104 protein-coding genes, 1 other RNA gene and 1 pseudogene (2 of these 106 running past the window's edge) are annotated in these 114288 nt (G+C 62.6%); 54 read left to right on the top strand and 52 right to left on the bottom strand.

What is annotated here, in order from left to right:
* Window positions 1–131, top strand: the final stretch of a protein-coding gene (locus F8N82_RS26315; RefSeq protein ID WP_038998228.1) for a LysR family transcriptional regulator. Its footprint begins 772 nt before the window's first position; the window shows 131 of its 903 coding nt (coding positions 773–903); the start codon falls outside the window, past its left edge; its stop codon occupies window positions 129–131.
* Window positions 132–245: 114 nt separating this feature from the next.
* Window positions 246–1910 carry an FMN-binding glutamate synthase family protein gene (locus F8N82_RS26310; protein ID WP_038998227.1) on the top strand — a complete coding sequence of 555 codons (1665 nt, stop codon included), beginning with the start codon at window positions 246–248 and terminating at the stop codon, window positions 1908–1910.
* Window positions 1911–1940: 30 nt separating this feature from the next.
* Here F8N82_RS26310 and F8N82_RS26305 read toward each other — a convergent pair whose 3' ends face one another.
* Window positions 1941–3242: an OprD family porin gene (locus tag F8N82_RS26305; RefSeq protein ID WP_038998226.1), complete on the bottom strand. Its 1302-nt coding sequence runs from the start codon at window positions 3240–3242 to the stop codon at window positions 1941–1943.
* Window positions 3243–3470: 228 nt separating this feature from the next.
* Complete coding sequence (locus F8N82_RS26300; protein ID WP_038998225.1) at window positions 3471–4160, bottom strand: DsbA family protein; 690 nt, start codon at window positions 4158–4160, stop codon at window positions 3471–3473.
* A gap of 246 nt (window positions 4161–4406) precedes the next feature.
* On the opposite strand from F8N82_RS26300, the gene F8N82_RS26295 reads away from it, so the two are divergent.
* Window positions 4407–6509, top strand: a complete 2103-nt coding sequence (locus F8N82_RS26295) for a TonB-dependent receptor (protein WP_038998224.1) — start codon at window positions 4407–4409, stop codon at window positions 6507–6509.
* 70 nt (window positions 6510–6579) lie between these two features.
* Here F8N82_RS26295 and F8N82_RS26290 read toward each other — a convergent pair whose 3' ends face one another.
* The 4 genes from F8N82_RS26290 to F8N82_RS26275 form a co-directional block, all read right to left on the bottom strand.
* On the bottom strand, window positions 6580–6780 hold the full coding sequence (locus F8N82_RS26290; RefSeq protein WP_038998222.1) for a hypothetical protein: 201 nt from the start codon (window positions 6778–6780) through the stop codon (window positions 6580–6582).
* 185 nt (window positions 6781–6965) lie between these two features.
* The gene (gene aguA / locus F8N82_RS26285; RefSeq protein ID WP_038998220.1) at window positions 6966–8072 is read right to left on the bottom strand and encodes an agmatine deiminase; all 1107 of its coding nucleotides are present in this window, start codon (window positions 8070–8072) and stop codon (window positions 6966–6968) included.
* Window positions 8073–8092: 20 nt separating this feature from the next.
* Complete coding sequence (gene aguB / locus F8N82_RS26280; RefSeq protein WP_038998219.1) at window positions 8093–8971, bottom strand: N-carbamoylputrescine amidase; 879 nt, start codon at window positions 8969–8971, stop codon at window positions 8093–8095.
* A gap of 170 nt (window positions 8972–9141) precedes the next feature.
* Entirely contained in the window at window positions 9142–12051 is a 2910-nt protein-coding gene (locus F8N82_RS26275) for an aminotransferase (protein ID WP_038998218.1), read from the bottom strand.
* Between the two features lie 210 nt (window positions 12052–12261).
* On the opposite strand from F8N82_RS26275, the gene rfbB reads away from it, so the two are divergent.
* The 7 genes from rfbB to F8N82_RS26240 are packed head-to-tail and all read left to right on the top strand — an operon-like array spanning window position 12262 to window position 19338.
* Entirely contained in the window at window positions 12262–13344 is a 1083-nt protein-coding gene (gene rfbB, locus F8N82_RS26270) for a dTDP-glucose 4,6-dehydratase (RefSeq protein WP_038998217.1), read from the top strand.
* Window positions 13341–14216 carry a glucose-1-phosphate thymidylyltransferase RfbA gene (gene rfbA / locus F8N82_RS26265; RefSeq protein WP_038998216.1) on the top strand — a complete coding sequence of 292 codons (876 nt, stop codon included), beginning with the start codon at window positions 13341–13343 and terminating at the stop codon, window positions 14214–14216. The genes rfbB and rfbA overlap by 4 nt, the downstream gene beginning before the upstream one ends.
* Window positions 14213–14758, top strand: coding sequence for a dTDP-4-dehydrorhamnose 3,5-epimerase (gene rfbC, locus F8N82_RS26260; RefSeq protein WP_038998215.1), 546 nt, complete (start codon window positions 14213–14215; stop codon window positions 14756–14758). Before rfbA ends, rfbC begins: the two co-directional genes overlap by 4 nt.
* The gene (gene rfbD, locus F8N82_RS26255) at window positions 14755–15627 is read left to right on the top strand and encodes a dTDP-4-dehydrorhamnose reductase (protein ID WP_038998214.1); all 873 of its coding nucleotides are present in this window, start codon (window positions 14755–14757) and stop codon (window positions 15625–15627) included. Before rfbC ends, rfbD begins: the two co-directional genes overlap by 4 nt.
* Before the next feature lie 35 nt (window positions 15628–15662).
* A complete protein-coding gene (locus F8N82_RS26250; protein WP_038998211.1) occupies window positions 15663–17477 on the top strand; it encodes a sensor histidine kinase in 1815 nt (604 codons plus the stop codon).
* Entirely contained in the window at window positions 17474–18886 is a 1413-nt protein-coding gene (locus F8N82_RS26245; protein ID WP_038998210.1) for a sigma-54-dependent transcriptional regulator, read from the top strand. Before F8N82_RS26250 ends, F8N82_RS26245 begins: the two co-directional genes overlap by 4 nt.
* The gene (locus F8N82_RS26240; RefSeq protein ID WP_038998209.1) at window positions 18883–19338 is read left to right on the top strand and encodes a YiiD C-terminal domain-containing protein; all 456 of its coding nucleotides are present in this window, start codon (window positions 18883–18885) and stop codon (window positions 19336–19338) included. Before F8N82_RS26245 ends, F8N82_RS26240 begins: the two co-directional genes overlap by 4 nt.
* Here F8N82_RS26240 and cysQ read toward each other — a convergent pair.
* Window positions 19327–20154, bottom strand: coding sequence for a 3'(2'),5'-bisphosphate nucleotidase CysQ (gene cysQ, locus F8N82_RS26235; RefSeq protein ID WP_038998208.1), 828 nt, complete (start codon window positions 20152–20154; stop codon window positions 19327–19329). The two genes, F8N82_RS26240 and cysQ, sit on opposite strands and share 12 nt — an antisense overlap.
* Window positions 20151–20717: an ADP compounds hydrolase NudE gene (nudE, locus tag F8N82_RS26230; RefSeq protein ID WP_038998207.1), complete on the bottom strand. Its 567-nt coding sequence runs from the start codon at window positions 20715–20717 to the stop codon at window positions 20151–20153. The genes cysQ and nudE overlap by 4 nt, the downstream gene beginning before the upstream one ends.
* A gap of 79 nt (window positions 20718–20796) precedes the next feature.
* Between nudE and yrfG the strand changes: the two genes are divergently transcribed.
* The gene (gene yrfG, locus F8N82_RS26225) at window positions 20797–21459 is read left to right on the top strand and encodes a GMP/IMP nucleotidase (protein ID WP_038998206.1); all 663 of its coding nucleotides are present in this window, start codon (window positions 20797–20799) and stop codon (window positions 21457–21459) included.
* On the opposite strand, the gene lysM is transcribed toward yrfG, so the two are convergent.
* Window positions 21460–21900 (bottom strand): peptidoglycan-binding protein LysM, encoded by a 441-nt coding sequence (gene lysM / locus F8N82_RS26220; RefSeq protein WP_038998205.1) that lies wholly within the window; start codon window positions 21898–21900, stop codon window positions 21460–21462.
* Between the two features lie 84 nt (window positions 21901–21984).
* On the opposite strand from lysM, the gene F8N82_RS26215 reads away from it, so the two are divergent.
* The 6 genes from F8N82_RS26215 to F8N82_RS26190 all read left to right on the top strand — a co-directional run bounded on the left by F8N82_RS26215 (window position 21985) and on the right by F8N82_RS26190 (window position 28708).
* Window positions 21985–22872: a LysR family transcriptional regulator gene (locus F8N82_RS26215; protein WP_038998204.1), complete on the top strand. Its 888-nt coding sequence runs from the start codon at window positions 21985–21987 to the stop codon at window positions 22870–22872.
* 95 nt (window positions 22873–22967) lie between these two features.
* Window positions 22968–23807, top strand: a complete 840-nt coding sequence (gene fdhD, locus F8N82_RS26210) for a formate dehydrogenase accessory sulfurtransferase FdhD (protein ID WP_038998203.1) — start codon at window positions 22968–22970, stop codon at window positions 23805–23807.
* Window positions 23804–26140, top strand: coding sequence for an FdhF/YdeP family oxidoreductase (locus F8N82_RS26205; protein WP_038998202.1), 2337 nt, complete (start codon window positions 23804–23806; stop codon window positions 26138–26140). The genes fdhD and F8N82_RS26205 overlap by 4 nt, the downstream gene beginning before the upstream one ends.
* Before the next feature lie 210 nt (window positions 26141–26350).
* Complete coding sequence (locus F8N82_RS26200; protein WP_176470452.1) at window positions 26351–26830, top strand: glycine zipper domain-containing protein; 480 nt, start codon at window positions 26351–26353, stop codon at window positions 26828–26830.
* 287 nt (window positions 26831–27117) lie between these two features.
* A complete protein-coding gene (locus tag F8N82_RS26195) occupies window positions 27118–27930 on the top strand; it encodes a CheR family methyltransferase (protein WP_038998200.1) in 813 nt (270 codons plus the stop codon).
* 121 nt (window positions 27931–28051) lie between these two features.
* On the top strand, window positions 28052–28708 hold the full coding sequence (locus F8N82_RS26190) for a response regulator (protein ID WP_026001197.1): 657 nt from the start codon (window positions 28052–28054) through the stop codon (window positions 28706–28708).
* 6 nt (window positions 28709–28714) lie between these two features.
* On the opposite strand, the gene F8N82_RS26185 is transcribed toward F8N82_RS26190, so the two are convergent.
* The 3 genes from F8N82_RS26185 to hslO all read right to left on the bottom strand — a co-directional run bounded on the left by F8N82_RS26185 (window position 28715) and on the right by hslO (window position 31933).
* Window positions 28715–29143: an acyl-CoA thioesterase gene (locus tag F8N82_RS26185; protein ID WP_038998199.1), complete on the bottom strand. Its 429-nt coding sequence runs from the start codon at window positions 29141–29143 to the stop codon at window positions 28715–28717.
* Window positions 29144–29309: 166 nt separating this feature from the next.
* Window positions 29310–30851 carry a phosphoenolpyruvate carboxykinase gene (locus tag F8N82_RS26180; protein ID WP_038998198.1) on the bottom strand — a complete coding sequence of 514 codons (1542 nt, stop codon included), beginning with the start codon at window positions 30849–30851 and terminating at the stop codon, window positions 29310–29312.
* Between the two features lie 179 nt (window positions 30852–31030).
* Entirely contained in the window at window positions 31031–31933 is a 903-nt protein-coding gene (hslO, locus tag F8N82_RS26175) for an Hsp33 family molecular chaperone HslO (protein WP_038998197.1), read from the bottom strand.
* 105 nt (window positions 31934–32038) lie between these two features.
* Between hslO and F8N82_RS26170 the strand changes: the two genes are divergently transcribed.
* Window positions 32039–32842 carry a phosphatase PAP2 family protein gene (locus F8N82_RS26170; RefSeq protein WP_038998196.1) on the top strand — a complete coding sequence of 268 codons (804 nt, stop codon included), beginning with the start codon at window positions 32039–32041 and terminating at the stop codon, window positions 32840–32842.
* On the opposite strand, the gene F8N82_RS26165 is transcribed toward F8N82_RS26170, so the two are convergent.
* Window positions 32839–33240: an RNA-binding S4 domain-containing protein gene (locus tag F8N82_RS26165; protein WP_038998195.1), complete on the bottom strand. Its 402-nt coding sequence runs from the start codon at window positions 33238–33240 to the stop codon at window positions 32839–32841. The genes F8N82_RS26170 and F8N82_RS26165 overlap by 4 nt on opposite strands.
* 209 nt (window positions 33241–33449) lie before the next feature.
* On the opposite strand from F8N82_RS26165, the gene F8N82_RS26160 reads away from it, so the two are divergent.
* Together F8N82_RS26160 and rimK are read left to right on the top strand one after the other, a co-directional pair.
* Window positions 33450–33866 (top strand): ATP-dependent zinc protease family protein, encoded by a 417-nt coding sequence (locus tag F8N82_RS26160; protein ID WP_371128664.1) that lies wholly within the window; start codon window positions 33450–33452, stop codon window positions 33864–33866.
* Window positions 33863–34768 carry a 30S ribosomal protein S6--L-glutamate ligase gene (gene rimK, locus F8N82_RS26155; protein ID WP_010221234.1) on the top strand — a complete coding sequence of 302 codons (906 nt, stop codon included), beginning with the start codon at window positions 33863–33865 and terminating at the stop codon, window positions 34766–34768. Before F8N82_RS26160 ends, rimK begins: the two co-directional genes overlap by 4 nt.
* Here rimK and F8N82_RS26150 read toward each other — a convergent pair.
* Together F8N82_RS26150 and ompR are read right to left on the bottom strand one after the other, a co-directional pair.
* Window positions 34765–36078 carry an ATP-binding protein gene (locus F8N82_RS26150; RefSeq protein WP_038998193.1) on the bottom strand — a complete coding sequence of 438 codons (1314 nt, stop codon included), beginning with the start codon at window positions 36076–36078 and terminating at the stop codon, window positions 34765–34767. The two genes, rimK and F8N82_RS26150, sit on opposite strands and share 4 nt — an antisense overlap.
* Before the next feature lie 126 nt (window positions 36079–36204).
* Complete coding sequence (ompR, locus tag F8N82_RS26145) at window positions 36205–36945, bottom strand: two-component system response regulator OmpR (RefSeq protein ID WP_038998192.1); 741 nt, start codon at window positions 36943–36945, stop codon at window positions 36205–36207.
* Window positions 36946–37186: 241 nt separating this feature from the next.
* On the opposite strand from ompR, the gene F8N82_RS26140 reads away from it, so the two are divergent.
* The 4 genes from F8N82_RS26140 to F8N82_RS26125 all read left to right on the top strand — a co-directional run bounded on the left by F8N82_RS26140 (window position 37187) and on the right by F8N82_RS26125 (window position 42256).
* On the top strand, window positions 37187–39505 hold the full coding sequence (locus F8N82_RS26140) for a Tex family protein (protein ID WP_038998191.1): 2319 nt from the start codon (window positions 37187–37189) through the stop codon (window positions 39503–39505).
* The gene (locus F8N82_RS26135) at window positions 39505–39888 is read left to right on the top strand and encodes a PaaI family thioesterase (RefSeq protein ID WP_038998190.1); all 384 of its coding nucleotides are present in this window, start codon (window positions 39505–39507) and stop codon (window positions 39886–39888) included. The genes F8N82_RS26140 and F8N82_RS26135 overlap by 1 nt, the downstream gene beginning before the upstream one ends.
* 138 nt (window positions 39889–40026) lie before the next feature.
* The gene (gene gshA, locus F8N82_RS26130) at window positions 40027–41628 is read left to right on the top strand and encodes a glutamate--cysteine ligase (RefSeq protein WP_080764823.1); all 1602 of its coding nucleotides are present in this window, start codon (window positions 40027–40029) and stop codon (window positions 41626–41628) included.
* Between the two features lies 1 nt (window position 41629).
* Window positions 41630–42256 carry a TetR/AcrR family transcriptional regulator gene (locus F8N82_RS26125; RefSeq protein WP_038998187.1) on the top strand — a complete coding sequence of 209 codons (627 nt, stop codon included), beginning with the start codon at window positions 41630–41632 and terminating at the stop codon, window positions 42254–42256.
* Between the two features lie 102 nt (window positions 42257–42358).
* On the opposite strand, the gene F8N82_RS26120 is transcribed toward F8N82_RS26125, so the two are convergent.
* The 8 genes from F8N82_RS26120 to F8N82_RS26085 form a co-directional block, all read right to left on the bottom strand.
* Window positions 42359–42574: a TOBE domain-containing protein gene (locus F8N82_RS26120; protein ID WP_010221227.1), complete on the bottom strand. Its 216-nt coding sequence runs from the start codon at window positions 42572–42574 to the stop codon at window positions 42359–42361.
* Window positions 42575–42593: 19 nt separating this feature from the next.
* The gene (gene ssuB / locus F8N82_RS26115; protein WP_038998186.1) at window positions 42594–43406 is read right to left on the bottom strand and encodes an aliphatic sulfonates ABC transporter ATP-binding protein; all 813 of its coding nucleotides are present in this window, start codon (window positions 43404–43406) and stop codon (window positions 42594–42596) included.
* The gene (gene ssuC / locus F8N82_RS26110) at window positions 43403–44197 is read right to left on the bottom strand and encodes an aliphatic sulfonate ABC transporter permease SsuC (RefSeq protein ID WP_038998185.1); all 795 of its coding nucleotides are present in this window, start codon (window positions 44195–44197) and stop codon (window positions 43403–43405) included. Before ssuC ends, ssuB begins: the two co-directional genes overlap by 4 nt.
* A 10-nt stretch (window positions 44198–44207) precedes the next feature.
* Window positions 44208–45356 carry an FMNH2-dependent alkanesulfonate monooxygenase gene (gene ssuD, locus F8N82_RS26105; RefSeq protein WP_038998184.1) on the bottom strand — a complete coding sequence of 383 codons (1149 nt, stop codon included), beginning with the start codon at window positions 45354–45356 and terminating at the stop codon, window positions 44208–44210.
* 58 nt (window positions 45357–45414) lie between these two features.
* Window positions 45415–46380 carry a sulfonate ABC transporter substrate-binding protein gene (locus F8N82_RS26100; RefSeq protein ID WP_038998183.1) on the bottom strand — a complete coding sequence of 322 codons (966 nt, stop codon included), beginning with the start codon at window positions 46378–46380 and terminating at the stop codon, window positions 45415–45417.
* Window positions 46381–46472: 92 nt separating this feature from the next.
* On the bottom strand, window positions 46473–47066 hold the full coding sequence (ssuE, locus tag F8N82_RS26095; protein ID WP_038998182.1) for an NADPH-dependent FMN reductase: 594 nt from the start codon (window positions 47064–47066) through the stop codon (window positions 46473–46475).
* 223 nt (window positions 47067–47289) lie between these two features.
* On the bottom strand, window positions 47290–47928 hold the full coding sequence (locus F8N82_RS26090) for a peroxiredoxin (protein ID WP_038998180.1): 639 nt from the start codon (window positions 47926–47928) through the stop codon (window positions 47290–47292).
* A 158-nt stretch (window positions 47929–48086) separates the two neighbouring features.
* Window positions 48087–49415: an OprD family porin gene (locus tag F8N82_RS26085; protein ID WP_038998178.1), complete on the bottom strand. Its 1329-nt coding sequence runs from the start codon at window positions 49413–49415 to the stop codon at window positions 48087–48089.
* A gap of 440 nt (window positions 49416–49855) precedes the next feature.
* Between F8N82_RS26085 and tauA (F8N82_RS26080) the strand changes: the two are divergent.
* The 5 genes and pseudogenes from tauA (F8N82_RS26080) to tauD all read left to right on the top strand — a co-directional run.
* Window positions 49856–50146 (top strand): annotated as a pseudogene (tauA, locus tag F8N82_RS26080) (taurine ABC transporter substrate-binding protein); the annotation flags it as partial.
* Between the two features lie 213 nt (window positions 50147–50359).
* Complete coding sequence (gene tauA / locus F8N82_RS26075) at window positions 50360–51337, top strand: taurine ABC transporter substrate-binding protein (RefSeq protein ID WP_038998176.1); 978 nt, start codon at window positions 50360–50362, stop codon at window positions 51335–51337.
* Between the two features lie 16 nt (window positions 51338–51353).
* Entirely contained in the window at window positions 51354–52148 is a 795-nt protein-coding gene (gene tauB, locus F8N82_RS26070) for a taurine ABC transporter ATP-binding subunit (RefSeq protein WP_038998175.1), read from the top strand.
* Complete coding sequence (tauC, locus tag F8N82_RS26065; RefSeq protein ID WP_038998174.1) at window positions 52145–52984, top strand: taurine ABC transporter permease TauC; 840 nt, start codon at window positions 52145–52147, stop codon at window positions 52982–52984. The genes tauB and tauC overlap by 4 nt, the downstream gene beginning before the upstream one ends.
* Before the next feature lie 19 nt (window positions 52985–53003).
* Window positions 53004–53837 carry a taurine dioxygenase gene (gene tauD, locus F8N82_RS26060; protein WP_038998173.1) on the top strand — a complete coding sequence of 278 codons (834 nt, stop codon included), beginning with the start codon at window positions 53004–53006 and terminating at the stop codon, window positions 53835–53837.
* 82 nt (window positions 53838–53919) lie between these two features.
* Here the strand turns inward: tauD and betT are convergent, their stop codons facing one another.
* Window positions 53920–55881 carry a choline transporter BetT gene (betT, locus tag F8N82_RS26055; protein WP_176470455.1) on the bottom strand — a complete coding sequence of 654 codons (1962 nt, stop codon included), beginning with the start codon at window positions 55879–55881 and terminating at the stop codon, window positions 53920–53922.
* A 245-nt stretch (window positions 55882–56126) separates the two neighbouring features.
* Window positions 56127–57059 carry a serine O-acetyltransferase EpsC gene (gene epsC, locus F8N82_RS26050; RefSeq protein ID WP_038998171.1) on the bottom strand — a complete coding sequence of 311 codons (933 nt, stop codon included), beginning with the start codon at window positions 57057–57059 and terminating at the stop codon, window positions 56127–56129.
* Between the two features lie 193 nt (window positions 57060–57252).
* On the opposite strand from epsC, the gene F8N82_RS26045 reads away from it, so the two are divergent.
* The 10 genes from F8N82_RS26045 (at window position 57253) to F8N82_RS26000 (ending at window position 67288) form a co-directional block, all read left to right on the top strand.
* Window positions 57253–58251, top strand: a complete 999-nt coding sequence (locus F8N82_RS26045) for a D-cysteine desulfhydrase (protein WP_038998170.1) — start codon at window positions 57253–57255, stop codon at window positions 58249–58251.
* 106 nt (window positions 58252–58357) lie between these two features.
* Window positions 58358–59158, top strand: coding sequence for a cystine ABC transporter substrate-binding protein (tcyJ, locus tag F8N82_RS26040; protein ID WP_038998168.1), 801 nt, complete (start codon window positions 58358–58360; stop codon window positions 59156–59158).
* On the top strand, window positions 59158–59823 hold the full coding sequence (tcyL, locus tag F8N82_RS26035) for a cystine ABC transporter permease (protein WP_038998166.1): 666 nt from the start codon (window positions 59158–59160) through the stop codon (window positions 59821–59823). Before tcyJ ends, tcyL begins: the two co-directional genes overlap by 1 nt.
* Before the next feature lie 3 nt (window positions 59824–59826).
* A complete protein-coding gene (gene tcyN / locus F8N82_RS26030) occupies window positions 59827–60588 on the top strand; it encodes an L-cystine ABC transporter ATP-binding protein TcyN (protein ID WP_038998165.1) in 762 nt (253 codons plus the stop codon).
* Between the two features lie 277 nt (window positions 60589–60865).
* Window positions 60866–62107 carry an SfnB family sulfur acquisition oxidoreductase gene (locus tag F8N82_RS26025; protein ID WP_038998164.1) on the top strand — a complete coding sequence of 414 codons (1242 nt, stop codon included), beginning with the start codon at window positions 60866–60868 and terminating at the stop codon, window positions 62105–62107.
* A 22-nt stretch (window positions 62108–62129) separates the two neighbouring features.
* A complete protein-coding gene (locus F8N82_RS26020; protein WP_038998163.1) occupies window positions 62130–63335 on the top strand; it encodes an SfnB family sulfur acquisition oxidoreductase in 1206 nt (401 codons plus the stop codon).
* The gene (locus F8N82_RS26015; RefSeq protein WP_038998162.1) at window positions 63335–64726 is read left to right on the top strand and encodes an LLM class flavin-dependent oxidoreductase; all 1392 of its coding nucleotides are present in this window, start codon (window positions 63335–63337) and stop codon (window positions 64724–64726) included. Before F8N82_RS26020 ends, F8N82_RS26015 begins: the two co-directional genes overlap by 1 nt.
* Window positions 64719–65522 (top strand): MetQ/NlpA family ABC transporter substrate-binding protein, encoded by an 804-nt coding sequence (locus tag F8N82_RS26010; RefSeq protein WP_038998161.1) that lies wholly within the window; start codon window positions 64719–64721, stop codon window positions 65520–65522. The genes F8N82_RS26015 and F8N82_RS26010 overlap by 8 nt, the downstream gene beginning before the upstream one ends.
* A gap of 1 nt (window position 65523) precedes the next feature.
* On the top strand, window positions 65524–66654 hold the full coding sequence (locus tag F8N82_RS26005; RefSeq protein WP_038998160.1) for a methionine ABC transporter ATP-binding protein: 1131 nt from the start codon (window positions 65524–65526) through the stop codon (window positions 66652–66654).
* Complete coding sequence (locus F8N82_RS26000; protein WP_036994912.1) at window positions 66644–67288, top strand: methionine ABC transporter permease; 645 nt, start codon at window positions 66644–66646, stop codon at window positions 67286–67288. Before F8N82_RS26005 ends, F8N82_RS26000 begins: the two co-directional genes overlap by 11 nt.
* A gap of 2 nt (window positions 67289–67290) precedes the next feature.
* Here F8N82_RS26000 and F8N82_RS25995 read toward each other — a convergent pair whose 3' ends face one another.
* The 3 genes from F8N82_RS25995 to F8N82_RS25985 are packed head-to-tail and all read right to left on the bottom strand — an operon-like array spanning window position 67291 to window position 72496.
* Window positions 67291–70341: an efflux RND transporter permease subunit gene (locus tag F8N82_RS25995; RefSeq protein ID WP_038998159.1), complete on the bottom strand. Its 3051-nt coding sequence runs from the start codon at window positions 70339–70341 to the stop codon at window positions 67291–67293.
* Window positions 70338–71408: an efflux RND transporter periplasmic adaptor subunit gene (locus tag F8N82_RS25990; protein WP_038998158.1), complete on the bottom strand. Its 1071-nt coding sequence runs from the start codon at window positions 71406–71408 to the stop codon at window positions 70338–70340. The genes F8N82_RS25995 and F8N82_RS25990 overlap by 4 nt, the downstream gene beginning before the upstream one ends.
* On the bottom strand, window positions 71405–72496 hold the full coding sequence (locus tag F8N82_RS25985; RefSeq protein ID WP_038998157.1) for an efflux RND transporter periplasmic adaptor subunit: 1092 nt from the start codon (window positions 72494–72496) through the stop codon (window positions 71405–71407). Before F8N82_RS25985 ends, F8N82_RS25990 begins: the two co-directional genes overlap by 4 nt.
* Before the next feature lie 144 nt (window positions 72497–72640).
* Between F8N82_RS25985 and F8N82_RS25980 the strand changes: the two genes are divergently transcribed.
* Window positions 72641–73837: an AAA family ATPase gene (locus F8N82_RS25980; protein WP_038998156.1), complete on the top strand. Its 1197-nt coding sequence runs from the start codon at window positions 72641–72643 to the stop codon at window positions 73835–73837.
* 69 nt (window positions 73838–73906) lie between these two features.
* On the opposite strand, the gene F8N82_RS25975 is transcribed toward F8N82_RS25980, so the two are convergent.
* The 7 genes from F8N82_RS25975 to F8N82_RS25945 all read right to left on the bottom strand — a co-directional run bounded on the left by F8N82_RS25975 (window position 73907) and on the right by F8N82_RS25945 (window position 82201).
* A complete protein-coding gene (locus F8N82_RS25975; protein ID WP_010221198.1) occupies window positions 73907–74797 on the bottom strand; it encodes an ABC transporter permease subunit in 891 nt (296 codons plus the stop codon).
* On the bottom strand, window positions 74794–75714 hold the full coding sequence (locus tag F8N82_RS25970; protein WP_038998155.1) for an ABC transporter permease subunit: 921 nt from the start codon (window positions 75712–75714) through the stop codon (window positions 74794–74796). The genes F8N82_RS25975 and F8N82_RS25970 overlap by 4 nt, the downstream gene beginning before the upstream one ends.
* Window positions 75711–76853 carry an ABC transporter ATP-binding protein gene (locus tag F8N82_RS25965; protein ID WP_038998154.1) on the bottom strand — a complete coding sequence of 381 codons (1143 nt, stop codon included), beginning with the start codon at window positions 76851–76853 and terminating at the stop codon, window positions 75711–75713. Before F8N82_RS25965 ends, F8N82_RS25970 begins: the two co-directional genes overlap by 4 nt.
* A gap of 59 nt (window positions 76854–76912) precedes the next feature.
* Complete coding sequence (locus tag F8N82_RS25960; protein WP_038998153.1) at window positions 76913–78007, bottom strand: polyamine ABC transporter substrate-binding protein; 1095 nt, start codon at window positions 78005–78007, stop codon at window positions 76913–76915.
* Window positions 78008–78170: 163 nt separating this feature from the next.
* Window positions 78171–79268: a polyamine ABC transporter substrate-binding protein gene (locus F8N82_RS25955; RefSeq protein WP_038998152.1), complete on the bottom strand. Its 1098-nt coding sequence runs from the start codon at window positions 79266–79268 to the stop codon at window positions 78171–78173.
* 168 nt (window positions 79269–79436) lie between these two features.
* On the bottom strand, window positions 79437–80795 hold the full coding sequence (locus tag F8N82_RS25950; RefSeq protein WP_038998151.1) for an aspartate aminotransferase family protein: 1359 nt from the start codon (window positions 80793–80795) through the stop codon (window positions 79437–79439).
* A gap of 47 nt (window positions 80796–80842) precedes the next feature.
* Window positions 80843–82201: a glutamine synthetase family protein gene (locus F8N82_RS25945; RefSeq protein ID WP_038998150.1), complete on the bottom strand. Its 1359-nt coding sequence runs from the start codon at window positions 82199–82201 to the stop codon at window positions 80843–80845.
* A 605-nt stretch (window positions 82202–82806) separates the two neighbouring features.
* On the opposite strand from F8N82_RS25945, the gene F8N82_RS25940 reads away from it, so the two are divergent.
* Complete coding sequence (locus tag F8N82_RS25940) at window positions 82807–84183, top strand: glutamine synthetase family protein (protein WP_038998148.1); 1377 nt, start codon at window positions 82807–82809, stop codon at window positions 84181–84183.
* Between the two features lie 68 nt (window positions 84184–84251).
* On the opposite strand, the gene argA is transcribed toward F8N82_RS25940, so the two are convergent.
* On the bottom strand, window positions 84252–85550 hold the full coding sequence (argA, locus tag F8N82_RS25935; RefSeq protein WP_038998147.1) for an amino-acid N-acetyltransferase: 1299 nt from the start codon (window positions 85548–85550) through the stop codon (window positions 84252–84254).
* Window positions 85551–85665: 115 nt separating this feature from the next.
* The gene (gene argE, locus F8N82_RS25930; RefSeq protein ID WP_038998146.1) at window positions 85666–86823 is read right to left on the bottom strand and encodes an acetylornithine deacetylase; all 1158 of its coding nucleotides are present in this window, start codon (window positions 86821–86823) and stop codon (window positions 85666–85668) included.
* Window positions 86824–86949: 126 nt separating this feature from the next.
* On the opposite strand from argE, the gene F8N82_RS25925 reads away from it, so the two are divergent.
* Window positions 86950–88317, top strand: coding sequence for an inorganic triphosphatase (locus F8N82_RS25925; RefSeq protein WP_038998145.1), 1368 nt, complete (start codon window positions 86950–86952; stop codon window positions 88315–88317).
* Window positions 88318–88320: 3 nt separating this feature from the next.
* Here F8N82_RS25925 and F8N82_RS25920 read toward each other — a convergent pair whose 3' ends face one another.
* Window positions 88321–88791: an Lrp/AsnC family transcriptional regulator gene (locus F8N82_RS25920; RefSeq protein WP_038998144.1), complete on the bottom strand. Its 471-nt coding sequence runs from the start codon at window positions 88789–88791 to the stop codon at window positions 88321–88323.
* Between the two features lie 125 nt (window positions 88792–88916).
* On the opposite strand from F8N82_RS25920, the gene F8N82_RS25915 reads away from it, so the two are divergent.
* The 3 genes from F8N82_RS25915 (at window position 88917) to F8N82_RS25905 (ending at window position 91417) form a co-directional block, all read left to right on the top strand.
* Complete coding sequence (locus F8N82_RS25915; RefSeq protein ID WP_052251610.1) at window positions 88917–89237, top strand: hypothetical protein; 321 nt, start codon at window positions 88917–88919, stop codon at window positions 89235–89237.
* 85 nt (window positions 89238–89322) lie between these two features.
* On the top strand, window positions 89323–91008 hold the full coding sequence (locus F8N82_RS25910) for a GspE/PulE family protein (protein WP_038998143.1): 1686 nt from the start codon (window positions 89323–89325) through the stop codon (window positions 91006–91008).
* A 91-nt stretch (window positions 91009–91099) separates the two neighbouring features.
* Entirely contained in the window at window positions 91100–91417 is a 318-nt protein-coding gene (locus F8N82_RS25905; RefSeq protein ID WP_038998141.1) for a DUF2388 domain-containing protein, read from the top strand.
* Between the two features lie 116 nt (window positions 91418–91533).
* Here the strand turns inward: F8N82_RS25905 and gcvP are convergent, their stop codons facing one another.
* The 10 genes from gcvP to F8N82_RS25855 all read right to left on the bottom strand — a co-directional run bounded on the left by gcvP (window position 91534) and on the right by F8N82_RS25855 (window position 103811).
* Entirely contained in the window at window positions 91534–94407 is a 2874-nt protein-coding gene (gene gcvP / locus F8N82_RS25900) for an aminomethyl-transferring glycine dehydrogenase (protein ID WP_038998139.1), read from the bottom strand.
* Between the two features lie 79 nt (window positions 94408–94486).
* A complete protein-coding gene (gene gcvH / locus F8N82_RS25895) occupies window positions 94487–94870 on the bottom strand; it encodes a glycine cleavage system protein GcvH (RefSeq protein WP_038998137.1) in 384 nt (127 codons plus the stop codon).
* A gap of 47 nt (window positions 94871–94917) precedes the next feature.
* Complete coding sequence (gene gcvT, locus F8N82_RS25890; protein ID WP_038998136.1) at window positions 94918–96000, bottom strand: glycine cleavage system aminomethyltransferase GcvT; 1083 nt, start codon at window positions 95998–96000, stop codon at window positions 94918–94920.
* A gap of 121 nt (window positions 96001–96121) precedes the next feature.
* On the bottom strand, window positions 96122–97744 hold the full coding sequence (locus F8N82_RS25885; protein ID WP_038998135.1) for an ABC transporter permease: 1623 nt from the start codon (window positions 97742–97744) through the stop codon (window positions 96122–96124).
* A 145-nt stretch (window positions 97745–97889) separates the two neighbouring features.
* The gene (locus F8N82_RS25880; protein WP_038998133.1) at window positions 97890–98891 is read right to left on the bottom strand and encodes an extracellular solute-binding protein; all 1002 of its coding nucleotides are present in this window, start codon (window positions 98889–98891) and stop codon (window positions 97890–97892) included.
* A 102-nt stretch (window positions 98892–98993) separates the two neighbouring features.
* The gene (locus F8N82_RS25875) at window positions 98994–100211 is read right to left on the bottom strand and encodes a 2-octaprenyl-3-methyl-6-methoxy-1,4-benzoquinol hydroxylase (protein ID WP_162195928.1); all 1218 of its coding nucleotides are present in this window, start codon (window positions 100209–100211) and stop codon (window positions 98994–98996) included.
* Between the two features lie 9 nt (window positions 100212–100220).
* Complete coding sequence (locus F8N82_RS25870) at window positions 100221–100703, bottom strand: DUF4442 domain-containing protein (protein WP_038998131.1); 483 nt, start codon at window positions 100701–100703, stop codon at window positions 100221–100223.
* A gap of 2 nt (window positions 100704–100705) precedes the next feature.
* Window positions 100706–101899 (bottom strand): 2-octaprenyl-6-methoxyphenyl hydroxylase, encoded by a 1194-nt coding sequence (ubiH, locus tag F8N82_RS25865; RefSeq protein WP_038998130.1) that lies wholly within the window; start codon window positions 101897–101899, stop codon window positions 100706–100708.
* The gene (pepP, locus tag F8N82_RS25860; RefSeq protein ID WP_038998129.1) at window positions 101896–103230 is read right to left on the bottom strand and encodes a Xaa-Pro aminopeptidase; all 1335 of its coding nucleotides are present in this window, start codon (window positions 103228–103230) and stop codon (window positions 101896–101898) included. Before pepP ends, ubiH begins: the two co-directional genes overlap by 4 nt.
* A 23-nt stretch (window positions 103231–103253) precedes the next feature.
* Window positions 103254–103811, bottom strand: a complete 558-nt coding sequence (locus F8N82_RS25855; RefSeq protein WP_038998128.1) for a YecA family protein — start codon at window positions 103809–103811, stop codon at window positions 103254–103256.
* 152 nt (window positions 103812–103963) lie between these two features.
* On the opposite strand from F8N82_RS25855, the gene F8N82_RS25850 reads away from it, so the two are divergent.
* The 4 genes from F8N82_RS25850 to F8N82_RS25835 all read left to right on the top strand — a co-directional run bounded on the left by F8N82_RS25850 (window position 103964) and on the right by F8N82_RS25835 (window position 105372).
* The gene (locus tag F8N82_RS25850; protein ID WP_010221172.1) at window positions 103964–104173 is read left to right on the top strand and encodes a TIGR02449 family protein; all 210 of its coding nucleotides are present in this window, start codon (window positions 103964–103966) and stop codon (window positions 104171–104173) included.
* Window positions 104170–104487 (top strand): cell division protein ZapA, encoded by a 318-nt coding sequence (locus F8N82_RS25845; protein WP_038998127.1) that lies wholly within the window; start codon window positions 104170–104172, stop codon window positions 104485–104487. Before F8N82_RS25850 ends, F8N82_RS25845 begins: the two co-directional genes overlap by 4 nt.
* Before the next feature lie 18 nt (window positions 104488–104505).
* Window positions 104506–104683, top strand: a non-coding RNA gene (gene ssrS, locus F8N82_RS25840) — 6S RNA.
* A gap of 80 nt (window positions 104684–104763) precedes the next feature.
* Window positions 104764–105372, top strand: a complete 609-nt coding sequence (locus F8N82_RS25835) for a 5-formyltetrahydrofolate cyclo-ligase (protein ID WP_150777025.1) — start codon at window positions 104764–104766, stop codon at window positions 105370–105372.
* 18 nt (window positions 105373–105390) lie between these two features.
* Here the strand turns inward: F8N82_RS25835 and F8N82_RS25830 are convergent, their stop codons facing one another.
* Complete coding sequence (locus F8N82_RS25830; RefSeq protein ID WP_165392175.1) at window positions 105391–105531, bottom strand: hypothetical protein; 141 nt, start codon at window positions 105529–105531, stop codon at window positions 105391–105393.
* Between the two features lie 178 nt (window positions 105532–105709).
* Here F8N82_RS25830 and F8N82_RS25825 point away from each other — a divergent pair, with 178 nt between their 5' ends.
* From F8N82_RS25825 to F8N82_RS25810, 4 genes are all read left to right on the top strand, one after another.
* A complete protein-coding gene (locus tag F8N82_RS25825) occupies window positions 105710–106159 on the top strand; it encodes an EVE domain-containing protein (protein WP_038998123.1) in 450 nt (149 codons plus the stop codon).
* Between the two features lie 95 nt (window positions 106160–106254).
* A complete protein-coding gene (locus tag F8N82_RS25820; RefSeq protein ID WP_038998122.1) occupies window positions 106255–107220 on the top strand; it encodes an HlyD family secretion protein in 966 nt (321 codons plus the stop codon).
* Complete coding sequence (rbbA, locus tag F8N82_RS25815) at window positions 107217–109940, top strand: ribosome-associated ATPase/putative transporter RbbA (RefSeq protein WP_038998121.1); 2724 nt, start codon at window positions 107217–107219, stop codon at window positions 109938–109940. Before F8N82_RS25820 ends, rbbA begins: the two co-directional genes overlap by 4 nt.
* Complete coding sequence (locus F8N82_RS25810; RefSeq protein WP_038998120.1) at window positions 109940–111058, top strand: ABC transporter permease; 1119 nt, start codon at window positions 109940–109942, stop codon at window positions 111056–111058. The genes rbbA and F8N82_RS25810 overlap by 1 nt, the downstream gene beginning before the upstream one ends.
* Here the strand turns inward: F8N82_RS25810 and F8N82_RS25805 are convergent, their stop codons facing one another.
* Window positions 111059–111463 (bottom strand): flagellar basal body-associated protein FliL, encoded by a 405-nt coding sequence (locus tag F8N82_RS25805; protein WP_038998119.1) that lies wholly within the window; start codon window positions 111461–111463, stop codon window positions 111059–111061.
* Between the two features lie 156 nt (window positions 111464–111619).
* Here F8N82_RS25805 and F8N82_RS25800 point away from each other — a divergent pair, with 156 nt between their 5' ends.
* A complete protein-coding gene (locus tag F8N82_RS25800) occupies window positions 111620–112597 on the top strand; it encodes an NADPH:quinone oxidoreductase family protein (protein ID WP_038998118.1) in 978 nt (325 codons plus the stop codon).
* Window positions 112598–112608: 11 nt separating this feature from the next.
* Here the strand turns inward: F8N82_RS25800 and F8N82_RS25795 are convergent, their stop codons facing one another.
* Together F8N82_RS25795 and F8N82_RS25790 are read right to left on the bottom strand one after the other, a co-directional pair.
* Window positions 112609–113250 (bottom strand): gamma-glutamylcyclotransferase, encoded by a 642-nt coding sequence (locus tag F8N82_RS25795; RefSeq protein ID WP_038998117.1) that lies wholly within the window; start codon window positions 113248–113250, stop codon window positions 112609–112611.
* 276 nt (window positions 113251–113526) lie between these two features.
* A protein-coding gene (locus F8N82_RS25790) for a CDP-6-deoxy-delta-3,4-glucoseen reductase (protein ID WP_038998116.1) crosses the window boundary here: on the bottom strand, window positions 113527–114288 show its 3' portion. 207 nt of this gene lie beyond the right edge of the window; 762 of the gene's 969 nt are visible here — the last part of the coding sequence; the start codon falls outside the window, past its right edge; its stop codon occupies window positions 113527–113529.

Raw genomic sequence — 114288 nt, 5'->3', positions numbered from 1 at the left:
TGTGCTACCGCCCCCTGAGCGAAGCGGCCGCCAACATCGACCTGCTCGCGATCAGCCACCGCCAGCGGCGCTCGCGGGCAGCCGAGGCGTTTCTGCAAATCCTCGCCCGGACAACCGAAGCCGGCGCATGAGTGCGCCCGCCTGACAAGCACGGCGGGGATAAAAGTGTTTTACCGAAACCACTGGTTTTCCAGCGGGACGCTTTGCCTATCCTTGGAAGGATCTCTCATATCAGCGGAAGATCCATGAAAGCTTCGCTTCCCAGCCGCTACGCCTGCCTTGTCGGCTGCCTCGTTTTCACCTTTGCCAGCCTGCCGTTTCTGTCTGCCCACTCCTGGCTATGGCCTTTCACCCTGATCAGCGCCCTGCTCAGCCTGGTCGGCCTCAATGACTTGCGCCAGAGCCAGCACGCGGTGCGGCGCAACTACCCGATCCTGGGCAATATTCGCTACCTGATCGAAACCATCCGCCCGGAAATTCGCCAGTACCTGCTTGAAGGCGATGACGACAAGCTGCCGTTCTCCCGGGCCCAACGCTCGCTGGTGTATGCGCGGGCCAAGAACGAAAGCGCCGAGAAAGCCTTTGGCACTCTCAACGATGTCTACCGGCCGGGCTTTGAGTTCATCAGCCATTCCATGTTGCCGGTGGAAACACCCGACCCCGCGTCTTTTCGCATCAACATCGGCGGCCCGCAGTGCCGCCAGCCTTACTCGGCATCGATTTTCAATATCTCGGCAATGAGCTTCGGCGCACTGAGCGCCAACGCCATTGCCGCGCTGAACAAGGGTGCCAAACTCGGCCGTTTCGCCCATGACACCGGTGAAGGCGGCATCAGCCCCTATCACCGTGAGCACGGTGGCGACCTGATCTGGGAAATCGGCAGCGGTTATTTTGGTTGCCGCACAGCTGAGGGTCGTTTCGATCCCGAGCGTTTCGCCGAACAGGCCCGCGACCCGCAGGTGAAGATGATCGAGGTCAAGCTCAGCCAGGGCGCCAAACCCGGCCACGGCGGGATTCTGCCCGGGCACAAGGTCAGCGCCGAAATCGCCGCGACCCGTGGCGTGCTGATGGGTGAAGACTGCATTTCGCCGGCAGCGCACAGTGCCTTTCGCAGCCCCGTGCAATTGTTGCAGTTCATTGGCCAACTGCGCGAGCTGTCTGGCGGCAAACCGGTGGGCTTCAAGTTTTGCCTGGGCCACCCGTGGGAGTTCATGGGTATCGCCAAAGCCATGCTGGCCACCGGCATCGTCCCGGACTTCATCGTGGTGGATGGCAAGGAAGGCGGCACCGGCGCCGCGCCACGGGAGTTCAGCGACAACATCGGCGTACCGATGCGCGAAGGGCTGATGTTCGTGCACAACACCCTGGTGGGCCTGAACCTGCGCGACAAGATACGCATCGGCGCCGGCGGCAAGATTGTCAGCGCGTTCGACATTGCCAGCGTGCTGGCCATTGGCGCCGACTGGGTCAACTCGGCCCGTGGCTTCATGTTCGCCATCGGTTGCATCCAGTCGCAAAGCTGCCACACCAACAAATGCCCGACCGGTGTGGCGACCCAGGATCCGCTACGCCAACGCGCCCTGGTGGTGCCGGAAAAGGCCGACAGGGTGTACAGCTTCCATCGCAACACCCTGCATGCCCTGGCCGAAATGCTCGCGGCAGCGGGCCTTGAGCATCCCGCCGAGCTCAAGCCCAAGCATCTGGTACGGCGCATCAGCGCCAGTGAGATTCGCCTGTTTTCCCAGTTGCACGTATTCCTCAAGCCCGGTGAATTGCTCAGCGGCTCGATCGACAGCGAGTTCTATGCACGGATGTGGCGCATGGCGCGCAGCGACAGCTTCGAGCCGGAGACCGGCGAGGTGCAGGCGATCAAACCTGTTGTACGCCGAAAACAAACAACCCCGGCCTAGGCCGGGGTTGTTGGAGACGCCAAACAGCTATCAGAGGATGCTGATTGGGTACTCGACGAATACGCGGACTTCGTTACCGTCGTCGTTGTAGCCGTTCTGACGAACGCTATCAGAAGTACGCAGGAACGAGCTACGCAGTTTGACGGACAGGTCCTTGGCAGGGCCTTCCTGAACCACGTACTTGAACTGGTTGAAAATCTCGCGCTCTTTACCTTCGCCGTAGCCGTGGGTGTTGATGTTGTCACCACGCACGTAGGCCACTTTGTAGGTCAGGCCCGGTACGCCGAAGGCGCCGAAGTCCAGGCCGTAACCCAGCTGCCAGGAACGCTCGTCTTCAGCGTTGAAGTCGGACCAGTAGGAGTTGGCCAGGTAGATGGTCGAACCACCGTCACCCACGCCACCGGCGTTCTGGTAGAAGCCGTACTGATACCCGGTGTCGCCAGTGCTGCGCTGGTGAGCAATGGTGATCGAGTGCGGGCCGAAGGCGTAGGTAGCGGCCAGGCTCCAGATGGTGTTGGAGTCACCGGTCAGGTCGGCGGCAGCGACGTACTTCTTGTCGATGTCCGACTTGTAGCCGTTGAAGTCCAGGGTCAGCGATTGGTCGTCGGCGATCGGGTGAACGTAGTTGACGCCCAGGTAGTGCTTCTTCAGCACGTCTTCGACGTCGGAGGTGTACAGGGAAGCCGACAGGTTCTCGGTGAACTTGTAGCTACCGCCGAATACGTTGATCGACTTCAGGCCACCGCTGTCACGGCCTTCAGCACTTTTACGCGCTTCCTGGGTGAAACGACCGGCGTTCAGTTCCAGGCCCTTGATCTCCTTGGAGGTGATCAGGGTACCGGTGTAGCTTTCTGGCAGCAGGCGACCGTCGTCGTACTGCAGCACTGGCAGTTCAGGCATCTGGTCACCGTACTTCAGTACAGTGTTGGAGATGCGGAATTTGACTGCGGCGCCACCACGGGCCAGGTTGTGCGGGGAATTCTGCTGGTTGGTCGGCGAGTCGCCGTCCGCCGGCTTGAAGAAGTCGATACCGCCACCGCCGTTGCGGCCTTTGCCACCGTCCAGACGCACAGCGTACAGACCGAATGCGTCGACACCGACACCAACGGTGCCTTGGGTGTAGCCGGAGGAGAACTTGCCGATGAAGGCCTGGCCCCACTCGCTCTGGTCGTTGGTACCGTGCTTCTTGTCACGGTTGATGAAGGCGTTGCGCAGCAGAACGCTGGCTTTGCTGTCTTCTACGAAGCCCTTGGCTTCGGCCTGGTCATTGGCCATAGCCTGAGTCGCTGCCATAAGCCCCAGCGCGATCAGACTGATCCTGGTTTTCAACATTTTATTTTCCTTATTTCTTAGTCAAAGACGCTCTGCGACCAAACGCCAAAAACCACGCCCCCTGCGTGGGTTGACGCTCACGGGTCTAAAAATGAAAAGCCCGCCTGCGAGCGTTCGCAGCGGGCCTTTTATTCTGGACTCTTGGCCGATGGGCCTACAGGCGTTGACCGAATCCTATCCGTGTGCGGATCAGCGTGTCAAAATTTCGTGAAAAGTAAGTGTTTCTGCTTACAGGGCGCAGCCATCCGGGGCGCAAAATGCAGGGTTATCGCCCATTTTTTCGGTGCTCAGGTAGAACTCCCGGTCCAGCCATTGCACAAAGGCGTCAGGCTTGCCAAGGAACGGACCGATGTCGATAACCTGCAGCCGCCCTTCCCGTTCCAGCACCAGGGTTGGATAACCCTGCCCACCGACGCTGGCCATGAACGCGCGGCTGGTGCGCATATGGCTTGGCGTATCCACTTCCAGCAATGCGCTGGCAAAGACTGGTGCAGGCAGCCCCATCTCTGCGGCGATTGCCTTGAGCACCGCTTCATCGGCAATACGTCGACCTTCCACGTAGTGCGCACGCTGCAACCGGGCCAACAACTCAAGGCCACGGCCAGCCAGTTGCTCTGCGGCAAGGATGGCCGCAATGGGCGGCTGCGAATCGAATACGGCGTCGTTGTCACGCAACAAGCCCTCAAAGTAATCGCGGCCGAAAAGCTGCCCGGTGTATTCAGCGATGCGCCGGTCATGGGGCATGACGAAGTCGCGCAACTGCGCCGACACCTTCTGGCGATTGGCACCAGCCATCATCCCGCCACCGTGCAGCACAACCGGCATCAGGCCACTGGCGGCATCGATCAGCGGCTCGGCGCCATAGCACCAGCCACACAACGGGTCGAACACATAGTGAAGGGTGGTTTGTACGGGCATGGGAGCCTCCTGAAAAAATGATGGCGTCAGGTTAGGCCGGATGAAGGTTGCGAAAAACGCCGCACTGGTTACAGCTTTATTGCTAAAAACAGTACAAATATCCTGTCGAGACTAAAGCCGCATAGACAGAAACATCTTGAAACAAACACTCCGTCGGCAAATCTAGAAACAATTAACGTTAGTAAATGGCAAGCATTATCATTCGCGCAAAATTTCTCCCCTTCTAAAAATGCTCGGATGTCCGCCATGCTTGCCCCTTGCCGCCTTTCTCCCCTGACCCTGGGCCTGTCGCTGTTTTTCAGCTCAGGGCTGGTCGCTGCCGCCACCACTACGCTACCCGAAGTCTCGGTTACCGCCGAATCTGATCGCGAGCGCAACGACCCACGGGTACGTGAGGTCAGCACCGCGACCCGCACCGCTACGCCTTCCCGCTATGTGCCCCAGGCCATCGATTCGGTGAAAACCAGCAATGTGCTGGATTACGGCAGCAACGACCTGGGCAAGGCGCTCAGTGGCATCCCCAACGTCAGCAGCGGCGCCGACACACGCTTTGACAGCGTGCGCATCCGCGGCTTCGACGCCAGCAACGACTTCTACCTCGACGGTATTCGCGACGACAGCCAGTACGTGCGCGACCTGCACAATATCGAGCGGGTTGAAGTGCTCAAGGGCCCGGCCGCCGTGCTCTATGGCCGCGGCAGCCAGGGCGGGATCGTCAACCGGGTGAGCAAGATGCCGGAAGCCGGCCGGCGCTCCAGCATTGAGGCCCAAGGCGGCAGCGAAGACCTGCGCAGCCTGTATGCCGACCTTAGCGCCGATCCGAGCGACAACATCAGCCTGCGCCTGAATATGGGCAACCAGGACAACAACAGTTTCCGCGATGGCATCGACGGCAGCCGCCAGTTGTTCGCGCCATCGATGAGCTGGCAGTTGACCCCGGACCTGAACTGGCTGGTGCAATACGAGTACAGCCGCTACAACCGTACCCCCGATCGTGGCATTCCCAGCGTCAATGGCCGCCCGGCCGACGTCGGCCGCGACACCACCTACGGCGATACCCAGCGCGACTTCATCGACGACAAGGCGCAGTCGCTGCGCTCGCGCCTGAACTACCAGCTCAGCGACAACTGGCAGGTGCGCCACACCCTGGGCCTGTTCAAGCTCAACAGCGATTTCGACAACACCTACCTGACCGGCTACAACACCACCACCCACCAGGTCACCCGCCAGCGCTGGCAGCAGGACCTGAACACCCGCAACCTGTTCAACAACCTTGAGCTGGAAGGCAACTTCGACACCTTCGGCCTGCAGCACACCCTGCTTACCGGCCTTGAGTTCGGCAACCAGCGCCGCGACCCGATCCTCTATACCGCAGCGACCTCGGGCGCAGGCGCTCGCCCGGTGCCGAGCCTGGACCTGAACAACCCCAACCGTGACCTGCAACATAACGGCCGCATGGTGGTGTCCAGCAACAACCACACCGTGGTCGACAGCCGCGGCCTGTACCTGCAGGACCAGCTGCGCCTGAACGATCAGTGGCAAGTGCTGGCCGGGGTGCGCTTTGACCAGTTCGAGGTGGAAACCACCAACAAGGTCCGCGGCATCGCCGAGAAGCAGGACAGCAACAGCACCAGCCCGCGCCTGGGCGTGGTCTATTCGCCCTGGAAGGAACACTCCTTCTATGCCTCCTGGAGCAAGACCTTCTCCCCAGTCGGTGGCGGCCTGATCGGCATTACTCCGGGCGCGGCCGGCAATACTAACGAAACCAGCCCGGAACAAACCCGACAGAAGGAAATCGGGGTCAAGAGCGACTGGCTCGACGAGCGCCTGAGCACCACCCTGGCGGTCTACGAGCTTGAGCTCTACAACCGCCGGACCAGCGACCCGAACAACCCGGGCATCACCCTGCTTTCCGGCCTGCAGCGCTCACGCGGCGTGGAACTGACCGCCACCGGCAACATCGTTGGCAACTGGTACGTACGCGGCGGCATCGGTATCCAGGATGCAACCATCGTCAAGGACAACAACGGCCAGGAAGGTAACCGGGTGAGCAATGTCGCCAAGCGCAACGGCAGCCTGTTTCTTACCTGGAAGCCAGAGATGGGCTGGTATGGCGAAACCGGCCTGACCCTGGTCGGCGAGCGTTACGCTGACAACCAGAACACTGCGCTGCTGCCCGGCTATGGCCGCTGGGATGCCCTGGCCGGTTTTCGCACCAAGGACTGGGACCTGCGTGCGGCGCTCAACAACATCACCGACAAGACTTACTACAGTTCGGCTACCAGCGCCGGGCAGATCCAGTTCGGCGACCCGCGTAGCCTGATCGTTACTGGCACCTATAGCTTCTAAACGCCAAGCAACGAAAAAGGGCGGCATTGTTCAGACAATGCCGCCCTTTTCAATGTTGCGACCGAACCACCTAGCGGCTGCCATCACCCAGCAGCACTTCCAGCTCTGCCTCGGTAAGCAGGCCTGCCGGATAACGCGCCAGCAACGAGCGACGCTGATCGGCCTTCCTGACCCGGTTTGCTCCATTGTGTTTCAACCACTGCGCCACGCGCTGGAGGGACTCGTGATTCATTGCTGATGGGGACGAAGCCGGCTCACTTGCTGCATTCATTTCGACACGTACTCCCTGGGGCCGTGAGCGGCTAACCTACTCAAACTTTGTGACAGAACCATGCTGGTCTATCTGTTTGAAATACAATGCAAAACAAATACAAGAGGTGTGCCAGAAAGTCATGCCGGTCGTCGTCCGCGCATAAAAAAAGCCCGTCTATCGACGGGCTTCTGTCTTACTGCTGTTCAGCGTTTGGCTGGCGCCGGTTGCTGTTGGGTCAGGCAATGGATGTTGCCACCGCCCAGAAGCATCTCGCGCCCGGGGATCATCACCACTTCGTGATCAGGGAACACCCGCGCCAGAATCGCTCTAGCCTCGGCATCTGCCGGATCGTCGAAGCTTGGGGCAATGATGCCGCCATTGACGATCAGGAAGTTGACGTAGGAGCCGGCCAGGCGCACCGATGGGTTTCGCTCCTGGCTACCGGCCACCGGATCGACCCCGGCGCACTCCTCTTCGGTGGCGAACAACGGCCCCGGAATCGGCATCTTGTGCACGGTAAAGGCGCGGCCTTTGGCGTCACGGCTGTTCTCCAGCACCTCAAGTGCGCCATGGCAGCGTGCGTAGTTGGGGTCTTGCGGATCATCGGTCCAGGCCAGTAACACTTCACCTGGGCGAACGTAACAACAGAAGTTGTCGACGTGGCCGTCGGTCTCGTCGTTGTACAGGCCATCGGGCAGCCAGATGATGCTATCCACCGCCAGGTGATCGCGCAGGATGGCTTCGATCTGCTCGCGGTTCAGGTGCGGGTTGCGGTTGTGGTTGAGCAGGCATTCCTCGGTGGTGATCAGGGTGCCTTCACCGTCCACATGGATCGAGCCGCCTTCGAGCACGAAGCCTTCGGTGTGGTAGCGCTGGCAGCGTTCCATCTCCAGCACCTTGCTGGCCAGTTGCTCGTCGCGGTTCCACGGCGAGTACAGGCCACCTTCGAAGCCGCCCCAGGCATTGAAGCCCCAGTCGACGCCACGCACTTCACCGCTGTCGTTGATAACGAAGGTCGGCCCGGTATCCCGCACCCAGGCGTCATCGTTGCTGATTTCCACTACGCGAATGTTCGGCAGGTCCAGGCGTGCCCGGGCGTTGTCGTACTGCGCGGCGGACACGGCAACGGTCACCGGCTCGAAACGAGCGATGGCCTTGGCCAGGGTCACATGGGCAGCCTGCACCGGCTTGCCACCCAGGCGCCAGTTGTCCGGGCGCTCGGGCCAGACCATCCAGACCTGGGTTTGTGGCGCCCACTCCGCGGGCATGTGGAAGCCGTCGGCGCGCGGGGTACTGGTAAGCGTTTTCATAGATGTTCCTTGCTGAACTCTCAGGATTGCAGCGCGCCGTCGAGGGTCTTCACCGGGCCGTACTGATCTGGACGACGGTCACGGAAAGTGCCCCAGGCACTGCGGGTGTGCTCAAGCTTGTCGAGGTCGAAAGTATGCACCAGCACACCCTCCTCGGTCTCGTTCAGCGCCTGGACCTTCTCGCCGAACTGATCGGCGATGAAAGAGGAGCCGTAAAAGGTGATGTCGTAGCCGTCCTGCTCTTCGCGGCCGATGCGGTTGCTGGCGACCAGCGGCATCAGGTTGGCGCCGGCATGACCTTGCTGCACACGCTGCCAGTGGTCGCGCGAGCAGATGCTCTGGTCGTGCGGTTCGCTGCCAATGGCGGTCGGGTAGAACAACACTTCGGCGCCGAGCAGGGCCATGCTGCGTGCGCACTCGGGGAACCACTGGTCCCAGCAGATACCGACGCCGATTTTCGCGTAACGGGTCTGCCAGACCTTGAAGCCGGTATCGCCCGGGTTGAAGTAGTACTTTTCGTGGTAGCCCGGGCCGTCCGGGATGTGGGTTTTACGGTACACGCCCAGGTTGCTGCCGTCGGCATCGATGATCGCGATGCTGTTGAAGCGCGCACGCCCGGCCAGCTCGTAGAAACTGATCGGCAGCACCACTTGCAGCTCTTTGGCGAGCGTCTGGAAATGGCCGATGGCGGCGTTGGTTTCAACCGGGGTGGCCAGTTGCAGGTAATCCGGGTTGGGCTTCTGGCAGAAGTACGGGGTTTCGAAAAGCTCCTGGATCAGGATGATCTGCGCGCCCTTGGCCGCCGCTTCGCGGACCAGCCGTTCGGCGGTTTCCAGGTTGCCCTGGCGGTCCCAGGAGCAGGCCATCTGGGTGGCGGCAACAGTGACAGTGCGGCTCATGTATTCCTCCTCGGCAGGTGGTTGGGCCGACAAGGCCAGGCCACCACGGTGATGATGATGGCACTTATATCCGATAAATATCGACTTTAAAAGAGCAATTTAGAAAAATTCAGCCAATAAAAAGCCGGTTAATCCGATATCAATCGAACTAACCGGCTTTAGCCCAAGCCTTACAGGTCTTCTGACAGTACCCGGTCGATGCTGTCGACAAAGAAGTCCACGCTCTCGCGGGTGGTACACATCGGCGGCTTGATCTTGAGGATGTTGAGGTAATCGCCGGTGGGCTGCATGAAGATACCCAGATCGCGCAGGCGGTTGCACAGGTAGGTCGTCTCGGCACTGGCAGGCTCCAGAGTCTGGCGATCACGCACCAGCTCCAGCCCCAGGTAAAAGCCAGAACCGTGCACGGCACCGGCCAGCGGATGTTTATCGACTAACTGCTGCAGCCGTGCCTTGAAGTAGCCACCGACTTCCCGGGCGTTATCCCACAACCCCTCTTCTTCCATGACATCAAGCACAGCCATGCCGATGCGGCAGCTGACCGGGCTGCCACCAGCGGAAGAGAAGAAATAGCCTTCGGCCTCCAGCGCCTCGGCAATCTCCCGGCGGGTGATGACCGCGCCCAGTGGCTGGCCATTGCCCATGCCCTTGGCCATGGTGATGATGTCCGGCACGACGCCCTGCTCTTCGAAGCCCCAGAACCAGGTACCCAGCCGGCCATAGCCGACCTGCACTTCGTCGGCGATGCACACGCCGCCCGCTGCCCGGACCTTGGCATAGGCTTGCTGCAGGTAGCCCGGCGGCAGCGAGATACCGCCGGCGTTGCCGTACACCGGCTCGCAGATGAAACCGGCCAGTTGCCGTTGCTCGGCAGCCAGTGCGTCAAGCTTGGCATCAACGTCGCGCAGATAGTCAGCGCTGCTCTCGGCGCCACGGTAGGCGCCGCGATAGGTGTTGGGCGCAATCACCGGGTGAACCCAGTCCGGCCGGGTGCTCAAGGCCTGGGGGTTGTCGGCGATGGAGGTGGAAATCGCATCGGTAGCCACCGACCAGCCGTGGTAGGCCTCAAGCACACTGAGCAAGTCGCGCCCACCGCTATAGGCCCAGGCCAGGCGGATCGCCAGGTCATTGGCCTCGGTGCCGCTGTTGACCAGGAACACCCGATCCATGCCGCTCGGTGCCAAGGTCAGCAAGCGTTCGGAAAACTCGGCGATGGCGGCGTAGTGAAAGCGCGAGTTGGTATTGAGCAGCGACCATTGCCGCGCAGACTCGGCAACCATGCGCGGGTGGCCATGGCCAAGTACTGCGACATTGTTGAGCATGTCCAGGTAAGACCGACCCTGCATGTCGATCAGGTAATTGCGCCAGCCGCGCTCGATATGCGGCGGCTGCTGATAGTAGTGCTTTTGCGAACGGGCGAAGCTGGCATCACGGCGGGCCAGCAAGGCCTGGGCATCGACCAATGGTTCAGCATCGCAGGCAAAACCAAGGATGGCTTGCGGCGAGGGGCACAATGCCTGCCAGGCCTGGGCCCGCGAAGGCACGACGAAGGCCGGCGGGTACAGCCCGGCCACTCGGCATAGCTGAACTTTCAACAACGCAGCACTGGCCCCCAGTGACTGCCCCTTGGCTAGCGCCTGGCCGTCGGCTGGTGCCTGACTCAGCCCATGCAACCACAGGCTGCATTCATTACCCGCCAGGCAACCGCTGTCTTCACCGTACTGCTGCCAGGTCCCGGCCCAAGGGGCGGTAAGCGCCGTGGCTGTCGGCAGGTGCAGCTCGACCTGCAGGGCGAAGGTCGCAGGTTCCGCAGGGTTGTCGATGTGGGTCTGCGACAGGCGGTACTGCCCATACAGGCTGCTGGCCGCGCCTGAGGCGCCAGCCTGCCGGGCCAGCACGCGCTGATCGATGCCAGGTTGCTCCCAGTTCCCGGCCTGGTAATGCTCACTGAGCACGCCAAGGTCCACCCCGGTCACCTGTGCGGCCACCGCGGACGGCAACAGCGGCGTCGAGTCTTCCAGCACCAGCGCAGGCGGCTCATGGCCAGTTACCTGCAGAATCGCCGCCTGCATCAACTCGAACGGCACGCTGGTGGCGACGTCGAAGATTTCCCACTCGTGGGCCAGATTATCCCGGCTGTAGCGGTTGCCGGGGTCGACACTCAACTGCTGCTCGCTGCTCAGCACCAGCACCCCAGCGCGGGCCACCACCAATGGCCACAAGGCGTTGAGCTCGGCTGCGCAAAGCGGATTGAGCGCATGATAGGCCTCGATCGCCGGCAGTATGCGCAAGGGGTCACCTTCGGCGTGGTGCAGCAAGGCCGCGCAGGTTACCGAGAGGTCCGCGATACGCCAGGTGTGCATCAGGTCGCCAAAATCGATGACCCCTTGCAACTGCCACTGGCGCTGCTCGTCACGCAGCCAGACAGCGTTGTCATCGGTGATATCCAGGTGCACGGCTTGCGATGGCAGATCATTGATCAAGGGTTGCAGCTGTTCCCAGGCCCTATCTGCGGCGGTTTTCACCCGCTCCTGCTGCGGGCTTTGATCCAGTACCGGCAGCAGGTGATCGATCAATGCCTGGGCATGGCGCGGATCCCACTGCAGCGTGCGCTCAAGGCCTGGGTGAGTGAAGTCGGCCAGGGCCTGGTCGACTCGCGCACAAAGGCGGCCGAGCTCAGCCACCAGGCGCGGCTCCATGTGCTTGATGCGGGTCAGCGACTGGCCTTCTATATAGTCGAGCACGCGCACGCGCAGGGGTTGGCCGTCGACGGTCACCGTCAGCAACTGCTCACCCGTTCGCGAAGCCTGCACACCGGGCACTGGCAGCCCCTGCTCCCGCAGGTAGCCAAGGGCAGCGTGCTGAGCCTGGAGTTCGCGCTCGGCATAGGCGCCATGGCAGATCTTCAACACGTAGCGGCCCTGAGGGGAATCCACTCTAAAATTAAGATCCTGCTGACTGCCCAAGGTTTGCAGTGCGCCACCGAGCTCATAGCGCTCCTGCAACAGGGTCGCTGCTTGCTGCGGGCTGACGTCAGGACATGGCTGACTGGAACGCTGGATCAGGGTACTAAGCGACATGGGCTGGGAACCTCGTTTTTTTGCTTATATCGCCACTGCGCCTGCCGATAAGCAAGAACAACGGGTAAAATTGGCGGGCAACTTGCTCAGTGCCCGGCTTAATCAAGCATAAATAGACGCTTCGGCGCTTTTTACTTGCACCTGCTTCCACCCGGCCACAAGCTATACACTTTGTGCTTAATGTCAGTTATGGAAGAAAGGCAGTCCGACATGCGAATTCTTATCACCGGCGGGGCCGGCTTCATCGGTTCGGCGCTGGTGCGTCACCTGATCAACAATACCGAGCACGAAGTGCTCAACCTCGACAAGCTGACCTATGCTGGCAACCTGGAATCGCTGACCAGTATCGCGACCGATACCCGCTATGAGTTCGTCCAGGCCGATATTGCCGATCAGGCCACCGTCAGCGCTGTCCTTGAGCGCTTCAAACCGCATGCAATCATGCACCTGGCGGCAGAGTCGCATGTCGACCGTTCGATCGACGGCCCTTCTGATTTCATCCACACCAACATTGTCGGCACCTATAGCCTGCTGGAGGCCACCCGTGCCTACTGGCTGACCCTGCCTGCCGACGAGCGTGCAGCGTTCCGTTTCCATCACATTTCCACTGACGAAGTGTATGGCGATCTGCATGGCGTCGATGACCTGTTCACCGAAACCACCCCGTATGCCCCAAGCTCGCCGTACTCGGCGAGCAAAGCCGCGTCCGACCACCTGGTCCGCGCCTGGCAGCGCACCTATGGCCTGCCGGTACTGATCACCAACTGCTCGAACAACTACGGCCCGTTCCACTTCCCGGAAAAACTCATTCCGCTGGTAATCCTCAATGCTCTGGCAGGCAAACCGCTACCGGTGTACGGCAACGGTCTGCAAGTGCGCGACTGGCTGTTCGTCGAAGACCATGCCCGCGCCCTGTTCAAGGTTGTGACCGAAGGCAAGGTCGGCGAGACCTACAACATCGGCGGCCATAACGAGCAGAAGAACATCGATGTCGTCCGTGGCATCTGTGCACTTCTCGAAGAGTTGGCGCCACAACGTCCGGCCGGTATCGCCAACTATGCCGACCTGATCACCTACGTTCAGGACCGCCCAGGCCACGACCAGCGTTATGCGATCGATGCCAGCAAGATCGAGCGTGAACTGGGCTGGGTTCCCGAAGAAACCTTCGAGACCGGGCTGCGCAAGACCGTACAGTGGTACCTGGACAACCTGCAATGGTGCCAGCGGGTACAAGACGGCAGTTATCAAGGCCAGCGCCTGGGCGCCAGCGAATTCAAGGATCTGATTGCATGACCAAAGGTATTGTCCTGGCGGGTGGCTCCGGCACCCGCCTGCACCCGATTACCCTGGGTGTTTCCAAACAATTGCTGCCGATCTACGACAAACCGATGATCTACTACCCGATCTCGGTACTGATGCTGGCGGGTATTCGCGAGATTCTGCTGATCTCCACCCCGCAGGATCTGCCGCAATACAAGCAACTGCTGGGTGACGGCAGCCAGTTTGGTATCCAGCTGAGCTATGCCGAACAACCGTCCCCGGATGGTCTGGCACAAGCGTTCCTGATTGGTGAAGAGTTCATCGGCGATGACTCGGTCTGCCTGATCCTGGGCGACAACATTTTCCACGGCCAGGGTTTCAGCGAACAGTTGCTGCGCGCCATCCAGCGTCCCTCTGGTGCTACGGTATTCGGTTACTGGGTCAAAGATCCTGAGCGCTTCGGCGTTGTCGACTTCGACAAGGACGGCCGTGCCCTTTCGATCGAAGAGAAGCCCGCCAAGCCCAAGTCTTCCTATGCGGTGACCGGCCTTTACTTCTACGATAACGCTGTTGTGAAGATCGCCAAGAACGTCAAGCCTTCGCCACGTGGCGAACTGGAAATCACTGACGTTAACAATGCTTACCTGCAACGCGGCGACTTGCGAGTCGAGCGATTCGGTCGCGGGTTCGCCTGGCTTGATACTGGCACCCATGACAGCTTGCTGGAAGCCTCACAGTATGTGCAGACCATCGAGCATCGTCAGGGCTTGAAGGTTGCCTGCCTGGAAGAGATTGCCTTCCAGCATGGCTGGATCGATCGCGAACAGTTGCTGGAACGTGCCAAGGCCTTTGGCAAGACCGGCTACGGACAGTACCTCTATGGCCTGGCTGAAGAACACCAATGAACGTAATCGCCACTGATCTACCCGACGTATTGATTATCGAACCCAAGGTGTTCGGCGACAGCCGCGGATTTTTCTACGAAAGCTTCAATGCCGACGCGTTCCAGGAAAAAACCGGTGTCACCACCACGTTTGTCCAGGACAACCATTCGCGGTCGCAAAAAGGTGTACTACGCGGGCTGCACTACCAACTCGAAAACACCCAGGGCAAGCTGGTTCGTGTGACCCAGGGTGAAGTGCTGGATGTGGCCGTGGATATCCGCCGAAGCTCCCCTCACTTCGGCAAATGGGTCGCGGTCAGACTGTCCGCCGACAATCACCGCCAGCTCTGGGTGCCGGAAGGCTTCGCCCATGGTTTCGTGGTGCTCAGCGAAAGCGCCGAGTTCCTCTACAAGACCACCGACTATTACAACCCGGCGGCTGAACGCTGCATTCGTTGGGATGATCCAGACCTGGCTATCGACTGGCAACTGGATGAGCCACCCCAGTTGTCAGCCAAGGATCAAGCCGGAAAATGGCTCAAAGATGCGGATCTGTTCCCATGAGTGCAGGCTTGAACATCCTCATCAGCGGCCAGCACGGCCAGGTGTCCCGGGAGCTGCAACAGCACCTGGGCGACCTTGGCCAGTTGCATGTACTGGGACGCGACACCCTGGACCTGGCGCACCCCGAAAGCATTCGTGCACAGGTGCAGCAGCTCAAACCCGACCTGATCATCAACGCCGCAGCCCACACCGCGGTCGATCAGGCCGAAAGCGAACCAGAGCTGGCCTTTGCGATCAATGCCCAGGCCCCCGGCGTCTTCGCCGAAGAAGCCGCAGAACTGGGCATCCCGCTGATCCACTATTCCACCGACTACGTGTTCGACGGCAGTAAAGACAGCCCCTACACCGAGGAGGACCAGCCCAATCCGCTGGGCGTCTACGGAAGCAGCAAGCTGGCCGGCGAACAGGCAATTGCGCAAGTGGGTGGTGAGCATCTGATCCTGCGTACCAGTTGGGTGTATTCACGGCACGGGCGCAACTTTCTACTGACCATGCAGCGCCTGCTGCAGGAAAAACCAGAGTTGCGCATCGTCGCCGACCAGATCGGCGCACCGACCTGGGCTGGCACCATCGCCCAGAGCACCCGCGCCCTGATCGAACGCTGGCAGGCTGGCCAGGCCGGCGCCTGGGGCACCTACCACCTGACCGCCCAAGGGGAAACCTCCTGGTTCGGTTTTGCCCAGGCCATTGCTGAACACCTCAAGGCCCAGGGTTTGCCCTGCGCCGAGCTGGTGCCAATCCCCTCCAGCGACTACCCGACCCCGGCCCACCGCCCGCTGAACTCGCGCCTCGATTGCAGCCGCCTGCAACGCGAGTGGCAGGTCAGCCAGCCACACTGGCAGCAGGCGCTGATCGACTGCCTGAAGTAGCGCATAATGCGCCAGATCATTCTGGCGCAGTTGCGATGAACATAACTCCACCCGTACCCCGCCGCCCTCGCTGGCGCAGCCTTGCCCTACTTGCAGTGTGCCTGGCGCCCTTGCTGTGGCCGTTGCAACACCTCGCCGAGCGCTACTACCAGGACGAACTGGCCGGGCAAAACCGCCAGACCCTCGACTTGTACGTGGCCAACCTGCTCGGCACCCTGCACCGCTACGAGACGCTGCCGCAGATCCTCGGTGACCTGCCGGCGCTGCGCGCGGTGCTGGCCGACCCCCTGCGCCTGGAAACCCTGACCAACGCCAACCGCCTGCTCAAGGACATCGCCACCCAGACCGGCGCCGAGGTCATGTACCTGATGGACGCCAATGGCAACACCCTGGCCGCCTCCAACTGGGACAAACACGACAGCTTCATCGGCCGCAACTTCGCCTTCCGCCCGTATTTCAGCGAAGCCATTGCCGGGCGCCTGGGGCGCTTCTTCGGCCAGGGCACCACCTCGGCCAAGCGCGGCTACTTCTTTGCCGCCGCGGTGCGCGACCGCGACCGAGTAATCGGTGCACTGGTGGTCAAGGTCGACCTCGACCATACCGAAACCCTCTGGGGCAAGACCCCGGAACAGTTGCTGCTGACCGACCACAACGGCGTGGTGATCCTGACCTCCAGGCCTGATTGGCGTTTTCGCGCCACTCGGCCACTGAGCGACGCCGAACGCGAAGCCATCGTCGCCATCCAGCCATACCCGACTCAAACGCCCAAGCCGCTGACCCTCGACCCCAAGGCCTGGCTAACCCAGACCCAGGCCATCGACGAGACCGGCTGGCAGGTCAGCATCCTCGCCCCACGCACCCTGATCGACCGCTCGGTGCGCACCGTGGTGGCCATTGGCGGCGCCACCTTGCTGGTAGTGATGCTGCTGCTCGGCTTGATCATGCAACGGCGCCGCCACTACATGGACCGTATCGACTTTGAAGCCCATGGCCGCCAGGAGCTGGAAAAGCGCGTGATCGAGCGCACCGCCGACCTCGAAGGCCTCAACAGCCGCCTCAAGGAAGAAGTGCTGGAGCGCGAACAGGCCCAGCAGGAACTGGTGCGCGCCCAGGACGAACTGGTGCAGGCCGGCAAGCTCTCGGTATTGGGTACCATGTCGGCGAGCATCAGCCACGAACTCAACCAGCCACTGGCGGCGATCCGCAGCTATGCCGAGAACGCCGAGATACTCCTCGATCACCAGCGCACCGATGATGCCCGCAGCAACCTCAAGCTGATCAGCGAACTGACCGGGCGCATGGCGTCAATCATCGCCCACCTGCGCGCCTTTGCCCGCCGCGACCGCCATGCTCCGGAGAGCGTAGCCCTGCAGCCGGCCCTGGACGATGCCCTGGCGCTGCTGGCCAAGCGCCGACGGGCAATGGCCGTGGAGCTGGTGCGCGACCTGCCGGAGGCCACCCTGTGGGTCCAGGCCGGTGAAACCCGTCTGCGCCAGGTGCTCGGCAACTTGCTGGCCAACGCCCTCGACGCCCTGACCGAAAAAGCCAACCCGCGCAAACTCTGGCTCAGTGCCGAACAGCGCGATGGCAACGTCTACCTGTACATTCGCGACAACGGTCCGGGCTTTACCAGCCAGGCCATGGCCCGCGCCCGTGAGCCGTTTTTCACCACCAAGACGCGCACCCAGGGCCTTGGCCTGGGCCTGGCGATCTGCGATACCTTGATGCGGGCGCTGGGCGGTGAGCTATTGCTCGGCAACCACCCTGAAGGCGGCGCCCTGCTGACCCTGCAACTGCGCATCGCCAAGCCCGGCGCAACCCTACCCACTTCGGAGGACCCATCGGCATGACGACCGAGCCGCTCATCGACAGCCGCACGCAGGTGATCCTGGTCGACGACGACCCGCACCTGCGCCAGGCCCTGAGCCAGACCCTCGACCTCGCCGGGCTGAAGATCCTGCCCCTGAGCGACGCCCAGGGCCTGGCCGGGCGCATCGAGCGCGACTGGCCGGGCGTGGTGGTCAGCGATATTCGCATGCCCGGCATCGACGGCCTTGAGCTGCTGCAGCAGCTGCACGCCCAGGACCCGGAACTGCCGGTACTGCTGATCACCGGCCACGGCGACGTACCGCTGGCGGTGCAGGCCATGCGCGCCGGTGCCTATGACTTTCTGGAAAAACCCTTCGCCAGCGATGCCTTGCTCGACAGTGTGCGCCGCGCCCTGGCCCTGCGCCGCCTGGTGCTGGACAACCGCAGCCTGCGCCTGGCCCTGAGCGATCGCCAGGAGCTGAGCACACGCCTGGTCGGTCACTCGGCGCCGATGCTGCGCCTGCGCGAGCAGATCGGTGCCTTGGCCGGCACCCGCGCCGATGTGCTGATCCTCGGCGAAACCGGCGCCGGCAAAGAGGTGGTGGCCCGCGCTCTGCACGACCTGTCGAGCCGCCGCGACGGCCCGTTCGTGGCAATCAACGCCGGTGCCCTGGCCGAGTCGGTGGTCGAAAGCGAACTGTTCGGCCACGAGCCAGGGGCGTTCACTGGCGCGCAGAAGCGCCGCATCGGCAAGTTCGAATTCGCCAACGGCGGCACGCTGTTCCTCGATGAAATCGAAAGCATGAGCCTGGATGTCCAGGTCAAGCTGCTGCGCCTGCTGCAGGAACGGGTGGTCGAGCGCCTGGGCGGCAACCAGCTGATCCCGCTGGATATCCGCATCATCGCCGCGACCAAGGAAGACCTGCGCCAGGCCGCCGACCAGGGGCGCTTCCGTGCCGACCTGTATTACCGCCTGAACGTCGCACCACTGCGCATTCCACCGTTGCGCGAGCGCGGCGAAGACATCCTGGTGCTGTTCCAGCACTTTGCCGAAGCCGCCAGCGAGCGCCACGGCCTGCCAGTGCCGCCACTGCAGCCGACGCACCGGGCGCTGCTGTTGCGCCATGAATGGCCGGGCAACGTGCGTGAACTGCAGAACGCCGCCGAACGCTTCGCCCTGGGCCTGGAACTGGCCCTGGACGGTGATCTGCCGCCTGCGGCCGACGATACACTGGCAAGCATGGGCAGCGGCAACCTCAGCGAACAGGTCGAGCAATTCGAACGCTCGCTGATCGCCGCAGAACTGGCGCGCTCGCACAACTCGTTGCGCAGCCTGGCCGAAGCGCTCGGCATCCCGCGTAAAACCCTGCACGACAAGCTGCGCAAACACGGCCTGAGCTTTGCCGACAGTAACCACCACAGTGATGACCTGGAGGACAACCGTCCATGAGCACGGACAGCCACTACCTCGAATCGGTGTTGCACAGCGACATCCCGCTGACCCGGCAGATGGGCCTGCAGGTGCTCGACTGGCAGCAGCATTGCCTGCGCTTGCAATTGCCACTGGAAGCCAACGTCAACCACAAGAGCACCATGTTCGGCGGCAGCCTGTACTGCGCGGCGGTGCTGGTCGGCTGGGGCTGGTTGCACCTGAGGTTGCGCGAAGCGGGGATCGATGACGGCCATATCGTCATCCAGGAAGGCCAGATCAGCTATCCGCTACCGGTCACCGGCGCGGCGATTGCGACCTGCGCGGCGCCGGAGGAGAAAGTCTGGGAGCGATTCATCGCCACCTATCAACGCCGTGGCCGGGCGCGCCTGAACCTGCACACCCAGGTCAGCAATGCCGGCAGCAGCGAGGCTGCCGTGCAGTTCAGTGGCCAGTACGTGCTACACCGCTAGGGCTTGCTGCAACAGCGTGTCGCGCCACGGTGCGGCAGCCGGCAAGGCCAGGAAGAACGGGTTGAGCAAGGATTCGCGCGGCGGATAGACGAAAGCCTGGCCATCGAGGCCAAGCACTTCGCCGCCGGCGCCTTCCAGTACGCCCTGGGCTGCCGCGGTATCCCACTGCGACGTCGGTGCCAGGCGCGGGTAGCAATCGGCCGCGCCCTCGGCCAGCAGGCAGAACTTCAGCGAACTGCCGATATTGGCCAGTTCCAGCTCTCCTACCGCCTGGCTCAGGCCGGCCAACAAGGCCTCCTGTTGCGGGCTGGAATGCCGGCGGCTGGCGACCACGGTAAAACGCTCGCCGGCAGATGGTGCAGTGCGCACGCTGATGGCTTTGGCCGCCCCGCTCTCTTCTGCAAGCCAGGCACCGAAGCCTTTGCCGCCGTAATAGCAGCGCCCATTGGTGGGAATCGCCACCACGCCAAACACCACCTGACCCTGCTCGATCAGGGCGATGTTGACGGTAAATTCTTCTGTACCGGCGATGAACTCCTTGGTGCCATCCAGCGGATCGACCAGCCACCAACGCTGCCAGCCTTGGCGTTCGCTCAGGGGAATGTCGCAATCTTCTTCCGACAGCACCGGGATCTCCGGCGCCAGCGCGCGCAAACCCTCGGCAATGACCTGATGGGCCGCGAGGTCCGCGGCCGTCACCGGCGACTCATCGGCCTTGGCCGTCACTGCCACATCGGCGCGCCAGAACGGCAGGATGGCCTCGCCCGCCTGGCGGGCCAGCTCCACCACTTGCTGCATCAGGGCACTGTCGCTCATAGCGGGAACACCCCGCGCTGGCTCAGCAGGTCGCGTACCAGATACAGCGCCGCCAGGGCCCGACCTTCAGAGAACTGCGGATGCTGGGCCAGGGCCGACAGCTCGCGCAGGTTGATCTTGTCGACACGCATCGGCTCCGGCTCGTCGCCTTCCAGGCGTTCCTCATAGAGGTCGGTGGCCAGGACTACCTGGATCTTCTGGCTCATATAGCCGGGCGACAGCGACAGCTCGGTCAGATGCTCCAGCTGACGGGCGCCGAAACCTGCTTCTTCCTTGAGTTCGCGGTCGGCCGCCGCCAGCACGTCTTCACCCGGTTCGATCAGGCCCTTGGGCAACGACAGTTCGTACTCGTCGGTACCACCGCAGTATTCTTCCACCAGCACCGCATGCTCGGCATCGAGCATCGCCACGATCATCACCGCGCCATAACCGTTGCCGCGCCCGACCAGGCGTTCGTAGGTGCGCTCGGCGCCGTTGGCAAAGCGCAATTGCACGGCTTCGACGCGGAACAGGCGGCTGCTGGCGACGATCTCGCGAGAGAGAACGGTGGGTTTCTGGCGCATGGGGCGGCTCCTTGGCGTGAACGGGTTACTATACCGTGGCTTGCCCGGCCGCTGCCTCCTGACTGCTCGAGAATTTCATATGCCCGTTTTAGCCTGGTCCACCATCGATACCGTCCTGCTGGACATGGACGGTACCCTGCTCGACCTGCATTTCGACAACCATTTCTGGCTCGAACAACTGCCCCAGCGCTACGCCGAACTGCACAGCATCAGCCGGGCCATGGCCGAACTCGAACTGCAACCGCTGTTTGAACAGCACGCCGGCTCGCTGAACTGGTACTGCCTGGACTTCTGGAGCCGCGAGCTGAACATTCCGGTGCGCGAACTGAAGCTGGAAACCGCCCACCTGATCGCCCTGCGCCCGGATGCCGACACCTTCCTCAAGGCGATCAAGGACGCCGGCAAGCGCGTGATCCTGATCACCAACGCCCACCGCGACTCGTTGTCGCTGAAGCTGGAACGGGTGGAGCTGGCGCCCTACTTCGAGCGCCTGATCAGCTCCCATGACTACGGCTACCCCAAGGAGAACCCGCAGTTCTGGAGCGCCCTGCAGGCGGATATCGGCTTCAGCCCGCAACGCAGTCTGTTTATCGACGACACCTTGTCGATCTTGCGCAGCGCCCGCGACTTCGGTGTGGCGCACCTGCTTGCGGTGCGCCAGCCGGACAGCCGCAAAGGGCCGCGAGATACCGAAGAGTTCGCCGCAGTGGAAGACTACCGGGCGTTGCTCGAAGGGTTGTGATTATTCAGGGATGCGCAGGGTCTGGCCCGGGTAGATCTTGTCCGGGTGGCTGAGCAGCGGCTTGTTGGCTTCGAAAATCTTGTTGTACTGGTTGGCGTTGCCGTACACAGCCAGGGAAATGGCACTGAGGGTGTCGCCCTTCTTCACCACGACAAAACGGGCAGCGGCAACCAGAGGCCCGGTAACAGTGATCTGATCATCCACCGACTCCACACCGGCAATGTTGCCCAGCGCCAGCAGGATTTTCTCCTTCTCTTCCTGGCTGGCCACCTCGCCGGTGACCGTCACCTTGCTGCCCTCGACAGTTGTCTGAATGTTCGGATTGCCCAAGCCTACCTTGGAGACATGCTCCTTCAACTGCTCGCTGGCATTGGCATTACCCGGGGTCAACAGGTCGATAAGTTTCTCGCCTGCTTCTTTGACGAAACTGAAAATGCTCATACCGCTCTCCTTGGTGATGAATCTCGGAGCCTGGAGTCTAGGACAGGTTAGAATGCTTCGCCTGCTTTGCGCCGTGGAGCGACGATGGACATCAAACAACTCAAATTCCTCATCGCCCTGGATGAAACCCGCCACTTCGGCCAAGCCGCCGCCCGCTGCCACGTGACCCAGCCGACCCTGTCGATGCGCTTGCGCAACCTGGAACAGGAGCTGGACCTGGCCCTGGTCAACCGTGGCCAGCGCTTCGAGGGCTTTACTGCCCAGGGCGAGCGGGTCCTGGCCTGGGCCCGCTCGGTGATTGCCGCCTACGACGGCCTGAATGCCGAAGCGGCCGCCTGCCGCGGTCATCTGGTCGGCACCCTGCGACTGGGCGTGGTGCCACTGTCGAGCTTCGACCCGTTGCCGTTGCTGCGGCGCATGCACCAGCAGCACCCGGAACTGCGCTTCGAACTCAGCGCCCTGAGCTCCGAGCAGATCCTCGAACAGCTCACCAGCAACCAGCTGGACCTGGGCGTGTCGTACCTCGATCGGCTCGACCATGAACGCTTCCAGTCGCTGCCGCTGGGCGAGACGCGCATGGGGCTTTTATATGATCCAGATCATTTCCGCTTTGACGACCAGCCCCTAAGCTGGCAACAGCTGACCGAACTGCCGCTGGGCTTGCTCACCGCCGGCATGCATTTTCGCCAGTCGATCGACCACAACTTCCACAGCCGCGGCCTGACCCCGCAGCTGTTGCTGCAGACCGATGCCGTCCATCAGTTGGCCCAGGCCGTCAGCGGCGGCCTGTGTTGCGCCATTATGCCGTTGGCGGCGGGCCTGGAAGTGCTCACCGAACGGCTGCGCCTGCAACCGATCGAACAGGCCTGTACCCTGGCGCCACTGGGCCTGATCATGCGCCGCACGGCGCCGCGCTCGGCCCTGGCCGAGGTGTGTCTGGCTGAATATCAAGCGCTGCAAGGCGAGGCTTGATCGACGCCGTCTATCAAAGCATCAGCATTAGCGATTAGACGATACCCGAGCGCAAGCCTAGGCTTAAAGCTGAACAGCCGCCGGTACCTCTGCTGATGAGCACTAAACCCCCGGCCTGTGCGGCGTCCACCCCGCTTGTGACTGCGCCCGCGGCCAGCAATATCTACGACTACTGCCACCTTGACGACGACAGCCAGGCCCATACCGCACTGGCTGAGGAAGTCGCGCTGGCGATCGCTTACAACGGCATCAGCCAGGCAGTCATGCTGGTCAGCCCCACTGACCTGGAAGACTTTATCGTCGGCTTCAGCATCGGCAGCGGCATCATTGCCTCGGCCAACGAGATCTACGACGTCAAGTTCACCAGCAGTGGTTCGGCCGTGCACGCCGAAGTCGAGATCGCCAACCGCGCCTTCTGGAACCTCAAGACCCAGCGCCGGCAACTGGCCGGGACCAGCGGCTGTGGCTTGTGCGGTGTGGAAGCGGTGGAGCAGGCGCTACCTGACCTTGCCGTGCTGCCGGGCGCGCCGCTGCCGCCAGCGCAATGGCTCGCAGGCTTGCGTCAGCGGATGGATGCCTTCCAACCCCTGGGCCAGCACTGCGGTGCGGTGCATGCGGCACTGTTCATGAACAATCAGGGTGAGATCCTGCTGGGCCGCGAAGACATCGGTCGGCACAACGCCCTCGACAAGTTGATCGGTGCCCTGGTACGCCAGCACATCAGCCTCGACGGCGGCCTGGCAATCGTCACCAGCCGCTGCAGCCTGGAACTGATCCAAAAGGTGTTGCGCGCCGGCATCCAGACCCTGGTCAGCCTGTCCTCGCCCACCGGCCTGGCTCTGCAGTGGGCGCGCCGGCACAACCTCAACCTTATTCACCTGCCCAAACACAGCGCGCCACGGGTGTTCAGCCCCGTGCGGGAGAACAGAACGTGAGCCTGCATCACCAAGCCGATCAGAAGCCTGTGCCTCGCTATAAACCCTACAATGGCGCCGCGGGTGGTTGGGGCGCACTACGTAGCGTGGCCCAGGCCTGGATCGGCAGCGACAACGCGCTGAAGAACATCCGCGCGCTGCTCAAGACCAACCAGAACGGCGGTTTTGACTGCCCGGGCTGTGCCTGGGGCGACTCACCGGAAAGCGGCATGGTCAAGTTCTGCGAGAACGGCGCCAAGGCAGTGAACTGGGAGGCGACCAAGCGCCGGGTGGATGCCAAGTTCTTCGCTCGCCACAGCGTCACCTCGCTGCTGGCCCAGAGCGACTACTGGCTCGAATACCAGGGCCGGCTGACCGAGCCGATGGTTTACGACGCCAGCACCGACCGCTACAAACCCATCGACTGGGACGGCGCCTTCGCCCTGATCGCCGAGCACCTGCAGCAACTCGAAAGTCCCGACCAGGCCGAGTTCTATACCTCTGGCCGGGCCAGCAACGAAGCGGCCTATCTGTATCAGCTGTTCGTGCGCGCCTACGGCACCAATAATTTCCCCGACTGCTCGAACATGTGCCACGAGGCCAGTGGCGTGGCCCTTGGGCAAAGTGTCGGGGTCGGCAAGGGCACGGTGACCTTCGACGACTTCGAACACGCCGACGCGATCTTCGTCTGGGGCCAGAACCCCGGTACCAACCACCCGCGCATGCTCGAACCGCTGCGTGAAGCGGTCAAGCGCGGCGCCCAGGTGGTGTGCGTCAACCCGCTCAAGGAACGCGGCCTGGAACGTTTCCAGCACCCGCAGCACCCGCTGGAAATGCTCACCAACGGCGACCGCCCGACCAACACGGCCTATTTCCGCCCGGCCCTGGGCGGCGACATGGCGCTGCTGCGCGGCATGGCCAAGTTTCTCTTGCAGTGGGAGCGTGAAGCCCAGGCCAGCAACGCCCCGGCGATTTTCGACCACGACTTTCTCAACCAGCACACCCAGGACGTACTTGCCTACCTGGCCGCAGTCGATACCACCTCCTGGGAGCAGATCACCGCGCAATCGGGCCTGACCCTGGCCGAGATCGAACAAGCCGCGCGCATGTACTGCAAGGCCAAAAAGGTCATCATGTGCTGGGCCATGGGCATCACCCAGCATCGCCATTCGGTGTCGACCATCCAGGAAATATCCAACCTGATGCTGCTGCGCGGCAACCTCGGCGTACCAGGCGCCGGCCTGTGCCCGGTGCGTGGCCACAGCAACGTGCAGGGCGACCGCACCATGGGCATCAACGAGCGGCCACCGGTGGCCCTGCTCGATTCCCTGGAGCGCCGCTTCGGCTTCAAGGTGCCACGGCACAATGGCCACAACACGGTCGAGGCGATCCGGGCCATGGCCGACGGCCAGGCCAAGGTGTTTATCGCCCTGGGCGGCAACTTCGCCCAGGCTACCCCGGATACCGAACGCACTGCCCAGGCCCTGCGCAACTGCGAACTGACCGTACAGATCAGTACCAAGCTCAACCGCAGCCATCTGCTGCATGGCAAGCAAGCGTTGATTCTGCCTTGCCTGGGGCGCACCGATATCGACCTGCAAGGCGAAGGCCCGCAGGCAGTGACGGTGGAAGATTCGTTCAGCATGGTCCACGCCTCCAACGGCCAGTTGCAGCCGCTGTCGCGACAGATGCGCTCGGAGCCTGCGGTCATCGCCGGGATCGCCAATGCCACCCTCGGCGCCAAACCGGTGGACTGGAACTGGCTGATCGCCGACTACGCGCGGATCCGTGACCTGATCGACCAGACCATCCCCGGCTTTGAGAACTTCAACCAGCGCCTGCAGCACCCAGGCGGCTTCTACCTGGGCAACAGCGCCGGCCAACGGCAATGGAAAACCGCCAGCGGCCGGGCCAACTTCAAGGCCAATGCCCTGCCGGACGACCTGCTGCATGAGCGCGTGCGCGCCAGCGGCCAGGTGCCGGACCTGATCATGCAGTCGATGCGCTCCCACGATCAGTACAACACCACTATCTACGGCCTGGATGATCGCTACCGTGGGGTCAAGGGCCAGCGCAACGTGCTGTTTGCCAATGAAGCCGACATCATCCGCCTGGGTTTCCACCCCGGTGACAAGGCCGATATCGTCTCGTTGTGGAGCGATGGCCGCGAGCGGCGAGTCAAGGGCTTCACCCTGCTGGCCTTTGATATCCCAGCCGGCCAGGCGGCGGCCTACTATCCGGAGGTCAATCCGCTGGTGCCATTGGAAAGCGTTGGCGATGGCAGCCACACGCCGACCTCGAAGTTCGTTGCGATCCAGTTGCAGCCTACCAGCGACAACGCCCGGATCCTCTGACAGAATCGCTGGCAAACAGGCACAAAAAAGGCCCTGACATCACTGTCGGGGCCTCGTTCCAAGTAAGCTCAGACACGCGAAAATCGATAAAGTTTCACAGCTAAAACAGTAACTTAGAAAATTGTGTACAACTCGTGTTACTCGTCGGATTTCGTTTGCCAGCCCCCCTCTCCAGCCTCAGGATCGCCTCGTCATCCCTATGAGGCTTTCTTGATGAAGTACTCCTCGATTCTGTTGTTGTCTCTTGGCCTGCTCAGCGGCGTTGCCTCCGCAGGTGGCACCACCGAAGCCGGTATTGGCGGCGCATTGGGTGGGGTACTCGGCTCAGTGGTCGGTCAATCGATCGGCGGCAGCACCGGCGGTGCAATCGGTGCGGGCCTTGGCGGCGCGGCCGGCAGTGCGGTCGGTGCCGACAAGCGCCAGCGTGGTGAAGCGGCAATCGGTGGTGCCCTGGGCGCAGCCGGCGGTAACGTGGTCGGCCGCAGCATGGGCGGCACCACCGGCAGCTACATCGGTGCAGCCGCAGGCGGTGGTGCTGGTGGCGCGCTGGGTAACTACATGGGCAACAAGGCCGATGAAGACGACCGCGATGACCGTCGCTATCGCCGCGGCTACGACGACCGTCGTTATTACGACCGTGGCCACCACTACGGCCACCGCAAGCACAAAAAGCACTGGCGTCATCGCTAAGCCATTTCGGGCTTAAGCCAAACTCCTAGTCCCTGCCCTCACGGGCAGGGATCGCTGCACCACCCCGCGCGTTACCGATCAAGCCCTGCAGGCCGATACCCCGACCACTCCTGGCAGGCTCTGAATTCCCTTCCCCTTGCTACCCGCCCGCGACCTAGGGGCAACCCCGATTCTGGCGAATATAGCCAGTAGCTATCATCGGCCATTCCCAATCAGCCAATGGACGCAGGGAATGCGCATCTATCACGCAAAGACGGCCCGATTGCCCATTGCACGAGGGGTGTGAGATGCCTGCCGGCAGCCGCCCTCCGTTGCTGAGCGAAGCCCAGTTCCTGCGCTTTCGCACCCTGGTCAGCCAGCGCACTGGCGTGTTTCTCGAAGCCGACCGTCGTGCCGCCGTGGCGGCGCGCCTGGGAAAGCGTCTTCGGCATCTGCAACTGAGCGCCTTCGAGCAGTATCTGCAATTGATCGAGCAGCCTGATCAGCAACCGGAACAACAACGGGTGCTCGACTTGCTGATTGCCGGCGACAGCTACTTCTTCCGCGAACATCGTCACTTCGAATTCCTTGCTCAGTGGCTACGCGACATGCCCCGGCCGCTGAGGCTCTGGAGCGCTGCCTGCGCCTCTGGCGAAGAAGCCTACAGCCTGGCCATGGTTGCTAGCGAACACGCCGTAAACGACGACTGGCGCGTGCTGGCCAGCGACGTCAGCCCCAACCTGCTGCTGCAGGCAAGCGAAGGCATCTACGATGTCGCCCAGGCCCGCTACTTCCCCGCAGGCTGGTTGCAACGCTACTGCCTGTGCGGCGTTGGCGAGATGGCCGGGCGCATGCGCATGGCGGCCTCCTTGCGCGAGCGCCTGACGTTTCGCCTGATTAACCTGATCCAGCCACTGCCTGGCGACCTGGGGCTGTTCGATGTGATCTTTCTGCGCAATCTGCTGACCTATTTCAGTCAGGATGAGAAGCAGCGCGTGGTTCATCGCCTGCTGGCCCGCCTGCGCCCAGGCGGCCTGCTGCTGATCGGGCATAGCGAGAGCATCCACGGGCTCGACCTGCCCTTGCGGCCGATCCTGCCCTCGGTGTTCGAACGCCTATGATGGCCGGCGCTGCCGGGACCTGCGGCAGGCCCCCGATACTGATCGCGCCACCGCGCGGCAGCGCTCATACGGACCGAGCAAACCTGCCGCCCCTCTTCTTTTGCGAAACAGGCTCGAACCCATGCTTTGCCGAATACTACTTGCCGATGACTCGCCGCTCTTTCGAGCGGGCCTGCGAGCGCTGCTCGAACAAAAAAAACAATACGCCGTAGTCGGTGACGCAGGCGACGGCATGACCGCTGTCGCCCTGGCCGAAAAGCTCAAGCCCGACATCATCCTGCTGGACATGACCGCCGACACCCTCGACAGCGAGCAGATCTTGCGCGAGCTGTTTTTGCGCGTGCCCTCCAGCCACGTATTGATGCTCTCGTCGCGCTCGGAGCTGGACTTCGTCATGCGCTGCCTGCAACTGGGTGCCCATGGCTTTCTGCTCAAGAGCGCCACCGTGCTGGAGCTGGAGCAGGCCTTGCAGGCCCTTAAGAACGGCGGCCAGTACCTGTCGTCAGCAGTTCTGCCAATGGTCATTGGCCAAGCGGTGAAGCACAGCCGCAAACGCCCCAGCGGCAGCACCACGATGCAGCTCACCGCACGCCAGCTGGAAATCCTCCGGTTGATCGCCCGGGGTGAATCGACCCGTTCGATTGCCGACGGCCTGGGCCTGAGCGTGAAAACCATCGAAGCGCACCGCTCGCAGATCATGCACCGCCTGCAGATTCACGATGTGCCGGGGCTGGTGCTGTTCGCCGTGCGCGAAGGAATCATCCGCCTCAACGATTGAGCAGCCTCAGCCTTGCAAACGCTCCAGCGCCGCCTGTAGCGTGGCCGGCAACTGTGCCGGCCGCCCCGAGCTGCGCTCGACGAACACCTGCACCACCTTGCCAGCCGCGCAGGGTTGGCCGTCCTCGACCCGGAACAGCGCCAACTGATACTCGACCGAACTGCCCGCCAGCCGCGCCACCCGCAGGCCGACTTCAAGCGTGTCGGGGAAGGCTGGCAAGGCGAAGAAATCCGCCGCCGAACTGACCACGAAACCGGCCACCTCGCCCTCCTGCAGGTCCAGCCCGGCCTGTTGCAGCAGGTACGCCTGGATCGCCGTGTCGAAATAGGCGTAAACCGTGGAGCCGCCGATATGGCCGTTGAGGTCGCTGTCCTGCCAGCGGCTGAGAATCGGGTGCAGGTGGGGATAGGCTTGGCGCTGAGGGAGTTCGGACATGGTGGGCCTGAGTATTGGATGGATCATAACTGTAGGAGCGGGCTTGCCCCGCGATCAAGCACCAATTGATCATCATTCGGGCAAGCCCCCTCCCACAAGAAATTCGTTGGACCGGAAAGCAAAAAACCGCCCATGAGGGCGGTTTTTTGTTTACGCGGGCTTCAGCTTACAGCTGTGGGCCAGCGGCTTTGATGGCGTCGGAAACTTCGAACTTCTTGAAGTTTTCGATGAACAGGCCGGCCAGGGCTTTTGCAGCTTCATCGTAAGCAGCCTTGTCAGCCCAGGTGTTGCGTGGGTTGAGCAGGTTGGTTTCAACGCCCGGTACGGCCAGTGGCACGTCGAGGTTGATGATGTCCAGGTGTTCGGTTTCGGTGCCGATCAGGGCGCCGCTCTGGATCGCTGCGATCACCGCGCGGGTGGTCGGAATGTTGAAGCGCTTGCCAACGCCGTAGCCACCGCCGGTCCAGCCGGTGTTGACCAGGTAGACCTTGGAGTTGAAGCCCTTGATGCGCTTGATCAGCAGCTCAGCGTACTCGCCAGCCGGACGCGGGAAGAACGGTGCGCCGAAGCAGGTGGAGAAGGTCGACTTGATGCCGCTGCCCGAACCCATTTCGGTCGAACCGACCAGCGCGGTGTAACCGGACAGGAAGTGGTAGGCCGCCTGCTCGTTGTTCAGGATCGACACTGGCGGCAGTACGCCAGTCAGGTCGCAAGTCAGGAAGATGACTGCATTCGGCTCGCCGCCCAGGTTGTGCTCGGAACGCTTGGCAACGTGCTCCAGCGGGTAGGCGGCGCGGCTGTTCTGGGTCAGGCTGACATCGGCGTAGTCGGCGTGCTTGGCATCGTCGATGACGACGTTTTCCAGTACTGCGCCGTGCTTGATGGCTTTCCAGATGACCGGCTCGTTCTTCTCGGACAGGTCGATGCACTTGGCGTAGCAGCCGCCTTCGATGTTGAAGACAACACCTTCGCCCCAACCGTGCTCGTCGTCGCCGATCAGGTAGCGGCTTTCGTCAGCCGACAGGGTGGTCTTGCCGGTGCCCGACAGACCGAAGAACAGGGTCACGTCGCCTGCTTCGCCGATGTTGGCAGCGCAGTGCATTGGCAGCACGTCAGCAGCTGGCAGCAGGAAGTTCTGCACCGAGAACATGGCTTTTTTCATTTCACCGGCGTAACGCATGCCGGCGATCAGCACTTTCTTCTGGGCGAAGTTGAGGATCACACAACCGTCGGAGTTGGTGCCGTCACGCTCAGGCACGCACTCGAAGTTGGCGACGTTGAGCACTTGCCACTCACCACGACCGGCAGGGTTGTACTGCTCCGGGTTGATGAACAGGCAACGGCCGAACAGGTTCTGCCAGGCAGTCTGGGTAGTCATCTTGACCGGCAGGTAGTGCTCTTCGGCAGCACCTACGTGAACGTAGGAAACGAAGTGCTCCTGGGCGTTGTTGAACGCCTCGACGCGATCCCACAGGGCATCGAACTTGTCGGCCGGGAACTTGCGGTTGATCGGGCCCCAGGCGATGGCGTCCTGAGTGGACGGCTCTTCGACGATGAAACGATCCACCGGCGAACGACCGGTACGGTGACCGGTTTTCACGACCAGCGCGCCAGTATCGGCCAGCTCGCCTTCACCGCGGTTCAGCGCTTCTTTTACCAGCTCATCGACGCTCAGGTCGGTGTAGACGGTGTTGTTGGCTTGCGTCATGAGATTCCCCATCCGGCCTGCGGCCGAGTGCTCCAAACGTTTTGTAGTAGATCTTTTCAAACTACTACAGCGAAAAAAGTGGCCGGATTATGCCAGAAACGCCCAAAAAAAGTAGGGCCCTCCTGTCAGAACACCCGGTTTACGGCGTTAGGCAGGAGATTTACCTGTGGTGAAACGTTTTAGTGCCGAGTATCTGACGGCGTGTCTACACCGCCACCGGCGAACAATTGCTCGATATCGGCGGCATCGAATTGATAACGCTGATTACAGAACTGGCAATCGACCTCGATCTGGCCACCATGCTCGTTGATCAGTTCCAGGGCGTCATGTTTGCCAAGGCTGACCAGCGCGTTACCGGAGCGCTCACGCGAGCAGCTGCAGCGAAAATGCAGCGGCTGGATATCGAACAGGCGCACGGCATCTTCGTGATACAGGCGATGCAGCACGGTCTCGTTGTCCAGACCCAGCAGCTCTTCGGCTTTCACTGTGTTGGCCAGAGCTTTGACATGGTTCCAGCTTTCCTCACGCTCCTCGATGTCCTTCTGGCGGTCGGCAGGCAGCTCCTGCACCAGCAGGCCACGGGCGCGAATGCCGTCGGCGACCAGCGAGATGCAGGTGTTGATCTGCTGGGACATGACGAAATAGTTGGTGAAACACTCCGACAGGTCCTTGCCGTCCAGCTCCACCGTACCCTGGTAGCGCTGACCATTGACCGGAATGATGGTCAGGACCAGGTGCCCGCCAGGCATCAGGTCGGCGAGGGTTGCATCATCCTTGATCTGCTCGGCCGCATAGCGTGCCAGGCCACGAATTTCGTGCTCGCTGGTGCACTCGATGGCCAGCAGGGGCACCGGCCCGCTCGACTGGGCCTGAAGGATCAGCAAACCATCGAATTTCAGCGTACCAACCAGCAGCGCGGCTGCCGCCATCAGCTCGCCGAGCAGCTGTGCCACAGGCTGCGGGTAAGGATGCTTGGCCAGCACTTCGGCGTAGCTGCGCTCCAGCCCGACCATTTCACCGCGCACATCGCGGTCGTCGAAGATGAAGCGTTGTGTGTAGTCGGTATCGGGCAATTCGGACATGGGCTCTGGCTTTCTGAATGATGACAAAATAATTACAAGGGCCTATAAAGCCCGGTCTAGAGCACCAGATTGGTGCACTCGTGGTTCGCAGCAAAGAGGTAGTTTATGGACAATTCTTCACTGTTCCAAGCAAGGTGGGCTTGGGGTCCCTTGATTCTCTGCACGGTTTTGCCCGTTGCCCTACTGTGTTTCTGGTTGTGGCCGTTTGGCCAGATCATCTGCCTGACTTTCGACGAATGGCTGTTTCACCTGCTCAACCGGCCGCTGGCCGACAATAGCGTCTGGCGTTACATCTGGACCGTCGGCAGCCTTCGACCGTTCGATATTGTCGTCGGCTTGATCCTGCTCAGCCTGCTGATCCGCGGCGACTGGGTGTTCAAGGCCGGCCAGGTGCGCCAGGCCTTCTTCGGCTTTTTCGCCACCCTGATCCTGCTGCTGGTGATCCGCGCCCTGTTTTCGAAATGGATGAACGCCATGGGCTGGCAGCACAACAGCCCGTCGATGGTATTCAGCGACGCCATCCACCTGAGCGACTTCTACCCGCACCTGGAAGCCAGGTGGGAGCTCAAGGACCGATCCAGCCAGAGCTTTCCGGGTGATCACGCCTCGGTTCTGCTGATCTGGGCAATGTTCATGAGCCTGTTCAGCCGCAAATTGCTGCAGCAACTGCTGGTCTGGGCCCTGGCGCTGTTGTTCATGTTGCCACGCCTGGTGGCCGGTGCGCACTGGGGTCAGGACGACTATATCGGCGGCGTACTGATGGCGGTGCTGGCCCTGGGCTGGAGCTGCTATACCCCGTTTGCCGCCAAGGCCAGCGCCGCCCTGATGCGCCTGACCGCGCCATTGTTCGAGTTGCTGGCGCGGCTGCCGCTGCTCGGGCGCCTGAACGTGGTCAGCCCGCGCGCTTAACCGGCGCTGTCATGCAACTGATGCAGCTGGCGCCGCTGTTTCTTGGTGGGCCGGCCATCGGTGCTGACACCCAGGGCGCCGGCCTTGCGCATCGCGGCGGCCTGTTCGCGGCGGGCGATGCTCTGCGCGGTTTCTTCATACAGCGCCTGGGCTTCAGGCGCGCCGCGACGCACCACTGACAACGCCTTGACCACCACCGTGCGCTCGTCAAAGCCGGTGCGCAGCACGAACTCATCGCCCAGCCGCGGTTCCTTGCCCGGCTTGCAACGCTCGCCCCGGCAATGCACCTTGCCGCTTTCGATGGCCGCCTTGGCCAGTGCCCGGGTCTTGTAGAAGCGCGCCGCCCACAGCCATTTGTCCAAGCGGACCTTGTCGTCCTCTTCCGGCTTTTGTGCCATGACATTTCCCCACTTATTTTCGTAAAGGGAACTGTACTACCGTATCTGACGGATGCAAAAAACACGCGGCGTGCTTACAGTTCACCGACCTGTCGCTCACGCCCGCCTTGGTGCCTGACGACTTACTACGCTGGTTGAGCATTTTGAAGACATTTGACCATTTGACCGTGATCGGCCTGCGCGAGTGGGTGGCCCTGCCGGACCTCGGCCTGGCGGGCCTGCGGGCCAAGATCGACACCGGCGCGAGCACCTCGAGCCTGCACGCCACCGAAGTCGAACCTTTCGAGCGCGATGGCGAACAATGGGTGCGTTTCAACGCCCACCTGGGTTCGGTGGTACAACTGCGTCACCGGCGCTGCGAAGCGCCTCTGGTGACGATGAAAACCATCAAGAGCTCCAACGGCCAGGCCCAAACCCGCTACGTGATCCGCACGCCGTTGGCGCTGGGTGACCGGGTGTGGGAGGTGGAATTCACCCTGGCCTGCCGCAAGGCCATGCGCTATCGCCTGTTGCTCGGTTCCAAAGCCCTGATCCATGGCCAGTTGGTGGTCAACCCGGGGCTCAAGTACGTTCAGGACAAGCCGGCATTCCCGGCCACTATCACTCCCTCCACAGGTGTTGCATGAAGATCGCCGTGCTGTCGCGAAACCCGCGTCTGTATTCCACTCGTCGCCTGGTCGAAGCCGGTACCGAACGAGGCCATGAGGTGGTTGTGATCGACACCCTGCGCGCCTATATGAACATTGCCAGCCACAAGCCGCAGATCCACTACCGCGGCAAGCCGCTGGAAAACTTCGACGCGGTGATCCCGCGGATCGGCGCCTCGGTGACCTTCTATGGCTGCGCAGTGCTGCGCCAGTTCGAAATGATGGGGGTTTTCCCGCTCAACGAATCGGTGGCCATTGCCCGCTCGCGGGACAAACTGCGCTCGCTGCAGCTACTGTCGCGTCGGGGGATCGGCCTGCCGGTCACCGGCTTCGCCCACTCGCCGGACGACATCCCCGACCTGATCCAGATGGTCAACGGTGCGCCACTGGTGATCAAGGTGCTCGAAGGCACCCAGGGTATCGGTGTGGTGTTGTGCGAAACCACCAAGGCGGCCGAATCGGTGATCGAGGCTTTCATGGGCCTGAAGCAGAACATCATGGTCCAGGAATACATCAAGGAAGCCGGCGGCGCCGACATTCGCTGCTTCGTGGTTGGCGACAAGGTCATCGCCTCGATGAAGCGCCAGGCCAAGCCCGGTGAGTTTCGCTCCAACCTGCACCGCGGCGGCAGCGCCAGCCTGATCAAGATCACCCCAGAAGAGCGCATGACCGCCATCCGTGCGGCCAAGGTCATGGGCCTGAGCGTGGCCGGGGTGGATATCCTGCGCTCCAATCACGGCCCGCTGGTGATGGAGGTGAACTCCTCGCCAGGCCTGGAAGGCATCGAAGTCACCACCGGCAAGAACGTTGCCGGGATGATCATCGAACACCTGGAGAAGAACGGCGGGCCGAATCTGACCCGCACCAAGGGTAAAGGCTAGACCGCGTCGCGCGGCAGCATCAGTCCTAGCGGCAGCCGCACCCGTGCCTCCAAGCCGCCGCCTGAGCGGTTGCGCAGCTGCACATTGCCGCCGTGCTGGGCGGCGATCCGCTTGACGATCGCCAGGCCCAGCCCGGTGCCCTTGCCGCTACGGGCACGGTCGCCGCGAATGAACGGGTTGAAGATACCCTCCAGCTCGCCCGGATCGATGCCCGCGCCACGGTCCAGCACACTCAGCACCACGTAGGGCGCACCATTTTCGCCGGATACATAGGCTGCCACTTCGACACCTTTGCCAGCGTGATACAAGGCGTTGCCGATCAGGTTGTTGAGCAGGCGCTTGAGCGACACCCGGCGCAGCGGAAACGGCGGGATAGGCTCCAGGCACAGGCGCACCTGTTCCTCCGGTTGGTTGAACGGCGCCACCACCTCACGCACCAGTTCGCTGAAATCGACCTCTTCGACCGGCTCATCGCGGCCATCGCGGATGAACGCCAGGAACTGGTCGAGAATCGCGTCCATGTCTTCAATATCGCGGACCATGTCGTCGGTCAGGTCGCTTTCGTTGGCCAGCAGCGACAACGACAGGCGCAAGCGCGTCAACGGCGTGCGCAGGTCATGGGAAACCCCGGCCAGCATCAATTCGCGCTCACGTCCGGCCTGTTCGACATCCTCGGCCATCTGGTTAAAGGCGCGATACACCTCGGTCATCTCACTGGGCGTGTCACTGATCGGCAAGCGCACGCTGCGCCCCTGGCCCAGTTGGCGGGCGGCGAACACCAGGCGCTTGAGCGGCTGGTTGAGCTGGCGCACGAAGATCCACGCCGAGGCGGTGGATAACAGGCCGATGGCCAGGAACCAGCCGAGCACGCTCCAGATCTTCTGCCCGCGCAGCGGATGCGGATACAACGGTACCTTCAGCCATCCATCGCCCAGGCTCGGTGCCCGTACCCACAAGGCCGGTGGTGCATGCACGCGCAGGCGTACTTCGGTGTCGGCGCCCAGCTCCGCCTGCATCTGACGCTGGTAGATTTCGCTGTACGGCCAGTGCTGCTCACCCTCGGGAACCCCGGAGCCAACCACCCGAATCAGCCCCGCCGCCTCGGCGATCTTGTCGCGGTCGGACTCATCGGCAGCCCAGTAGGCGCGCAGGGTCAGGGCCACGCCGTGGCTGTATTGGCGGTCGACCAGCACGTCCTCGTTCATCAGCAGGTACACCAGGGTCAGGGCCTTGGAGAACAGCACGACGATCAGCACCAGCCAGAGGGTGCGGGCGAAGAAGCTTTGCGGGAACCACAGGGGCGTTTTCATCGACAACGGCTACACACTATGCGGGAACGAGCGGGGCTCGCAGGCTTTGCAAGCGCTGCACAGGCAAAAACAGGGCAACCCGAAGGTCTGCCCTGCTGGCGGTGAGCTACTCCTGCAAACGAAACATCACTTGCCGGCATTACCATCCGGCACAAACACATAACCAACGCCCCAGACGGTCTGGATATAGCGCGGCTTGGACGGGTCGGGTTCGATCATCCGGCGCAGGCGCGAGATCTGTACGTCGATGGAGCGCTCGAGGGCGTCCCACTCGCGGCCACGGGCCAGGTTCATCAGCTTGTCGCGGGTCAGCGGTTCGCGGGCGTGCATGACCAGCGCCTTGAGTACGGCGAACTCACCGGTGGTGAGCATGTGCACTTCTTCACCACGCTTGAGTTCGCGGGTGGCCAACGACAGCTCGTAGTCGCCGAAGGTGACGGTTTCGTCTTCGCTGCCCGGTGCGCCCGGTACTGCCGGCGCCTGGCGACGCAACACGGCCTTGACCCGGGCCATCAGTTCGTCGGGGTTGAAAGGCTTGGCCAGGTAGTCGTCGGCACCCAGCTCCAGGCCCTTGATGCGGCTCAGCTCGTCGCCCTTGGCGGTAAGCATGATGATCGGGATCTGGTTGTTGGCGGCGCGCAGGCGGCGGCAGGCGGTCAGGCCGTCTTCGCCGGGCAGCATCAGGTCGAGCACCACCAGGTTGAAGACTTCGCGAGCCAGCAGGCGATCCATCTGTTCGGTATTGGGTACTGCACGAGCACGATAACCCTTGCTGGTGAAGAATCGTTCCAGCAGGCTGCTCAGGCCCGGGTCGTCGTCGACGATGAGAATTTTTTCGCCTTCGGCGTTTTGTGCAGTGCTGCTCATGGATAGCTCCTCTAATCTCGGCACGCATTATGGCTTAGCCATCAGTGGCCGTGCCGTGTGCATTGTTAGCAGATTTTTCCCCCGGTGCCAGTATTGCCAAGCCGACAACTGGCCCGCTGCCATCACCGCAAGCCGGACGCGCTGGGTATAATGCGCCGCTTTCAGCCAGCGCCGCATTGACCACAAGCGCTCTACAGCGCCCGCCTGCGGCCTTTGTATTCACAATTTGTCAGGTGGTTTTATGGACAGCATCAACAGCCGCATCGCCGAGGAACTCGGTGTCCGCCCACAACAGGTCGAAGCGGCCGTGGCTCTACTTGATGAAGGTTCGACCGTACCTTTTATCGCCCGTTACCGGAAAGAAGTCACCGGTAGCCTGGATGACACCCAACTGCGCCACCTGGACGAGCGCCTGCGCTACCTGCGCGAGCTGGACGAACGGCGTGTCAGCATCCTTGCCAGCATCGAAGAGCAAGGCAAGCTGACCCCGGAACTGGCCCGCGACATCAAGCTGGCCGACACCAAGACTCGCCTCGAAGACCTCTACCTGCCGTACAAGCAAAAGCGTCGCACCAAGGGCCAGATCGCCCTGGAAGCCGGCCTCGGCGAGCTGGCCGATGGCCTGTTGAACGACCCGCAACTGAGCCCTGAAAGCGAAGCCGTGCGCTTCGTCGACGGCGAAAAAGGCGTGGCCGACGTCAAGGCTGCTCTCGAAGGCGCCAAGTACATCCTCATGGAGCGCTTTGCCGAAGACGCCAGCCTGCTCGACAAGCTGCGCAGCTTCCTCAAGCAGGAAGCGGTGCTCAGCGCGCGCCTGGTGGCCGGCAAGGAAGAAGAAGGGGCAAAGTTCCGCGACTACTTCGAACACGACGAAGTACTCAAGAGCGTGCCGTCGCACCGCGCCCTGGCGATTTTCCGTGGCCGCAACGAAGGCGTGCTGGCCGCTTCGCTGAAAGTCGGCGAAGAGCTGCCGGGTACCCTGCACCCGTGCGAAATGATGATCGCTGAGCGTTTCGGCCTGCAAAATCAGAACCGTCCTGCCGACAAATGGCTGGCCGAAGTGGTGCGCTGGACCTGGAAGGTCAAGCTCTACAGCCACCTGGAAACCGATCTGTTCGGCGAGCTGCGCGACAACGCCGAAGGCGAGGCCATCAACGTCTTCGCCCACAACCTGCACGACCTGCTGCTGGCTGCTCCGGCCGGCCCGCGCGCCACCCTGGGCCTGGACCCGGGCCTGCGTACCGGTTGCAAGGTCGCCGTGGTCGATGCCACCGGCAAGCTGCTGGACACCGCCACCGTCTACCCGCACGTACCGAAAAACCAGTGGGACCAGACCATCGCCGTGCTCGCCGCACTCTGCGCCAAGCACTCGGTCGAGCTGATCGCCATCGGTAACGGCACCGCCAGCCGCGAAACCGACAAACTCGCCGCCGAGCTGATCAAAAAATATCCAGTCCTGAAGATGACCAAGGTCATGGTCTCCGAAGCCGGCGCTTCGGTGTACTCGGCTTCGGAGCTGGCGGCCAAGGAGTTCCCGGACCTCGACGTGTCGATTCGTGGCGCCGTGTCGATCGCCCGCCGTCTGCAGGACCCTCTGGCGGAATTGGTTAAGATCGAGCCAAAATCCATCGGTGTCGGCCAGTACCAGCATGACGTTTCGCAGCTGAAACTGGCCCGTGGCCTGGATGCGGTGGTCGAGGACTGCGTGAACGCCGTCGGTGTCGATGTCAACACCGCTTCGGTGGCGTTGCTCGCGCGTATTTCCGGTCTCAACGGCACCCTGGCGCAGAACATCGTTGCCCACCGCGACGCCAACGGCGCCTTCAAGACCCGCGCCGCGCTGAAGAAAGTCAGCCGCCTGGGCGAGAAAACCTTCGAACAGGCCGCAGGTTTCCTGCGCGTCATGAACGGCGACAACCCACTGGACGCCTCGGCAGTGCACCCGGAAGCCTATCCGCTGGTGCAGCGCATTGCCGCTGAAACCGACCGTGACATCCGCTCGCTGATCGGCGACAGCGGCTTCCTCAAGCGTCTGGACCCAAAGAAATTCACCGACGAAACCTTTGGCCTGCCGACCGTCACCGACATTCTCCAGGAACTGGACAAACCCGGCCGCGACCCACGCCCGGAGTTCAAGACCGCCGAATTCCAGGAGGGCGTCGAAGACCTCAAGGACCTGCAACTGGGGATGATCCTCGAAGGCGTGGTGACCAACGTCACCAACTTCGGTGCCTTCGTCGACATCGGCGTGCACCAGGATGGCCTGGTGCACATCTCGGCGCTGTCGGAGAAGTTCATCAAGGACCCACGTGAAGCGGTCAAGGCCGGCGACGTGGTCAAGGTCAAGGTCATGGAAGTCGACATCCCGCGCAAACGCGTCGGCCTGTCGATGCGCATGAGCGACACCCCGGGCGAGAAAATCGACGGCGCCCGTGGCAGCCGCCCAGGCTCGGCCCCACGCCAGCAGAGTGCCCCGGCCCGCGCCAAGGAAACCCCGGCACCGGCCAACAACGCCATGGCCGCGCTGTTCGCCAATGCCAAGCAGTTGAAGAAGAAGTGATGGAGCTCCCGCAAGAGGTCACCCTCAGCGCCTTCAGCCAACTGCTTGGCTGCCGCCTGCAACGCCTGGAAGCAGGCGTTGCCCAGATGACCCTGGCCCTGGAGCCACACCTGCGCAACCGTGGCGGCAAGCTGCATGGCGGGGCGATCTTCAGCCTGGTCGACACCACCATGGGCCTGGCCTGCTCCAGTTCCCATGGTTTCGACCAAGCGAGCGTGACCCTGGAATGCAAGATCAACTACCTGCGCTTTGTCGACGACGGCGAGGTGCTGTGCATCGCCCGGGTGCTGCACGCCGGGCGGCGCACGCTGGTGGTCGACGCCGATGTACTCCAGGGCGACAAACTGGTGGCCAAAGCGCAGGGGACTTTCGTCGTCCTCTAGCCGCAAATAGCCAAACTGCGGTACTTTCGGCAGAGCGCAGGCGCTGCCGAAAGCCGGCCAAAACCAGGCGACAACGCCAGTTCCTCTGTCCACCCTTGTAGACCGTCATCTCTACCCCCATATTGGGGCGACTGACGCGTGAAGGAATCCATCTTGAGCGAACTTCTCAACCGCCGCCTGAGCCTGCTCGGCCAAGGCGACAACCTCTCCCTGCTCAAGCAGTGCCTGCACGGCATCGAGCGTGAATGCCTGCGTGTGACCGAGGAAGGTCGTCTGGCCCAGACTCCGCACCCCGAAGCCCTGGGCGCGGCGTTGACCCACGAGCAGATCACCACGGACTACTCGGAGTCGCTGCTGGAGTTCATCACCCCAGCCCTGGCCGACCCGGCGCAGACCCTCGAAAGCCTGGAGAACATCCACCGTTTTGCCTACACCAAGCTTGGCAACGAGTTCCTCTGGAGCCCGTCGATGCCCTGCCCGCTGCCGGCCGAGGAAGACATTCCGATCGCCTGGTATGGCACCTCCAACATCGGTCAGCTCAAGTACGTCTACCGCAAGGGCCTGGCCCTGCGCTACGGCCGCACCATGCAGTGCATCGCCGGGATTCACTACAATTTCTCGCTGCCAGAAAAACTCTGGCCGCTGCTGCGCGCCGCAGAAAACAGCTCCGCGGATGATCGCGACTATCAGTCGTCGGCCTACATTGCCCTGATCCGCAACTTCCGCCGCTACAGCTGGCTGCTGATGTACCTGTTCGGCGCCTCGCCGGCCCTGGATGCCGGCTTCTTGCGCGGCCGCCCGCACCAGCTCGAGCAGTTCGACGCCGACACCCTGTACCTGCCCTACGCCACCAGCCTGCGCATGAGCGACCTGGGTTACCAGAGCAACGCCCAGGCCGGCCTGACGCCGTGCTACAACAACCTGTCCAGCTACACCGACAGCCTGCGCAAGGCGGTTGCCACGCCGTACGCGCCCTATGTCGAGATCGGTACGCACAAGGATGGCGAGTGGGTTCAGCTGAACACCAACATCCTGCAGATCGAAAACGAGTACTACTCCAACATCCGCCCCAAGCGCGTCACCTACAGCGGCGAGCGGCCGATCCAGGCGCTGGTGGCCCGTGGTATCCAGTACGTCGAAGTGCGTTGCCTGGACATCAACCCGTTCCTGCCAACCGGTATCGACCTGCCCGAAGCACGCTTTCTCGACGCCTTCCTGCTGTTCTGCGCCCTGGAAGACAGCCCGCTGCTGGGCAACCAGGAATGCGCCAACTGCACCAGCAACTTCCTCAGCGTGGTCAAGGAAGGTCGCCGTCCTGGCCTGGAACTGCAGCGTGACGGCCACCCGGTCGAACTCCAGCAATGGGCCGATGAACTGCTCGAGCGCATCGCGCCACTGGCCGAACTGCTCGACCGCAGCCAGGGCAGCGACGAACACGCCAAGGCCCTGCACGCGCAGCAAGCCAAGGTCAGCGACCCTTCCCTGACGCCCTCGGCGCAGGTGCTGGCGAGCATGACCGAGCACAAGGAAAGCTTCAGCCGCTTCGCCTTGCGCCAAAGTCAGGCCCATGCCGAGTTCTTCCGCGCCCAGGCCCTGCCGGTCGAGCAGCAACAAGGCTTCGAAACCGCAGCGCGTGAGTCCCTGGAAGCCCAGGCCACGCTTGAGCGTGAAGAGGACAAGGCTGATTTTGATCTGTTCGTCAGCGCTTACCAGGCGAGCATCCTGGCGATCAGCAACTGACATGACCCGCACCGTTACCCCGCGCAAACCCCGTGCCCGCAGCCAGGCGAGGATCGATTCGATCCTCGAGGCGGCGCGCACGCTGCTGGCCAGCGAAGGGGTCGCCAGCCTGTCGATCTACAGCGTGGCCGAACGCGCGCAGATTCCACCGTCGTCGGTGTATCACTTCTTCGCCAGCGTTCCGGCACTGCTTGAAGCGCTCACCGCCGACGTGCACAGCGCCTTTCGCGCCTGCCTTGAAGCACCGATTGATGGGGCGACGTTGAACACCTGGCACGACCTGTCGCGCCTGGTCGAGCAGCGCATGCTGGTGATCTACAACGAAGACGCGGCGGCGCGGCAGTTGATCCTGGCCCAGCATGGCTTGAGCGAAGTGACCCAGGCTGACCGCCAGCACGACATCGAGCTGGGCGACCTGATGCACACGCTGTTTGCCGAGCATTTCCAGTTGCCGGTGTTGCCGGATGATGTGGATGTGTTTGCCTTGGCCATGGAACTGGGTGACCGGGTGTACGCCCGCTCGGTGCAGTTGCATGGGCAGATCACGCAGCGCTTAGCCGAGGAAGGCATGCGGGTGTTTGATGCGTATCTGGGGCTGTATTTGCCGCCGTTTCTGCCTAAACGCTGATGGCCCTATCGCCGGCAACGCCGGCTCCCACAGTGGGCATGTGCCGGGCTGTTGTGGGAGCCGGCGTTGCCGGCGATGCAAGGCGCAGCCTTGCCAATTCACTCAGAGTTTGGCGATCGATACTTCCGTCGACTTCACAAAGGCAATCACCTCACTGCCAATGGTCAGCTCCAGCTCGCGCACCGAGCGGGTGGTGATCACCGAAGTGACGATACCCGAGGCGGTCTGCACGTCGATTTCCGACAGTACCGGGCCTTCGAGGATTTCCTTGACGGTGCCTTTGAACTGGTTGCGTACGTTGATCGCTTTGATAGTCATCTGCTTGGTTCCTTACAGGTCAGAGAGCCCAACGCAATTGCGTCGGCAAAGGTGCGACAGGTTCAGGTTCCGGCGGTGTGCCCGGAATCGACAGAACCCGGTTGAGAACTTCGGTTTCCAGTGCGGCCAGGCGGTGTGAACCGCGAACCCGCGGGCGTGGCAGGTCGACGTTGAGGTCCAGGCCTACTTCGCCGTCTTCGATGAGGATCACCCGGTCGGCAACCGCCACCGCTTCGCTGACGTCGTGGGTGACCAGCAACACGGTGAAGCCGTGCTGGCGCCACAGCCGTTCGATCAACTGCTGCATTTCGATACGGGTCAGGGCATCCAGCGCGCCCAGCGGCTCATCGAGCAGCAACAGGCGTGGCTGGTGGATCAGTGCACGGGCCAGGGCCACGCGCTGCTTCTGGCCGCCCGACAAGGCCGCCGGCCATTCATTGGCACGCTCGGCCAGACCGACCGCCTCCAGCGCTTGCAGCGCCCGTGCCCGCCAGTTACCAGACAGTCCCAGGCCAACGTTGTCGATGACCTTCTTCCACGGCAGCAAACGCGCTTCCTGGAACATCAGGCGGGTGTCTTCCTGGGCTTCGCGTAGCGGCGCAGAACCCGCCAGCAGCTCGCCGCCACTGGGTTGGTCGAGCCCGGCGAGCAAGCGCAGCAAGGTGCTCTTGCCGCAGCCGCTGCGCCCGACAATGGCGACGAACTGCCCGGCCGGAATGTGCAGGTCGATATCACGCAGCACCTGACGCTGGCCGAAAGTCTTCTGCAGGTTCTGCGCCGCCAGCGGAATCCCGCGCAGCAGCCGTGGTGGCGTTTCCTTGAGGATGGTCATGCGCCCTCTCCCCTGCTCGGTTGGTAGGCCGGGTGCCAGCGCAGCCAGACTCGCTCAAGGCCGCGTGCGGCCAGGTCGGCAAGCTTACCGAGCACCGCGTAGAGGACGATGGCCAGCACCACCACATCGGTCTGCAGAAACTCACGGGCATTCATTGCCAGGTAGCCGATACCGGCGTTGGCCGAAATGGTTTCGGCGACGATCAAGGTCAGCCACATGAAGCCAAGGGCAAAGCGCACGCCGACCAGAATCGACGGCAAGGCGCCCGGCAGAATCACTTGGCGGAACAGCTCGAAGCCGGACAGACCATAGCTGCGGGCCATTTCCACCAGGGCCGGATCGACGTTGCGGATGCCGTGATAGGTGTTCAGGTAGATCGGGAACAGGGTGCCCAGGGCCACCAGGAAAATCTTCGCCGACTCGTCGATGCCGAACCACAGGATCACCAGAGGGATCAGCGCCAGGTGCGGCACGTTGCGGATCATCTGCACGGAACTGTCGAGCAGGCGTTCGCCCCATTTCGACAGGCCGGTGATAAAGCCCAACGCCAGGCCGATGGCCCCGCCGATCACAAAGCCGACGGCTGCCCGCCAGCCACTGATTGCCAGGTGGGTCCAGATCTCGCCGCTGCGTACCAGCTCGACGCCGGCGCTCAATACCGCGCTCGGCGCCGGCAGGATCCGCGTCGACAGCCAGCCGACGCTGACTGCCAGTTGCCAGACCGCCAACAACAGCAACGGCAGCGCCCAGGGCGCCAGGCGTTGCTGCCAGGGAGTGGATTTACGACTCATGGCCCGGCCCTCAGCGCTGCGCCGAGGGTTTAGGCAGGATGTCGTTGGCGACCATCTCGCCGAACGGGCTCACGTAGCCACCGCTTTGTGGCAGCTGCGGGCGCTCCACGTCCAAGTGCGGGAACAGCAGCTCGGCGACCCGGTACGACTCTTCCAGGTGTGGATAACCGGAGAAGATGAAGGTGTCGATGCCCAGCGCCGCGTATTCCTTGACCCGTTCGGCCACGGTCGGGCCGTCGCCGACCAGCGCCGTGCCGGCACCGCCACGCACCAGGCCGACACCGGCCCAGAGATTGGGGCTGACTTCCAGGTTGTCGCGGTTGCCGCCATGCAGCGCGGCCATGCGTTGCTGGCCGACCGAATCGAAGCGCGCCAGCGAGGCCTGGGCGCGGGCAATGGTGTCGTCGTCCAGGTGCGAGATCAGGCGCTCGGCGGCCTGCCAGGCTTCGGCGTTGGTCTCACGCACGATTACATGCAGGCGGATGCCGAAGCGCACAGTGCGACCCTGCTTGGCGGCCTTGGCGCGCACCTGCTCGATCTTCTCGGCCACCGCCGCTGGCGGCTCGCCCCAGGTCAGGTACAGCTCGACCTGTTCGGCTGCCAGATCCTGGGCCGCTTCCGAAGAGCCGCCAAAGTAAAGCGGCGGACGCGGCTGCTGGATCGGCGGATAGAGCAACTTGGCGCCTTTGACCTGAATATGCTGGCCGTCGTAGTCGACGGTTTCGCCTTCCAGCACCCGACGCCAGATACGGGTGAACTCCACCGAGGCCTGGTAGCGTTCTTCGTGGCTGAGGAACAGACCGTCACCGGATAGCTCCTCTGGATCACCGCCGGTGACCAGGTTGAACAAGGCACGGCCACCGGAAAGACGATCCAGAGTCGCGGCCTGACGCGCCGCCACGGTCGGCGAGATGATCCCCGGGCGCAGGGCGACCAGGAACTTCAGGCGTTGGGTCACCGGTATCAGCGACGCGGCGACCAGCCAGGAGTCCTCGCAGGAGCGCCCGGTGGGAATCAGCACCCCGCCAAAACCCAAGCGGTCGGCGGCCTGGGCTATCTGCTGCAGGTAGCCGTGATCAACGGCACGCGCGCCTTCGGCGGTGCCAAGGTAATGGCCGTCGCCATGGGTCGGAAGAAACCAGAATACGTTGAGGCTCATTGGAGTTGTCTCCTAGGGGTGGCGCAGACCGGGGCGGCGCCCCGGCGCGGGCAAATCGTCAAGGGGCGCTGGCGACCTTGGCCGGCGGGGTCCAGATCACATCCTTGATGCTCAACGGCTTGGGAATCAGCTTGAGCGTCTTGAAGGTGTCGGCGATCTTCTGCTGGGCAGCGATCACCTCCGGGGTGAGGAAGGCGGCGCCATAGCCCTGGCGCTTGACCGAGGTCAGGGTGATGTCAGCCGGCAGGCCGAGCAGCGGCGCGACCTGGTCGGTGACTTCCTGCGGATTGGCCTTGGACCACTCGCCCACCGCGCGCACTTCATCGACCAGCGTGCTGATCACTTGCGGGTGCTGCTGTGCGTAGGGCTTGGTCGCCAGGTAGAACTGATGGTTGTCGACGATGCCCTGGCCATCGCGCAGGGTGCGGGCCTGCAGCTGCTGTTCGGCAGCAGCCTGGTACGGGTCCCAGATTACCCAGGCATCGACGCTGCCACGCTCGAAGGCGGCGCGGGCATCGGCGGGCGGCAGGAATACCGGCTGGATATCGCTGTACTTGAGGCCGGCGTCTTCCAGGGCGCGGACCAGCAGGTAGTGAACGTTCGAGCCTTTGTTCAGCGCGACCTTCTTGCCCTTGAGTTCCTTCACCGACTGGATCGGCGAACCCTTGGGCACCAGGATGGCTTCGCTGTGCGGTGCTGGCGGCTCGTAGGCGACATACAGCAAATCGGCGCCCGCAGCCTGGGCGAACACTGGCGGTGTCTCGCCGGTCACGCCGAAGTCGATTGAGCCGACGTTCAGGCCTTCGAGCAGTTGCGGGCCACCGGGGAATTCAGTCCATTGCACCTGCACGCCTTGGGCGGCAAGACGCTTCTCCAGCGTGCCCTTGGCCTTGAGCAGCACCAGGGTGCCGTACTTCTGATAACCGATACGCAGGCTCTGGGCCTGGGCTTGAGTAATGGCGCCGAAGGACACAGCCGCAGCAAACAGAGCGACCAGACCACGACGCAAAATGACAGTGCGCATAGCGCTCTCCTTTGCTGTTGGGGTTCAGGCTGCACCTGCTTGCCCGTTGGCGGGCGAGTAAGGTGGGAACTACAGGTAGCGGGTGGTACGCCTCAGATGCTCCAGCGAGCACTGAGCAGACGTTCATTCAACACGCCCGGCGCGACCGGCTTGGGCCGACGGGCCAGGGCACGGTGGAACAGTTCCAGCGATTCGTGCAGACGCTGCTCCAGGGCCGGCGCCAGTTGCGCGGCGGCACTGCCTTCGCCGTAGGCGATCTGGCTGTCGTCGGCGAAGATCCCTTGCAGGGTTTCCTCGGCCTTGAGTGCCGACAGCACCGGCTTGAGCGCGTAATCCACGGCGAGCATATGGGCGATGCTGCCGCCCGTTGCAATTGGCAGCACCACCTTGTGGCTCAGGGCGCGTTCGGGCAGCAGGTCGAGCAGGGTTTTCAGCGCGCCAGCAAACGAGGCCTTGTACACCGGGGTGGCCACCACCAGGCCGTCGGCCTGCTCCACCAGTTGCAGGAAGTGCTGCACCTTGGGGCTGTCGAAGCGGGCATGGAGCAGGTCTTCGGCCGGAAAATCCCGCACCTGGAAAGTCACCACTTCCACGCCCTGGCCTTGCAGCCACTGGCGACTGCGCTCAAGCAGGACGCCGGAGCGCGAACGCAGACTGGGACTACCACCGAGAGAAACAACCAGCATTGGAACGCATCCTTGATCGTGTTCTAGAGGGCCGCGAGTTGGAGTTCTCGCTGGAATGGAGTGACCTTAACAGCTTGATACATATATCGATAAATCATATTTTTTCATTTGTTTATTCCTTTAAGAGCTATGAGAGCATCGCGGGGCAAGCCCGCTCCTACAGGTATTGGGGGGAATAAAAAAAGGGCCGTAAACGGCCCAAATTCCCTGCTATGGCTAAAGATCAACGATTGGGTTGCGGGGTCAGGCGCAGGTACGGCTTGACCGCCCGGTAACCCTTGGGAAAGCGTCGTTTGATTTCGTCTTCATCCTTGAGCGACGGCACGATCACCACCTCGTCACCGTCCTGCCAGTTGGCCGGGGTGGCAACCTTGTGGTTGTCGGTCAGTTGCAGCGAATCGATCACCCGCAAGATCTCGTGGAAATTGCGCCCGGTGCTGGCCGGATAGGTGATGGTCAGGCGGATCTTCTTGTTCGGGTCGATAACGAACAAGGAACGCACCGTCAGGGTGTCGCTGGCATTGGGATGAATCAGGTCGTAGAGGTCGGAAACTTTGCGATCGGCATCGGCCAGGATCGGGAAGTTGACGATAGTGTTCTGGGTTTCGTTGATGTCTTCGATCCAGCGGTGGTGCGAATCCACCGGGTCCACCGACAGGGCGATGGCCTTGACCCCTCGTTCGGCGAACTGCTCTTTGAGCTTGGCCGTGAAACCAAGCTCAGTGGTGCACACCGGCGTGAAGTCGGCCGGGTGAGAGAACAGCACGCCCCAGCTGTCGCCCAGCCATTCATGGAAGCGGATCTTGCCGGCGCTGGAATCCTGTTCGAAGTCGGGGGCGATATCGCCGAGTCTGAGGCTCATGGTGCGGCTCCTTGGCTGGGTTCGTTATGGCTTCACTGTGCCTGCTTCCTTGTAAAATTAAAAAGAATAAATATCGATTTATTTATAATCTTTACTCATATAGAAAAGCAGGTAAAAAAAAGCCTCGCACAAGGCGAGGCTTCTCGTTTCAACCAGACTTACATGAAGCTGTAAGTGTAGTTGAAGATCAGGCGGGTCTGATCCTGGTCGTTGATGCTCTGACCTTCACCACGGTAGCTACCATGGCGCAGGCTAGCGCCCAGACCTTTGAGGGTACCTTCCTGGATCACGTAGTCGACACGCGCATCGCGCTCCCACTCGTGGTAAGTACCGCCGCCCACAGGGTTCTTGACGTCGTCGCCACGCAGGTAGGCAACCGATGCTTTCAGGCCTGGAACGCCCAGGCGCGCGAAGTCATACGAGTACTGACCGAAGGTGGTGTTTTCACCTGCACGAGCAAACTGGTTGATCATGCTGTCGGTGAACAGGTAGAAGCTGGCGCCAGCGGCGCCTTCATTGCGGCCATTGCCGTCAGTGACACTACCTTGGTTCAGCCAGACAAAGCCACCGTCATCACCGACCTGTTGATGACCCAGCATCAGCGCGTGGCCACCCAGGGTGTAGGTGAACATGGCGCTCCAGGTTTTGTTGTCGACCTCACCGCTATTTTTGGCATAGCCACCGTTGTTGTTGAAACGGTAGCCAGCGTCACCGTTCTTGCCATCGCTGCTGCTATCGAAATAGCGCAGGTCGGTTTTGAACGACTGATCGTTGCCGATCGGGTAAACGTGAACCAGGCCCAGGAAGTGCTGCTTGTAGAAGTCTTCCAGGTTCGAGTAGTAGTACTGCAGGGTCAGGTCTTTGGTGACCTTCCAGTCGCCGCCAGCGAACTGGAACTTGTTACTGTCCTCGGAGGCACCTGCAACAGACAGACCAGTACGGTTGCTCGATGCACGACCCATAGCATGAGTCAGCTGACCGGCGTTCAGCGTCAGGTTGTCGATTTCTTTGGACTGAATGGTGCCGCCTTCAAAGGTCTGTGGCAGCAGTCGGCCGTCGTTGGACACCAGGATTGGCAGGTTAGGCGCCAGGGCGCTACCAAAGTGAGCTTCAGTCTTGGAGAAACGCGCTTTGGCGTTAGCACCAAAACGAGCCCACTGGCCTACGGCCGATCCATCACTGTCGCTTGGGAAGAAGCTGCTGTTGTCTGGGTGGTGGCCTTTACCGCCATCCAGATGAATACCCCACAGCGCTTGTGCATCGACACCAAAGCCTACGGTACCTTCGGTGAAGCCCGAGATGTAGTCGAGCTTGAAACCCTGACCCGACTCGCGGCTGCTGGTGCTACCGGTTTCACGATCATCGTTATCGAAATACATGGTGCGGGAACTAAGCGACAGCTTGCTGTCTTCAACGAAACCGGCAGCACTCGCCTGCTGGGCCAGAACCCCAACGGCCACGGCAAGCGCCAAGGTGGACTTGTACATGTTTTGCTCCTCTACGTTCTAATTCTTGTGTGTCGCTCACGGCAGGATCTTTGTGTCCCGCTCGACGTCGATTGGCGATTAGCACCAAAGGGTGACCGTCAAGTCAATCGTAACTATTCATTTCACTACTTTGGTCTAATGCGCCAGCGGTGGGGGTGAAGGATAATGACAATCCTATAAATCCAAAAAGACTTATTTCGTAATTTTTCAGATTAATACGGAATATATCCCTAGATTTTTCTTCGCTGCCGTTATCGGCACATAAGCTAATTCCTAAAGGGTATTTGAAAGCGATTTTTTAGATCTCTTAGCTTTGTCGAACCGTCCCCCTTCGACAAGGCAGCCCTCATGGCCAGACCATCATTGCGTTTCCTATCCGCCCTGGCCTTGACCAACATCACTTTTGTCGCCCAGACCGTTGACTTGACCGTGGGCTACCACGCAAGGATTTTGCCGAGAAGCATCCCGAGGTGGTGAGCACGTTCGCCAAGATGCATTTGCCGGCTACGCTGCCAACAAGGCGCAGTGGACGGCCGACTCGGTGCCGGTGCAGAAGATTGCCAAACTGACCGGCGCCAATGCCGCGGATGTACCGCAGCTGCTCGCCGGTGCGGCGTTCCCGGATGCCCAAGGCGATTGGCGAGACCGCACAGTTCCTCAAGGAGCAGGGCAAGATTGAAGCGGTGTTGCCGGACTACGCGCCGTACGTGAGCGCCAAGTTTATTCAGTGAGTGGGTATCGCGGGGCAAGTCGAGGCGTCGCACCGCCGCTCCCACACGGACCTGTAGGAGCGGGCTTGCCCCGCGATGAATCCACCTCCTTCTGCAGGGTCTTAAATCAATTGGCTCCTAAGCTAATGCAAAAAAGTTATTTATTTTAACTTTCTTAGATCATCTAGTCTTATCCCACACCAACATAAACGCCCGCCTGACAAGGAGTTAACCATGACCCTGCATGCTCCCCTGCGCCTGTTCGCCGCCCTGACCCTGGCCGGCACCAGCTGGTTTGCCCAGGCGGCTGACCTGACGGTGGCCTACCAGACCACCGTCGACCCGGCGAAAGTCGCCCAGGTCGATGGCACCTACGAGAAAACCAGCAAGGCCGACATCGACTGGCGCAAGTTCGACAGCGGTGCCGATGTGATTACCGCCGTAGCCTCGGGCGACGTGCAAATCGGCTACCTCGGCTCCAGCCCGCTGGCCGCTGCCGCAACCCGCAAGCTGCCGGTGGAAACCTTCCTGATCGCCACCCAGATTGGCGCTGCCGAAGCCCTGGTCGCTCGCGATGGCGCCGGCATCAATTCACCACAGGACCTGATCGGCAAGAAGATTGCCGTGCCGTTCGTCTCCACCGGCCACTACAGCCTGCTGGCCGCGCTCAAGCAATGGAACATCGACCCGGCCAAGGTACAGATCCTCAACCTCGCGCCACCGGCAATCATTGCCGCCTGGAAGCGCGGTGACATCGACGCGACCTACGTCTGGGACCCGGCCCTGGGCGTGGCCAAGGAAAACGGCAAGGTGCTGATCACCTCCGGTGAGCTGGCCGAAAAAGGTGCACCGACCTTCGACGCCTGGATCGTGCGCAAAGACTTCGCTGCCAAGCACCCGGAGATCGTCAAGGCCTTCGCCAAAGTCACCCTGGACGCCTACGCCGACTACCGCAAAGACCCGCAAGCGTGGCTGGCCAACAAGAGCAACGTCGACAAGCTGGTGAAGCTCTCCGGCGCCAAGGCGGCTGATATTCCTGGGCTGCTGCAAGGCAACGTGTTTCCGCTGGCCGCCGACCAGGTCGCAGCGCTGGGCGCACCGACCACCCAGGCGATTACCGACACGGCTACCTTCCTCAAGGAGCAAGGCAAGGTCGAAGCGGTACTGCCGGACTACGCGCCCTACGTCAGCGCCAAATTCATCGCCAACTGAAAACCCGGAGCAGACCATGGCCCTGTTACAACTGGAGCGCATCAGCGCACAGTATCCCGGCGCGGCCGAGCCGGTGCTGGCCGATATCAACCTGAGCCTGGGCCCGCAGCAATTGCTGGTGGCCCTCGGCCCTTCGGGCAGCGGCAAGACCTCGTTGCTCAACCTGATTGCCGGTTTCGTTGCGCCCAGCAGCGGCCGGATCACCCTCGACGGCGTACCGGTGCAAGGCCCGGGTGCCGAGCGCGGCGTAGTGTTCCAGGACGATGCGCTGCTGCCCTGGCAGGATGTGCTGGCCAACGTCGCCTTCGGCCTGGAGCTGGCCGGCGTGCCGCGTGCCACACGGGAAAGCAAGGCCCGCGAGATGCTCGCCCTGGTCGACCTGGCGGACTTCGGCAGCCGGCGCATCTGGCAACTGTCCGGTGGCCAGAAGCAGCGCGTGGGCCTGGCCCGGGCACTGGCTGCCGACCCGCGTGTGCTGCTGATGGACGAGCCGTTCGGCGCACTGGATGCCTTTACCCGCGAACAGATGCAGGAGTTGCTGCTGCAAGTCTGGCAACGCACCGCCAAGCCGGTGTTCCTGATTACCCACGACATTGAAGAAGCGGTGTTCCTCGCCACCGAACTGGTGCTGCTGGCACCCAACCCCGGGCAGATCGTCGAACGCCTGCAACTGGATTTCGGCCAGCGCTACAGCGCCGGCGAGTCGGCCCGCTCGATCAAGTCCGACCCGCGCTTTATCGAAACCCGCGAGCATGTGCTGGCCCGGGTGTTCTCCCAACGCAGTGCCGCGACGCGGCAGGAGTCCGCATGAGCAGCCTGGATGTCCCGGTAGCGACCAAACACGCCGCCAGCCACACCGCGCCGAGCAAACCTGGGCGCCGCCTGAGCACCCGCTGGATCAGCGGCCTGACCCTGGCCACACTGTTGCTGGTGTGGTGGGCGGTTACCGCCGCCGAATGGATCGAACCGTTGTTCTTGCCCTCGCCCGAAGCGGTGCTGAGCAAGGCCTGGTTGCTGCTGACCCAGGGCTATATGGAATCAACCCTGTGGCAGCACTTGGGTGCCAGCCTGCAACGTATCGGCCTGGCCCTCGGTGCGGCGATCATCACGGCGATTCCGATCGGCATTGCCATCGGCCATAACCGTATCGCCCGTGGCATTCTCGACCCGCTGATCGAGTTCTACCGGCCGATTCCGCCCTTGGCTTATCTGCCGCTGATCGTGATCTGGTGCGGCATCGGCGAGCTGTCGAAAGTGCTGCTGATTTACCTGGCGATCTTCGCCCCGATTGCCATCGCTACCGCCACCGGCGTGCGCACCGTCGACCCGACCAAGCTGCGCGCGGCGCAGTCGCTGGGCGCCACCCGCTGGCAGCTGATTCGCCATGTGATCCTGCCCAGCGCCCTGCCCGACATTCTTACCGGTGTGCGCATTGGCCTGGGCGTCGGCTGGTCGACCCTGGTGGCAGCCGAGCTGATCGCCGCTACCAGCGGCCTGGGCTTCATGGTCCAGTCGGCGGCGCAGTTCCTGGTAACCGACGTGGTAGTGCTGGGCATCCTGGTAATCGCGCTGATTGCCTTCGCCCTGGAGATGGGCCTGCGCGCCCTGCAGCGCAAGCTGGTGCCCTGGCACGGCCAGAGCCATTGACAACGGATAGAGAACAACCATGAGCCTGACCATTACCCCGCTGAGCCCTGCCCTCGGCGCCCAGATCAGCGGCATCGACCTCAGCCGCGAGATCAGCCAAGAACTACGCGATGCCATCGAACAGGCGCTGTTCAAGCATCAGGTGCTGTTCTTCCGCGACCAGCCGATCAACCCACAGCAGCAGGCCGAGTTTGCCGCGCGCTTTGGCGACCTGCATATCCACCCGATCTACCCCAATGTGCCGGAAACACCACAAGTGCTGGTGCTCGACACCGCCGTCACCGACGTGCGCGACAACGCCATCTGGCACACCGACGTGACCTTCCTGCCGACCCCGGCACTGGGGGCGGTGCTCAGTGCCAAGCAACTGCCGGCCTACGGCGGCGACACCTTGTGGGCCAGTGGCATTGCGGCCTATGAGGCGCTGTCGGCACCGTTGCAGCAACTGCTTGCCGGCCTTACCGCGACCCATGACTTCACCAAGTCGTTCCCGCTGGAGCGCTTCGGTAACACCCCCGAAGACCTGGCACGCTGGGAAGCGGCACGGCGCAACAACCCGCCGCTGTCGCACCCGGTGATCCGCACCCACCCGGTGAGCGGGCACAAGGCGCTGTTCGTCAACGACGGTTTCACTACCCGCATCAACGAACTGAGCGAGGCTGAAAGCGAGGCGATTCTCAAGCTGCTGTTCGCGCACGCGACCCGGCCGGAGTTCACCATTCGCTGGCGCTGGCAGGAAAACGACGTGGCGTTCTGGGATAACCGCGTAACCCAGCATTACGCGGTGGATGATTACCGGCCGGCGCGGCGGGTGATGCACCGGGCGACAATTCTGGGGGATGCGCCGTTCTGAGATCGCGGCGCTAACAGCGCTGGCAAGCCAGCCCCCACAAGACTCTATGGGAGCTGGCTTGCCAGCGATGAGGCCTGCACAATCAGCGTACCAGATGCAAGAACTGCATATGCCGTTCGTATTGATCAAGAATGTCGTTGATGATCTGCTCCTTGCTGTAGCCCACCAGATCGTAGTCCTGGCTGCCTTCGCTCAGGTGCACTTCAGCACGGTAATAGCGACGGTTCTTCAGTTCCTGGGTACCCAGGCCGCCCAAGGCAAATGATGGCGTGAAATAACCACGCATCTGCACCTGGTAAATGAACGGCTGCTCTTCGCCATGGCCGATCTTCAAACTGACGTTGTCGTGGCTCGGGTCTTCCTGGGTGATGACGTGCAGGCCCTTCTCGCCAAACACCTCGGTCACCTCGGCAATCGCCGGGCGCACCACGTCATCCATGAAGCGGTACACCTCATCGCGCGATGGGAAGTGCACGGCCTGGCTCAAGCGCTGACGCCAACCACCACGGCCACGCCGTGAGTTGGCGAACGGTGCCAGTGAGTGCAACTGGGCGATCTGGCGTTGCGATTCCAGGTAGAACGCCTTGTGCAGGCCCCACATCATCAACAGCAAGATCACCGAGAACGGCAGCGAGGTGAGTACCACCGCCGATTTCAGCGAATCGATACTGCCGGCAAACAACAACCCGCTGGTCACCAGCGCGGTCATCGCGCCCCAGAACACCCGCAGCCAGTTCGGCCCATCTTCGTCGGCGTTGCCACCACGCGCAGAGAGGGTCGAGAGCACCACGGTGCCGGAGTCGGCCGAGGTCACGAAGAACACGAAACTGATGAACACCGTGACGGCGATAACCGCCTTGCTCCACGGGTAGGTTTCCAGCAACAGGTAGAGGGTCATCGACGGGTTGTCGATAGCCGATTGCCCCAGCGCGGTCATGCCATGCTCGAGCACCTGGAACAGCGCGCTGTTACCAAAGATCGACATCCACGCCAGGGTGAAGCCCAGCGGAATCAGCAGCACGCCGAAGACGAACTCGCGGATGGTCCGGCCGCGGGAAATTCGCGCAATGAACAGGCCGACGAACGGCGCCCAGGCAATCCACCAGGCCCAGTAGAACACGGTCCAGCCGCCCAGCCATTCATTGGCCTGGGTGTAGGCATACACATCGAAACTCTTGCGCGGCAAGGCGCCGAGGTAGTCACCGAGGTTCTGGATCAGGGTATTGAACAGGTGCTGGGTGGGCCCCGCGAACAGCACGAACAGCAGCAGCGCGCAGGCCAGGAACATGTTGATGTCGGACATCACCCGCACGCCCTTCTCGACCCCGGCTACCGCCACCGCCACCGCCGCGCCCATCATCAGGGTGATGAGGATCACCTGCACCCACTGGGTATGGGGCACGCCGAACAGGTAGTCCAGGCCCGAGTTCAGGTGCAACACGCCAAAGCCCATGTCGGCGCCCAGGCCGAACACCGTGGCGATGATGCCGAAGCCGTCCACGGCATAGCCGATCGGGCCGTTGATGCGCTTGCCGATCAGCGGATACAGCGCCGAGCGCAGGGCCAGCGGCAGGTTATGCCGGTAGGCGAAATAGGCCAGGGCCATGCCGACAAAGGCGAAAACGCCCCAGCCATGCAGGCCCCAGTGCAGGAACAGCAGCTGCATCGCCTGACGCCCGGCCTCGACCGTGCCGGCCTCGCCTTGCGGTGGCTGGAGCATGTGGGTCAGGGGTTCGGAGACGCAGAAGAAGAACAGGGTGATGCTGATGCCTGCGGCGAACAGCATGCCGGCCCAGGACAGGTAGCTGAACTCGGGTTCGTCGTGGTCGGCACCGAGCTTGATCTTGCCGTAGCCAGACAAGGCGGTGACCACCACGAAGACCAGGTACAGCGTCATCGCCAGCATGTAGTACCAGCCAACGGTGTTGGCCGCCCAGTTCTGCGCCGCCAGCAGCCACTCGCCAGCGGCTTGCGGATTGCTGATGACCACCAGGCCGAATATCAGGATAAAGCTCGCCGCGAAGTAAAAAACCGGCGGATTCATGCGGATCTTGCCGCTGGGTACGGGGCTTGGTGCACTCATCGGTCGTGCACCTCATAGAGGGGGGAGAAGCTTGGATTGAACGGGTTCAGCAAAGGGTTTCCTCCTGTTGAACACCGGCAGCGGACCAGCGTTTTAACTTGAACAAGCATTCAAGTTAAACATGGATGGGACCATTGCGCGACCCATCGCGGGGCAAGCCCGCTCCCACAATGGGAGCGGGCTTGCCCCGCGATGGCCATTAGAATCTACTTCTGGGTACCATCATCATGTTGCAGATTGGCCTGGGTCAGGTTGCTGCCCGGGGCCACGCTGCGGGTCAGCCAGACGTTGCCGCCGATGGTCGAACCTTTGCCGATGGTGATTCGTCCCAGAATAGTCGCGCCGGCATAAATCACCACGTCGTCTTCAACGATCGGGTGGCGTGGATGACCTTTCTGCAACTGCCCGTCCTCATCCGCCGGGAAGCGTTTAGCGCCCAGGGTAACGGCCTGATAGATGCGTACCCGCTCGCCGATGATCGCCGTTTCGCCGATCACCACTCCAGTGCCGTGGTCGATGAAGAAGCTCGGGCCGATCTGCGCGCCCGGGTGGATATCGATGCCGGTGGCCGAATGCGCCAGCTCCGAGCTGATCCGCGCCAGCAACGGCAGGCCGGAACGGTACAGGTGGTGAGCCAGGCGGTGGTGAATCACCGCGAGGATGCCCGGGTAGCACAGCAGCACTTCATCAACGCTACGCGCCGCCGGGTCGCCATGGAACGCCGCCAGCACATCGGTATCGAGGATGCTGCGCAAGCCCGGCAAGGCGGCGGCAAAGTCCTGGATCAGGCGCAACGCCGTGGCGTCGATTTCGGCCGTGGCCTGCTTGCCGTGGCGCGCCACGTAGCGCAACTCCAGACGCGCCTGGGCGAGCAAGGCGGTCAGCGCGGCATCGAGGGTGTGGCCAACATAGAAGTCTTCGCTTTCTTCACGCAGGTCGACCGGCCCCAGGCGCATGGGGAACAAGGCGCCACACAGCTGCTCGAGAATATGGCGCATGGCCTCGCGTGACGGCAGCTCGCGGCCACCCTGCTCGCCGCTGCTGCGGCCATTACTGCTGCGCCACTGGTCGCGGGCGGCACGCAGCTGGCCGACGATGGTTTGCAGCTGCCAATGCCCTGTTTGCGCGTTGTCGCTCACGGTTACCTCTCCTGCTGCAGCGGCGGTCGGTGGATGAAAATGCCGCCGGAATAAACGCTCACTCTACGGCAATTTCCCACAACGGAAAAAATAACCCTTTATTCCAGAATGCGATAAAGGCGGCATAAGCCAGGGAGTTGCCCACCTGCCCCGGGCTGCCTATAGTCGAATTTTACTTGGACGACGTGATCCCATGATCGACCGACAGCTTGCCCGCTTCAATCGTCTGGACCTGCTTGGCGCACCCACCGCGCTGGAAAAACTGCACCGGCTGTCAGCCTGGGCCGGCCGCGATATCTACGTCAAACGCGACGACTGCACGCCATTGGCGTTGGGTGGCAACAAAGTACGCAAGCTTGAATACCTGGCCGCCGATGCCCTGGCCAAGGGCGCCGATACCCTGGTGACCGCAGGCGCCATCCAGTCCAACCATGTCCGCCAGACCGCCGCCCTGGCCGCGCAACTGGGCCTGGCCTGTGTAGCCTTGCTGGAAAACCCGATCGGCACCGATTCGCTCAACTATCGGCAAAACGGCAACCGGCTGCTGCTGGAGCTGTTCGACGCCAAGGTCGAGCTGGTCGACAACCTCGACAATGCCGACGAACAACTGCAAGCCCTGGCCGTGCGCCTGCACGCCAGTGGCCGCAAACCCTACATCGTGCCGATTGGCGGCTCCAACGCCCTCGGTGCCCTGGGTTATGTCCGTGCGGGCCTGGAGCTGGCAAAGCAGATCGAACATTGCGGCGAACAGTTCGCCGGGGTGGTGCTGGCCTCCGGCAGCGCCGGCACCCACAGCGGCCTGGCCATCGCCCTGGCGGAAAAGCTGCCAAACCTGCCGGTGATCGGCGTGACCGTGTCGCGCAGCGATGAAGACCAGCGACCGAAAGTCCAGGGCCTGGCCGAACGCACCGCCGAGCTGCTGCACGTGCGCTTGCCAAAAACCTTCAAGATCGAACTGTGGGATGAATACTTCGCCCCGCGCTACGGCGAGCCCAATGCCGGCACCCTCGCCGCCATTCGCCTGCTGGCCAGCCAGGAAGGTTTGCTGCTCGATCCGGTGTACACCGGCAAGGCCATGGCCGGGCTGCTCGATGGCATTGCCCGCCAGCGATTCGATGATGGTCCGCTGATTTTTCTGCATACCGGTGGGGCACCGGCATTATTCGCCTACCCTGAGGTCTGGAACGGGTAATTACATTATTTGAAAATAATATAAGAACATGAATTTATATTATTTTTAAGACTAAAAGCGTCACCCTATAGTCAGCGCCACACTCACAACAACACTGGGGCTAACCATGAAGATTTCCGCTTTCGGTAAACAGGCAGTCGCCGCCGGTCTGGGCCTGCTGCTCGGGGCCAGCCTGCTCGGTCAGGTTGTAGCGGGTGAGCAACTGCAGCAGATCAAGGACAAGGGCGTAATCAACGTCGGCCTTGAAGGCACCTATCCACCGTTCAGCTTCGTCGATGCCGACGGCAAACTGGCCGGCTTCGAAGTGGAACTCTCCGAGGCCCTGGCCAAGGAGCTCGGGGTCAAGGTCAAGCTGCAACCGACCAAGTGGGACGGCATCCTCGCAGCCCTTGAGTCCAAGCGCCTGGACGCGGTGGTCAACCAGGTGACCATCTCCGAAGAGCGCAAGAAGAAGTACGACTTCTCAGAGCCCTATACCGTTTCCGGAATTCAGGCACTGGTGCTGACGAAAAAGGCCGCCGAGCTGAACATCAAGTCCGCTGCCGATCTGGGTGGCAAGAAAGTCGGCGTGGGCCTTGGCACCAACTATGAACAGTGGGTCAAAGCCAATGTGCCGACCGCTGACGTGCGCACTTACGAAGACGATCCGACCAAGTTCCAGGACCTGCGCGTCGGTCGTATCGACGCGATCCTGATCGACCGTCTGGCCGCCCTGGAATACGCCAAGAAAGCCAAGGACACCACCGCCGCCGGTGACGCATTCTCCCGTCAGGAAGCCGGTATCGCCCTGCGCAAAGGCGAGCCTGAGCTGCTGGCCGCAGTGAACAAGGCCCTCGACAAGCTGCGCGCCGACGGCACGCTGAAAAAGCTTTCGGAAAAGTACTTCAACGCTGACGTCACTCAATAATGGAAGCAGCTTTCCAGCTCGCAATAGAGTCCGCGCCCTTCCTGCTCAAGGGCGCGTACTACACGGTAATCCTCAGCCTCGGCGGGATGTTCTTTGGCCTGTTGCTGGGCTTTGCCCTGGCGCTGATGCGCCTGTCGCCACTCAAGCTGCTGAGCTGGACGGCGCGGGTCTACGTCTCGTTCTTTCGCGGAACGCCGCTGCTGGTACAGCTGTTCATGATCTACTACGGCCTGCCGCAGCTGGGCATCGAACTCGACCCGCTGCCAGCAGCGCTGATCGGCTTCTCGCTGAATATGGCCGCCTATGCCTGTGAAATCCTGCGTGCCGCGATCAGTTCCATCGACCGCGGCCAATGGGAGGCTGCCGCCAGCATCGGCATGACCCGTGGCCAGGCCATGCGCCGGGCGATCCTTCCGCAAGCGGCGCGTACCGCCTTGCCGCCCCTGGGCAACAGCTTCATCTCGCTGGTCAAGGACACTGCCCTGGCCGCCACCATCCAGGTGCCGGAGCTGTTCCGCCAGGCGCAGCTGATTACCGCACGCACCTTCGAAATCTTCACCATGTACCTTGCCGCCGCACTGATCTACTGGGTGCTGGCCAGCGTTCTCGCACACCTGCAGAACCGCCTGGAAGCGCGGGTCAACCGACACGACCAGGAGTCCTGAGGCATGATCGAGGTACTACGACTGAGCAAGCAGTTCAACGGCCAGACCGTGCTCGATGACATCAGCCTCAAGGTCGAGGCCGGCGAGGTGATCGCCATCATCGGCCCCAGCGGCTCCGGCAAGACCACCTTCCTGCGCTGCCTGAACCTGCTGGAAACTCCCAGCAGCGGACGCATCAAGGTCGGCAAGGTAGAGATCGACGCCAACCGCCCGCTGAGCCAGCAAAGCGGACTGATCCGCCAGTTGCGCCAGGAGGTCGGCTTCGTCTTCCAGAACTTCAACCTGTTCCCCCATCGCACGGCGCTGGAGAACGTCATCGAAGGCCCGCTGGTGGTCAAGAAGACCCCACGCGAACAGGCCGTGGCCCTGGGCATGAAGCTGCTGGCCAAGGTCGGCCTGGCTGGCAAGGAATCCTCCTACCCACGCAAGCTCTCCGGTGGTCAACAGCAGCGGGTAGCGATAGCCCGGGCCCTGGCCATGGAGCCGGAGGTGATCCTCTTCGACGAACCCACCTCGGCGCTCGACCCCGAGCTGGTCGGCGAAGTGCTGGCGACCATTCGCGGCCTGGCTGAAGAAAAGCGCACCATGATCATCGTCACCCACGAGATGAGTTTTGCCCGTGATGTGGCCAATCGAGTGATCTTCTTCGACAAGGGCGTGATCGTCGAACAGGGCGAAGCCAAGGCACTATTTGCCCAGCCCAAAGAAGAGCGCACCCGCCAGTTCCTGAGCAAATTCCTCGGCACGCAGAACACCGGCTACTGAGTTTTCCCCTGCCTTTTCCCTCCCCTCTGACAGCGCCTGCCCTGCCCCGGCAGGCGTTCATCCGGCGACCGCCAAGTACTTCTATATTTATTCCTAAAAGTTAGTTTATTTAATTTTTATACACTATTAGGGTATATGCACCGGACCACCGGACCAGCGCAATTTTGTCGCCGCACCCCGCGCCGACGTTTTCAATTCGTGAGGTAGGTATGGTCAGGAACACAATCACCCCAGTGCGTAACGCCAGGGCATTGAGTGCAGCCAAGGAGCGGTACTGATGTCCAATCTGGCAGAAACCTCAGTCCACAGCGACCTGGACAGCGCCCCGCTGTTGTTGCCGGCCAAGGTCCTGAGCAACGACGCACAAGCCCTTCAGGCGGCCCATGAGCTGGCTGCGGTAGCACGCACCCAGGCGGCCAAACGCGACCAGCAACGCAAACTGCCCTGGGCAGAAATCGAACAGTTCACCCGCAGCGGCCTGGGCAGCATCAGCATCCCCCGGGCGTTTGGCGGCGCGCAGGTGTCGTTTGTCACCATCGCCGAGATATTTCGCATCATCAGCACCGCCGACCCGGCACTGGGGCAGATCCCGCAAAACCAGTTCGGCATCCTGCAACTGCTCAAAGGCACCGCCAGCGAGCGGCAGAAAGAGTTGCTGTTCAAGTCGGTGCTCGACGGCTGGCGCATCGGCAACGCCGGGCCGGAACGCGGTACCAAGCACACCCTGGACCTCAAGGCGCGGATCACCCGCGAGGGCGATCACTATGTGCTCAGCGGCCAGAAGTTCTATTCCACCGGTGCCCTGTTTGCCCATTGGGTGGCCGTCAAGGCACTGAACGATGACGGCCGTCAGGTCATGGCTTTCGTCCGCCGTGGCACACCGGGTTTGCGCATCGTCGACGACTGGTCCGGTTTCGGCCAGCGCACCACCGCCAGCGGCACCGTGCTGCTGGACAAGGTACAGGTCGATGCGGAGCTGGTGATCGACACCTGGAAACAAGGCGAAGTGCCCAACATCCAGGGCGCCGCTTCGCAGCTGATTCAGGCCGCCATCGATGCCGGTATCGCCGAAGCGGCGATTGCCGACACCATCGCCTTTGTCCGCGACAAAGCCCGGCCATGGATCGACGCCAAGGTCGATCGCGCCAGCGACGATCTCTACGTGATCGCCGACGTCGGTCGCCTGCAGCTTGAATTGCATGCTGCCCAGGCACTGCTGGGCAAGGCTGCGCGGGTGCTCGACGAAGTCAACGCCGCGCCGGTCGACGCCGCCGCGGCCGCCCGTGCCTCGATTGCAGTGGCCGAAGCCAAGGTGCTGACCACCGAGATTTCGCTGCTGGCCGGCGAGAAACTCTTCGAGCTCTCCGGCAGCCGCGCCACCCTGGCCGAGTTCAACCTCGACCGGCACTGGCGCAATGCCCGCGTGCACACCCTGCACGACCCGGTGCGCTGGAAATACCACGCCGTCGGCGCCTATCACCTCAACGGTACCTTGCCTGCCCGGCACTCCTGGATTTGACCAGACCACTGGAGCCCTGTTTATGAGCCTTTTGCCGCAACCGCACGCCAACGTCGCGGTCATCCACACTGACGCCCAGGCCTTGCAAGTCGCCGAGGAAATCGCCGGCCAACTGCGCCGCGACAGCGCCCTGCGCGATCGTGAGCGACGTCTGCCACACCCTGAACTCGAACTGTTCTCGCACTCCGGCCTGTGGGGCATCAGCGTGCCCAAGGCCTATGGCGGTGCTGGCGTGTCGAACGTCACATTGGCCAAGGTCATCGCCCGCATCGCCCAGGCCGACGCCTCGCTGGGGCAGATTCCGCAGAACCATTTCTATGCCCTGGAAGTGCTGCGGGTCAACGGCAGCCCGCAGCAACAGCAGCGCCTGTACGCCGAAGTACTGGCCGGCAAGCGCTTCGGCAATGCCCTGGCCGAGCTCGGCACCAAGACCGCTCACGACCGCACCACTGCCCTCAGCCGAGATGGCGACGCTTACCGCATCAATGGCCGCAAGTTCTACGCCACGGGCGCGATCTATGCCCAGCGCATTCCGACCTCGGTCGTCGATGAAGACGGCATTCAGCGCCTGGCTTTCGTGCCGGCAGACAGCGCCGGCCTGAAAGTCATCGACGACTGGAGCGGCTTCGGCCAGCGCACCACCGGCAGTGGTTCGGTGGTGTTCGATAACGTCCAGGTTGCCGCCGAAGACGTGCTGCCGTTCCAGAGCGCCTTCGAGCGCCCGACCACGGTCGGCCCGCTGGCGCAAATCCTCCACGCCGCCATCGACACCGGCATCGCCCGCGCCGCTTATGAAGATGCCCTGCACTTCGTGCGCACCCGCAGCCGGCCATGGGTCGACTCCGGCGTCGAGCAGGCCAGCGCAGACCCGCTGACCTTGAAGTCCTTCGGCCACCTGGCGATCCGCTTGCACGCAACCGAAGCCCTGCTCGAACGCGCCGGTGAGTACCTCGACCGCGCCCAGGCCGAGCCGAACGCCGAAACCGTCGCCGCTGCCTCCATTGCCGTGGCCGAAGCGCGGGCGATCAGCACCGAGATCTCCCTCGCCGCCGGCACCACCCTGTTCGAGCTCGCCGGCAGCCAGGCGACCCTGGCCGAGCATGGCCTGGATCGGCACTGGCGCAACGCCCGGGTGCACACCTTGCACGACCCGGTGCGCTGGAAGTACCACGCCATCGGTAATTACTACCTCAACGATGAAAATCCACCGTTGCGGGGCACCCTCTGATGGCCAAGAAAAAGATCCTCCTCAACGCCTTCAACATGAACTGCGTCGGCCATATCAACCACGGCCTGTGGACCCATCCACGGGACAACTCGAGCCAGTACAAGACCCTCGAATACTGGACCGAGCTTGCCCAGTTGCTGGAGCGCGGGCTGTTCGACGGGCTGTTCATCGCCGATATCGTCGGCGTCTACGACGTCTACCAGCAGTCGGTCGATGTACCGTTGAAGGAGTCGATCCAGCTGCCGGTCAACGACCCGCTGCTGCTGGTTTCGGCCATGGCCGCGGTCACCCGCAACCTCGGCTTCGGCCTGACCGCCAACCTCACCTACGAGCCGCCATACCTGTTCGCCCGGCGCCTTTCTACCCTCGACCACCTGAGCCGTGGCCGGGTCGGCTGGAACATTGTCACCGGCTACCTCGACAGCGCAGCCAAGGCCATGGGCCTGGACCAGCAGCCCGAGCACGACCGGCGCTACGACCAGGCCGACGAGTACTTGCAAGTGCTGTACAAGCTCTGGGAAGGCAGCTGGGAAGACGACGCGGTGCTCAACGATCGCAAGCAACGGGTCTACGCCCAGCCGGACAAGGTGCACAAGGTCAACCACCAGGGCGAGTTCTACCGGGTCGAGGGTTACCACCTGTGCGAACCATCGCCACAGCGCACCCCGGTATTGTTCCAGGCCGGCAGTTCCGAGCGCGGCCTGAGCTTTGCCGGCAATCATGCCGAGTGCGTGTTCATCAGCGGCCAGAACAAGGCTGCCACCCGCGCCCAGGTCGACAAGGTGCGCGCTGCTGCCGTAGCGGCCGGGCGTGACCCGCAGGCGATCAAGGTGTTCATGGGCCTGACGGTGATCGTCGCCCGCACTGAAGAGCAGGCCAAGGCCAAGCACGCCGAGTACCTGCGCTATGCCAGCCCTGAAGCCGGTGTCGCGCATTTCGCCAGCTCCACCGCTATCGACTTCTCCGAGTACGAACTGGACGAACCGATCCAGTACGTGAAAAGCAACGCCATCCAGTCCGCCACCAAGAATCTGCAGAACAACGACTGGACCCGGCGCAAGCTGCTCGAACAGCACGCCCTGGGCGGGCGCTACATCACCCTGATCGGCTCGCCGACCCAGGTCGCCGACGCACTGGAAAGCTGGATCGCCGAAACCGGCCTGGACGGCTTCAACCTGGCGCGCACGGTTACCCCGGAAAGCTATGTCGATTTCATCGATCTGGTGATCCCGCAGCTGCAACGCCGCGGCTCGTACAAGACCGCCTACGAACAGGGCAGCCTGCGCGAAAAACTCTTCGCCAGCGATCAACCCCACCTGCCGGCAGACCATCCTGGCGCCAGCTACCGCCACACCACTCCGACCCCGACGGGAGCGCTACAGCATGCTTAAGACCTTTATTGCCCGCCCGGTCGCAGCCCTGGCTTTGACCTTGGGCCTGTTCGGTGCCGCCCAGGCTGCCGATGCCCTGAAAGTCGGCACCACCGCCGCCTTTTCCATCCCCCTCGAAGCTGCCGTCAGCGAAGCGAAGAAACAGGGCCTGGACGTCGAGCTGATTGAATTCAGCGACTGGATCGCCCCCAACGTCAGTCTGGCGGCCGGCGACATCGACGTGAACTACTTCCAGCACATCCCGTTCCTGGAAAACGCCAAGGCCGCCGCCGGTTTCGACCTGGTGCCCTTTGCCCCGGGGATCATCAACAACGTCGGCCTGTACTCGAAAAAGTACAAAAACTTCGCTGAGCTGCCCGAGGGCGCCAGCGTTGCCATCGCCAACGACCCGATCAACAGCGGCCGCGGTTTGCAGTTGCTGGCCAAGGCCGGCTTGATCACCCTCAAGCCCGGCGTCGGCTACAAGGCCACCGAAGAAGACATCATCGCCAACCCGAAAAAGTTGAAGATCCTCCAGGTTGAAGCGGTGCAACTGGTGCGCGCCTACGATGACGCCGACCTGGTTCAGGGCTACCCGGCCTACATCCGTCTGGCCAAGACCTTCGACGCCACTTCGGCGCTGCTGTTCGACGGCCTGGACCACAAGGAATACGTGATCCAGTTCGTCATCCGTCCACAGAGCAAGGACGACCCACGCCTGGCCAGGTTCATCGACATCTACCAGCACTCGCCGGTGGTGCGTGCCGCCCTTGACCAGGCCCACGGCAAGCTCTACCAAGCTGGCTGGGAGAGCTGAAATGAGCGCCGTCAGCGCCCGCGTGGCGCAGGAGCAACAGCCGCCTTTCGCGCCCCTGCAACAGGCCCAGCAACGGGCCTTGCACCCGGAGCTGGGCAACGCCCATGTACGATTCATCGGCCTGGGCAAAACTTATCCGGGCCAGCAGGCGCCGGCGCTGGACGGCATCGACCTGAACATCCAGCACGGTGAAATCTTCGGCATCATCGGCCGCAGCGGGGCCGGCAAGTCGTCACTGATCCGCACTATCAACCGCCTGGAGCAACCGAGCCACGGCCGGGTGCTGATAGACCAGGTGGATATCGGCGAGTACGACGAAGACCGCCTGGTACGCCTGCGCCGGCGCATCGGCATGATCTTCCAGCACTTCAACCTGATGTCGGCCAAGACCGTCTGGCAGAACGTCGAGCTGCCACTCAAGGTAGCCGGCGTGCCCAAGGCCCAGCGCCAGCGCAAGGTCGCCGAGTTGCTGGAGCTGGTCGGCCTGCAGGAGAAGCACCACGTTTATCCGGCGCAGTTGTCCGGCGGCCAGAAGCAGCGTGTCGGCATTGCCCGGGCGCTGGTGCATGACCCGGAGATTCTGCTGTGCGACGAAGCCACTTCGGCGCTCGACCCGGAGACCACCGAGTCGATCCTCGGCCTGCTGCGCGATATCAACCAGCGCCTGGGCCTGACCATCGTGCTGATCACCCATGAGATGGCGGTGATCCGCGATATCTGCCATCGGGTGGTGGTGCTCGAACGTGGCCGCATCGTCGAGCAAGGCGCCGTCTGGCAAGTGTTCGGCGACCCGCAACATGAGGTCAGCAAGACCCTGCTCGCGCCCTTGCAACCCGCCCTGCCGGCGGCGTTGCAGGCGCGCTTGCAAGCCCGGCCAGCAAGCCCGGAGGCGGCGCTGGTGCTGAGCCTGCGAGTCAGTGGCAGAGACAGACAGGCGCCCGAGCTGTCCGCCTTGTTCTCACTGCTGGGCGGCCGGATCAGCCTGCTGCAAGGCGGCATCGAACCGATCCAGGGCCGTGCTTTGGGGCAACTCGTGGTGTCGGTGGCCAACTCGCCACACAGCCATGAGCAGGTGATTGAGCGCACCCGGCAATGGGCTGCACAGGTGGAGGTACTGGGTTATGTGGTTTGATCGCTTGCTCCAGGGTGTGCTCGACACCCTGCTGATGGTTGGCGTCTCGTCGCTGATCGCCTTGCTCGCCGGCGTACCGCTGGCGGTAATCCTGGTCACCAGTGGCAAGGGCGGCATCTTCGAAGCCCCCACGCTGAACCGGGTGCTCGGCGCCTTCGTCAATCTGTTCCGTTCGATCCCGTTCCTGATTCTGATGGTGGCCTTGATTCCCTTTACCCGGCTGATCGTCGGCACCACCTATGGCGTCTGGGCAGCAGTGGTACCGCTGACCATCGCCGCCACCCCGTTCTTTGCGCGCATCGCCGAAGTCAGCCTGCGCGAGGTCGACCACGGCCTGATCGAAGCGGCCCAGGCCATGGGTTGCCGGCGCTGGCACATCGTCTGGCATGTGCTGCTGCCCGAAGCCCTGCCGGGCATCGTCGGCGGCTTTACCATCACCCTGGTGACCATGATCAACTCCTCGGCCATGGCCGGCGCCATTGGCGCCGGAGGCCTGGGCGACATTGCCTACCGCTACGGCTACCAGCGCTTCGACAGCCAGATCATGCTGACCGTGATCGTCATGCTGGTGGTGCTGGTGGCGTTGATTCAGCTGGGTGGAGATCGGTTGGCGAAGGGTTTGAACAAGCGCTGAATTCATCGCTGACGCTGCGGTTCGCGGATCTTGTACCAGGCCACATACAGCGCCGGCAAAAACAGCAGGGTCAGCAAGGTGGCGACGATAATCCCGCCAATCATGGCGTAGGCCATCGGCCCCCAGAACACCTCCCGGGCGATCGGGATCATGCCCAGGCTCGCCGCTGCCGCCGTCAATAGAATCGGCCGGCGCCTGTGGTTGGTCGCCTCCAGCACCGCGTCCCAGGGTGAGTAACCCTGGGCCTCGTACTCGTCGATCTGGGTCACCAGGATCACCGAGTTGCGGATGATGATGCCGATCAGCGCCAAGATCCCCAGGATCGCCACAAAGCCCATCGGCGTGCCCGTCGGCACCAGCGCCAGGACCACGCCGATCAAGCCCAGGGGCGCCACGCTGGCGACCAGGAACAGCTTCTGCACGCTGTGCAACTGGATCATCAGGAAGGTGCCCATCATGAACAGCATCAGCGGCACCACCTTGGCGATCGGGCCCTGGGCCTTGCCGCTTTCTTCCACGGTACCGCCGGTGGCCACGCCGTAACCCACCGGCAGCTTGCTGGCGAACGCGTCGATCTGCGGCTTGAGCTCGGCCACCAGGTCGGTCGGCTGGATCTCGCCGCGCACCGAGGCCTTGATGGTGATGGTCGGCTTGCGGTCGCGGCGCCACACCAGCGGCTGCTCCAGCTCGTAGCGCACGGTGGCAAAGGCCAGCAATGGGATCGAGGTGCCGTTGGGGGTGACGATCTGCAGGTTCTGCAAGGTCTGCGGCGAGCCGCGTTCGCTGTCTTCGGCGCGGGCAATGACGTCGATCAGGTAGATGTTGTCATTGACCTCGGTGATCGGAGCGCCGGTGACAATACTGTTCATCACATTGGCCACGTCCTCGGACGACAGGCCGAGCTGGCGTGCCTTGTCCTGGGCGATCTCGACCCGTAGTACCTTGCCCGGTTCGTTCCAGTCGTAAATCATCTCGCCGATATGCTCGTTGGCATCCAGCAGGGTTGCCAGGGCGATGGCATGCTTGCGCACCTCGTCGATGTCCTTGCCGCTGACCCGGTACTGGATCGGCCGCCCTACCGGCGGGCCCATTTCCAGCGACTGAACGTTGGTGCCGATGCCGACGAAGTCCTCACGCAGGCGCTTCTGCAGGCGCTGCATCAACACCTCGCGTGCTTCGAAGCCCTTGCTGACGATCACCAACTGGGCGTAGTACGGGTTCTGCAACTGCTGGTCGAGAGGCAGGTAGAAGCGGATCGCGCCCTGACCGATGTAGGTGCTCCAGCGCACGATATCCGGGTCGCCCTTGAGCGTCGCCTCGAGGCGATCCACTGCCTTGCGGGTCTCCTCGATCGAGGCGTTTTGCGGCAGGTTGAGATCGACGAGGATTTCTGGCCGGTCGGAGGACGGGAAGAACTGGTTCTGTACGAAACGCATGCAGAACACTGCCAGGACGAACAGCAGCACCGTACCGATGATGGTCAGCCAGCGATGGCGCATGCACCACAGCAGGCTGCCGCCAAAGGCCCTGCCGATGCGCCCGGGCTCTTCGTTGTGCGGTTTGACCTTGGTGCTGAGGATGTGCACGCCGAGTACCGGGGCAAATACTACGGCCACCACCCAGGACACCAGCAAGGCGGCCGCAATCACCGCGAACAGGGTGTAGGTGTACTCCCCTGCCGAGCTGGCGTTGAGGCCGATCGGCACGAAGCCTGCGACCGTCACCAGGGTACCGGTGAGCATCGGAAAGGCAGTCGAGGTGTAGGCGAAGGTGGCCGCCTGCTCCTTGGTCTCACCCATTTCCAGGCGCGTGACCATGACCTCGACGGTAATCATCGCATCGTCCACCAACAGGCCCAGGGCAATGATCAGGGCGCCCAGGGAGATCCGCTGCATGGTGATGCCGCTGTACTCCATGAAGATAAAGACCATGGCCAGCACCAGCGGAATCGAGCAGGCCACCACCAATCCGGCGCGCACCCCGAGGCTGATGAAGCTGACCACCAGGACGATGATCACCGCCTCGAACAGTGCACTGGTAAAGCCGCCCACGGCCTCCTCTACCACCACCGCCTGGTCAGACACCGTATGCACGCCAACACCCACCGGCAGCTCGGACACCACGCGGTCCATCATCTTGTGCAGGTCGGCACCGAACACCTGGATGTTGCCGCCGGCCTTCATGCCGATGGCCAGGCCGATGGCAGTCTGGCCGTTGTAGCGAAACATCGGCGCGGGTGGGTCGACAAAGCCTCGCTGGATCTCGGCGATATCCGCCAGGCGGAAGAAGCGGTCGTTGATCCGCAGGTTGACCGCTTCCAGGTCTTTTTCCGAAGCGAACTGGCCGGTGGTGCGCACCGAAATGCGCTCTGGACCGGCCTCGATCACCCCGGCCGGGGTGACCGCGTTCTGGCTCTGCAGGGCCTGCAGCACCTGGCGCTGGTCGATGCCGAACGACGCCAGCTTGCGGGTCGAGAAGTTCAGATACAGCACCTCGTCCTGGGTGCCGATCATCTCCACCTTGCCCAGGTTGGGTACTTCGCGGATCTCGGCGCGCACCTGTTCGACGTAGTCGCGCAGCTGGCGCATGCTCAGGCCATCGGCGGTAAACGCGTAGATCGAGCCGAACACGTCACCGAACTCATCGTTGAAGGCCGGGCCCTGAATGCCCTGGGGAAACTGGCCGCGGATGTCCTGGATCTTCTTGCGCACCTGATACCAGATCTGCGGAATATCCTCGGCTTTGGTGGTGTCGCGCAGGTTGACGTAGACCGTCGACTCACCCGGACGGGTGTAGCTTTTTACATAGTCGAGCGAGTCCAGCTCCTCGAGCTTCTTCTCGATGCGGTCGGTGACCTGGTACAGGGTTTCATCCTGGGTCGCACCCGGCCAGCGGGTCTGAATGACCATGGTCTTGATGGTGAACGAAGGGTCTTCCTCACGCCCCAGGTTCATGTAGGAAAACACGCCCATCAGCAAGCCGACGAACATCAGGTACCAGACAAAGGATTGGTGCTTCAGCGCCCACTCCGACAGGTTGAAGCTTCCTTTCATTGCGGGTCTTCCTCGTCGACGATGACCTTCTGGCCCGGTTTGAGACTGTTCACACCGGCGGTTACCACTCGCTCGCCAGGCTGCACGCCCGAGGCCAGCACCACACTGCCGGGGGTACGTTCAAGCAGCTTCACATCACGTGTGGCAACGGTGTTTTGCTGCGGATCGACCACCCATACCCGGGTCTTGCCGTCGCTTTCCAATAAGGCCGACGCCGGCAGTTCGGTGCGTGGCGAAACCGCCGAGGTCAGGGTGACGCTGATTGCCGTGCCCAGGCGGAACGCATTCGGTGTATCGACCAGGGTCAGGCGAGCGCGACGGGTGCGCGTGGTGGCGTCGGCCTGGGGCTCCAGCTCACGCAAGGTCGCCGTGGTATTGATGTCCGGGTCCAGTTGCGAGGCCACCAGAAACTTGAGCTCCGTGCTCAATTGCTCGGCCAGGTTGGTCGGCAGGTCGATCACCGCTTCCTTGATATCCGGCCGCGCCAGGGTAACCACGGCCTGGCCGGCACTCACCGTTTGCCCGGCCTCGGCCTGCCAGTTGGTGACCACGGCGCCATGATCGGTCTTCAGTTCGCTGTAACCCAGTTGATCACGGGCCTGGTCAACCGCCGCCCGGGCCTGCTCCAGGGACGCTCCGGTGGTCTTAAGGTCGGTTTGGGCGATGTCCAGTTGAGCCTGCGCGCCCACGCCGCGATCGAACAACTGCTGCTGACGCCGGGCGTTGGCCTGGGCGTTGATCCACTGCGCCTGGATCTTCGCCAGATCGCCCTCGGCGGCGCGCAACTGGTTGCGCTGGTCGGTGGGGTCAAGGCTGGCTAGCACATCGCCTGGTTTCACCTGACTGCCGACATCGACCCAGCGTCGGGCAATCCGGCCGCCCACACGAAAACCCAAGGTGCTTTCGTAACGGGCCTGGATGCTGCCGGCGAATCGTCCGAGATTGGCCTGCACCTGCGGCTGGGCAATGATCGACAGCACCGGCCGTACAGGCTCAGGCGTACTGGCTTGTTTGCCGCAACCCACGAGCAGCAGCGCACCGCCCAAGACAAGCGTGGTTGCTTTCATTGCGCCACCCCACTGTCCTTGAGCGGCGCGATTTCCACCTGCATGCCCGGATTGAGCAGTTGCCCGCCCGTTACCACGACGGTTTCACCGCCTTTGAGACCATCGCCCACCACCACTTTGCCGGTCAGGTAGCGCATCACCTTGACCTTCTGCAGGCGCACCTTGTCGTCCTCGCCCACCAGCCACACCGCCGGGTCATGCAGGTCCTTGGTCAGGGCCGACCAGGGCAGCTCGACGCTGGGCTTGCCCTGGACATTGCCAGTGGCGGTGACCGGCGAGCCCAGTTCCATGCCGGCCGGCACCTCATTCAACGCCACCTTGACCTGCACCGTGCCGCTTTGCGCCGAGACCGTCGGGGTGACTTCACGGATATAGCCCTGGGCCTGGATTTTCGGGTTATCCACCAGGCTGATCTTGATTACCTCACGGGTGGCTGGGGCCACCAACAAGGCTTCGTAGACATTGAATACCGCATCGCGCTCGCCGTCGCGCGCCAGGCTGAAGATCGGCACCGTGGCCTGGACCACCTGGCCGACTTCGGCCTGGCGCTCGGTGATCACCCCGTCCGCCTCGGCCACCAGGGCGGTATAGCTCAGTTGCTCACGGGCATTGGCCAACTGCGCCTGGGCCGCCTTCAAGGCACTCTGGCTGCTGCGCAAGGCCGCCTCGGCCGAGTCGTATTCGCTCTGGCTGGTGTAGCCCTTGGGCAACAGCTTTTGTTGCCGGACAAAGGCTGCCGCGCTCTGGGTCACCCGCGCCTGCTCAGCGAACACTTCAGCCTTGGCCGAGTCGACATTGGTCTGCAGGTCCTTGGGGTCGAGACGGGCCAAGACCTGGTTGGCCTTGATGTGGTCACCAACATCGACACTGCGGGAAATGATCTTGCCGCCCACACGAAACGACAGATCGGTCTGCACCCGCGCCTGAATATCGCCGGTCAGGGTCACGGAAGCGGCAAAATCACCGGGTTGTACACGTTGGACACCGACTCTGGGCAGCTCGATTTCAGCGGCTTTCTTTTCGCCGCATCCCGCCAGCACCAGCAATCCCCCCAGGCAGACGATCGATAAAGGACGCAACACCGTCATGCAGGCTCCTTGCATGTGCCAATTCGTTATAGAGACGCGAGTGTTAGCGTAGATCAGGGTTTCCTTGATCGCTTGTCGGCATACACAATTCGTTCACCGCGCAGAATCGGCGATACTGGCCTCTTTGCCTGAACGGACACTGCCATGCTGACCACCCTGGCTGTCGCCAACTACCGCTCGATCAACCATCTGGTGCTGCCACTGGCGCGCCTGAATGTCATCACCGGGCCCAACGGCAGCGGCAAGTCCAACCTGTACAAGGCCTTGCGCCTGCTGGCAGAGACCGCCCAGGGTGGGGTGATCAACGCTCTTGCCGGCGAAGGTGGGCTGGAATCGACCTTCTGGGCAGGCCCCGAACGCATCAGCCGCCGCATGAGCCAGGGCGAGGTAGCGGTCGAGGGTGGTCCACGCCAGGAGGCAAAGCGCTTGCGCCTGGGTTTTGCCGACGACGATTTCGGTTATGCCATCGGCTTGGGCCTGCCTGCTTCCAGCGGGCACTTCATGCTCCCTGGAAACAGCCTGCCAATCGCCTCGCGCTTCACCCTCGACCCGCAGATCAAGCGCGAATGCATCTGGGCAGGCCCTGTCTACCGCCCCGCCAGCCTGCTGGTGGATCGTCAGGGTGCGATGGTGCGCGGCCGCGACGGGCGCCAGTGGGAGGTGCTGGCCCAACACACGCCAGACTACGACAGCCTCTACGACCAGGTCGGCAACCTGCGTTCATCACCGGAAGTGCTGCACTTGCGCGAACGTATCCGCGGCTGGCGCTTCTACGATCATTTTCGTACCGATCGCGAGTCACCGGCGCGCCGCCCGCAGCTCGGAACCCGCACTCCCGTGCTGCACCATGACGGCCGCGACCTGGCAGCAGCGCTGCAGACCATTATCGAGATCGGTGATGCCCGGGCGTTATGGGACACCCTCGGCGACGCCTTTCCCGGCTCGCACCTGACCATCGATGCGGTCCCTGGCGGGCTGTTCAACCTGCAGTTTCACCAGCAGGGCCTGCTGCGCCCGCTATCGGCAGCAGAACTGTCGGACGGGACCCTGCGCTTCCTGCTGCTGGTCGCGGCCCTGCTGAGCCCCAGGGCACCGACCATGATGGTATTGAATGAACCGGAGACCAGCCTGCACCCCGATCTGTTGCCGGCACTGGCACGTTTGATCATCCGTGCCACCGAGCATTGCCAGGTGTGGGTGGTGTCGCACGCACGGCGACTGGTAGCGGCCCTGGAACAGGATGCGCGCTGCAATTCGATCGTGCTGGAGAAGGAACTGGGGCAGACCCGGGTGGCGGGTCAGGGAATGCTGGACGAGCCGGCCTGGCACTGGCCGGAGTGAAGCACATCACGGGGCAAGCCCGCTCCTACTGATGGGTAGGAGCTGGCTTGCCCCGCGAAGGGTTTCAGATCACGCCGAAACCGGCGCCGGCGCGCGACGCACGTCCGGTTGTTTCCACGAGTCGGCAGCGCTTTCCTCGATAGCCTGCTGGATCGCCCGACGACGACGCTCTTCGGCCTGGCGGCTGAAGTACCAGACCATGAAGGTCACCAGCGACACGCTGAGCAGGATCAGGCTGGCCACGGCATTGATTTCCGGCTTCACGCCCAGACGCACGGCAGAGAAGACTTCCATCGGCAGGGTGGTCGAGCCCGGGCCGGACACAAAGCTGGCCAGTACCAGGTCATCCAGCGACAGGGCGAAGGACATCATCCCGCCCGCAGCCAGCGACGGTGCGATCATCGGGATGGTGATCAGGAAGAACACCTTCCACGGCCGTGCACCAAGGTCCATGGCCGCTTCTTCGATCGACAGATCCAGCTCACGCAGGCGTGCCGACACCACTACCGCCACATAGGCTGCGCAGAAGGTGGTGTGGGCGATCCAGATGGTGACGATGCCACGCTCCTGGGGCCAGCCGATCATCTGCGCCATGGCCACGAACAGCAGCAACAGCGACAGACCGGTGATCACTTCGGGCATTACCAGTGGCGCGGTGACCAGGCCACCGAACAGGGTACGGCCCTTGAAGCGGGTAACCCGGGTCAGCACGAAGGCGGCCAGGGTACCCAGCGCCACGGCGGCAATCGCGGTGTAGCAGGCGATCTCCAGCGAGCGCATGACCGAACCCATCAGCTGGGTGTTGTCGAGCAGGCCGACGTACCACTTCACCGACCAGCCGCCCCACACCGTCACCAGCTTGGAGGCGTTGAACGAGTAGATCACCAGGATCAGCATGGGCAGGTAGATGAACAGCAGGCCCAGGACCAACATCAATTTGGAGAAACTGAAACGCTTCATGCCCTGCCCTCCATCTCTTTGGCCTGACTACGGTTGAAGAGCAGGATCGGTACGATCAGGATCGCCAGCATCACTACCGCCAGGGCAGAGGCCACCGGCCAGTCACGGTTGTTGAAGAACTCTTGCCAGAGCACTTTACCGATCATCAGGGTTTCCGGGCCGCCGAGCAGCTCAGGAATGACGAACTCACCCACTACCGGAATAAACACCAGCATGCAGCCGGCGATGATGCCGTTCTTCGACAGCGGCACGGTGATCTTCCAGAAGCTGTTGAAGGTGCTCGAACCCAGGTCCGAGGCGGCCTCAAGCAGGCTCTGGTCGTGCTTCACCAGGTTGGCGTAGAGCGGCAGGATCATGAACGGCAGGTACGAATAGACCACGCCGATATACACCGCCAGGTTAGTGTTGAGGATCTGCAACGGCTGATCGATCAACCCCAGCCACATCAGGAAGGCATTGAGCAGGCCGTTGTTGCTGAGGATGCCCATCCAGGCATACACGCGGATCAGGATCGCCGTCCAGGTCGGCATCATGATCAGCAGCAACAGTACCGTCTGGGTTTCCTTGCGCGCGTTGGCAATGGCATAGGCCATCGGATAGCCGATCAGCAGGCACAACAGCGTGCTGACGAAGGCCATCTTCAACGAACCCAGGTACGCCGAGATGTACAGTTCGTCTTCGGTCAACAGGCCATAGTTGGCCAGGTTGAGCACCAGTTGCACCTTGTCTTCGACGTAGCTGTAGATCTCGGTGTACGGCGGGATCGCCACGTCGGCTTCAGCGAAGCTGATCTTCAGAACGATGAAGAACGGCAGCATGAAGAACAGGAACAGCCAGATGAACGGCACGCCGATCACCACGTGGCGCCCCTCGGGCTTTATTCGGTTGAAGGCTCGCTTGAGCTTGCGCGCGTTCATGAGCGCAGTACCACGCCGCTGTCATCCTCCCACCAGACGTAGACCTGGTCGTCCCAGGTCGGGCGGGTGCCCTGGCGCTCGGCGTTGGCGACGAACGACTGGACGATCTTGCCGCCAGGCAGCTCGACATAGAACACCGAGTGGCCGCCCAGGTAGGCGATGTCGTGGACCTTGCCGCGCGACCAGTTGTGCTCGCAGGTCGGCTGCGCGGTGGTCACCAGCAGTTTTTCCGGACGCAAGGCGTAGGTGATGCGCTTGTCTTCGACCGAGGTGGTGACACCGTGGCCGACGTAGATCTTGCGCTCAAGCTCGGGACTGGCGATCACCGCGTGGCCTTCGGCGTCGTCGACTACTTCGCCTTCGAACAGGTTGACGTTACCGATGAACTCGCAGACCAGGCGGCTGGTCGGGGTTTCATAGATGTCAATCGGGCTGCCGATCTGGGCGATCCAGCCCAGGTGCATGATGGCGATGCGCTGGGCCATGGTCATGGCCTCTTCCTGGTCGTGGGTCACCATCACACAGGTCACGCCGACCCGTTCGATGATCTCCACCAGCTCCAGTTGCATCTGCGAACGCAGCTTCTTGTCCAGCGCGCCCATTGGCTCATCGAGCAGCAGCAGCTTTGGCCGCTTGGCCAGCGAGCGGGCCAGGGCCACACGCTGACGCTGGCCACCGGAGAGCTGGTGCGGCTTGCGCTTGGCGTACTGGGTCATGTGCACCAGCTTGAGCATCTCGGCCACGCGGGCGTCGATCTCCGACTTGGGCATGCGGTCCTGCTGCAGGCCGAAGGCGATGTTCTGCGCCACGGTCATGTGCGGGAACAGCGCGTACGACTGGAACATCATGTTGATCGGCCGCTCGTAGGGCGGCATATCGGTGATGTCTACACCATCGAGGAAGATACGCCCCTCGGTTGGCCGTTCGAAGCCGGCGAGCATGCGCAGCAAGGTGGACTTACCCGAACCAGAGCCACCGAGCAGGGCGAAGATCTCGCCCTTCTTGATTTCCAGGGACACATCGTCCACGGCGACCGTTTCGTCGAACTTTTTCGTGACCCGGTCGATTTTGACCAGCACCTGTTTAGGTTGCTGGTCGCCCTCGAGGGCTTTCTTATAGGCACCGGAGGCAACTGCCATTTGTGAAACTCCCAACAAGATTTTTTGCGTCCGCCCCTGCCGTGACGGACCCTGGATTTTTACTTGCCCGACTTGACCTTGGTCCAGCTACGGGTCATCAACCGTTGCACCTTGGGAGGTAGCTCGGAGTTGACGTACAACTTGTCCAGCACTTCTTGCGGTGGGTAAACCGCTGCGTCGGTTCGCACGCTCTGGTCCATCAGATCGCCAGCCTTGGGGTTCGGGTTGGCATAACCGACGTAATCACTGACCTGGGCAATGACCTCAGGCTGCAGCAAATAGTTGATGAAGGCGTGGGCCTCTTTGACATTCTTGGAATCCTTGGGGATCGCCAGCATGTCGAACCAGAGGTTGCCGCCCTCCTTGGGAATCGCGTAGGCCACCTTGACGCCCTTGCCGGCTTCTTCGGCGCGGGACTTGGCCTGGAATACATCGCCGGAGAATCCGGCGGCCACGCAGATGTCGCCGTTGGCCAGGTCCGAGATGTATTTGGACGAATGGAAGTAGGTCACGTAAGGACGCACGGCCAATAGCTTCTTCTCGGCGTCGGCGTAGTCCTTGGGGTTGGTGCTGTTGGGGTCACGCCCCATGTAGTTGAGCACCGCCGGCAGCATCTCGTCGGCCGAGTCGAGGAAGGCGACCCCGCACGTGGAAAGCTTCTTGATGTTCTCGGGCTCGAACAGCATGGCCCAGGAATCGATCTTGTCGGTACCCAGCGCCGCCTTGACCTTCTCGACGTTGTAGCCGATGCCATTGGTGCCCCACAGGTAGGGGACGGCGTACTGGTTGCCCGGATCGTTCTTTTCCAGGCGCTTCATCAGCGCCGGGTCGAGGTTTGCGTAGTGGGGCAGCAGCGCCTTGTCGAGCTTCTGGAACGCGCCCGCCTTGATCTGCTTGCCGAGAAAATGATTGGACGGCACCACCACGTCATAGCCGGTACGACCGGCCAGCAGCTTGCCTTCCAGGGTTTCGTTGGAATCGAAGACATCCTGCACCGGCTTGATGCCAGTGGCTTTTTCGAAATCCGCGAGGGTGGTCTGACCGATGTAGTCGGACCAGTTATAAATGTGCACCGTGGGCGCCGCTTGGACGCTGATCGCCAGCGTCAGACCCGCTCCAGCCAACATGGCCTTGCGAAATACAGAAATAGACAAGTGGGAGGTCCTCACAAATGTGCCCGTGGCAAACGACAGAAATACCTGCCGGATAACCAAACCGGCGCGCAACTTACCTTCGATGCACTCATGCCGCAAAAAAAATTTGTGCTTTCATGCTCCCTGGGCGGGATTTACACCGCACCCAGGGAGGTAACCAGGTTTACTTGCCCGATTTGATCTTGGTCCAGCTGCGAGTAATTTCGCGCTGGGCCTTGGCACCCGGGTCAGCAATGGCGTACAGCTGCTTCTTCACATCAGCCGGCGGGTAGATGCTCGGATCGCCCGAAATGTCCTTGTCCACCAGCGGGGTTGCCGCCTTGTTGCCGTTCGGGAAACGTACGGCATTGGTGATCTCGGCCATGACTTCCGGTTGCATCAGGAAGTCCATGAACTGGTAGGCAGCGTCGACGTTGGCGGCATCTTTAGGGATGGCAACCATGTCGTAGAAGGTACCGGCACCTTCTTTCGGAATGATGTAGTCCAGCTTGACCTTGTCACCGGCTTCATGGGCACGGGCCTTGGACTGCTCCAGGTCACCCGAGTAACCCACGGCCACGCAGATGTTGCCGTTGGCCAGGTCCGAGATGTACTTGGAGGAGTGGAAGTAGCCGATCGACGGACGGACTTTCAGGAACAGGTCTTCGGCGGCTTTGAGGTCTTCCTTGCGGGTGCTGTTGGTCGGCTTGCCCAGGTAGTGCAGCGCCGCCGGGATCATCTCGGTCGGTGCATCGAGGAAGCTCACGCCGCAGCTCTTGAGCTTTTCGATGTTCTCGGGCTTGAACACCACGTCCCAGGAATCGATCTTGTCGATGCCCAGTGCGGCCTTGACCTTCTCTGGGTTGTAGCCGATGCCGATGGAGCCCCACATGTAGGGGAACGCATATTTGTTGCCCGGGTCGCTGGCATCGCCGACGGCCTTGAGCAGGTCTTCGTCGAGGTTCTTCCAGTTCGCCAGCTTGGAGCGGTCCAGCTCTTGATAGACGCCGGCCTTGATCTGCTTGGCCAGGAAGTTGTTCGACGGCACTACCACGTCATAGCCGGACTTGCCTGCCAGCAACTTGGCCTCGAGGGTTTCGTTGCTGTCGAAAACGTCGTAGACGACCTTGATGCCGGTCTGTTTTTCGAACTTGGCGACGGTGTCTGGTGCGATGTAGTCGGACCAGTTATAGACGTGCAGAACTTTGTCATCCGCGTGAACAGCACTGGCCATGGCGCCCATCAGGGACATAGCCAACAACGTCTTGCCCAATTTCTTCATGCGTAATGCTCCAGAATTTTTATTTAGCCATCTGTTCAGCGGCCGGCTTATTCGGCGCAAGCTCCGAGCGACTGAAACAGTCGCTAGTCTGGCAAGTTACAAGGCGCTCTTTCAACAAAAGAGGCACCTTGAAACTCATTGATGCCATTACGCTAGCCTAGCACTTGGCTATTTCAGCGCTTCGAGCGTCAGGTCCAGGCATTTGCGCGCCTTTTCCACCAACTCGTCGATCTCTGCATGGCTGATCACCAGCGGCGGGGCAATGATCATAGTGTCGCCCACGGCGCGCATGATCAGGCCGTTGTCGAAGCAGAACTGGCGGCAGATCATGCCCGCCCCCTGGCCTTCGTAACGTGCGCGGGTCGCCTTGTCCTTGACCAGCTCGATGGCACCGAGCATGCCCAGGCCGCGTACTTCGCCCACCAACGGGTGATCGTTGAGCTCGCGCAGACGTTTCTGCAAATACGGTGCCGTTTCTGCGTGAACGCGCTCGATGATCTTCTCGTCGCGCAGGATCCGCAGGTTTTCCAGGCCCACCGCGGCCGCCACCGGGTGACCGGAGTAGGTGAAGCCGTGGTTGAAGTCGCCGCCTTCGCTGAGCACCTTGGCCACTTCGTCACGCACGATCACACCGCCCATGGGGATGTAACCGGAGGTCAGACCCTTGGCGATGGTCATCAGGTCGGGCTTGAGGTCGTAGTAATCGGAGCCGAACCACTCACCGGTGCGACCGAAGCCACAGATCACTTCGTCGGCAATGAACAGAATCTCGTACTTGGCGAGGATTTCCTTGATCTTCGGCCAGTAGGTTTCTGGCGGAATGATCACCCCGCCGGCGCCCTGGATCGGCTCGGCGATAAAGGCGGCGACGTTGTCTTCGCCGACTTCGAGGATTTTCTTTTCCAGCTGCTCGGCGGCCCACACGCCGAACTCGTCCGGCGTCATGTCGCCGCCTTCACCGAACCAGTACGGCTGCGGGATGTGCTCGATGCCCGGCAGCGTCCCGCCCTGTGCATGCATGCCGCTCATGCCACCCAGGGCGGCGCCGGCCACGGTGGAACCGTGATAACCGTTGATACGGCCGATGATCACCTGCTTCTGCGGCTTGCCCTTGAGCGCCCAGTAATGGCGGACCATGCGCAGGTTGGTGTCGTTGCCTTCAGAACCGGAACCGGTGAAGAACACATGGGTCATGCCTTTGGGCGCCACGGCGGAAACGGCCTTGGCCAGCTCCAGTGCCGGTGGGTGGGCAGTCTGGAAGAACAGGTTGTAGTACGGCAGCTCGCGCATCTGCTTGGCGGCCACTTCAACCAGCTCTTCACGGCCGTAACCGACCGCCACGCACCACAGGCCCGCCATGCCATCGAGGATCTTGTTGCCCTCGCTGTCCCACAGGTGCACGCCCTCGGCTTTGGTGATGATCCGCGGCCCCTTCTCTTTCAGCTGTTTATAGTCACTGAAAGGTGCCAGGTGATGCTCACTGCTAAGGGTTTGCCACTCACGGGTTTGCGGGTTGTTGACGCTCATGTGCTTCTCCGTTTGTTGACGGCCGCGGTCCTGCGGCTCCGGGTTGATCAGACCGCAAACAGCAGGAACTCACGTTCCCAGGAGCTGATTACGCGTTTGAAGTTTTCATGCTCGGCGCGTTTGGTCGCGACGTAGCCGGCGATGAATTTCTTGCCCAGGTAGGGCTCCAGCGCCTTGCAGTTTTCCATGCGTTCCAGGGCGTCCTCGATGGTCAGCGGCAGGCGCAGGTTGCGCCGCTCGTAGCCTCGGCCCTGTACCGGCGCGCTTGGCTTGATGCCTTCGACCATGCCGATGTATCCGCACAGCAGGCTGGCGGCGATGGCCAGGTACGGGTTGGCGTCGGCGCCTGGCAGGCGGTTCTCGACCCGGCGGTTCTGCGGGCCGGCATCCGGTACGCGCAGGCCGACGGTGCGGTTCTCTTCGCCCCACTCGACGTTCACCGGCGCCGAGGTATCGGGCAGGAAGCGGCGGAACGAGTTGACGTTCGGCGCGAACAGCGGCAGCACCACCGGGATGAACTTCTGCAGGCCGCCGACGTGGTTGAGGAACAGCTCGCTCATGCGCCCGTCTTCATCCGAGAAGATGTTCTTGCCGGTGTGCACGTCAATGATGCTCTGGTGCAGGTGCATGGCACTGCCCGGCTCGCCGGTCATCGGCTTGGCCATGAAAGTGGCGGCGACGTTGTGCTTGAGCGCGGCCTCGCGCATGGTGCGCTTGAACACCAGGATCTGGTCGGCCAGCGACAAGGCGTTACCGTGACGGAAGTTGATTTCCATCTGCGCCGTGCCGTCTTCGTGGATCAGTGTGTCGAGGTCCAGGTTCTGCAGCTCGCACCAGTCGTAGACGTCTTCGAACAGCGGGTCGAATTCGTTGGCGGCTTCGATCGAGAACGACTGCCGGCCGGTTTCCGGGCGCCCTGAGCGGCCGATCGGCGGCTGCAGCGGGAAGTCCGGGTCTTCGCAGCGCTTGGTCAGGTAGAACTCCATCTCTGGCGCCACGATCGGCTGCCAGCCCCTGTCGGCGTAGAGCTTCAAGACTTTCTTGAGCACGTTGCGCGGCGACAGCTCGACCGGGTTGCCCTGCTTGTCGTAGGTGTCGTGGATCACCTGGGCGGTCGGCTCGATGGCCCAGGGCACGAGAAACACCGCGTTCTCGTCGGGGCGGCAGATCATGTCGATGTCGGCCGGGTCGAGCAGTTCGTAATAGATGTCGTCATCGACATAGTCGCCGGTCACGGTCTGCAGCAGCACGCTCTCGGGCAGGCGCATGCCTTTTTCGGCGATGAACTTGTTGGTCGGCGAGATCTTGCCACGGGTGATACCGGTGAGGTCGCTGATCAGACACTCGACTTCGGTGATCTTGTGTTCTTTCAACCAATCGGTGAGCTGGTCGAGGTTGCTACTCATAAATACCTCAGGAGGTAAATGTCTGGACAGACGTCAGGACGAAACCCGGAGTGGGCCGTCCCAGACATTCTGGATGCCCCACGGAGCTAAAGCAAAAGTCAGGCGCAGGGAAGCCGTAACGGGCAGTTCCCGCAAGGCTGACGAGCCCGCTATAGTGATGGCAGAGGTAATTCGAAGAAGCGTCGGCAGCAGGCAGGACGCCCGGGCCGTCAATTATTTCAGCCGGGGCGCAACGTGCTGGCGCATGGCGCAAGCCACCCGCGAGGAACGCATGCAAGCCGTTCTGTGAACGGCGGGCGATGATGCCGGTTGTCGGCAGGCGTGACATGTAACCCCCGGTATTATTGGTGTTATGGGTTGCCACCGAGCTTAGCCTTGTTCATTTTTTTACACAACACCCCCGTAAAAAATAGAACACGGCCCGCTCAAGATCGCCGTTACCGTACGAAAGCAGCCCTTGTCTGCGCCCCCAATTGCAGCAAAAATGCCGCTTGAGGGCCATTTTAGGGCATCATGGGGCTGGCTTGACTTCAGCAAGGCTTTCCGATTGACTGAACCTGCAAGCCCCCATTGATTGATATTTTTAACAACAAAGGTGTTGCATCATGTCGGTACCCCCGCGTGCCGTTCAGCTTAACGAAGCGAACGCGTTCCTTAAGGAACATCCTGAGGTTCTCTACGTTGACCTTCTGATTGCAGATATGAATGGTGTGGTGCGCGGCAAGCGCATCGAGCGCACCAGCCTCCACAAGGTTTACGAGAAAGGCATCAACCTGCCGGCCTCCCTCTTCGCCCTGGATATCAACGGTTCCACCGTCGAAAGCACCGGCCTTGGCCTGGACATCGGCGATGCTGACCGCATCTGCTATCCAATTCCTGACACCCTGTCCAATGAGCCTTGGCAAAAGCGCCCAACCGCGCAATTGCTGATGACCATGCACGAACTCGAAGGCGAGCCGTTCTTCGCTGACCCGCGGGAAGTCCTGCGTCAGGTGGTAAGCAAGTTCGATGAGCTGGGCCTGACCATCTGCGCCGCGTTCGAGCTCGAGTTCTACCTGATCGACCAGGAGAACGTGAACGGCCGTCCACAACCGCCGCGCTCGCCGATCTCCGGCAAACGCCCGATTTCGACCCAGGTCTACCTGATCGACGACCTCGACGAGTACGTCGACTGCCTGCAGGACATCCTCGAAGGCGCCAAGGAACAAGGCATTCCTGCCGACGCCATCGTCAAGGAAAGCGCCCCGGCGCAGTTCGAAGTCAACCTGCACCACGTTGCCGACCCGATGAAGGCCTGCGACTACGCGGTGCTGCTCAAGCGCCTGATCAAGAACATCGCCTACGACCATGAGATGGATACCACCTTCATGGCCAAGCCCTATCCGGGCCAGGCGGGTAATGGTCTGCATGTCCATATCTCGGTGCTGGACAAAGATGGCAAGAACATCTTCACCAGCGAGGATCCCGAGCAGAACGCCGCACTGCGTCACGCGATCGGCGGTGTGCTCGAGACCCTACCGGCGTCGATGGCGTTCCTGTGCCCGAACGTCAACTCGTACCGCCGTTTTGGTTCCCAGTTCTACGTGCCGAATTCGCCAAGCTGGGGCCTGGACAACCGTACCGTGGCCCTGCGCGTGCCGACCGGCACTCCAGACGCCGTGCGCATCGAACACCGCGTAGCCGGTGCCGATGCCAACCCGTACCTGCTGATGGCCGCCGTGCTGGCCGGTGTTCACCATGGCCTGACCAACAAGGTCGACCCGGGCGAGCCGACCGAAGGCAACTCCTACGAGCAGAACGAGCAGAGCCTGCCGAACAACCTGCGCGATGCCCTGCGCGAACTGGACGACAGCGAAATTCTGGCCAAGTACATCGATCCGAAATACATCGATATCTTCGTGGCCTGTAAAGAGAGCGAGCTGGAGGAGTTCGAACACTCCATCTCCGACCTTGAGTACAACTGGTATCTGCATACCGTTTGATGCTTGAGGGCCTCATCGCGGGTCAAGCCCGCTCCTACAGTGTGGGAGCGGGCTTGACCCACGATGCTTTACAAAGCCTTCTCGAAAATCTTCGAGTTACGCTGATAGTTGTACAGCGATGCCCGCGCCGCCGGCAACCGCTCGACCCCGCTGGGCACAAAGCCGCGCTCGCGGAACCAGTGCGCCGTGCGCGTTGTTAGCACAAACAGGGTATTGAGCCCCATCTCCCGCGCCCGCGTCTCGATCCGCTCCAACAGCTCGTCACCGCGGCCACCGTGGCGATACTCCGGGTTCACCGCCAGGCACGCCAGCTCGCCCGCCTCGGAATCGGCAATCGGATACAGCGCCGCACAAGCGATGATCATGCCTTCGCGCTCGACCACGCTGAACTGCTCGATCTCACGCTCCAGCACCTCGCGCGAACGACGCACAAGGATGCCCTGCTCCTCGAGCGGGCTGATCAGGTCGAGCAAGCCGCCGACATCCTCGATCGCCGCCTCACGCACCTTTTCGAACTGCTCCTGGGCCACCAACGTGCCGCCACCGTCGCGGGTGAACAGCTCGGTGAGCAAGGCGCCATCTTCGCCATAGCTGACGATATGACTGCGCGCCACGCCGCCCCGGCAGGCTTCTGCGGCGGCATCGAGCAGCTCGCCCTGGTAATCGCTGCCCAGCCGCTGCAGGTGCGCCGGTACTTGCTGTGGACGCAGCTCGCGCACCAGCCGGCCTTGCTCATCGAGCAGACCGCGCTCGGCGCCGAACAGCAGCAGCTTGTCGGCGCCCAGTTCAATGGCGGCGCGGGTGGCGACGTCTTCACAGGCCAGGTTGAAGATCTCGCCAGTGGGCGAATAGCCCAAAGGCGACAACAGCACGATGGAACGCTCGTCGAGCAGGCGGTTGATGCCTTTGCGGTCGACCCGACGCACTTCGCCGGTGTGGTGGTAATCGACGCCTTCGACCACGCCGATCGGCCGCGCGGTAACCAGGTTGCCAGCGGCCACGCGCAGGCGCGAGCCCTGCATTGGCGAGGCGGCCATGTCCATCGACAGACGCGCTTCGATGGCGATGCGCAGGTGGCCAACGGCGTCGATCACGCATTCAAGCGTCGCCGCATCGGTGATGCGCATGCCGCGGTGATAGTGCGGGGTCAGGCCGCGGGCAGCCAGGCGGCTTTCGATCTGCGGGCGCGAGCCGTGGACCAGCACCAGGCGCACGCCAAGACTGTGCAGCAGCACCAGGTCATGGACGATATTGCCGAAGTTGGGGTGTTCGACACCATCGCCCGGGAGCATCACCACGAAGGTGCAGTCGCGGTGGGCGTTGATGTAAGGCGAAGCATGACGCAGCCAATTGACGTATTCGGGCATAACCGGAGAGCCTGTAGAAAATAGGGACAAGAACGGGAAAGCACACAGCGCTCGAAGGGTTATCGTCGGAACAGGCTTGGCGTCACGCGCAATCTCCTCTGCAAAACGGTTCAGCTCAGCGGGCAATTACCGGGCTGAGGCAATAATGTTCGATCAACTCACGCAATAGACGCACAGTAGGCTGCAAGCGTGACATTTCAAGGTACTCGCCCGGCTGGTGGGCGCAGGCGATGTCACCGGGGCCGAGCACCAGGGTCTCGCATCCCAGGCGCTGAAGATAAGGTGCTTCGGTGCCAAAGGCTACCGCTTCGGCGCGATGACCGGTAAGACGTTCGGCTACCCGTACCAGTTCCGCATCGGCGGCCTGCTCGAACGGCGGCACCTCGGGGAACAGCGGCGCATAGTCGATGCGCACCTGATGCTGCTCGGCCAGTGGCGCCAGTTTGTGCCGAATGGCGCTGCGCAGCACCTCTGGGTCCATGCCGGGCAGCGGGCGCAGGTCGAATTCCAGGGCGCACTGGCCACAGATGCGGTTGGGGTTGTCGCCACCATGAATGCAGCCGAAGTTCATCGTCGGTTGCGGCACGCTGAACTGGGCGTTGTTGTATTCCCGCTGCCACTGCCGGCGCAGGTTCATCAACTCGCCCATCACCTGGTGCATGGCCTCCAGGGCGCTATGGCCCAGGCTTGGGTCGGACGAATGACCGCTGCGCCCGAGAATGTCGATGCGCTCCATCATCACCCCCTTGTGCAGCCGGACCGGCTTGAGCCCGGTCGGCTCACCGATCACCGCCGCACGGCCCAGGGGCCGGCCGGCCTCGGCCAGGGCGCGGGCGCCGGCCATCGAGCTTTCTTCGTCACAGGTGGCGAGAATCAGTAGCGGCTGCTTGAAGTCATGGGCCAGCAACGGCTGCACGGCTTCGATGATCAGGGCAAAAAAGCCCTTCATGTCGCAACTGCCCAGGCCGACCCAACGCCCGTCGACCTCGGTCAGCTTGAGCGGGTCGGTCTGCCACAGCTCGGGATCGTACGGCACAGTATCGCTGTGCCCGGCCAGCACCAGGCCGCCCGGGCCGCTGCCGTAGCTCGCCAGCAGGTTGAACTTGCCCGGGGTCACCTGCTGGATGTCGCAGGTAAAACCCAAGTCCCCCAGCCAGCCGGCCAGCAGGTCGATCACCGCGCGGTTGGACTGATCCAGCGACGGCTGGGTACAACTGACCGATGGTGCGGCGATCAGGGCGGCGAACTGCTCTTTGAGCGATGGCAACGGCATGCGCTTTCTCCTTGGGCGAAGCTCATCATAGGGCCATCCGGCACCGGGAATAAACCGCCGCGAGCCGACTCCTGTACACTGCACCCCCAAGACGCTCCCTGTCATTCGAGCCTGGATTACCCAGCAATGCATAAAGAAACCGAAATCAAACTGCGGGTCAGCCGCGAGACCCTCGCCGCCCTGCGAGAACACCCATTGCTGAACAAGCGCAACAAGTCCGGGTGGCAAAGCCGCGAACTGCTCAACCAGTACTTCGACACCCCGGAGCGTGACCTGGCCGCCGCCAAGGTCGCCCTGCGCCTGCGCCGCGACGGCGACGTGGTCATCCAGACCCTCAAGACCCGTGGCCAGAGCGTCGCCGGCCTGTCCCAGCGCAACGAGTTCGAATGGCAGTTGCCCAAGGCCAAGCTCGACCTGAAGAAGCTCGACGCCGAATGCTGGCCGGAGCAACTGGCCGATGTCGACAAAAAGACCATCAAGGCGCTGTTCACCACCGACTTCACCCGTGAATACGCCGAAATCGCCTGGGGCCGCGGCAAGGCCAAAGTGGTGATCGAAGCCGCCCTGGACCTCGGCACCGTGGTCGCCGGCAAGCAGAAGGAAGAAATCTGCGAGCTGGAGCTTGAGCTGCGCGAAGGCGCTCCCGAAGCCCTGCTGGAACTGGCTGCCGAGCTGTCGGCCAAGCTGGCGCTGATGCCGTGCGACATCAGCAAGGCCGAGCGCGGTTACCGCCTGCTCGACGCCGGCAGCTACGCCCTGAGCCTGCCTGCGGCTGAACTGAACGCCGAAATGTCGCTGGACGACGCGTTCGCCGCGCTGGCCTGGCAGTTGCTCGGCAGCAGCCAGCGCCTGGCCGAACAATACCGCTTCAATGGCCACTGGCGCCTGCTGCAGGACTGGGTCGACAGCCTCTGGGAACTGCGTGCCCTGACCAGCAGCCTCGGCCAGGCCGGCCCACGCGCCAGCACCCGCGAGCTGCGCAACAGCCTCGACGCCCTGCTCGAAGACTGGCGCCCGCTGGTGCTGGCCGGTGCCGACGATGAAGACGTGCGCCGCGCTGCGCCCGAGCAGTTCGCCGAAGAACTGCTGGAAACCCGCTGGGGCCAGTTCTCTCTGGAAACCTCACGCTGGCTGCTGGCCCGCGCCTGGACCGTCGAGCGCAACAAACGCGGCGACCGCCAGGGTGCCGCACAACTGGGCAACTGGCTGAACGTGCTGCTGGCCGAAGAAGCCAAGGCTCTGAACCTGCCGCTGTACCATCGCCAGCCGGAAGACCTCGCCGAGCAGCTGCCGCGCATCGAGCGCCTGCTGGCCTGGCTGCATCATGCCCGTCAGGTGCTGGAGAGCCCGGACCTGGACCGCCTGTACGGTGAGCTGAACAAGCTGCAGGAACTGGCCAACCTGCCGATCAGCGACGAGGTGCTCGAAGCCCGCGTCCACCAGGCCATGGCCGTGTTCCAGAGCCGCGGCTGGAAGCACCTGCTGCGCAAGTAAGGCTCAAGGCAATACCGGCAGACTCGTCGTGGACTTGATTTCAGACAAGGCCACGGTCGAGTTGACCTCCTGGATCCCCGGCACCATCGACAGCTTTTCGAAGAAGAACCGTTCGTAGGCCTCGATGTCCGGGGTGACAATGCGCAGCAGAAAATCCACTGCACCCATCAACACATAACACTCCAGCACTTGCGGAAAGCCGCGGATCGCCTCGGTGAACTCGGTGAAGTTGGAGCGCCCGTGGGCGTTGAGTTTGACCTCGGCGAAAATCTGCGTGTTCAGGCCGATCTTCTTGCGATCGAGCAAGGTCACCTGGGCGCGAATCACCCCCTCCTCTTTCAGGCGCTGGATGCGCCGCCAGCAAGGCGACTGCGACAAGCCCACGCGCTCGGCGATCTGCGCGCTGGAGAGCGAGGCATCTTCCTGCAACAAAGCCAGGATACGCCGGTCATAGGTGTCCAGTTCGCTGTGCATGACTATTTCTCCAAAGCAGACAATTACGAATTGAGCTATTCGATTTCTAGCAATATCACACGATCATAGAGAAGAAATACCCGGGTCCGCATGTAAAAATTTTTCCACTTTCTTCGGAGAAACCCATGAGCGCCCTCGAACGGTTCGACAGCCCCCTTATGCCCTTGCGCAACGATGTCTGGGCCGCCAGCAACGTGCACAGCAATGTCTGCTACCAACTGCAGGTCGAGGCCGAGCCCGATAGCCTGTGCCGGGTACTCAACCTGTTTGCCCTGCAATTTCTGGTACCGCATCGATTGAATGTTGAGCAGCAGGATGACCTGCTTATTGTCGAGATCGGCATCAGCGGCCTGAGCTGGCACCGCGCCGAACTGATTGCACAAAAAATGCGCAACCTGATCTGCGTGACCGAGGTGCAATTGAGCGAGACCGGAAAAGCCTGGTAACCCTTGTCCCCGTGGAAAGCCCGCCTCAGCGGCTAACCTTGCTCAGGCCACCACTGTCGGTGGCGCGGCAAGGAAGCCCGCACGCATGCACAACCTCAGCGAAGATCGCTGGCTCGACCTGAGCACCCTGCTTGGCGAGCTGGTGGCCGATCAACGCATCAGCCCGATTGATCGCCGCAACTGCCCGCCCATGCAGTGCGACCAGCACCCCCTGGAGTGGATCGCCAGCCAGCAGTTTGCCGACCTGGGCAATCCTGGCCAAACCCTGGACCTGAACACCCTGTGCCAATGGCTGGCCAGGCAGGCTGGCCTGCCTTACCTGCATATCGACCCCCTGGAAATCGACCTTGCCCGGCTCACCGGACTGATGTCCGCAGGCTTCGCCCGTCGCCACGCAATCCTGGCGGTGGCCGCCGATGCCAGCGGCGTCACCGTGGCCAGCGCGCAGCCCTATATACGCGCCTGGGAAGCAGACCTTTCCCAGGTGCTGCAACGGCCGATCAAACGCGTGCTGGCAAGCCCGGTGCAGATCCGCCAGCTCAGCCAGACGTTCTTCCAGGTCGCGCGATCGGTCAGCGGCGCCAGCCAGCAACAGTCAACGCCGATGGTAGCGGGCAATCTTGAGCAGTTGCTCGAACTGGGGGCTCGCGCCCCTGAAGCGCAAGCCAACGATGCGCATATCGTCAGCATCGTCGACTGGCTGTTGCAGTACGCCTTCGACCAGCGCGCCAGCGACATCCACCTCGAGCCCCGGCGCGACCTGGGTCAGCTGCGCTTTCGCATCGACGGCGTGCTGCACCCGGTCTACCAGTTTCCGGCGCCAGTGACCCTGGCGGTGGTCAGCCGCCTGAAAAGCCTGGGACGCATGAATGTCGCAGAAAAGCGCAGGCCCCAGGATGGCCGGATCAAGACCCGCCTGCCTGGCGGTGCGGAGGTCGAGCTGCGGCTGTCGACCCTGCCCACCACCTTCGGTGAAAAACTGGTGCTGCGCGTCTTCGACCCGCAACTGCTGCAACAGGACTTTGCCCAACTGGGCCTCGATGGCGCCGACCTCAACCGCTGGCTGGCCATGCTCGACCATCGCCACGGCATCATCCTGATCACCGGGCCGACCGGCTCAGGCAAGACCAGCACCCTCTATGCCAGCCTCAAGCACCTGGCCACCCCGCAGATCAACCTGTGTACCGTCGAAGACCCGATCGAGATGGTCGAACCGGCCTTCAACCAACTTCAGGTGCAACCGGCCATCGACCTGAACTTTGCCGCCGGCACCCGCGCCCTGCTGCGCCAGGACCCGGATGTCATCATGATCGGTGAAATACGCGATCTGGAAACCGCGCAAGTGGCGATCCAGGCCGCCCTCACCGGGCATCTGGTGCTCTCGACCCTACATACCAATGATGCCTGCAGTGCCATTACCCGCTTGCTTGAGCTGGGTATCGCGCCCTACCTGCTCAAGGCCAGCCTGATCGGGGTCATGGCCCAACGTCTGGTGCGTACCCTGTGCAGGCACTGCAAGGGACCCCAGCCGGGTTATCAGCCGGTGGGGTGTCGAGAATGCCGGCAAACCGGGTATCACGGCCGTAGTGCGATCTTCGAGTTGCTGAGAATGGGCGAAGCGTTCAAGTCACTCATCGAACCTGACACTGACCTGCTGAGCCTGCGCCAACTGGCGCTGAACGAAGGGATGAAGAGCCTCAAACAAAGTGGCATGGATAAAGTCGCAACAGGGCAGACAACCGAGGCAGAAGTGCTCCGCGTCACGGCCTGAAGCGTTCGCCAAAGCTTTTACCCGGCCAGGGAACTAGATTCGCGTAAAGCCGATCAAAGCCCCCAGTTCACCTACGTTGGAGTCACCCCGAATGCGCTTCAAACTTGCAGCCGCAACCCTTGCCCTGCTCTCCCTGCCGGTTGGATCTGCCATGGCCGATACCTTCTGGCGCAACGTCATTTCTTCTGGCGCCACCACCGCGTCCTCTTACCTGACCTCCAAGGATCACAAGCTGGTCGTGGCGGCCCAAGATGATGCCGGCAGCTTTGTCGCCAGCGAAGGCGCGATTCGCGGCCCTTACCTGGAAGCGGCGATGCAGAAAGTCCGCGCCGACAACCCGGGGCTGAAAGTCAGCGACATGGAACTGGCCAATGCGATCCTGGCCAAGAATGCGGTAGCCAGCGAGTAAACGGCAACCCTTGTAGGAGCGGCGGTGCGACGCCTCGACTGGCCCCGTGAATGCGAAAAAGCCTGTCTGCACTGGCCTCATCGCGGGGCAAGCCGCTCCTACCCGAAACAATTGCCTCAGCGGTAATCATCCACCGGCACACAGGCACAGAACAAATTCCGGTCCCCATACACATTGTCGACCCGGTTCACCGCCGGCCAGTACTTGTGCTGCCGCGCATGGGCACTCGGTGCCACGCCCTGGGCAATGCTGTAGGGCCGCTCCCACACCCCGAGCACGTCCTCAAGCGTATGCGGCGCATGCTTGAGCGGATTGTCTTCGGCCGGCCAGTTACCCTCCTGCACTTCGCGGATCTCGGCGCGAATGCTCAACATCGCCTCGACAAAGCGGTCCAGTTCGGCCTTGGACTCGCTCTCGGTCGGCTCGACCATCAAGGTGCCCGGCACCGGGAAGGACATGGTCGGTGCGTGGAAGCCGTAATCCATCAAACGCTTGGCCACATCCTCCTCGGTAATTCCGGTCAGGGCCTTGAGCGGGCGCAGATCGAGGATGCACTCATGCGCTACCCGCTCGTTACGCCCGCGATAAAGCACCGGGAAGGCCCCACCCAACTGCTCTGCCAGGTAGTTGGCCGAGAGGATCGCCACCTCGCTGGCATCGGCCAGTTGCGGCCCCATCATGGCGATGTACATCCAGCTGATCGGCAAGATGCTGGCGCTGCCCCAGGGTGCGGCGCTGACCGCTGTGTTCTGCGGGTCGGGGCCGGGTAGCGGGATGACCGGGTGGCTGGCGACAAAGGGCGCCAAGTGCGCCCGCACACCAATCGGGCCCATGCCCGGCCCACCACCACCGTGGGGGATGCAGAAGGTCTTGTGCAGGTTCATGTGCGAAACATCGGCACCGATATCCGCCGGCCGCGCCAGGCCGACCTGAGCATTGAGGTTGGCGCCGTCCATGTACACCTGACCACCGTGTTTGTGGATAACTTCGCAGATCTCGCTGATGCCCTCCTCGTACACGCCGTGGGTCGAGGGATAGGTGGCCATCAGGCACGACAGCTTGTCGCCCGCTGCCTGCGCCTTGGCCTTGAGGTCAGCCAGGTCGACGTTGCCGGCCTGGTCGCACTCGACGATCAGCACCTGCATCCCGGCCATCTGCGCCGAGGCCGGGTTGGTGCCGTGGGCCGAGGCCGGTATCAGGCAGATATCGCGCTGGGGCTGGTGGCGGCTGCGGTGATACTTGGCGATTGCCATCAGCCCGGCGTACTCGCCCTGGGCGCCGGAGTTGGGTTGCATGCAGATGGCATCGAAGCCAGTGATCGCGCACAACCAGCTTTCCAGCTCGTCGATCATCGCCTTGTAGCCCTGCACCTGCGCGGCGGGCGCGAAGGGATGCAGCAAGGCAAAGCCCGGCCAGGTGATCGGGATCATCTCGCTGCTGGCATTGAGTTTCATGGTGCACGAGCCCAAGGGGATCATCGACTGGTTCAGCGCCAGGTCCTTGTTCTCCAGCTGCTTGAGGTAACGCAGCATCTCGGTTTCGCTGTGGTGCAGGTTGAACACCGGGTGGCTGAGAAAGCCCGAGCGCCGAACCAGCGCCGGCGGAATGCCTTCGGGCTGCGCCAGGGCATCCAGGCTGGCGATGTCCAGCCCATGGTCGGCACCGAGGAAGATATCGAACAGGCGCATGACGGTATTTTCGTCACAGGTCTCGTCAAGGCTCACGCCCAGTTGACCGCGCCCAAGAATCCGCAGGTTGATCTGTGCAGCTTCCGCGCTCTCGATGATGGCCGTCTGGCTACCGCCGACTTCCAGGGTCAAGGTGTCGAAGAAGTGTTGGTTGAGGCGCTTGATGCCCTTGCTCTCAAGCCCCGCAGCAAGCACGAAGGTTAACGCATGCACGCGCTGGGCAATGCGCTGCAAGCCTTCCGGGCCGTGATACACCGCATAGAACGCGGCGATGTTGGCCAGCAACACCTGCGCGGTGCAGATGTTGGAGTTGGCCTTCTCGCGGCGGATATGCTGCTCGCGGGTCTGCAGGGCCATGCGCAACGCCGTGTTGCCGCGGGCATCCTTGGACACCCCGATAATGCGCCCGGGCATGGCCCGCTTGAACGCGTCACGACAGGCAAAATATGCGGCATGCGGGCCACCAAAGCCCATGGGCACGCCAAAGCGCTGGGAAGAGCCCAGCACCACATCGGCGCCCTGCTCGCCCGGCGGCATCAGCATTACCAGGCTGAGCAGGTCGGCCGCTACACAGGCCAGTGCCTGCTGGGCATGCAGGTGGGTAATCAGCGGGCGCAGGTCGCGCACTTCGCCGTGGGTATCGGGGTATTGCAACAAGGCCCCGAACACCTGGTACTTGGCGAGGTTATCCACAGCGTCGATGATCAGTTCGAAGCCAAAGCCCTCGGCGCGGGTCTGCAGCACCGAGAGGGTCTGCGGGTGACAGTGTTCATCGGCGAAGAAGGCATTGCTTTTCGACTTGGCCACGCGCTTGGCCAGGGCCATGGCTTCCGCCGCCGCAGTGGCTTCGTCGAGTAACGAGGCGTTGGCCAGGTCCAGACCGGTGAGGTCGATGATCATCTGCTGGAAATTGAGCAAGGCTTCCAGGCGGCCCTGGGCGATTTCCGGTTGATACGGGGTATAGGCGGTGTACCAGCCCGGGTTTTCCAGGACGTTGCGCAGTATGACGGTGGGGGTGACGGTGCCGTGATAACCCATACCGATCAGGCTGGTCCACACCTGGTTCTGCTCGGCGTAGCCCTTGAGCTTGGCCAGGGCGGCCTGTTCATCGAGGGCGTCAGGCAAGTCCAGCGGCCGGATCAGGCGAATGCCCGGCGGCACGGTCTGCTCGATCAGCTCGCGCCGGCTGCCAACGCCGAGGGTGGCGAGCATGGCCTGCTGCTCCGAGGCATCGGGCCCCAGGTGGCGACGCAGGAAAGAATTGCGGTCTTGCAGTTGGCTCAGGGACGGCGACTGGGACATAGCGGCTCTCTCTTCCTCGACCAAGCCTCGAGCGCTCGAGGCATATTGAGTCTAGGAAGAGATTGCCGCCTGCGTGAAACTATTCGCCGATGGCGGCTTTGTAACCGGCGGCGTCGAGCAGCTTGTCCAGCTCGGCCTTGTCGCTTAGCTTGAGCTTGAAGATCCAGCTGGTGTAAGGATCGCTGTTCAGCGACTCAGGGCTGTCGGCCAGCTCCTCGTTGACCGCAATCACTTCACCGCTGACCGGTGCGTAGATGTCGGAAGCTGCCTTGACCGACTCGACCACACCCGCCGCATCGCCGGCAGCGAAGACCTTGCCAATTTCCGCCAGCTCGACGAACACCACGTCACCCAAGGCTTCCTGGGCGTGGTCGCTGATCCCGACAGTCACAGTGCCATCAGCTTCCAGCCGGGCCCATTCGTGGCTTTCGGCAAAACGCAGGTCGGCGGGGATATTGCTCATAATTGTTGTCCTCGATTGGGTCAGCGGTTGGCCCGCCAGAATTGGGTTCAGATCAGGATCTTGCCATGGCGCACGAAGGTCGGCTTGACCACCCGCACCGGGTACCACTTGCCGCGAATCTCCACCTCGGCACGATCGGCGGTGGCCATCGGTACCCGCGCCAGGGCAATGGACTTGCTCAGCGTAGGAGAGAAACTACCACTGGTGATCTCCCCTTCGCCAATCCCGGCGACACGAACCACCTGACGGGCGCGTAAAACCCCGCGTTCTTCGAGCACCAGGCCGACCAGTTTCTGCTCGACGCCATGCTCGATTTCTTCCAGCAGACCTTTGCGGCCGATGAAATCGCGCGCTGCCGGTTCCCAGGCGATGCTCCAGCCCAGGTTCGAGGTCAACGGCGTATGGGCTTCGTCGATGTCCTGACCATACAGGTTCATTCCCGCTTCCAGGCGCAGGGTATCGCGCGCGCCGAGGCCGCTGGGAGCGATGCCGGCGCCGACCAGGTCGTTGAAGAATGCTGGGGCTTGTACTGCAGGGAAGATGATTTCCAGGCCATCCTCGCCGGTGTAACCGGTGCGGGCGATGAACCAGTCACCGTCGGCCAGGCCTTCAAAGGGCTTGAGTTCACGGATCAGCGCAGCGCGCGCGGCGGTCACCAGTTCAGTGACTTTTTCCCGCGCCTGCGGACCCTGGATGGCCAGGATCGCCAACTCCGGGCGCTCGCTCAGTTCGACCTCGAAGCCGATCATGCGCGCTTGCAACCAGGCCAGGTCCTTGTCGCGGGTCGAGGCGTTGACCACCAGGCGGTAACCGTCTTCGCAGCGGTAGACGATCATGTCGTCGATTACCCCGCCCTGCTCGTTGAGCATGGTGCTGTACAGGGCCTTGCCGGTGGCGTGCAGACGATCGACATCATTGGCCAGTACCTGCTGCAGCCAGACGCCGGCCTGGGCGCCGCGGACATCGATCACGGTCATATGGGATACATCGAATACGCCGCAGGCCTGGCGCACCTGATGGTGCTCCTCGACCTGCGAGCCATAATGCAGGGGCATATCCCAACCGCCAAAATCGACCATCTTGGCGCCGAGGGCCAAGTGCAGGTCATAAAGAGGCGTACGCTGTCCCATGGGTTTCTCCTTCCGGGCGTGGCGAGGCTACGGCGGCTGGCAGCGATGCAGCTACCCGGTCTGTAGGACCGGCCGCAGCGAATGCCGCGCATTGTAGCCGCAAGGACGCAGGCTTACACCCTCAGCGCGTTTGACCGAGGTGGCGGGCCGAACGTCGAATCAGGCCGATGACTGGCAACAGGCCGACCAGCACAAGGGTCAGCGCCGGTAACGAGGCACGCGACCACTCCCCTTCGCTGGTCATCTCAAACACCCGAACCGCCAGGGTATCCCAGCCAAACGGCCGCATCAGCAGGGTCGCCGGCATTTCCTTGAGCACGTCGACAAACACCAGCAGCGCCGCACTCATTGCCCCGGGCACCAGCAAGGGTAGATACACCTTGAAAAACAATCTTGGCCCGCTGACCCCCAGGCTGCGTGAAGCTTCCGGCAAGGACGGGCGAATCCGCCCCAGGCTGTTTTCCAGCGGGCCGTAAGCCACGGCGATAAAGCGCACCAGGTAGGCCAACAGCAAGGCCGACAGGCTGCCGAGCAACAGCGGCTTGCCGGCGCCGCCCAACCAGCTGGACAGCGGCACCACCAACTGGTTATCGAGGTAACTGAAGGCCAGCATGATCGATACCGCCAGCACCGAACCGGGTAAGGCATAGCCCAGGTTGGCCAGGCCGACGCCGGCGCGGATGGCCGAAGTCGGCGCCTGGCGCCGGGCAAACGCCAGCACCAGGGCGACGCAGACAGTGATCAGCGCCGCCATCGCGCCCAGGTACAGGGTATGCAAGATCAGGCCGGCATAGCGCTCGTCGAGATCAAAACGGCCGCGCTGCCAAAACCACACCAACAGTTGCAGCATCGGCACCACGAACGCACAGGCAAATACCAAGAGGCACCAGCTGCTGGCGGCCAGGGCCTTGATGCCCCGCAGGTGATACAGGGCCTTGCCCCGTGGCCGTTCGTTACTGCCGCGTACCGCGCCGCGGGCACGGCGCTCGCCGTAGAGCACCAGCATGACCGCCAGCAACAGCAGGCTGGCCAATTGGGCGGCGCTGGAAAGGCTGAAAAAGCCGTACCAGGTCTTGTAGATGGCGGTGGTGAACGTGTCGAAGTTGAACACGGACACCGCACCGAAATCCGCCAGGGTCTCCATCAACGCCAACGCCACCCCGGCGCCGATGGCCGGCCGCGCCATGGGCATGGCGACTCGCCAGAATGCCTGCAGCGGCGACAGCCCCAGTACCCGCGCGGCTTCCATCAGGCCTTTGCCCTGGGCCAGGAAGGCGTTACGGGCCAGCAGGTAGACGTACGGATAGAACACCAACACCAGCACGGTAATTACCCCGCCGGTGGAACGCACCCGCGGCAGGCGCATGGGCCCGAACCACTCGCGCAAAATGGTTTGCACCGGGCCGGCGAAATCCAGCAGGCCGACGAACACAAACGCCAGCACATAAGCCGGAATCGCGAAAGGCAGCATCAACGCCCAGTCGAGCCAGCGCCGCCCGGGAAACTCGCACAGGCTGGTGAGCCAGGCCAGGCTTACCCCCAGCACCGTCACGCCAACGCCGACACCGAGGATCAGCGTCAAGGTGTTGCCCAGCAGACGGCTCATCTGGGTGTCGAGCAGGTGCGACCAGATCTGCATGTCGACCGACTGCCAGGACAACAACAGCACGCTCAGCGGCAGCAGCACCAGCGAGGCGATGATGAAGACCAGGGGGTACCAGCGGCGTTGGGCGGGGTGAGCCAAGGGGGAGTTCTCTAGCGGATTCAAAGGCGAATCGCGGGGCAAGTCGGGTCGCCGCACCGCCGCCCCCACACAATACCTGTGGGAGCGGCGGTGCGGCGACCCGACTTGCCCCGCGATAGGGCCCCGCAAGGATAAAGCCTTGCGCTTAGTTCCAGCCAGCCCGATCCATCAGGCGGATGGCTTCGGCCTGGCGTTTGCCGGCCACTTCCACAGGAATGCTGTCGGCTTTGAACGTGCCCCAGGCAGCCACTTCTTCCGATGGCGCCACTGCCGGGTTGGCCGGGAACTCCTGGTTCACGCCGGCGAAGATCTTCTGCGCCTCTGCACCGGTCATCCATTCAACCAGCTTCTTCGCCGCCTCTGGATGCGGCGCATGCTTGGTCAGGCCGATACCCGAGAGGTTGACGTGCACGCCACGGTCCGCCTGGTTGGGCCAGAACAGCTTGACTGCCAGCTTGGGGTTTTCCTTGTGCAGGCGGCCGTAGTAGTAGGTGTTAACGATACCGACGTCGCACTGGCCGGCGTTGATCGCCTGGAGCAAGGCGGTGTCGTCGGAGAACACGTCGGTGGACAGGTTATTGACCCAGCCCTTGATGATTTCTTCGGTCTTCTGCTCGCCATGGGTTTCGATCAGGGTGGCGGTCAGCGACTGGTTGTAGACCTTCTTCGCCGTGCGCAGGCACAGGCGGCCTTCCCAGTTCTTGTCGGCCAGGGCTTCGTAGGTGCTCAGCTCTTCGGGTTTGACCCGGTCGGTGGAGTAGGCAATGGTCCGTGCACGCAGGCTCAGGCCGGTCCAGTCGTGGGACGAGGCGCGGTACTGGGCGGGGATGTTCTTGTCGATGATGTCCGACTTGATCGGCTGCAGGATGCCCATCTGCTCGGCCTGCCAGAGGTTGCCGGCATCAACGGTGAGCAGCAGGTCGGCGGTGGCGTTCTCGCCTTCGGCCTTGATCCGCTGCATCAGCGGCGCTTCCTTGTCGGTGATGAACTTGATCTTCACCCCGGTCTCTTTGGTGTAGGCGTCGAATACCGGCTTGATCAGCTCGTCGATGCGCGAGGAATACACCACCACCTCGTCCGCCGCCTGGGCACCAGTGCCGAACAGGGTCAGAGCCAGGGCGGCCAGTACGTGCTTGCGTGGCAACATGGTGCGGTCCTCGGAACATTTGAGAGGCGCAAATGGTAGTTAATCCCATTTGGCTTCTCAACCGAACTCACAAGGGAGGAGTTACCAGATGTTGCGGGGCCCTCAGACCCGCGCCAGTTCCGGCAGGTCACCGCTCAAGCCCAGGGCCTGGCGCACGAACAGGGCCTTGGCCTCGGGCAGTTGCTCGACCCACTTCAGGCCACTGTTGCGCAGCCAGCGCAGCGGCAGTGGATCGGCCTGGAACAGGCGCTCGAAGCCTTCCATCGCTGCCATCAAGGCCAGGTTGTGCGGCATGCGCCGGCGCTCGAAACGGCTCAATACGCGAATATCAGCCAGGCGCTCACCACGCTCGTAGGCATGTTGCAGCTCTTCGGCCAGCACCGCAGCGTCGAGAAAACCAAGGTTGACGCCCTGCCCGGCCAGCGGGTGAATGGTGTGCGCGGCATCGCCGATCAGCGCCAGGCCTTCAGCCACGTAGCGTTTGGCGTGACGTTGGCGCAGTGGCACGCAGACTCGCGGATCGGCCTGCAGCACGCCGCCCAGGCGCCCTTCGAAGGCGCGCTCAAGCTCGACGCAGAACGCCTCGTCGCTCAACGCCATCAAGTGTTCAGCCTGTTCCGGGGTGGTCGACCAGACGATCGAGCACCAGTCCTGCTGGCCATCGCGCAGCAGTGGCAGGAACGCCAGCGGCCCCTCATCGGTAAAGCGCTGCCAGGCGGTCGCCTGATGGGGCTGGGCACAACGCACGCTGGTGACGATGGCGTGGTGCAGGTAATCCCACTCACGGGTCTCACAGCCGGTCAGGCGGCGCACCGCCGAGTTGGCGCCATCGGCGGCAATCACCAGCGGCGCGCGCAGGGTGCGACCGTCGGCAAGGGTCAGCAGCCAGTCGTCACCGGAGCGGCGCATCTGCTCCAGGCGGGCATTGGCCAGCAGGCCGATTTCGCTGTCGTGCAAGCGCTCCAGCAGGCCATCCTGGACCACGCGGTTTTCGACGATATGGCCAAGCACTTCGGCATGCACGCTGGCCGCCGAGAAGTGGATCTGGCCGGTGCCGCTGCCATCCCACACACGCATGTCCGAGTAAGGGCTCAGGCGCCGCTCGCTGATCCCCTGCCAGGCGCCCAGGCGTTTGAGAATGCGCTGGCTGGCCGCCGACAAGGCGCTGACCCGCGGCTCGAACGCCGACTGCTCGTCGAAAGGTTTGATCGACAAGGGGCTGCCATCGAGCAAGAGAATTTCCAGGCCGCTGTGCTGCAACGCCAGGGCCAGGGCACTGCCGACCATACCGGCACCGACAATCAACAGATCTGCGCGCATTTCCATGCCTTAAGCCTGTCTCGCTTGCGGCTTGAGCCGCACGTAAAGGGTTTTGTCGACCCGCGCCACCAGCTCACCGGCGGCGTCGCGGATATCGACCTGAAGTCGTGGCAGGTACTTTTTGCCGCCGGCGGTGTGCTGGCGGATGTCGTCGAGCAAGGCATCGTCGATGCGCAGCTCAGCGAACACCGGGCCTTTGCCCGGAGATACGAAGTCGATGCTGGCAGCCTTGTCCCAGACGATGTACTCCCGCCCGAGCAGTTCAATCAGCATCAGCATGTAGAACGGGTCGACCATCGAGTACAGGCTGCCGCCGAACTGGGTGCCGACATAGTTGCGGTTGAACCAGCGCAGGCCCATGCGCACGCGTATGTGGCGCAGGTCGGGGCTGACGCTGAGCACACGAATGCCCGCGCCCAGGTACGGTGGGTAAATGTTCAACAGCCAGCGCAGCCTGCGCGCGCGCCGGGCCAGTTTGCGCGGGTCGCTCATGCTCAGCTCCGTGGGTCCGGGCGAGTCCCCAGGCCCATGGCCTGGCGGGCGAACCAGCGCTTGGCCGGCGGCAGCAGGTCAAGGCCGAGCAGGCCCAGGTTGCGGCCGGTGGCCACCAACGGTTGGGCGCTGCCGAACAAACGGGTGACGCGGTCGGAGAAGCCCACGGTCAGGTCCTGGTCCAGGCGCTGGCGCTCGCGGTAGGCCTGCAAGGTGGCAAAGTCACCCGGCAACCCGGGGTTGGCCAGCAAGCCGTCGGCCAGTGACTGCACATCGCGCAGCGACAGGTTGAAGCCCTGCCCGGCAATGGGATGCAGGCTGTGCGCGGCGTTGCCGAGGACCACCAGGTGCGGACGTACCTGCTCCTGGGCTTCGACCAGCGACAACGGATACAGGTGCCGGGCGCCAACCTGGCGCAGGGCGCCGAGGCGGTAGCCAAACACGTCCTGCAGCTCGCTGAGGAAGCTGCGTTCGTCCAGCTCGGCCAGGCGCTTGGCATCCATCCCGGCGCGGGTCCAGACCAGCGCGCAGCGGTTTTCCGGCAATGGCAGCAAGGCCATCGGCCCGTCATCGGTAAAGCGCTCGAAGGCCTGGCCGCAGTGAGCTTCGCTCGGGGTGATGTTGGCGATCAGAGCGCTCTGGTTATACGGCCGCTGGCTGACATGAATGCCCATCTGCTCGCGCAGGCCGGAACGGCCGCCGTCGGCCAGCACCGCAAGGTCGCACTCAAGCGTGGTGTCGTCGTTGAGCGACAACCGATAGCCGTCTTCCAGCACCTGCATGGCGGTGACTTCAGCCGGGCAGCGCCAGCTCACCACCTCGGCGTCCAGGCCTTTCCACAGGCACTGGCCGAGCCAGGCATTCTCGACCACATAGCCGAGCGCCGGCACGCCTTCTTCCAGGGCATCCAGACGCGTGGCGCCAAAGCGCCCACGGTCGGAGACCTGGATCTGGCGGATCGGCTCGGCGCGGCGGCTGATCTGCTGCCACAGGCCGAGGCGCTCGTAAATTTGCCGGGTACCGAAGGACAACGCCGAAGAACGCGCGTCATAGCTCGGCTGAAAACTGTCACCCGGGGCGAACGGCTCGATCAGCAGGATCTTCCAGCCACGGGCCTTGGCGCCGGCCTGCAAGGCCAGGGCCAAGCTGGCGCCGACCAGGCCGCCGCCAATGATTGCCAGGTTGACCCGGCTCATGCCGCGTCACTGCGCGCGGCAGCCATCAAGGCTTCGATTTCGGCAACCGTCTTGGGTACGCCGGAGGTCAGGATTTCACAGCCCTGCTTGGTTACCACTACGTCATCCTCGATTCGCACACCGATGCCGCGCCATTTTTTCGCGACACTCTGGTTATCGGCACCGATGTAGATGCCTGGCTCCACGGTCAAGGCCATGCCCGGCTCGAGCACCCGCCACTGGCCGCCGACCTTGTACTCGCCAACATCGTGCACATCCATGCCAAGCCAGTGCCCGGCGCGGTGCATGTAGAAGGCCCGGTAGGCTTCGCTTTCAATCAGTTCCTGCACCTGGCCCTTGAGCAGGCCCAGCTCCACCAGGCCTTCGGTAATTACCTGCACCGTTGCTTCATGGGCGTGGTTCCAGTGCTTGCCGGGGGCAATGACCGCAAAGGCCGCCTCCTGAGCCTTGAGCACCAGTTCATAAATGGCCTTCTGCTCCGGCGAAAAACGCCCGCTGACCGGAAAGGTGCGGGTGATGTCGCTGGCGTAGCAGTCGATCTCGCAACCGGCGTCGATCAACACCAGGTCACCGTCCTTGAGCGGCGCGTCGTTTTCCTGGTAATGCAGGATGCAGCTGTTGCGTCCGGCGGCGACGATCGAGCCGTAGGCCGGCATCTTCGCCCCACCCTTGCGGAACTCGTAGTCCAGCTCGGCTTCCAGGCTGTACTCGCGCAAACCGGCGCGACACGCCTGCATGGCCCGCACGTGGGCGCGGGCGGAAATCGCCGCAGCCTCACGCATCACCTTCACTTCCGCCGCCGATTTATACAGGCGCATGTCGTGCAGCAGATGATCCAGGGCAACGAATTCGTTCGGCGGCTGGGCGCCCAGGCGCGCCTTGGAGCGAATCACGTTGATCCAGTCCATCAGGTGGCGGTCGAACTCGGGGTTGCTGCCCATGGCCGAGTACACCCGGTCGCGGCCTTCGATCAGGCCGGGGAGGATGTCGTCGATATCGGTGATGGGGAAGGCGTCATCGGCGCCAAAGTCGCTGATCGCGCCGTCCTGGCCAGCGCGCAGGCCATCCCAGAGCTCGCGCTCGGGATTGCGCTCACGGCAGAACAGCACGTACTCGCCATGCTCGCGGCCAGGGATCAGGGCGATCACCGCCTCGGGCTCAGGGAAGCCGCTGAGGTACTGGAAATCGCTGTCCTGACGGTACACGTGCTCGACGTCGCGGTTGCGGATGGCAACCGCGGCGGCGGGCAGGATGGCGATGCTGTTGGGTTCCATCTGCGCCATCAGCGCCTTGCGTCGACGGGCGTATTCCGACTTGGGGATGTGGCTCATGGGCAGTGGCAGTCCGTGGTTGATCAGTGCAGCGAAGGTTTGGCCGCAGGCTCGACCGACTGCTTTGCCAGCTCTGTGTAGAGCAGCAGCGGAGCGACGCGCAGGTATTCCATGACTTCCATATAGTCGTTTTCGCCGTCTTCGGATTCTTCCAGGGCGTCCTGGACCTGAGAGATAGCGACCAGGTCCTGCAGCACTTCCTTGGCCTCGGTGCTCAGTTCCTTGCCACCGGCATTCAGGCCGAAACCGGCAATGAAGCCTTGGCACCATTGACCCAGGGCGGCGGCACGCTCGGTCAGCGGCTCATCATCACCCGGCAGCAACAGCACGACGGTGATATCGTCACTGGTGAGTTCGCCTTTGACCATTTCTTGCAGGCCGATCAAAGCGTTACGAACGTTGTCTACCGGCTCGCTTTCCAGCAGGCCGGCGGCGTCTGCCAGCCACGCGTCGGCATCGAAGCCGGCACCGGCGCAGCTGCGTCCGAGCAACAGCCCGTGCAGTTCGGCAGGGGAAACAGGATGCCCGTTACTGCTGAGCAAGGTGGCGAAAGCGGTGTACGGCGAATTGATATTGGGCATGGGCAACTAGGCGCCAGACGGCGCAATGACTAGAATGAAGACCTTGTATCCTAGCACCGGCAGGCGCGCCAAGACCATCGACGCGGCCAACTCCGGGCCGGCCAGGGCATAAACCGGGCAACCACCCGCACGACCGAATCGAGTGGCAACCAATGCAAGAGAACGATCTGCAAGCGCTGATGGGCCGATTCGAACTGCTGATTGAGCGGGTCGAGCAACTAAAACGGCAAAACGCACTCTTATTAGCTCAGGAAAAATCCTGGCGCGAAGAGCGCGCCCACCTCATCGAAAAAAATGAAATCGCCCGGCGTAAGGTCGAATCGATGATTTTGCGACTCAAGGCCCTGGAGCAAGACTCATGAGCTCAAGCAATAGCGTCACTGTTCAGATTCTCGACAAAGAGTATTCGATCATTTGTCCGCCGGAAGAACGCAGCAACCTGGTCAGCGCCGCGCGCTACCTGGACGGCAAGATGCGTGAAATCCGCAGCAGCGGCAAAGTCATCGGCGCCGACCGCATCGCCGTGATGGCTGCGCTGAACATCACCCACGACCTGCTGCACAACCAGGAACGCCCGGATGCGCCGGCCGCTGGCGTTAACCGTGAACAGGTGCGCGACCTGCTCGAACGTGTCGATCAGGCATTGGCCGACGATCAAGTTCCAAATAAGGGTTGAGTATCGGTATACTGGCGCCACTCCCTGGAGTGCTTGCCAGTCGGTCATGTCCCTGAGCCGATACGCACAACCACGGGGGTTGCACGTGGGGCCGGTGTGCATGTCCGCTTGACGGAAAGCCTTAACGCCTCCTGCAATCTCCACCTTGAACTTTCGGGTTCAAGGGCTACACCGACAGCGGTTCGTCGGGGAGCCTGAATTCTTTGCCCGCCCTTCTGCGCGGGCAATCGAGCTGTCACCCAGCGGGTGGCAGCCCTCTCTGGGACCGCCCGTGCCATGACCGACACCGCGCCGCTGACCCGCCCCCAACTCCGCCGCCTGCTTCGCGATGCCCGCCGCGCCCTGACGCCGGCCGAACAACGCCGGGCAGCCCGTGGCCTGTACCGGCAACTGGCGCAGCATCCGCTGTTTCGCCGAGCCAGACACATCGCCCTGTACCTGCCCAATGATTGCGAGATCGACCCGCGCCTGCTGATGCGTGAAGCCCAGCGCCGCGGCAAGCGCACCTACCTGCCAGTACTGCACGCCTGGCCGAAAACCAAGATGGTGTTCCAGCGTATCGAAGCCGGCGAGAAGCTGCGGCCCAACCGCTTTCGCATCCCCGAGCCACACATCAGCCTGGCCCGGCAACGGCCGATCTGGGCGCTGGACCTGATCCTGCTACCGCTGGTGGGTTTTGATGAAGTGGGTGGCCGGCTGGGCATGGGCGGCGGTTTCTATGACCGCAACCTGGCCTATCAGGCCCGCCGTAAGGCCTGGAAAAAACCGTTGCTGCTGGGCCTGGCGCATGAATGCCAGAAGGTCGAACGACTGGCGCAAGCCAGTTGGGATGTGCCGCTGCAGGGGACGGTCTCGGACCGTGGCTGGTATCTGGCACCCGTATAAGGACGCCAGCAAAGGCAATCAACGCTGTTGCGGATTGACCGGCATTTCGTAGGGGGCGTCGAGTTTGCGTTCCCAAAGGCTTTGCGCATAACCGGTAGTGACAACACCCAAACCGAACAGAAACACCAGAATCCAGAGCAAATCCGGTTTGCGATTCATCGATTGCCCCCCTCAGGCAAACTGATCACGTTGTCAGCAACGTTTTTGTGGTTGCAGCAGCGTCAAGCTTAAAATGCGCGCATTCTCCGACAACCTGAGGCGACACGCAAACGTTGACGCCAACCGACCGTCGGTTTCCTGAAACAGGTTATTTCAAACATTGTCTGGAGCACCACCCATGGCCTACTGGCTGATGAAATCCGAGCCCGACGAACTCTCGATCAAGGACCTAGCACGGTTGGGCGAAGCCCGCTGGGATGGCGTGCGCAACTACCAGGCGCGTAATTTCCTGCGTGCCATGGCGGTCGGTGACCAGTTCTTTTTCTACCACTCCAGCTGCCCCGAGCCAGGTATTGCCGGCATCGCCCGGATCAGCGCCGCCGCCTATCCCGACCCCACCGCGCTGGACCCGCAAAGCCATTACTTCGACGCCAAGGCCAACGCCGAAAAGAACCCGTGGAGCGCCGTGGATGTCGCCCATGTCGAGACCTTCGGCAAGGTTTTGCAGCTGGGCTACCTCAAGCAGCAAACCGCCCTGGCCGAACTGCCGCTGGTACAGAAAGGCAGCCGGCTTTCGGTGATGCCGGTAACCGCCGAACAATGGGCCGCGGTACTCGAACTGCGTTAAAGAGGGTAGGATTGCCGCTCATTTGACGAACATCAACGCACCAGGATCGGTGCGGCGTCACAATTTGACGTTAATGCAGCAAGGATTGCCAAACCATGTCGTTGAGCCAACACACCCCGAAACTCTTCGCCGGTGCCTTGATTGCCCTGCTCCTGGCCGCTGGCGGCCTGGGCTACTGGAAATCCCTGCATGACCGCTTGCCTGAAGGCCTGAGCATGGGCAACGGCAGGCTCGAAGCGACTGAAGTGCAGATTGCCAGCAAGATCCCCGGACGCCTGGCCGAGGTGCTGGTCGACGAAGGCGATACGGTCAAGCAAGGCCAGTTGCTCGCCCGCATCGACACCCGCACCCTCGAGGCCCAGCGCAGCCAGGCCGAAGCCGAAGTGCTGCGCGCCCGGGAAAACTACTCCGCCGCCCAGGCCACGGTGCAATTGCGCCAGAGCGAACAACTGCTGGCCAGCCAGGAGCTCAAGCGCGTACGCGAGATCTTCCAGCGCAAATATGCCAGCCAGCAACTGCTCGACCAACAGCAGGCCCGTTACGACACCAGCAATTCCGCCGTGGTCGCCGCCCGCGCGCAACTGGCCGCGATCAAGGCGGCCATCGGTGCCGCAGAAGCCCAGGTTGCGCAACTGACCAGCGAAATCGACGACAGCAGCCTGCGCGCACCGATCAATGGCGTGATCCAGTTGCGCCTGGCCGAACCTGGCGAAGTGCTCGGTGCCGGCGGCCGTGTGCTGATGCTGATCGACCCCAGCGACCAGTACATGAACCTCTACCTGCCCGCCTCTACCACCGGCCGCCTGACCGTTGGCGACCAGGCGCGCATTGTTCTCGACGCCCTGCCCGACCAGGCAATGCCTGCGAAGATCGCCTTCGTCGCGGCCAAGGCGCAGTTCACTCCCAAGCAAGTGGAAACCCGTGACGAGCGCCAGAAACTGGTGTTCCGGGTCAAGCTGCGCCTGACCGAACCGAGCGCCGTGCCCCAGGCCAAACCCGGCATGCCGGGCGCAGGCTATGTGCGCACCGCTGAGGTGGACTGGCCGGCCAACCTGCAATGAGCGCGCTGGCGCTGCAGGCCGAGGGCATCAACCACCGCTACGGTGGCTTGAGCGCCCTGCAGGACATCGCCTTCAGCCTGCCGGCGGGCACCCGCTGCGGCCTGATCGGCCCGGACGGCGCCGGCAAGTCGAGCCTGCTCGGGCTGATCGCCGGGGTGAAGAAGCTGCAAAGCGGCGAACTGCAGGTGCTCGGCGGCTCGATCCGCCAGCGCCGTCACCGCAACAACCTGTACCCGCGCATCGCCTTCATGCCCCAGGGGCTGGGCAACAACCTTTACCCTGAGCTGTCGATCAGCGAGAACATCCGTTTCTTCGCCACCTTGTTCGGCCTCGGCACCAAGGAGTGCGAGCAACGCATGCACAACCTGCTGCAGGCCACCGACCTGCTGCGCTTTGCCGAGCGCCCGGCGGGCAAGTTGTCAGGCGGCATGAAGCAGAAGCTTGGGCTGTGCTGTGCGCTGATCCATGAACCGGATTTGCTGATCCTCGACGAACCCACCACCGGTGTCGATCCGCTGTCGCGCCGGCGCTTCTGGGAGCTGGTCGAGCAGGTGCGCCAGGAGCGCCCGCAACTGACCCTGCTGGTCGCCACCGCCTACATGGAAGAGGCCGAGCAGTTCGAACACTGCCTGATGCTCGATCGTGGCCGGCTGATTGCCGCGGGCTTGAGCGAAGAACTGGCCGCAGCCACCGCCAGCCACAAGCTCGATGACGCCTTCACGCACTTTCAGGGCGATAGCCAGCGCAGCCAGCAGCCCCTGGTGATCCCGCCGCGTGATAACGCCAATGCCGAGATCGCCATCGAAGCCCATGAACTGACCTTGCGCTTCGGCGACTTCACCGCCGTAAACAAGGTCAGCTTCGCCATCGGCCGTGGCGAGATTTTCGGCTTTCTCGGCTCCAACGGCTGCGGCAAGACCACCACCATGAAGGTGCTCACCGGCCTGATGCCGGCCAGCGAAGGCAGTGCCAACCTGCTCGGCCGTCCGGTAAACGCCAAGGACCTGGCCACGCGCAAGCGCGTCGGCTTCATGTCCCAGAGCTTCTCGCTGTATGGCGAACTGAGCGTGCGGCAAAACCTTGAACTGCATGCACGGCTGTTCGACCTGGCCAAGGCCGAAAGTGGCCCGCGTATCGCCGAGCTGATCGAGCGTTTCGATCTGGGCGCCATCGCCGACCAACAGTCCGGCGCCCTGCCCCTGGGCTTGCGCCAGCGCTTGTCGTTGGCCGTAGCCGTATTGCACCGCCCGGAAGTGCTGATCCTCGACGAACCGACCTCGGGCGTCGACCCCGCGGCGCGCGATGACTTCTGGCGCCTGCTGGTCGAGCTGTCGCGCGACCAGGGGGTGACGATCTTCCTCTCCACCCACTTCATGAACGAAGCCCTGCGCTGCGACCGGATTTCCCTGATGCATGCCGGCAAGGTCCTGGCCTGCGATACGCCGGCGGCGCTGCAACAGCAATTCGGCGGTGAGACCCTGGAAGACGCCTTCGTCACCTGCCTGGAACAGGCCCAAGGCGCCAGCGAAGCGCCAACTGCCAGCCCCCAGTTGGAGACGCCGGCCAGCGCAGCGCCGCTGCACCTGCGCCAAGGTTTCAGCCTCAAGCGCCTGTTCGCCGTCGCCACCCGCGAAGGCAAGGAACTGCTGCGCGACAAGGTGCGCCTGGCATTTGCCCTGCTTGGCGCACTGTTCATGATGGTGATCTTCGGTTACGGCATCTCCCTGGACGTGGAGAACCTGGCCTTCGCCGTCTACGACCAGGACCAGAGCCCGCAAAGCCGCGCTTACCTGGAAGCCTTCCGCGGCTCACGCTACTTTGCCGAACAGACGCCGATCCGCGATGCCGCACAGTTGCACAAACGCCTGCAGCGTTCGGAAATCAAACTGGCCCTGGAGATTCCACCCGGCTTTGGCCGCGATCTGTACGCCGGGCGCCAGCCGGTAGTGGCGGCCTGGCTGGATGGCGGCATGCCGTTTCGCGCCGAAACCAGCCGCAACTATGTCGAAGCCGTGCACCAGGCCAACCTTGAGCAACTGGCGGCGCTGAGCAGCAAGGCCCAGCCCGGGCAAACCCCGGTGCGCCTGGAAACCCGCTTTCGCTACAACCAGGATGTGGTCAGCGTAAACGCCATCGGCCCCGGGGTCATGGCGCTGATCCTGGCGTTCATTCCGGCGATGCTCACCGCGCTGGGCATCGTGCGCGAGAAAGAACTGGGCTCGATCACCAACTTCTATGCAACGCCCCTGACCCGCCTGGAATTTCTGCTCGGCAAACAGGCACCGTACCTGGCGGTGAGCCTGATCAACCTGGCGCTGCTGGTGGCGATGAACCGCTGGCTGTTCGGCGTGCCGTTCAAGGGCAGCGCCCTGGCCCTGGCTTGCGGCGGTGTCTTGTACCTGTTGGCGACCACCAGCCTGGGCCTGCTGATCTCGGCCTTCACCCGCACCCAGATCGCCGCAATTCTCGGCACCATGATCATCACCAGCCTGCCAACCATCCAGTTCTCCGGGCTGATCGTGCCGCGCTCGTCGCTGGACGGTGCTGCAGCGTTGATGGGCCAGCTGTTCCCGGCCGGTTACTTTCTCGATATCGCCGTCGGCACCTTCACCAAAGCCCTGGACCTGCGCGAACTCTGGCCTCAGTGCCTGGCGCTGCTGGGCTTCTTTGTCGGTTTCACCGGCCTGAGTCTGGCCATGCTGAAGAAGCAGGAGGTCTGATGCATCGTCTGGCACATACCCTGCGCCTGGGGCTCAAGGAGCTGACCAGCCTGCGCCATGACAGCGTGCTGCTGTTGTTCCTGCTGTATGCCTTCAGTGTGGCGATCTACATGCCGGCTGCAGGCTCGGTGATCGGCGTGCACAACGCCAGCGTCGCGGTGATCGACGAAGACCACAGCCTGGTCTCACGCAAGCTCGCCGAGGCCCTGCAACCACCGGAGTTCCAGCGCGCAGTACCGCTGGCCTACGACCAGCTCGACGAGGCCATGGACAGCGGCCGCTACACCTTTGTGATCAACGTGCCGGTGAACTTCCAGACCGACCTGCTGGCCGGGCGCTCGCCAGAGCTGCAGGTCAACGTCGACGCCACGGCCATGAGCCAGGCGTTCATGGGCGCCGGTTACATCGGCAGGATCGTCGAGCGCGAACTGCTCGACTACGCCAACCAGGGCTCGGCCGCAGCCAGCAGCCCGGCGCTGCTCAGCGCCCGCGCGCTGTTCAACCCCAACCTTGAGGGCGGCTGGTTCCTGGCCGTGATCCAGATCGTCAACAACATCACCATCCTGGCCATTGTGCTGACCGGCACAGCGCTGCTGCGCGAGCGCGAACACGGCACCCTCGATCACCTGTTGGTGTTGCCGCTGACCGCCCTGGAAATCATGCTGGCGAAGATCGGCAGCAACGCCCTGGTGGTGGTGCTGTGCACCTGGGTGTCGCTGGAGGTGATCGTCAAAGGCGCGCTGGGGGTACCGCTGGCAGGATCGCTGGGGCTGTTTTTGGCGGTGACGGCGCTGTACCTGTTCGCCAGCACTGCGCTGGGGATCTTCCTCGCCACCCTGGCGCGCTCGACCCCGCAGTTCGGTCTGCTGGCGATTCCGGTGATCATCCCGATGCTGTTGCTTTCGGGAGGCAGCACGCCGCTGGACAGCATGCCGCAGTGGCTGCAGTGGGTCATGCAGGGCTCGCCCTCGACCCACTTCGTCAGCCTCAGTGCGGCGATTCTGTTCCGCGACGCCGGGCTGGAAGTGGTCTGGCCAGACCTCGCGGCGCTCGCCGCCATTGGCCTGGCCTTCTTCGCCATTGCCCTGGCGCGCTTTCGCCGCAGCCTGACCTCGTAATTACTGGACGATCAGGTTGTTGAACAGCAGGTCATCGACGGTCGGCTTGCCTTCTTCGCTTTCGAGCACCTGCTGGACTTGCTTGAGGGCTTCCTGACGCAGCTTTTCCTTGGCCTCGACATTGCTCATGGCCTCCAGGTTCTGCTGGGTGAACAGCGCCACCAGCTGGTTGCGGATCAGCGGCTCGTGATGACGCACCGCAGCGGCAGCGGCGTCGCTGTTGACCCGCAAGGCCACGTCGGCCTTGTACACGCGCAGTTTCGGCCCGCCATCGAGAGCGTAGTTGCCCACAAACGGCGGGCTCAGGGAAATGTAGGAGACCTTCGGTTCCCCTTCCTTGGCTTCCTCGGCCATGGCCGCCATCGGCAGCATCAGCGCCAGTACCATCAAGATCCACGCTTTCACGAATTCGCTCCTCATACAGTTGGCGCCAGCATACCCAGCGCACCGGTCAAACCCAAGCCCGGGCTTATGCCGGCCTATCAGGGCGGGCCATGCTCGTTGACCCGGCACCTCGCCCACCTACACTTATCGGCCACTACGCGCAAAGGAATAGTCCCGATGAAAGCAGTGTTGTGCAAAGCCCTTGGTCCGGCGCAAAACCTGGTCCTGGAAGAAGTCGCCAGCCCGGTGCCGAAGAAGAACGAGATCCTGCTCGACGTGCAGGCCGCCGGGGTCAACTTTCCCGACACCCTGATCATCGAAGGCAAGTACCAATTCCAGCCGCCGCTGCCGTTCTCGCCCGGAGGCGAAGCAGCCGGCGTGGTCAGCGCCGTGGGTGAGAAGGTCGGTAACCTGAACGTCGGCGATCGGGTCATGGCCCTGACCGGCTGGGGCAGCTTCGCCGAACAAGTGGCGGTGCCGGCCTACAACGTCTTGCCGATCCCGGCGCAGATGGACTTCACCACCGCCGCGGCCTTCGGCATGACTTACGGCACCTCGATGCATGCGCTCAGCCAGCGTGGCCAGCTCAAGGCCGGGGAAACCCTGCTGGTGCTGGGTGCCTCGGGTGGGGTTGGGCTGGCAGCGGTGGAAATCGGCAAGGCCATGGGCGCGCGCGTGATAGCTGCGGCCAGCAGCGCCGAAAAGCTCGCCGTGGCCAGGGCAGCTGGTGCCGACGATCTGATCAACTACAGCGAAACCAGCCTCAAGGACGAGATCAAACGCCTGACCGGCGGCAATGGCGCCGACGTCATCTACGACCCGGTGGGTGGCGACCTGTTTGACCAGGCGGTGCGCGGTATCGCCTGGAATGGCCGGCTGCTGGTGGTTGGTTTTGCCAGCGGGCGCATCCCCGAGCTGCCGGTCAACCTGGCGCTGCTCAAGGGTGCGGCGGTGCTCGGGGTGTTCTGGGGGGCGTTTGCCCAGCGTCAGCCAGCAGACAATGCGGCGAACTTCCAGCAGTTGTTTGCCTGGTTCGCCGAGGGCAAGCTCAAGCCGCTGGTATCGCAGACCTTCCCGCTGGCCGAAGCCGGTGCAGCCATCGAGATGCTTGGCCAGCGCAAGGCAGTGGGCAAGCTGGTAGTGACCATGGCCTAAACAGCCCGCTCCTACCTGGAATGACAACGCCGAAAGCGCGCCTCCAGATTGCGATCCGGCATGGCGTGGCTGCGCAGGGCATCGAGGGTCTGCTCGACATAGTCGCGGGTAGTGCCATAACGGCCCTTGGCATTGGCGAAAATCTGGCTGAGCAAGGTGTCCGGCAGGTTGCCGGCGTAGCACGGTAGGTGCCGCTCCAGTACGAAGCCCAGGGCCTGAACCTTGCTGCCATCCTCCAGTCGGCAATTGAGCCAGTGCGGACGATACGCAGGATAAGGCATCTCTCGCTGCCACAAGGCCAGCAGCGACGCTTCCAGGCAGTCATCCGGCAAGCGGTAGGCAAAACCGCTGCACGAACCGCCGCGATCCAGGCCGAAGACCAGGCCCGGGCATTCCGGTGTGCCCCGGTGTTCGTGTGACCACAAATACAGTCCGCGATGATAACCATGCACCCGTGCTCGTCGCCGTTCGGCAGCATTGCACTCTGGACGCCAGATCAACGAGCCGTAGGCAAACAACCACACCGGGCCGCCCTGATGCCGGGACATGGTGTGTTGAACTGAATGTACAAGTTGTTCGCGCGTTAATTGTTCGCCGAAATCAAGCAACGGCGGATAGGCCACATTCAAAGATACCGTTTCGATTGCCGACATAGCTGCCGCCACACTTCCCCATGAATTACCAATGCGTTGCACTATAAGGCAAAGCCCTGTGCACAGAGTTACCGTACGGCAGATAAGCGCCGGGACACAAGCCCCCAAGCGCCCTGAAACGGCAATAAGGGCCGTGCCAGGGCGATAACAGGTGCACTGTTTCAAGTGTAGCGAACGTTATTTTCGTTGCGGGCAATAATGAGTGGCTTATAACCATCGGCCGTGCCGACAGTTATTTAAACCGGCACGCTGTTGCAGCGTGCCTTATTCCGTCATTCAATTGCGCGGGGCATAAGCGAATACATCGGCGCGCATTTGATGGGCATCCATGCCGGCTTCGACCAGCGCGTCGAGGGTTGCGTAGATCATGTTCGGCGAGCCGCTGGCGTAAACATGCACACCGGCCAGGTCGCTGATGTCTTCGCAGACCGCCTCGTGCAGCAGGCCGCAGCGCCCTTCCCAACCGCACAAATCACTGACCACCTTGTGCAGAAACAGGTTGGGCAGACGCTCCCATTCGGCCCAGTGCTCGATCTGGTAGAAGTCGTCCGGCTGGCGCACACCCCAGTACAGGTGGACCGGGTGCTTGAAGCCGCTGGCCCGGCAATGCTCGATCAGGCTGTGCATCTGCGCCATGCCGGTACCGGCAGCGATCAGCACCAGCGGGCCATCCGGCAACTCGGCCAGGTGGGTATCACCAAAGGGCATTTCCAGCCGCGCCATGCGCGTGCGCTGCAACTGGGCGATAAGGTCCAGAGCGCTGTTCTCACGGGCCAGCACATGCAGCTCGAGGTCACGACCGCTGTGCGGCGCCGAGGCCAGCGAGAAGGCAGCCTTGTCGCCGCTGTCACGCTCGAGCATCAGGTACTGGCCAGCGTGGTAACGCGGTGGCTTGCCCGCTGGCGCACGCAGACGTACGCGCCAGACGTCGCCGCCGACCTCGACACATTCGCTGAGCTGGCAGGCCAGGGTCCGTACCGGCAGCTCGCCCAGGGCCAGTACGCCATCCCACAGCAAGATGCAGTCCTCCAGTGGCTC

Origin of the sequence: Pseudomonas fluorescens, assembly GCF_902497775.2 — a bacterium.
In the GTDB taxonomy this organism is placed as follows: domain Bacteria; phylum Pseudomonadota; class Gammaproteobacteria; order Pseudomonadales; family Pseudomonadaceae; genus Aquipseudomonas; species Aquipseudomonas putida_F.
This window is presented reverse-complemented; position numbering and strand designations above follow the sequence as displayed.

Bases quoted from the DNA above. Each gene is read 5' to 3' on its own strand.
- F8N82_RS26310 (WP_038998227.1), top strand. From the start codon at position 246: ATGAAAGCTTCGCTTCCCAGCCGCTACGCCTGCCTTGTCGGCTGCCTC.
- F8N82_RS26305 (WP_038998226.1), bottom strand. From the start codon at position 3,242: ATGTTGAAAACCAGGATCAGTCTGATCGCGCTGGGGCTTATGGCAGCG.
- F8N82_RS26300 (WP_038998225.1), bottom strand. From the start codon at position 4,160: ATGCCCGTACAAACCACCCTTCACTATGTGTTCGACCCGTTGTGTGGC.
- F8N82_RS26295 (WP_038998224.1), top strand. From the start codon at position 4,407: ATGCTTGCCCCTTGCCGCCTTTCTCCCCTGACCCTGGGCCTGTCGCTG.
- F8N82_RS26290 (WP_038998222.1), bottom strand. From the start codon at position 6,780: ATGAATGCAGCAAGTGAGCCGGCTTCGTCCCCATCAGCAATGAATCAC.
- aguA (WP_038998220.1), bottom strand. From the start codon at position 8,072: ATGAAAACGCTTACCAGTACCCCGCGCGCCGACGGCTTCCACATGCCC.
- aguB (WP_038998219.1), bottom strand. From the start codon at position 8,971: ATGAGCCGCACTGTCACTGTTGCCGCCACCCAGATGGCCTGCTCCTGG.
- F8N82_RS26275 (WP_038998218.1), bottom strand. From the start codon at position 12,051: ATGTCGCTTAGTACCCTGATCCAGCGTTCCAGTCAGCCATGTCCTGAC.
- rfbB (WP_038998217.1), top strand. From the start codon at position 12,262: ATGCGAATTCTTATCACCGGCGGGGCCGGCTTCATCGGTTCGGCGCTG.
- rfbA (WP_038998216.1), top strand. From the start codon at position 13,341: ATGACCAAAGGTATTGTCCTGGCGGGTGGCTCCGGCACCCGCCTGCAC.
- rfbC (WP_038998215.1), top strand. From the start codon at position 14,213: ATGAACGTAATCGCCACTGATCTACCCGACGTATTGATTATCGAACCC.
- rfbD (WP_038998214.1), top strand. From the start codon at position 14,755: ATGAGTGCAGGCTTGAACATCCTCATCAGCGGCCAGCACGGCCAGGTG.
- F8N82_RS26250 (WP_038998211.1), top strand. From the start codon at position 15,663: ATGAACATAACTCCACCCGTACCCCGCCGCCCTCGCTGGCGCAGCCTT.
- F8N82_RS26245 (WP_038998210.1), top strand. From the start codon at position 17,474: ATGACGACCGAGCCGCTCATCGACAGCCGCACGCAGGTGATCCTGGTC.
- F8N82_RS26240 (WP_038998209.1), top strand. From the start codon at position 18,883: ATGAGCACGGACAGCCACTACCTCGAATCGGTGTTGCACAGCGACATC.
- cysQ (WP_038998208.1), bottom strand. From the start codon at position 20,154: ATGAGCGACAGTGCCCTGATGCAGCAAGTGGTGGAGCTGGCCCGCCAG.
- nudE (WP_038998207.1), bottom strand. From the start codon at position 20,717: ATGCGCCAGAAACCCACCGTTCTCTCTCGCGAGATCGTCGCCAGCAGC.
- yrfG (WP_038998206.1), top strand. From the start codon at position 20,797: ATGCCCGTTTTAGCCTGGTCCACCATCGATACCGTCCTGCTGGACATG.
- lysM (WP_038998205.1), bottom strand. From the start codon at position 21,900: ATGAGCATTTTCAGTTTCGTCAAAGAAGCAGGCGAGAAACTTATCGAC.
- F8N82_RS26215 (WP_038998204.1), top strand. From the start codon at position 21,985: ATGGACATCAAACAACTCAAATTCCTCATCGCCCTGGATGAAACCCGC.
- fdhD (WP_038998203.1), top strand. From the start codon at position 22,968: ATGAGCACTAAACCCCCGGCCTGTGCGGCGTCCACCCCGCTTGTGACT.
- F8N82_RS26195 (WP_038998200.1), top strand. From the start codon at position 27,118: ATGCCTGCCGGCAGCCGCCCTCCGTTGCTGAGCGAAGCCCAGTTCCTG.
- F8N82_RS26190 (WP_026001197.1), top strand. From the start codon at position 28,052: ATGCTTTGCCGAATACTACTTGCCGATGACTCGCCGCTCTTTCGAGCG.
- F8N82_RS26185 (WP_038998199.1), bottom strand. From the start codon at position 29,143: ATGTCCGAACTCCCTCAGCGCCAAGCCTATCCCCACCTGCACCCGATT.
- F8N82_RS26180 (WP_038998198.1), bottom strand. From the start codon at position 30,851: ATGACGCAAGCCAACAACACCGTCTACACCGACCTGAGCGTCGATGAG.
- hslO (WP_038998197.1), bottom strand. From the start codon at position 31,933: ATGTCCGAATTGCCCGATACCGACTACACACAACGCTTCATCTTCGAC.
- F8N82_RS26170 (WP_038998196.1), top strand. From the start codon at position 32,039: ATGGACAATTCTTCACTGTTCCAAGCAAGGTGGGCTTGGGGTCCCTTG.
- F8N82_RS26165 (WP_038998195.1), bottom strand. From the start codon at position 33,240: ATGGCACAAAAGCCGGAAGAGGACGACAAGGTCCGCTTGGACAAATGG.
- rimK (WP_010221234.1), top strand. From the start codon at position 33,863: ATGAAGATCGCCGTGCTGTCGCGAAACCCGCGTCTGTATTCCACTCGT.
- F8N82_RS26150 (WP_038998193.1), bottom strand. From the start codon at position 36,078: ATGAAAACGCCCCTGTGGTTCCCGCAAAGCTTCTTCGCCCGCACCCTC.
- ompR (WP_038998192.1), bottom strand. From the start codon at position 36,945: ATGAGCAGCACTGCACAAAACGCCGAAGGCGAAAAAATTCTCATCGTC.
- F8N82_RS26140 (WP_038998191.1), top strand. From the start codon at position 37,187: ATGGACAGCATCAACAGCCGCATCGCCGAGGAACTCGGTGTCCGCCCA.
- F8N82_RS26135 (WP_038998190.1), top strand. From the start codon at position 39,505: ATGGAGCTCCCGCAAGAGGTCACCCTCAGCGCCTTCAGCCAACTGCTT.
- F8N82_RS26125 (WP_038998187.1), top strand. From the start codon at position 41,630: ATGACCCGCACCGTTACCCCGCGCAAACCCCGTGCCCGCAGCCAGGCG.
- F8N82_RS26120 (WP_010221227.1), bottom strand. From the start codon at position 42,574: ATGACTATCAAAGCGATCAACGTACGCAACCAGTTCAAAGGCACCGTC.
- ssuB (WP_038998186.1), bottom strand. From the start codon at position 43,406: ATGACCATCCTCAAGGAAACGCCACCACGGCTGCTGCGCGGGATTCCG.
- ssuC (WP_038998185.1), bottom strand. From the start codon at position 44,197: ATGAGTCGTAAATCCACTCCCTGGCAGCAACGCCTGGCGCCCTGGGCG.
- ssuD (WP_038998184.1), bottom strand. From the start codon at position 45,356: ATGAGCCTCAACGTATTCTGGTTTCTTCCGACCCATGGCGACGGCCAT.
- F8N82_RS26100 (WP_038998183.1), bottom strand. From the start codon at position 46,380: ATGCGCACTGTCATTTTGCGTCGTGGTCTGGTCGCTCTGTTTGCTGCG.
- ssuE (WP_038998182.1), bottom strand. From the start codon at position 47,066: ATGCTGGTTGTTTCTCTCGGTGGTAGTCCCAGTCTGCGTTCGCGCTCC.
- F8N82_RS26090 (WP_038998180.1), bottom strand. From the start codon at position 47,928: ATGAGCCTCAGACTCGGCGATATCGCCCCCGACTTCGAACAGGATTCC.
- F8N82_RS26085 (WP_038998178.1), bottom strand. From the start codon at position 49,415: ATGTACAAGTCCACCTTGGCGCTTGCCGTGGCCGTTGGGGTTCTGGCC.
- tauA (WP_038998176.1), top strand. From the start codon at position 50,360: ATGACCCTGCATGCTCCCCTGCGCCTGTTCGCCGCCCTGACCCTGGCC.
- tauB (WP_038998175.1), top strand. From the start codon at position 51,354: ATGGCCCTGTTACAACTGGAGCGCATCAGCGCACAGTATCCCGGCGCG.
- tauC (WP_038998174.1), top strand. From the start codon at position 52,145: ATGAGCAGCCTGGATGTCCCGGTAGCGACCAAACACGCCGCCAGCCAC.
- tauD (WP_038998173.1), top strand. From the start codon at position 53,004: ATGAGCCTGACCATTACCCCGCTGAGCCCTGCCCTCGGCGCCCAGATC.
- betT (WP_176470455.1), bottom strand. From the start codon at position 55,881: ATGAATCCGCCGGTTTTTTACTTCGCGGCGAGCTTTATCCTGATATTC.
- F8N82_RS26045 (WP_038998170.1), top strand. From the start codon at position 57,253: ATGATCGACCGACAGCTTGCCCGCTTCAATCGTCTGGACCTGCTTGGC.
- tcyJ (WP_038998168.1), top strand. From the start codon at position 58,358: ATGAAGATTTCCGCTTTCGGTAAACAGGCAGTCGCCGCCGGTCTGGGC.
- tcyL (WP_038998166.1), top strand. From the start codon at position 59,158: ATGGAAGCAGCTTTCCAGCTCGCAATAGAGTCCGCGCCCTTCCTGCTC.
- tcyN (WP_038998165.1), top strand. From the start codon at position 59,827: ATGATCGAGGTACTACGACTGAGCAAGCAGTTCAACGGCCAGACCGTG.
- F8N82_RS26025 (WP_038998164.1), top strand. From the start codon at position 60,866: ATGTCCAATCTGGCAGAAACCTCAGTCCACAGCGACCTGGACAGCGCC.
- F8N82_RS26020 (WP_038998163.1), top strand. From the start codon at position 62,130: ATGAGCCTTTTGCCGCAACCGCACGCCAACGTCGCGGTCATCCACACT.
- F8N82_RS26015 (WP_038998162.1), top strand. From the start codon at position 63,335: ATGGCCAAGAAAAAGATCCTCCTCAACGCCTTCAACATGAACTGCGTC.
- F8N82_RS26010 (WP_038998161.1), top strand. From the start codon at position 64,719: ATGCTTAAGACCTTTATTGCCCGCCCGGTCGCAGCCCTGGCTTTGACC.
- F8N82_RS26005 (WP_038998160.1), top strand. From the start codon at position 65,524: ATGAGCGCCGTCAGCGCCCGCGTGGCGCAGGAGCAACAGCCGCCTTTC.
- F8N82_RS26000 (WP_036994912.1), top strand. From the start codon at position 66,644: ATGTGGTTTGATCGCTTGCTCCAGGGTGTGCTCGACACCCTGCTGATG.
- F8N82_RS25995 (WP_038998159.1), bottom strand. From the start codon at position 70,341: ATGAAAGGAAGCTTCAACCTGTCGGAGTGGGCGCTGAAGCACCAATCC.
- F8N82_RS25990 (WP_038998158.1), bottom strand. From the start codon at position 71,408: ATGAAAGCAACCACGCTTGTCTTGGGCGGTGCGCTGCTGCTCGTGGGT.
- F8N82_RS25985 (WP_038998157.1), bottom strand. From the start codon at position 72,496: ATGACGGTGTTGCGTCCTTTATCGATCGTCTGCCTGGGGGGATTGCTG.
- F8N82_RS25980 (WP_038998156.1), top strand. From the start codon at position 72,641: ATGCTGACCACCCTGGCTGTCGCCAACTACCGCTCGATCAACCATCTG.
- F8N82_RS25975 (WP_010221198.1), bottom strand. From the start codon at position 74,797: ATGAAGCGTTTCAGTTTCTCCAAATTGATGTTGGTCCTGGGCCTGCTG.
- F8N82_RS25970 (WP_038998155.1), bottom strand. From the start codon at position 75,714: ATGAACGCGCGCAAGCTCAAGCGAGCCTTCAACCGAATAAAGCCCGAG.
- F8N82_RS25965 (WP_038998154.1), bottom strand. From the start codon at position 76,853: ATGGCAGTTGCCTCCGGTGCCTATAAGAAAGCCCTCGAGGGCGACCAG.
- F8N82_RS25955 (WP_038998152.1), bottom strand. From the start codon at position 79,268: ATGAAGAAATTGGGCAAGACGTTGTTGGCTATGTCCCTGATGGGCGCC.
- F8N82_RS25950 (WP_038998151.1), bottom strand. From the start codon at position 80,795: ATGAGCGTCAACAACCCGCAAACCCGTGAGTGGCAAACCCTTAGCAGT.
- F8N82_RS25945 (WP_038998150.1), bottom strand. From the start codon at position 82,201: ATGAGTAGCAACCTCGACCAGCTCACCGATTGGTTGAAAGAACACAAG.
- F8N82_RS25940 (WP_038998148.1), top strand. From the start codon at position 82,807: ATGTCGGTACCCCCGCGTGCCGTTCAGCTTAACGAAGCGAACGCGTTC.
- argA (WP_038998147.1), bottom strand. From the start codon at position 85,550: ATGCCCGAATACGTCAATTGGCTGCGTCATGCTTCGCCTTACATCAAC.
- argE (WP_038998146.1), bottom strand. From the start codon at position 86,823: ATGCCGTTGCCATCGCTCAAAGAGCAGTTCGCCGCCCTGATCGCCGCA.
- F8N82_RS25925 (WP_038998145.1), top strand. From the start codon at position 86,950: ATGCATAAAGAAACCGAAATCAAACTGCGGGTCAGCCGCGAGACCCTC.
- F8N82_RS25920 (WP_038998144.1), bottom strand. From the start codon at position 88,791: ATGCACAGCGAACTGGACACCTATGACCGGCGTATCCTGGCTTTGTTG.
- F8N82_RS25915 (WP_052251610.1), top strand. From the start codon at position 88,917: ATGAGCGCCCTCGAACGGTTCGACAGCCCCCTTATGCCCTTGCGCAAC.
- F8N82_RS25910 (WP_038998143.1), top strand. From the start codon at position 89,323: ATGCACAACCTCAGCGAAGATCGCTGGCTCGACCTGAGCACCCTGCTT.
- F8N82_RS25905 (WP_038998141.1), top strand. From the start codon at position 91,100: ATGCGCTTCAAACTTGCAGCCGCAACCCTTGCCCTGCTCTCCCTGCCG.
- gcvP (WP_038998139.1), bottom strand. From the start codon at position 94,407: ATGTCCCAGTCGCCGTCCCTGAGCCAACTGCAAGACCGCAATTCTTTC.
- gcvH (WP_038998137.1), bottom strand. From the start codon at position 94,870: ATGAGCAATATCCCCGCCGACCTGCGTTTTGCCGAAAGCCACGAATGG.
- gcvT (WP_038998136.1), bottom strand. From the start codon at position 96,000: ATGGGACAGCGTACGCCTCTTTATGACCTGCACTTGGCCCTCGGCGCC.
- F8N82_RS25880 (WP_038998133.1), bottom strand. From the start codon at position 98,891: ATGTTGCCACGCAAGCACGTACTGGCCGCCCTGGCTCTGACCCTGTTC.
- F8N82_RS25875 (WP_162195928.1), bottom strand. From the start codon at position 100,211: ATGCGCGCAGATCTGTTGATTGTCGGTGCCGGTATGGTCGGCAGTGCC.
- F8N82_RS25870 (WP_038998131.1), bottom strand. From the start codon at position 100,703: ATGAGCGACCCGCGCAAACTGGCCCGGCGCGCGCGCAGGCTGCGCTGG.
- ubiH (WP_038998130.1), bottom strand. From the start codon at position 101,899: ATGAGCCGGGTCAACCTGGCAATCATTGGCGGCGGCCTGGTCGGCGCC.
- pepP (WP_038998129.1), bottom strand. From the start codon at position 103,230: ATGAGCCACATCCCCAAGTCGGAATACGCCCGTCGACGCAAGGCGCTG.
- F8N82_RS25855 (WP_038998128.1), bottom strand. From the start codon at position 103,811: ATGCCCAATATCAATTCGCCGTACACCGCTTTCGCCACCTTGCTCAGC.
- F8N82_RS25850 (WP_010221172.1), top strand. From the start codon at position 103,964: ATGCAAGAGAACGATCTGCAAGCGCTGATGGGCCGATTCGAACTGCTG.
- F8N82_RS25845 (WP_038998127.1), top strand. From the start codon at position 104,170: ATGAGCTCAAGCAATAGCGTCACTGTTCAGATTCTCGACAAAGAGTAT.
- F8N82_RS25835 (WP_150777025.1), top strand. From the start codon at position 104,764: ATGACCGACACCGCGCCGCTGACCCGCCCCCAACTCCGCCGCCTGCTT.
- F8N82_RS25830 (WP_165392175.1), bottom strand. From the start codon at position 105,531: ATGAATCGCAAACCGGATTTGCTCTGGATTCTGGTGTTTCTGTTCGGT.
- F8N82_RS25825 (WP_038998123.1), top strand. From the start codon at position 105,710: ATGGCCTACTGGCTGATGAAATCCGAGCCCGACGAACTCTCGATCAAG.
- F8N82_RS25820 (WP_038998122.1), top strand. From the start codon at position 106,255: ATGTCGTTGAGCCAACACACCCCGAAACTCTTCGCCGGTGCCTTGATT.
- rbbA (WP_038998121.1), top strand. From the start codon at position 107,217: ATGAGCGCGCTGGCGCTGCAGGCCGAGGGCATCAACCACCGCTACGGT.
- F8N82_RS25810 (WP_038998120.1), top strand. From the start codon at position 109,940: ATGCATCGTCTGGCACATACCCTGCGCCTGGGGCTCAAGGAGCTGACC.
- F8N82_RS25800 (WP_038998118.1), top strand. From the start codon at position 111,620: ATGAAAGCAGTGTTGTGCAAAGCCCTTGGTCCGGCGCAAAACCTGGTC.
- F8N82_RS25795 (WP_038998117.1), bottom strand. From the start codon at position 113,250: ATGTCGGCAATCGAAACGGTATCTTTGAATGTGGCCTATCCGCCGTTG.